106 protein-coding genes, 2 tRNA genes and 3 rRNA genes (2 of these 111 cut by a window edge) are annotated in these 115,343 nt (G+C 35.0%); 73 read left to right on the plus strand and 38 right to left on the minus strand.

Annotated elements, in window-relative coordinates:
• The 6 genes in view from acs to M9C82_00565 are tightly spaced (at most 47 nt apart) and all read right to left on the minus strand, a layout consistent with a single transcriptional unit that may run on beyond the window.
• Positions 1-52: the beginning of an acetate--CoA ligase gene (acs, locus tag M9C82_00540; protein ID URQ73654.1), read on the minus strand. It extends 1,877 nt beyond the left edge of the window; 52 of the gene's 1,929 nt are visible here — the first part of the coding sequence; it begins with the start codon at positions 50-52; its stop codon lies beyond the left edge, outside the window.
• An 8-nt stretch (positions 53-60) separates the two neighbouring features.
• The gene (folK, locus tag M9C82_00545; protein ID URQ73655.1) at positions 61-522 is read right to left on the minus strand and encodes a 2-amino-4-hydroxy-6-hydroxymethyldihydropteridine diphosphokinase; all 462 of its coding nucleotides are present in this window, start codon (positions 520-522) and stop codon (positions 61-63) included.
• A complete protein-coding gene (gene dksA / locus M9C82_00550; GenBank protein ID URQ73656.1) occupies positions 522-1,109 on the minus strand; it encodes an RNA polymerase-binding protein DksA in 588 nt (195 codons plus the stop codon). The genes folK and dksA overlap by 1 nt, the downstream gene beginning before the upstream one ends.
• A gap of 47 nt (positions 1,110-1,156) precedes the next feature.
• Positions 1,157-2,158 carry an adenosine kinase gene (locus tag M9C82_00555; protein ID URQ73657.1) on the minus strand — a complete coding sequence of 334 codons (1,002 nt, stop codon included), beginning with the start codon at positions 2,156-2,158 and terminating at the stop codon, positions 1,157-1,159.
• Positions 2,145-2,786, minus strand: coding sequence for a thiamine phosphate synthase (locus M9C82_00560; protein URQ73658.1), 642 nt, complete (start codon positions 2,784-2,786; stop codon positions 2,145-2,147). Before M9C82_00560 ends, M9C82_00555 begins: the two co-directional genes overlap by 14 nt.
• Positions 2,786-3,547 carry a hydroxymethylpyrimidine/phosphomethylpyrimidine kinase gene (locus M9C82_00565; GenBank protein ID URQ73659.1) on the minus strand — a complete coding sequence of 254 codons (762 nt, stop codon included), beginning with the start codon at positions 3,545-3,547 and terminating at the stop codon, positions 2,786-2,788. Before M9C82_00565 ends, M9C82_00560 begins: the two co-directional genes overlap by 1 nt.
• Positions 3,548-3,602: 55 nt before the next feature.
• Between M9C82_00565 and argC the strand changes: the two genes are divergently transcribed.
• Both argC and erpA read left to right on the plus strand, forming a co-directional pair.
• On the plus strand, positions 3,603-4,625 hold the full coding sequence (gene argC, locus M9C82_00570; GenBank protein ID URQ73660.1) for an N-acetyl-gamma-glutamyl-phosphate reductase: 1,023 nt from the start codon (positions 3,603-3,605) through the stop codon (positions 4,623-4,625).
• Positions 4,618-4,965: an iron-sulfur cluster insertion protein ErpA gene (gene erpA / locus M9C82_00575; GenBank protein ID URQ73661.1), complete on the plus strand. Its 348-nt coding sequence runs from the start codon at positions 4,618-4,620 to the stop codon at positions 4,963-4,965. The genes argC and erpA overlap by 8 nt, the downstream gene beginning before the upstream one ends.
• Here erpA and M9C82_00580 read toward each other — a convergent pair.
• Positions 4,962-6,098, minus strand: coding sequence for an anhydro-N-acetylmuramic acid kinase (locus tag M9C82_00580; protein ID URQ73662.1), 1,137 nt, complete (start codon positions 6,096-6,098; stop codon positions 4,962-4,964). The two genes, erpA and M9C82_00580, sit on opposite strands and share 4 nt — an antisense overlap.
• A complete protein-coding gene (locus M9C82_00585) occupies positions 6,082-7,371 on the minus strand; it encodes a M23 family metallopeptidase (protein URQ73663.1) in 1,290 nt (429 codons plus the stop codon). Before M9C82_00585 ends, M9C82_00580 begins: the two co-directional genes overlap by 17 nt.
• Before the next feature lie 65 nt (positions 7,372-7,436).
• Between M9C82_00585 and tyrS the strand changes: the two genes are divergently transcribed.
• The 4 genes from tyrS to rrf all read left to right on the plus strand — a co-directional run bounded on the left by tyrS (position 7,437) and on the right by rrf (position 13,771).
• Positions 7,437-8,660, plus strand: coding sequence for a tyrosine--tRNA ligase (tyrS, locus tag M9C82_00590; protein URQ73664.1), 1,224 nt, complete (start codon positions 7,437-7,439; stop codon positions 8,658-8,660).
• Positions 8,661-8,856: 196 nt separating this feature from the next.
• Positions 8,857-10,390, plus strand: a 16S ribosomal RNA gene (locus M9C82_00595).
• A gap of 277 nt (positions 10,391-10,667) precedes the next feature.
• Positions 10,668-13,572: ribosomal RNA gene (locus M9C82_00600) — 23S ribosomal RNA — on the plus strand.
• Between the two features lie 84 nt (positions 13,573-13,656).
• Positions 13,657-13,771 (plus strand): 5S ribosomal RNA (rrf, locus tag M9C82_00605).
• Together the 16S, 23S and 5S rRNA genes form the textbook arrangement of a ribosomal RNA operon.
• A gap of 11 nt (positions 13,772-13,782) precedes the next feature.
• Here the strand turns inward: rrf and M9C82_00610 are convergent.
• From M9C82_00610 to M9C82_00625, 4 genes are read right to left on the minus strand one after another with little or no spacing between them, the layout of a single operon-like run.
• A complete protein-coding gene (locus tag M9C82_00610) occupies positions 13,783-14,589 on the minus strand; it encodes a hypothetical protein (GenBank protein ID URQ73665.1) in 807 nt (268 codons plus the stop codon).
• 38 nt (positions 14,590-14,627) lie between these two features.
• The gene (locus M9C82_00615) at positions 14,628-15,779 is read right to left on the minus strand and encodes a ferritin-like domain-containing protein (GenBank protein URQ73666.1); all 1,152 of its coding nucleotides are present in this window, start codon (positions 15,777-15,779) and stop codon (positions 14,628-14,630) included.
• 59 nt (positions 15,780-15,838) lie between these two features.
• Positions 15,839-17,587, minus strand: coding sequence for a hypothetical protein (locus tag M9C82_00620; GenBank protein ID URQ73667.1), 1,749 nt, complete (start codon positions 17,585-17,587; stop codon positions 15,839-15,841).
• Positions 17,584-18,576, minus strand: a complete 993-nt coding sequence (locus tag M9C82_00625; GenBank protein ID URQ73668.1) for an AAA family ATPase — start codon at positions 18,574-18,576, stop codon at positions 17,584-17,586. The genes M9C82_00620 and M9C82_00625 overlap by 4 nt, the downstream gene beginning before the upstream one ends.
• A 103-nt stretch (positions 18,577-18,679) precedes the next feature.
• Here M9C82_00625 and cysE point away from each other — a divergent pair, with 103 nt between their 5' ends.
• The 6 genes from cysE (at position 18,680) to M9C82_00655 (ending at position 24,831) form a co-directional block, all read left to right on the plus strand.
• Positions 18,680-19,468, plus strand: a complete 789-nt coding sequence (gene cysE, locus M9C82_00630; protein ID URQ73669.1) for a serine O-acetyltransferase — start codon at positions 18,680-18,682, stop codon at positions 19,466-19,468.
• A 1-nt stretch (position 19,469) separates the two neighbouring features.
• Entirely contained in the window at positions 19,470-20,342 is an 873-nt protein-coding gene (tesB, locus tag M9C82_00635; GenBank protein URQ73670.1) for an acyl-CoA thioesterase II, read from the plus strand.
• Positions 20,339-20,869, plus strand: coding sequence for an iron transporter (locus M9C82_00640; GenBank protein URQ73671.1), 531 nt, complete (start codon positions 20,339-20,341; stop codon positions 20,867-20,869). Before tesB ends, M9C82_00640 begins: the two co-directional genes overlap by 4 nt.
• 3 nt (positions 20,870-20,872) lie before the next feature.
• A complete protein-coding gene (locus M9C82_00645) occupies positions 20,873-21,082 on the plus strand; it encodes a hypothetical protein (GenBank protein URQ73672.1) in 210 nt (69 codons plus the stop codon).
• A gap of 9 nt (positions 21,083-21,091) precedes the next feature.
• Positions 21,092-21,667 carry a carboxymuconolactone decarboxylase family protein gene (locus M9C82_00650; GenBank protein URQ73673.1) on the plus strand — a complete coding sequence of 192 codons (576 nt, stop codon included), beginning with the start codon at positions 21,092-21,094 and terminating at the stop codon, positions 21,665-21,667.
• Positions 21,668-21,780: 113 nt separating this feature from the next.
• Positions 21,781-24,831 carry a TonB-dependent receptor gene (locus M9C82_00655; protein ID URQ73674.1) on the plus strand — a complete coding sequence of 1,017 codons (3,051 nt, stop codon included), beginning with the start codon at positions 21,781-21,783 and terminating at the stop codon, positions 24,829-24,831.
• A 65-nt stretch (positions 24,832-24,896) separates the two neighbouring features.
• Here the strand turns inward: M9C82_00655 and M9C82_00660 are convergent, their stop codons facing one another.
• The 4 genes from M9C82_00660 to M9C82_00675 all read right to left on the minus strand — a co-directional run bounded on the left by M9C82_00660 (position 24,897) and on the right by M9C82_00675 (position 32,600).
• The gene (locus M9C82_00660) at positions 24,897-26,348 is read right to left on the minus strand and encodes a glutamate synthase subunit beta (GenBank protein ID URQ73675.1); all 1,452 of its coding nucleotides are present in this window, start codon (positions 26,346-26,348) and stop codon (positions 24,897-24,899) included.
• Positions 26,349-30,902 carry a glutamate synthase large subunit gene (gene gltB, locus M9C82_00665; GenBank protein ID URQ73676.1) on the minus strand — a complete coding sequence of 1,518 codons (4,554 nt, stop codon included), beginning with the start codon at positions 30,900-30,902 and terminating at the stop codon, positions 26,349-26,351.
• 122 nt (positions 30,903-31,024) lie between these two features.
• The gene (gene aroB, locus M9C82_00670; GenBank protein ID URQ73677.1) at positions 31,025-32,104 is read right to left on the minus strand and encodes a 3-dehydroquinate synthase; all 1,080 of its coding nucleotides are present in this window, start codon (positions 32,102-32,104) and stop codon (positions 31,025-31,027) included.
• Complete coding sequence (locus M9C82_00675; GenBank protein URQ73678.1) at positions 32,097-32,600, minus strand: shikimate kinase; 504 nt, start codon at positions 32,598-32,600, stop codon at positions 32,097-32,099. Before M9C82_00675 ends, aroB begins: the two co-directional genes overlap by 8 nt.
• A gap of 93 nt (positions 32,601-32,693) precedes the next feature.
• Between M9C82_00675 and M9C82_00680 the strand changes: the two genes are divergently transcribed.
• Positions 32,694-35,027, plus strand: a complete 2,334-nt coding sequence (locus M9C82_00680; protein ID URQ73679.1) for a PBP1A family penicillin-binding protein — start codon at positions 32,694-32,696, stop codon at positions 35,025-35,027.
• Here M9C82_00680 and slmA read toward each other — a convergent pair.
• From slmA to M9C82_00695, 3 genes are read right to left on the minus strand one after another with little or no spacing between them, the layout of a single operon-like run.
• Positions 35,024-35,608, minus strand: a complete 585-nt coding sequence (gene slmA, locus M9C82_00685; protein ID URQ73680.1) for a nucleoid occlusion factor SlmA — start codon at positions 35,606-35,608, stop codon at positions 35,024-35,026. The two genes, M9C82_00680 and slmA, sit on opposite strands and share 4 nt — an antisense overlap.
• Entirely contained in the window at positions 35,609-36,493 is an 885-nt protein-coding gene (gene argB / locus M9C82_00690; GenBank protein ID URQ73681.1) for an acetylglutamate kinase, read from the minus strand. It abuts the gene before it with no gap.
• Positions 36,477-37,844 (minus strand): phosphomannomutase/phosphoglucomutase, encoded by a 1,368-nt coding sequence (locus tag M9C82_00695; GenBank protein URQ73682.1) that lies wholly within the window; start codon positions 37,842-37,844, stop codon positions 36,477-36,479. Before M9C82_00695 ends, argB begins: the two co-directional genes overlap by 17 nt.
• A 42-nt stretch (positions 37,845-37,886) precedes the next feature.
• Here M9C82_00695 and M9C82_00700 point away from each other — a divergent pair, with 42 nt between their 5' ends.
• The 4 genes from M9C82_00700 to M9C82_00715 are packed head-to-tail and all read left to right on the plus strand — an operon-like array spanning position 37,887 to position 41,764.
• Positions 37,887-38,810 carry a branched-chain amino acid transaminase gene (locus M9C82_00700; protein URQ73683.1) on the plus strand — a complete coding sequence of 308 codons (924 nt, stop codon included), beginning with the start codon at positions 37,887-37,889 and terminating at the stop codon, positions 38,808-38,810.
• Positions 38,811-38,827: 17 nt separating this feature from the next.
• The gene (locus M9C82_00705; protein ID URQ73684.1) at positions 38,828-40,063 is read left to right on the plus strand and encodes a glycosyltransferase family 4 protein; all 1,236 of its coding nucleotides are present in this window, start codon (positions 38,828-38,830) and stop codon (positions 40,061-40,063) included.
• A complete protein-coding gene (locus M9C82_00710; protein URQ73685.1) occupies positions 40,063-40,773 on the plus strand; it encodes a class I SAM-dependent methyltransferase in 711 nt (236 codons plus the stop codon). The genes M9C82_00705 and M9C82_00710 overlap by 1 nt, the downstream gene beginning before the upstream one ends.
• A gap of 1 nt (position 40,774) precedes the next feature.
• Complete coding sequence (locus tag M9C82_00715) at positions 40,775-41,764, plus strand: prenyltransferase (GenBank protein URQ73686.1); 990 nt, start codon at positions 40,775-40,777, stop codon at positions 41,762-41,764.
• Here M9C82_00715 and M9C82_00720 read toward each other — a convergent pair.
• Positions 41,750-42,349: a class I SAM-dependent methyltransferase gene (locus tag M9C82_00720; protein ID URQ73687.1), complete on the minus strand. Its 600-nt coding sequence runs from the start codon at positions 42,347-42,349 to the stop codon at positions 41,750-41,752. The genes M9C82_00715 and M9C82_00720 overlap by 15 nt on opposite strands.
• On the opposite strand from M9C82_00720, the gene M9C82_00725 reads away from it, so the two are divergent.
• Genes M9C82_00725 through panC form a run of 4 tightly spaced genes read left to right on the plus strand, consistent with a single transcriptional unit; the run spans position 42,343 to position 45,658 of the window.
• Positions 42,343-43,254, plus strand: a complete 912-nt coding sequence (locus M9C82_00725; protein ID URQ73688.1) for an alpha/beta hydrolase — start codon at positions 42,343-42,345, stop codon at positions 43,252-43,254. The genes M9C82_00720 and M9C82_00725 overlap by 7 nt on opposite strands.
• 7 nt (positions 43,255-43,261) lie before the next feature.
• Complete coding sequence (locus tag M9C82_00730) at positions 43,262-43,987, plus strand: glycosyltransferase (protein URQ73689.1); 726 nt, start codon at positions 43,262-43,264, stop codon at positions 43,985-43,987.
• Between the two features lie 19 nt (positions 43,988-44,006).
• On the plus strand, positions 44,007-44,804 hold the full coding sequence (gene panB, locus M9C82_00735) for a 3-methyl-2-oxobutanoate hydroxymethyltransferase (protein URQ74106.1): 798 nt from the start codon (positions 44,007-44,009) through the stop codon (positions 44,802-44,804).
• Positions 44,804-45,658, plus strand: coding sequence for a pantoate--beta-alanine ligase (gene panC / locus M9C82_00740; protein URQ73690.1), 855 nt, complete (start codon positions 44,804-44,806; stop codon positions 45,656-45,658). Before panB ends, panC begins: the two co-directional genes overlap by 1 nt.
• On the opposite strand, the gene M9C82_00745 is transcribed toward panC, so the two are convergent.
• Positions 45,641-46,534, minus strand: a complete 894-nt coding sequence (locus M9C82_00745; protein ID URQ73691.1) for a lysophospholipid acyltransferase family protein — start codon at positions 46,532-46,534, stop codon at positions 45,641-45,643. The two genes, panC and M9C82_00745, sit on opposite strands and share 18 nt — an antisense overlap.
• Positions 46,535-46,608: 74 nt before the next feature.
• On the opposite strand from M9C82_00745, the gene M9C82_00750 reads away from it, so the two are divergent.
• From M9C82_00750 to M9C82_00780, 7 genes are read left to right on the plus strand one after another with little or no spacing between them, the layout of a single operon-like run.
• Positions 46,609-47,847, plus strand: coding sequence for a 3-deoxy-D-manno-octulosonic acid transferase (locus tag M9C82_00750; protein URQ73692.1), 1,239 nt, complete (start codon positions 46,609-46,611; stop codon positions 47,845-47,847).
• 24 nt (positions 47,848-47,871) lie between these two features.
• The gene (locus M9C82_00755) at positions 47,872-48,210 is read left to right on the plus strand and encodes a P-II family nitrogen regulator (protein ID URQ73693.1); all 339 of its coding nucleotides are present in this window, start codon (positions 47,872-47,874) and stop codon (positions 48,208-48,210) included.
• Between the two features lie 30 nt (positions 48,211-48,240).
• Entirely contained in the window at positions 48,241-49,149 is a 909-nt protein-coding gene (miaA, locus tag M9C82_00760) for a tRNA (adenosine(37)-N6)-dimethylallyltransferase MiaA (protein ID URQ74107.1), read from the plus strand.
• Between the two features lie 45 nt (positions 49,150-49,194).
• Complete coding sequence (gene hflK, locus M9C82_00765) at positions 49,195-50,337, plus strand: FtsH protease activity modulator HflK (GenBank protein URQ73694.1); 1,143 nt, start codon at positions 49,195-49,197, stop codon at positions 50,335-50,337.
• A gap of 1 nt (position 50,338) precedes the next feature.
• On the plus strand, positions 50,339-51,226 hold the full coding sequence (hflC, locus tag M9C82_00770) for a protease modulator HflC (GenBank protein URQ73695.1): 888 nt from the start codon (positions 50,339-50,341) through the stop codon (positions 51,224-51,226).
• 3 nt (positions 51,227-51,229) lie between these two features.
• Complete coding sequence (locus M9C82_00775; protein URQ73696.1) at positions 51,230-52,180, plus strand: ATP phosphoribosyltransferase regulatory subunit; 951 nt, start codon at positions 51,230-51,232, stop codon at positions 52,178-52,180.
• A gap of 3 nt (positions 52,181-52,183) precedes the next feature.
• On the plus strand, positions 52,184-53,467 hold the full coding sequence (locus tag M9C82_00780; GenBank protein URQ73697.1) for an adenylosuccinate synthase: 1,284 nt from the start codon (positions 52,184-52,186) through the stop codon (positions 53,465-53,467).
• On the opposite strand, the gene nusB is transcribed toward M9C82_00780, so the two are convergent.
• From nusB to nth, 7 genes are read right to left on the minus strand one after another with little or no spacing between them, the layout of a single operon-like run.
• Positions 53,464-53,865 (minus strand): transcription antitermination factor NusB, encoded by a 402-nt coding sequence (gene nusB / locus M9C82_00785; GenBank protein ID URQ73698.1) that lies wholly within the window; start codon positions 53,863-53,865, stop codon positions 53,464-53,466. The two genes, M9C82_00780 and nusB, sit on opposite strands and share 4 nt — an antisense overlap.
• Complete coding sequence (ribH, locus tag M9C82_00790; GenBank protein ID URQ73699.1) at positions 53,858-54,301, minus strand: 6,7-dimethyl-8-ribityllumazine synthase; 444 nt, start codon at positions 54,299-54,301, stop codon at positions 53,858-53,860. Before ribH ends, nusB begins: the two co-directional genes overlap by 8 nt.
• Positions 54,298-55,386: a 3,4-dihydroxy-2-butanone-4-phosphate synthase gene (gene ribB, locus M9C82_00795; protein ID URQ73700.1), complete on the minus strand. Its 1,089-nt coding sequence runs from the start codon at positions 55,384-55,386 to the stop codon at positions 54,298-54,300. Before ribB ends, ribH begins: the two co-directional genes overlap by 4 nt.
• Entirely contained in the window at positions 55,377-56,486 is a 1,110-nt protein-coding gene (ribD, locus tag M9C82_00800) for a bifunctional diaminohydroxyphosphoribosylaminopyrimidine deaminase/5-amino-6-(5-phosphoribosylamino)uracil reductase RibD (GenBank protein URQ73701.1), read from the minus strand. Before ribD ends, ribB begins: the two co-directional genes overlap by 10 nt.
• Positions 56,479-56,931, minus strand: coding sequence for a transcriptional regulator NrdR (nrdR, locus tag M9C82_00805; GenBank protein URQ73702.1), 453 nt, complete (start codon positions 56,929-56,931; stop codon positions 56,479-56,481). Before nrdR ends, ribD begins: the two co-directional genes overlap by 8 nt.
• A gap of 3 nt (positions 56,932-56,934) precedes the next feature.
• Positions 56,935-58,188 carry a serine hydroxymethyltransferase gene (locus M9C82_00810; protein URQ73703.1) on the minus strand — a complete coding sequence of 418 codons (1,254 nt, stop codon included), beginning with the start codon at positions 58,186-58,188 and terminating at the stop codon, positions 56,935-56,937.
• Between the two features lie 31 nt (positions 58,189-58,219).
• Positions 58,220-58,873: an endonuclease III gene (gene nth / locus M9C82_00815; protein URQ73704.1), complete on the minus strand. Its 654-nt coding sequence runs from the start codon at positions 58,871-58,873 to the stop codon at positions 58,220-58,222.
• Positions 58,874-59,079: 206 nt separating this feature from the next.
• Between nth and M9C82_00820 the strand changes: the two genes are divergently transcribed.
• The 5 genes from M9C82_00820 to M9C82_00840 all read left to right on the plus strand — a co-directional run bounded on the left by M9C82_00820 (position 59,080) and on the right by M9C82_00840 (position 67,945).
• A complete protein-coding gene (locus M9C82_00820; protein ID URQ73705.1) occupies positions 59,080-62,004 on the plus strand; it encodes a TonB-dependent receptor plug domain-containing protein in 2,925 nt (974 codons plus the stop codon).
• Between the two features lie 221 nt (positions 62,005-62,225).
• Complete coding sequence (locus tag M9C82_00825; GenBank protein ID URQ73706.1) at positions 62,226-65,159, plus strand: TonB-dependent receptor plug domain-containing protein; 2,934 nt, start codon at positions 62,226-62,228, stop codon at positions 65,157-65,159.
• Between the two features lie 121 nt (positions 65,160-65,280).
• A complete protein-coding gene (locus M9C82_00830; GenBank protein URQ73707.1) occupies positions 65,281-66,474 on the plus strand; it encodes a thiolase family protein in 1,194 nt (397 codons plus the stop codon).
• Positions 66,475-66,498: 24 nt separating this feature from the next.
• A complete protein-coding gene (thiL, locus tag M9C82_00835; GenBank protein ID URQ73708.1) occupies positions 66,499-67,443 on the plus strand; it encodes a thiamine-phosphate kinase in 945 nt (314 codons plus the stop codon).
• Positions 67,436-67,945, plus strand: coding sequence for a phosphatidylglycerophosphatase A (locus M9C82_00840; protein ID URQ73709.1), 510 nt, complete (start codon positions 67,436-67,438; stop codon positions 67,943-67,945). Before thiL ends, M9C82_00840 begins: the two co-directional genes overlap by 8 nt.
• Here M9C82_00840 and dxs read toward each other — a convergent pair.
• The 8 genes from dxs to M9C82_00880 form a co-directional block, all read right to left on the minus strand.
• Complete coding sequence (gene dxs / locus M9C82_00845; protein URQ73710.1) at positions 67,905-69,782, minus strand: 1-deoxy-D-xylulose-5-phosphate synthase; 1,878 nt, start codon at positions 69,780-69,782, stop codon at positions 67,905-67,907. The two genes, M9C82_00840 and dxs, sit on opposite strands and share 41 nt — an antisense overlap.
• Entirely contained in the window at positions 69,783-70,679 is an 897-nt protein-coding gene (locus M9C82_00850) for a polyprenyl synthetase family protein (GenBank protein ID URQ73711.1), read from the minus strand.
• Positions 70,669-70,905: an exodeoxyribonuclease VII small subunit gene (locus tag M9C82_00855; protein ID URQ73712.1), complete on the minus strand. Its 237-nt coding sequence runs from the start codon at positions 70,903-70,905 to the stop codon at positions 70,669-70,671. Before M9C82_00855 ends, M9C82_00850 begins: the two co-directional genes overlap by 11 nt.
• Positions 70,898-74,065 (minus strand): efflux RND transporter permease subunit, encoded by a 3,168-nt coding sequence (locus tag M9C82_00860; GenBank protein URQ73713.1) that lies wholly within the window; start codon positions 74,063-74,065, stop codon positions 70,898-70,900. The genes M9C82_00855 and M9C82_00860 overlap by 8 nt, the downstream gene beginning before the upstream one ends.
• Entirely contained in the window at positions 74,049-75,119 is a 1,071-nt protein-coding gene (locus tag M9C82_00865; GenBank protein URQ73714.1) for an efflux RND transporter periplasmic adaptor subunit, read from the minus strand. Before M9C82_00865 ends, M9C82_00860 begins: the two co-directional genes overlap by 17 nt.
• Positions 75,120-75,219: 100 nt before the next feature.
• On the minus strand, positions 75,220-75,807 hold the full coding sequence (locus M9C82_00870) for a replication protein P (protein URQ73715.1): 588 nt from the start codon (positions 75,805-75,807) through the stop codon (positions 75,220-75,222).
• The gene (locus M9C82_00875; GenBank protein ID URQ73716.1) at positions 75,791-76,747 is read right to left on the minus strand and encodes a DnaT-like ssDNA-binding domain-containing protein; all 957 of its coding nucleotides are present in this window, start codon (positions 76,745-76,747) and stop codon (positions 75,791-75,793) included. Before M9C82_00875 ends, M9C82_00870 begins: the two co-directional genes overlap by 17 nt.
• Positions 76,747-77,817: a 3-deoxy-7-phosphoheptulonate synthase gene (locus M9C82_00880; GenBank protein URQ73717.1), complete on the minus strand. Its 1,071-nt coding sequence runs from the start codon at positions 77,815-77,817 to the stop codon at positions 76,747-76,749. The genes M9C82_00875 and M9C82_00880 overlap by 1 nt, the downstream gene beginning before the upstream one ends.
• Before the next feature lie 58 nt (positions 77,818-77,875).
• On the opposite strand from M9C82_00880, the gene M9C82_00885 reads away from it, so the two are divergent.
• The 4 genes from M9C82_00885 to M9C82_00900 all read left to right on the plus strand — a co-directional run bounded on the left by M9C82_00885 (position 77,876) and on the right by M9C82_00900 (position 81,674).
• Positions 77,876-79,483 (plus strand): NAD+ synthase, encoded by a 1,608-nt coding sequence (locus tag M9C82_00885; GenBank protein ID URQ73718.1) that lies wholly within the window; start codon positions 77,876-77,878, stop codon positions 79,481-79,483.
• Positions 79,484-79,558: 75 nt separating this feature from the next.
• On the plus strand, positions 79,559-80,374 hold the full coding sequence (locus tag M9C82_00890) for a segregation/condensation protein A (GenBank protein URQ73719.1): 816 nt from the start codon (positions 79,559-79,561) through the stop codon (positions 80,372-80,374).
• Positions 80,375-80,941, plus strand: a complete 567-nt coding sequence (gene scpB / locus M9C82_00895; GenBank protein ID URQ73720.1) for an SMC-Scp complex subunit ScpB — start codon at positions 80,375-80,377, stop codon at positions 80,939-80,941.
• Positions 80,942-80,951: 10 nt separating this feature from the next.
• Complete coding sequence (locus M9C82_00900) at positions 80,952-81,674, plus strand: rRNA pseudouridine synthase (GenBank protein ID URQ73721.1); 723 nt, start codon at positions 80,952-80,954, stop codon at positions 81,672-81,674.
• On the opposite strand, the gene M9C82_00905 is transcribed toward M9C82_00900, so the two are convergent.
• Both M9C82_00905 and ubiG read right to left on the minus strand, forming a co-directional pair.
• Positions 81,654-82,319 (minus strand): HAD-IA family hydrolase, encoded by a 666-nt coding sequence (locus M9C82_00905; protein ID URQ73722.1) that lies wholly within the window; start codon positions 82,317-82,319, stop codon positions 81,654-81,656. The two genes, M9C82_00900 and M9C82_00905, sit on opposite strands and share 21 nt — an antisense overlap.
• Positions 82,303-82,998 (minus strand): bifunctional 2-polyprenyl-6-hydroxyphenol methylase/3-demethylubiquinol 3-O-methyltransferase UbiG, encoded by a 696-nt coding sequence (gene ubiG, locus M9C82_00910; GenBank protein URQ73723.1) that lies wholly within the window; start codon positions 82,996-82,998, stop codon positions 82,303-82,305. The genes M9C82_00905 and ubiG overlap by 17 nt, the downstream gene beginning before the upstream one ends.
• Before the next feature lie 59 nt (positions 82,999-83,057).
• Between ubiG and M9C82_00915 the strand changes: the two genes are divergently transcribed.
• The 36 genes from M9C82_00915 to M9C82_01090 all read left to right on the plus strand — a co-directional run.
• Positions 83,058-84,185 carry an NAD(P) transhydrogenase subunit alpha gene (locus tag M9C82_00915; protein URQ73724.1) on the plus strand — a complete coding sequence of 376 codons (1,128 nt, stop codon included), beginning with the start codon at positions 83,058-83,060 and terminating at the stop codon, positions 84,183-84,185.
• The gene (locus M9C82_00920; GenBank protein URQ73725.1) at positions 84,185-84,466 is read left to right on the plus strand and encodes an NAD(P) transhydrogenase subunit alpha; all 282 of its coding nucleotides are present in this window, start codon (positions 84,185-84,187) and stop codon (positions 84,464-84,466) included. The genes M9C82_00915 and M9C82_00920 overlap by 1 nt, the downstream gene beginning before the upstream one ends.
• A complete protein-coding gene (locus M9C82_00925) occupies positions 84,466-85,866 on the plus strand; it encodes an NAD(P)(+) transhydrogenase (Re/Si-specific) subunit beta (GenBank protein URQ73726.1) in 1,401 nt (466 codons plus the stop codon). The genes M9C82_00920 and M9C82_00925 overlap by 1 nt, the downstream gene beginning before the upstream one ends.
• Positions 85,867-85,974: 108 nt before the next feature.
• A complete protein-coding gene (gene gyrA / locus M9C82_00930) occupies positions 85,975-88,500 on the plus strand; it encodes a DNA gyrase subunit A (protein URQ73727.1) in 2,526 nt (841 codons plus the stop codon).
• A 2-nt stretch (positions 88,501-88,502) separates the two neighbouring features.
• A complete protein-coding gene (gene serC / locus M9C82_00935; protein URQ73728.1) occupies positions 88,503-89,588 on the plus strand; it encodes a 3-phosphoserine/phosphohydroxythreonine transaminase in 1,086 nt (361 codons plus the stop codon).
• Complete coding sequence (gene pheA / locus M9C82_00940) at positions 89,581-90,657, plus strand: prephenate dehydratase (GenBank protein URQ73729.1); 1,077 nt, start codon at positions 89,581-89,583, stop codon at positions 90,655-90,657. Before serC ends, pheA begins: the two co-directional genes overlap by 8 nt.
• Positions 90,657-91,766, plus strand: a complete 1,110-nt coding sequence (gene hisC / locus M9C82_00945; GenBank protein URQ73730.1) for a histidinol-phosphate transaminase — start codon at positions 90,657-90,659, stop codon at positions 91,764-91,766. Before pheA ends, hisC begins: the two co-directional genes overlap by 1 nt.
• On the plus strand, positions 91,744-92,595 hold the full coding sequence (locus M9C82_00950; protein URQ73731.1) for a prephenate dehydrogenase: 852 nt from the start codon (positions 91,744-91,746) through the stop codon (positions 92,593-92,595). Before hisC ends, M9C82_00950 begins: the two co-directional genes overlap by 23 nt.
• Complete coding sequence (gene aroA, locus M9C82_00955) at positions 92,596-93,909, plus strand: 3-phosphoshikimate 1-carboxyvinyltransferase (protein ID URQ73732.1); 1,314 nt, start codon at positions 92,596-92,598, stop codon at positions 93,907-93,909.
• A complete protein-coding gene (cmk, locus tag M9C82_00960; protein ID URQ73733.1) occupies positions 93,896-94,564 on the plus strand; it encodes a (d)CMP kinase in 669 nt (222 codons plus the stop codon). Before aroA ends, cmk begins: the two co-directional genes overlap by 14 nt.
• Positions 94,564-96,249 carry a 30S ribosomal protein S1 gene (gene rpsA, locus M9C82_00965; GenBank protein URQ73734.1) on the plus strand — a complete coding sequence of 562 codons (1,686 nt, stop codon included), beginning with the start codon at positions 94,564-94,566 and terminating at the stop codon, positions 96,247-96,249. The genes cmk and rpsA overlap by 1 nt, the downstream gene beginning before the upstream one ends.
• A complete protein-coding gene (locus M9C82_00970; protein URQ73735.1) occupies positions 96,236-96,514 on the plus strand; it encodes an integration host factor subunit beta in 279 nt (92 codons plus the stop codon). Before rpsA ends, M9C82_00970 begins: the two co-directional genes overlap by 14 nt.
• 33 nt (positions 96,515-96,547) lie before the next feature.
• Complete coding sequence (locus tag M9C82_00975) at positions 96,548-96,790, plus strand: hypothetical protein (protein ID URQ73736.1); 243 nt, start codon at positions 96,548-96,550, stop codon at positions 96,788-96,790.
• Positions 96,771-97,472: an orotidine-5'-phosphate decarboxylase gene (gene pyrF, locus M9C82_00980; GenBank protein ID URQ73737.1), complete on the plus strand. Its 702-nt coding sequence runs from the start codon at positions 96,771-96,773 to the stop codon at positions 97,470-97,472. The genes M9C82_00975 and pyrF overlap by 20 nt, the downstream gene beginning before the upstream one ends.
• Positions 97,473-97,481: 9 nt before the next feature.
• Positions 97,482-99,128: a gamma-glutamyltransferase gene (gene ggt, locus M9C82_00985; GenBank protein ID URQ73738.1), complete on the plus strand. Its 1,647-nt coding sequence runs from the start codon at positions 97,482-97,484 to the stop codon at positions 99,126-99,128.
• Positions 99,103-100,908 carry an excinuclease ABC subunit UvrC gene (gene uvrC / locus M9C82_00990; GenBank protein URQ73739.1) on the plus strand — a complete coding sequence of 602 codons (1,806 nt, stop codon included), beginning with the start codon at positions 99,103-99,105 and terminating at the stop codon, positions 100,906-100,908. The genes ggt and uvrC overlap by 26 nt, the downstream gene beginning before the upstream one ends.
• A 7-nt stretch (positions 100,909-100,915) precedes the next feature.
• A complete protein-coding gene (gene pgsA / locus M9C82_00995) occupies positions 100,916-101,449 on the plus strand; it encodes a CDP-diacylglycerol--glycerol-3-phosphate 3-phosphatidyltransferase (GenBank protein ID URQ73740.1) in 534 nt (177 codons plus the stop codon).
• Between the two features lie 3 nt (positions 101,450-101,452).
• Positions 101,453-102,541, plus strand: a complete 1,089-nt coding sequence (locus M9C82_01000) for an FAD-dependent oxidoreductase (GenBank protein URQ73741.1) — start codon at positions 101,453-101,455, stop codon at positions 102,539-102,541.
• 4 nt (positions 102,542-102,545) lie between these two features.
• Positions 102,546-103,556 carry a UDP-glucose 4-epimerase GalE gene (gene galE / locus M9C82_01005; GenBank protein ID URQ73742.1) on the plus strand — a complete coding sequence of 337 codons (1,011 nt, stop codon included), beginning with the start codon at positions 102,546-102,548 and terminating at the stop codon, positions 103,554-103,556.
• A gap of 15 nt (positions 103,557-103,571) precedes the next feature.
• A tRNA-Cys gene (locus M9C82_01010) sits at positions 103,572-103,645 on the plus strand.
• 14 nt (positions 103,646-103,659) lie between these two features.
• Positions 103,660-104,544 carry a UTP--glucose-1-phosphate uridylyltransferase gene (locus M9C82_01015; GenBank protein URQ73743.1) on the plus strand — a complete coding sequence of 295 codons (885 nt, stop codon included), beginning with the start codon at positions 103,660-103,662 and terminating at the stop codon, positions 104,542-104,544.
• Positions 104,544-104,630: transfer RNA gene (locus M9C82_01020), tRNA-Leu, on the plus strand. Before M9C82_01015 ends, M9C82_01020 begins: the two co-directional genes overlap by 1 nt.
• A gap of 11 nt (positions 104,631-104,641) precedes the next feature.
• Positions 104,642-105,205, plus strand: coding sequence for an acyltransferase (locus M9C82_01025; GenBank protein URQ73744.1), 564 nt, complete (start codon positions 104,642-104,644; stop codon positions 105,203-105,205).
• Positions 105,192-105,902: a methyltransferase gene (locus tag M9C82_01030; GenBank protein ID URQ73745.1), complete on the plus strand. Its 711-nt coding sequence runs from the start codon at positions 105,192-105,194 to the stop codon at positions 105,900-105,902. The genes M9C82_01025 and M9C82_01030 overlap by 14 nt, the downstream gene beginning before the upstream one ends.
• Before the next feature lie 2 nt (positions 105,903-105,904).
• Positions 105,905-106,738, plus strand: a complete 834-nt coding sequence (locus tag M9C82_01035; GenBank protein URQ73746.1) for a phytanoyl-CoA dioxygenase family protein — start codon at positions 105,905-105,907, stop codon at positions 106,736-106,738.
• Entirely contained in the window at positions 106,739-106,993 is a 255-nt protein-coding gene (locus tag M9C82_01040) for a hypothetical protein (GenBank protein ID URQ73747.1), read from the plus strand.
• Positions 106,980-107,939: a ketoacyl-ACP synthase III gene (locus tag M9C82_01045; GenBank protein URQ73748.1), complete on the plus strand. Its 960-nt coding sequence runs from the start codon at positions 106,980-106,982 to the stop codon at positions 107,937-107,939. The genes M9C82_01040 and M9C82_01045 overlap by 14 nt, the downstream gene beginning before the upstream one ends.
• Positions 107,926-108,633 carry an SDR family oxidoreductase gene (locus M9C82_01050; GenBank protein URQ73749.1) on the plus strand — a complete coding sequence of 236 codons (708 nt, stop codon included), beginning with the start codon at positions 107,926-107,928 and terminating at the stop codon, positions 108,631-108,633. The genes M9C82_01045 and M9C82_01050 overlap by 14 nt, the downstream gene beginning before the upstream one ends.
• Positions 108,630-109,565, plus strand: coding sequence for a Wzz/FepE/Etk N-terminal domain-containing protein (locus M9C82_01055; GenBank protein URQ73750.1), 936 nt, complete (start codon positions 108,630-108,632; stop codon positions 109,563-109,565). Before M9C82_01050 ends, M9C82_01055 begins: the two co-directional genes overlap by 4 nt.
• A 52-nt stretch (positions 109,566-109,617) precedes the next feature.
• Entirely contained in the window at positions 109,618-110,685 is a 1,068-nt protein-coding gene (gene wecB / locus M9C82_01060; protein URQ74108.1) for a UDP-N-acetylglucosamine 2-epimerase (non-hydrolyzing), read from the plus strand.
• 6 nt (positions 110,686-110,691) lie between these two features.
• Positions 110,692-111,726, plus strand: a complete 1,035-nt coding sequence (gmd, locus tag M9C82_01065; GenBank protein ID URQ73751.1) for a GDP-mannose 4,6-dehydratase — start codon at positions 110,692-110,694, stop codon at positions 111,724-111,726.
• Entirely contained in the window at positions 111,723-112,268 is a 546-nt protein-coding gene (locus M9C82_01070; GenBank protein ID URQ73752.1) for a dTDP-4-dehydrorhamnose 3,5-epimerase family protein, read from the plus strand. Before gmd ends, M9C82_01070 begins: the two co-directional genes overlap by 4 nt.
• Complete coding sequence (locus M9C82_01075) at positions 112,255-112,653, plus strand: hypothetical protein (protein ID URQ73753.1); 399 nt, start codon at positions 112,255-112,257, stop codon at positions 112,651-112,653. The genes M9C82_01070 and M9C82_01075 overlap by 14 nt, the downstream gene beginning before the upstream one ends.
• 5 nt (positions 112,654-112,658) lie before the next feature.
• The gene (locus M9C82_01080) at positions 112,659-113,750 is read left to right on the plus strand and encodes a DegT/DnrJ/EryC1/StrS family aminotransferase (GenBank protein URQ73754.1); all 1,092 of its coding nucleotides are present in this window, start codon (positions 112,659-112,661) and stop codon (positions 113,748-113,750) included.
• Between the two features lie 5 nt (positions 113,751-113,755).
• Positions 113,756-114,952, plus strand: coding sequence for a nucleotide sugar dehydrogenase (locus M9C82_01085; GenBank protein ID URQ73755.1), 1,197 nt, complete (start codon positions 113,756-113,758; stop codon positions 114,950-114,952).
• An 11-nt stretch (positions 114,953-114,963) separates the two neighbouring features.
• Positions 114,964-115,343 carry the start of an oligosaccharide flippase family protein gene (locus M9C82_01090; GenBank protein URQ73756.1) on the plus strand. 904 nt of this gene lie beyond the right edge of the window, so the window shows 380 of its 1,284 coding nt (coding positions 1-380); its start codon is at positions 114,964-114,966; the stop codon falls past the right edge of the window.

The raw sequence follows: 115,343 nt of genomic DNA on the forward strand, positions 1-115,343 counted from the left end.
CAAGGTGAGTTTTTAATTTTATCGATTCTGGAACAGAATATCTTTTAGTCATAAATTTTTTTAAAATTTTTGAGAAGCTTTTAAGTTGAGCTCAGAAACCTCATTTTGAACATGCTCACAGTTAATCTCTAATAAAGGCTTTATAAAAAAGTCTCTATTTTTCCAATCATAATGCGGAATAGTTAATTTAGGTTTTTTTATTTGAAGATCATCAAAAAAAATTATGTCGATATCTATTGTTCGCGGTTTCATATGAGAATTCTTTTCCCTTTTTAACTTTTTTTCAACTTTCTGAAGATGCTTGAGCAAAGAAATAGGAGAAAGTTGTGTTTTGATTTTTAAAGCTAGGTTGAAAAAAAAGGGCTGTTCAATAGGGCCATAAAAAGAAGATTTATAGATTTTGCTTTTTTTTAGTATTTTTGTTTCCGGAAGATTATTTATCTCAGATCTGGCATTTGATAAGTTTTTATATCTGTTGCCAAGATTAGTTCCTAATACCAAATAAACAGTATGCTCAGACATCAACCGAATTGCTGCTTTTCTTTTATTTCGTCTACCGTTTTACAATCTATGCACTGAGTAGCTGTGGGCCTTGCTTCAAGTCGTTTTATACCAATCTCTACCCCACAAGTTTCACAATAACCATAAAGATCATCGTCAATATCTTTTAGAGACAGTTCAATTTTAGAAATTAATTTTCGTTCGCGCTCTCTTTTTCTTAGCTCCAACATGAATTCTTCTTCTTTCGCTGCACGATCTAATGAATCAGGAAAATTACTTTGGTCTTGCTGAATGAGCTGTTCTGTTTTCTCTTGTTCTGAATCAAGCGCCTCCTTCCAAGCATTGAGTATCGAAATAAAATGTTTTTTTTGAGATTTATTCATGTACTTCTCTGTTTTATTAGGACGGTAGGGAATAAATGTTTTAGCAAATGATTCAAAATCGGAAGGATTTGAAATTACCTGAGGCTTAAGAACTTTCTTTTTAGCAGGTTTCTTTTTTGCTAGAGGTTTTTTTGCTGGTTGCTTTTTTGCCTTTGGTTTAGCAGACGGTTTTGTCTTTACTTTAGCTTTTTTTGTTGCAGATTTTGGTTTCTTTTTGATAGCCATTGATAAAATTTGAAGGTGAGAAATTTATCAAAACCTAGAGGAACTTGCTAGTCTAATTTGCAAAATAATTCATAAATTTCTAGATATTTTTTGTGTTCTAATCTCGGGCCAATATTTTCAACACCCTTAGATGCTAAAAAACATCCAAATTTTGCAGCTTTTTCTGGATTTTGACCCTTGGCAAGTAAATACAATGCTCCTCCAGCAAACATGTCACCGGCTCCATTGCTATCAATTGCATTTGCAGTAAACCCACCCACTTCACAAGAAGATTTATGGTCAAAAATTAATGCTCCTTCACTTCCTTTAGTAATGAAAATATTTTGTGCAAATTTTAATAAAGAGCTTTTTATTAATTCTTCATCATTTGTCTTACAAAATGCTTTTGCTTCTTCAAAGTTACAAAATAAATAATCAATTGGCTCTTTGAGCCAATCAAGTAACCTTTCTCTGAAAGCATTTACTACGTTCGGATCTGATAGGCTAATAGCTATTTTAGCCTCTTTGCTTCTACCAACTTCTATAATTTTTTTACTCGTCAAGTTGCATTCGTCTGAACTCACAAGGTAGCCTTCTAGATAAATTATTTCCGACTTTTCTATTAAGTCTTCATCTATGTCTGAAGGCTTCAAATTAGCGCTGATGCCTAGACATGTGCTCATGGTTCTTTCTGCGTCTTCAGAAATCATAATTAAACAAGTACCTGTGTCTCCTTTATCATTAGAAATCACGTCGTTTATAATTCCTACGTCTTCAAGATCTTTCTTGTAAAATGAACCATTTTCATCATTCGCCACTTTTCCAAAAAAACCACATTTACTTCCCAAAGATGCCAAGGCAAAGATAGTATTGGTGGCTGAACCTCCACAAGCATCTTCACTTTTTTTATAATTTTCAGATAATTTTTTATAGAAAACATTTTGGGATTCACTATCGCATAAACCCATAGTTCCTTTTTCTATTGAAATCTCCTTTAAAATGTCGTCTTCAATAAGAAATTGTTTATCAACTAAAGCATTTCCAACGCCAAGAACGTTAATTTCCTTCATTATTTATTTTAATTATATTTTTAATTTCATGGTCTTCAAAAGCGTAAACTCCGTTCGAGATAGCGAATTTCTTATATCCCATTTTTTTTAAATTGATAATGTTTTCGTTATTGATTCCACCAATAGAATACAGAGGTTTTTTTGTTTTTAACAAAACTTCTTCCAAAACCATATCTGTACTCGCTAACGAGACATCTTTCTTAGTTTGGCTTTTAAAAAAAGATCCTACCGCTAGATAATCCCAATCTAAAATATCTTCCGGAGGATTTGAAACTAACTCTAAATTCCACTTACAAGAAAGGCCTTTAATATAATTGTCTTTAATCAGATTTAAGTGCGTTTTTAAAAAATTTTGATTTCTTTTCTTTTGATAGTCTTCAAATCCCAAATGAAATCCATCCGCTCCAATTTCTAATGCTATTTCTGGGTAATCGTTAATTATTAACTCCCCTCCATTTTCTTTGATGAGTTCTAAAAGAATTTTTGCATTTTTTTTTATGATATTTAAATCATCATTCTTGTCTCTGTATTGATAAGTTTTAATTCCTAGTTCCAATAAATTAGATGTTTTAGAAATTATTTCTTCTAGGCTTAAATTAACTGGAGTTATGGCATAAATAGAATTCATCAGCTGAAATTAATAAAATCTTGATTTTTTGTTTTAATAGAATTTTTTAAAATTTTTCTCATGTATTCATTGGCATTTAAGCAACTTTCTTTTAGATCTTTCGTTTTGATAAAGTTGCATAAAATCGAGGTAGATAGTGCGCAACCAGATCCATGAAATGTTTTGGAGATTTTTTTTGCTTTTACATCTAATTCTTTAATACCATTTACAAACAGCGTGCTTATAACTTCATTTTTTCTTGATTTGCCAGTTACAAAAATATTTTTAATATCTAGATCCAAAAGAGAGTTGATAGAATCTTTTTCAGTTTTATATCCGCTTAAGATTTTTAATTCATTTAAATTTGGAGTTAGCAGTGTTGCCTTAGGATATAACTTTGTAATAGAAAAATTAATATTTTGTTTTTTTATGAATTTCCCACCTCCACCGGCTTCTATTATTGGATCAATCACTACAGGAATTTTTTTAAATTTATCTAGAAACTTTGACGCGGATTCAACAATTTTATTTGAAGAAATTGCTCCAATCTTTATGCCTGATATATTGAAATTTTCATTAAGGTTTTTGAGATTTTTTTGAAAAAAGTTTTCGTTGACATCTTCAACTTTGCGCAACTTTTCTGCATCCTGAATGGTCAAATTAGTAATAGATGACAGGCAATGAAAATTATGTTGATTCGCTACTAATATATCTAAGCTATTACCAGCTCCATTAGTCGGATCTTGACCAGATATGGATAAAATATATTTTTTATGTCTCATATTATATTAAAGTCATTATAATGCTGCGTTCAGTCAATCCAAGTTATTAAAAAAAATGGAAGAGTACAAGATAGGTTTGGTAGGAGCTACAGGTTATGTTGGAGTCGAGCTACTGAAGTTGTTCGATGAAATGGATAATCTTGAAGTATCCTTCGTGTCATCATCTGGAAGCATAGGCAAAAATCTTTACGAACAAATTAATGAATTTAAAAGAATTCCAAATCTTCAATTGTCTTCAGTTGAAGATATTAAGGAGCAGGACCTTGATTATGTTTTTTTTGCTACTCAACACAATTTTTCTATGGACTATGTCCCTTTTTTGTTGGAGAAAGATATCAAAATTATTGATTTATCGGCAGACTTCAGAATAAGCGACGCATCATTGTGGGCTGAAGCTTATGAAGATGAACATAGGGCAAAAAATTTACTAAGTTCTGCTGTTTATGGGTTACCCGAAAAAGAAAGAAATAAAATAAAAGAAGCAAATTTAGTAGCTGTTCCTGGTTGTTACCCTACAGCTTCTATTTTAGGACTCCTTCCTATTGCTGATAACATAAAAGCAAGTTCAAACATCATATTAGACGTTAAATCTGGTATCAGCGGTGCAGGAAGAAATAAAGTAGAATCAGACTTATCGGATGATATTGTTGAAAATTTTAAAGCCTACTCGGCGCAGTCTCACCGTCATCAATTTGAAATAGGCCATTTTTTTAAAAAAAATTACAAGCTTGATAATAAAATAGTTTTTACTCCTCATTTATTACCTATTTTTAGAGGAGAATATGTAACTTGTTATGTTGAAACTTCGAATTTCGAAGATTCGATCCAAGAAACTTATGAAAACTTTTATAAAAATGAAAAATTTGTTAGAGTATTATCAAAAGGTACTGTTCCTGAGTTAAAAAAGGTACAAAATACAAATTTTTGTGACATTTCTGTGTTCATGAAAGAAAATATTTTAACCATTCATATTGCAATAGATAATTTAATGAAAGGTGCTGCATCCCAGGCAATTCAATGTTTTAATTTGATGAGTGGTGCAAACGAATATGAAGGAGTGACATTAAAAGATGATTGAAAAATATACGCCTCAAGAATTAACCATTTCTGACGCTGCTTTAGAGCGCATCGGAAAGTTAGTCTCGGATGAAGTAGATAAGAAAGTTTCTCTTAGAGTTTTTGTTACAGGTGGAGGATGCTCAGGCTTTCAATATGGCTTTAAACTTGAAGATCATTTCGAAGATGATGATACCTTTCTTAAAAAAGAAGAGTTTTCAGTAGTAATTGACTCGTTAAGCATGCAGTATATTTTTGGGTCTACTTTGGATTACAAAGAAGATTTGGAAGGTTCAAGATTCGTTATAGATAATCCAAACGCAGTTACAACCTGTGGATGTGGATCATCTTTCTCAATTTAACCTTTGAAAATTTCGCCGGTCAAAGAGATTTCAGCATTTGTTGAAGAACGAAGATTTATTTTTCTATTTTCAATTCTCTGTTTGGCAAGCCAAGCAAAAGTAGAAGTTTCTACTAACATGGGATCTATCCCTAAGGCCTCAGTAGTATAAAGCTTCCATTTTTCTGGCAATTTCGACCTTATTAAATCCATTAAAAATAAGTTTTTACTGCCCCCTCCACAAACATAAATTCCCAACTCCTTAACATTACAGTTTTCTTTAAGAGAATTAAAAATTGATTTAGCAGTAATTTCAGTCATTGCTGAAATCCAATCAAATTTGGAAAGTTGTATTTCTCTTGAGTAAATTTCAGAAAAATTATAATTTTCGGTTGAGTCACTTTTTGGAGGCTTTCGACGAAAATATACTCTAGAAAGGAATTTATTTATTAACTTATCTAATTTTTTTAAATCTCCTTTCTTCCCCCAACGACCATTCTTGTCAAATGAATTTTCTCCGTTAGAGAAATACTTTACGCTTTGATCTATCAGACAGTTTCCTGGCCCAGAATCCCAACCCATGATTTTTTGGTTTTTGAGCAATAAAGTGAGATTCGATATACCACCAATGTTAATTATTGCTCTATTTTGCTTTTTATTTCTTAGAAATTTTTGATGAAATGCTGGTGTCAGTGGCGCTCCGCTACCTCCATTCATAATATTGGTCTGTCTAAAATTGCCGATCGTAGTTATGCCAGTTTGAATTGCAATCAAGTCTGGACTTCCAATTTGTAAAGAGTATGGTTTTTTTGAAAAAGGAGAATGCTGAATCGTTTGTCCATGAGAACCAATAGCTGTTATATCTGAACTACTAAGACCTGATTTTTTAATCAATCTCTTGATAGTCTTCACAGTAATTTTAGTGAACTCATCATCTGCTTGCTTAAGAGCTTTTGTAGGATTTTTAAACAGATTTTTTTTACTTTTTGATAAAGAGAATAATTTAGCTTTTAGATCTTTAGGCATCTTGTGGGATATAGAATCAACTAGTTTTATTTTATTGGTAATTTTGTAAATAGACGCATCAATTGCGTCCATGCTCGTTCCGGAAAGCGTTCCAATAAAATAATTATCTTTTTTACTGATTGATTGCATAAATTTGTAAATAAAGATTATCTATTCGGTTGATCATTTGGATAGCTACTCTCTTAAATTTATCTTTTTCTGACTCAATAATCGGTTCTGCGTCTGGAAGTTTTACAGTTAACGGATCGGTGTGCATACCGTTTACTCTAAATTCATAATGAAGGTGATAGCCTGTCGCAAGACCCGACTTTCCCACATAACCTATTACTTCTCCTTGGTCCACTTTATCCCCTAGATTCAATCCTTTTTTGTATTTAAATAAATGTGCATATCTAGTTGAATAATCTTCAGTATGTTTTATTTCAATTAATTTTCCATACCCTCCTTTATTTCCAATAAAAGCAACTGTACCAGAGCTAGTGGATATAATAGGAGTGCCCTTAGGAGCAGCGTAATCAACCCCTGTATGCGCTCTAATTTTATTTAAAACAGGATGTTTCCTATTCAGATTATATTTTGAACTTATGTAACTAAATTCAACGGGCGTTCTTAAAAAAGCTTTTTTTACATTTTTTCCTCTTGTTGAGAAATACTCTTTCGTTCCATCTTTGTAATAATATCTTATGGCTGTGAAAACTTTATTTCCCCTGATAAATCTTGCTGCCTTGATATCTGAATTCTTTACCTGAATACCATTCCAATAAAAATCTTCATACAGAACATCAAATTTGTCTCCCGGTCTTATATCAAATATAAAATCGATATCCCATCCAAAAATATAAACCAAGTCCATAATTAGACTATCTGAGAGCCCTTCGTTTAAAGCGGATTCATATAAAGAATCCTCAATGATTACAGATGCAAATCTCTCCAATTTCTCTAGAGGCCTTGAGAATCTTTGAATAGTAAATATATTATTTTCAAATTTAGCTAAAACGCCTTCAAAACCATTCGAAGTTAAAAAGATTTCTTTAGGTTCTCCAGATATTTTTTTTGAAATTTCCAAGGTGTCTCCAATTTTTATTCGTGCCAATTTTTCAGAGCCTTTAGTTTTGATTAACGCTCTAATGAAGCTATCTTTGAAGCCGGACTGCTTTAGAAGATTCAAAAGGGTATCATTTTTTTTTATTTCAAAAATTTGTATTGAATTATTAAACTCATTGCTTAAGGTAAAATTGCTATTTTTAACCTCAATTTTTTCTCTTGTAACTTCAGAGATTTCATAATCAGCGCTGTTTGAATCATAAGAGAAGCTCGGAAAAAAAATTAGACTTAAAAAAGCGACAATAAATATTATTAAAATAATTAGGTAATACCTGAGTTCAAAAAAAACCTTTCCCATTTTTTATTATCAATAATTTTTATCTGTTAAAGTTATAAATACTATTTTATGACATCTTAACTTTCATGAGCATACTTCAAGAAAAAATTGAAATACTTCTCAGAGGGGTAGAAGAAGTAATACCTAAAAAGGATTTTATATCTTTGATAGAAAAGAAACAAAAACTTACTATCAAGGCTGGTTTTGATCCCACTTCTCCAGATTTACATCTCGGCCATACTGTCTTAATTAATAAATTAAAACAATTTCAGGATCTTGGGCACAAAATTGTTTTTTTGATTGGAGATTTTACCGGCTCTATAGGTGATCCTTCTGGAGTTAGCGAAACTAGACCTGTTCTTTCAGGAAAAGATTTAAAAAAGAATGCTAAAACATACGAAAAACAGATTTTCAAAATTTTAGATCCGAAGAAAACTGAAATTAAATTCAATTCGACTTGGTTCAAAAAGATGTCTCCTGAAGATTTTATAAAGTTGGCCTCATCTATGACAGTTGCAAGAATGTTAGAAAGAGATGATTTTAGTAAGCGATATAAAAATAACCAACCAATTTCTGTTCATGAGTTTCTCTACCCTTTAGTTCAAGGATATGACTCTTTTCAATTAAAAGCTGATGTAGAGTTAGGCGGAACCGACCAAAAATTTAACCTTCTTGTGGGAAGAGATATTCAGAGAATCAACGGTATGAAAGAACAAATAATTATGACTCTGCCAATCTTGGAAGGCCTTGACGGTGTAAAAAAAATGTCTAAATCTTTAAATAATTACGTAGGATTAACTGACAACAGAGACGAAATGTTCGGAAAGTTAATGTCAATCTCAGATGAGATGATGTGGAGATATTACGATTTGTTGAGTTTTAAGACTAATAAAGAAATAAATAAATTAAAAAAACTTTCTAAAACTGGAAGCAGTTTGATGGAGGCAAAATTTTTATTAGGCTCTGAGATTGTAGAAAGATTTCATGGAAAAAATAACGCTATTAAAGCATTAAACGAATTTAAAAATAGATTTAGTCAAAAAAACAATCCGACAGAAATTCCTGCAGTAGATTTGAAAGTTAAGGGTAATTCTTTAGATTTGATAGAAGTTCTTAGTCATCCAGATCTCAAAGAAAGAAGGCTTTGTAAGAGTAAGTCGGAAGCAAAAAGATTGATAAATCAATCTGCCGTAAGAGTAGATGGAAAAAGAACAACAGATGAAAATTTTAGGATAAAAATAAACTCAAAAACTCTTTTCCAAGTTGGTAAAAAGAGGTTTTTGAAAATAACTTTAAAAAGCATAAATTAATGCTTTTATAAAGCCGATACCTATGTATAATCGCAAATTCCTGTGCTGTAATTTTTAGCACAGGGTGTTTTTTAACAGATTAGTTCATGTAATTCGTGCGGACACTTGCCTTGTAAATAGAGGTATGTGTCATTTTTTGAATATTTATATTCAAAACCCTTTTTTGATATTTTTTGAGAAAAATATCCGTTTAATTTAATTGAAGAGTTTGATCATGGCTCAGATTGAACGCTGGCGGCAGCTTTAATACATGCAAGTCGAGCGAGAAAGTTTCTTCGGAAACGAGTAAAGCGGCGAACGGGTGAGTAACGCGTAGGAATCTACCATTCAGCGGGGGATAGCTCGGGGAAACTCGAATTAATACCGCATACACCCTACGGGGGAAAGAAGGCCTATCCTTGGAAGCTTTCACTGTTTGATGAGCCTGCGTGAGATTAGTTTGTTGGTGAGGTAATGGCTCACCAAGACTACGATCTCTAGCTGGTCTGAGAGGACGATCAGCCACACTGGGACTGAGACACGGCCCAGACTCCTACGGGAGGCAGCAGTAGAGAATATTGGACAATGGGGGCAACCCTGATCCAGGCATGCCGCGTGTGTGAAGAAGGCCTTAGGGTTGTAAAGCACTTTAGGTAAGGAAGAAAAGTTAATAGTTAATACCTATTAACCGTGACATTACTTACAGAATAAGGACCGGCTAACTCCGTGCCAGCAGCCGCGGTAATACGGAGGGTCCAAGCGTTAATCGGAATTACTGGGCGTAAAGCGCGCGTAGGCGGTATGCTAAGTTGGGTGTGAAATCCCCGGGCTTAACCTGGGAACTGCATTCAAAACTTGTATACTGGAGTACGGAAGAGGCGAGTAGAATTCATGGTGTAGCGGTGAAATGCGTAGATATCATGAGGAATACCAATGGCGAAGGCAACTCGCTGGTCCGAAACTGACGCTGAGGTGCGAAAGCGTGGGTAGCAAACAGGATTAGATACCCTGGTAGTCCACGCCGTAAACGATGAGAACTAGCCGTTGGATCCTTGAGATTCAGTGGCACAGCTAACGCATTAAGTTCTCCGCCTGGGGAGTACGGCCGCAAGGCTAAAACTCAAATGAATTGACGGGGGCCCGCACAAGCGGTGGAGCATGTGGTTTAATTCGATGCAACGCGAAAAACCTTACCAACCCTTGACATCCAGAGAATTTTCTAGAGATAGATTTGTGCCTTCGGGAACTCTGTGACAGGTGTTGCATGGCTGTCGTCAGCTCGTGTCGTGAGATGTATGGTTAAGTCCAGTAACGAGCGCAACCCTTATCCTTATTTGCCAGCACTTCGGGTGGGAACTATAAGGAGACTGCCGTGAATAACACGGAGGAAGGCGGGGACGACGTCAAGTCATCATGGCCCTTACGGGTTGGGCTACACACGTGCTACAATGGGAGATACAGATGGCTGCGAAAGCGCGAGCTGGAGCCAATCCCACAAAGTCTTCCTTAGTCCGGATTGGAGTCTGCAACTCGACTCCATGAAGCAGGAATCGCTAGTAATCGCGAATCAGAATGTCGCGGTGAATACGTTCTCGGGCCTTGTACACACCGCCCGTCACGTCATGGGAGTGTGTTGCACCAGAAGTGGTTTGCCTAACCTTTGGAGGGCGGCCCCCACGGTGTGATACGCGACTGGGACGAAGTCGTAACAAGGTAGCCCTAGGGGAACCTGGGGCTGGATCACCTCCTAACTATAAATACACTATCTTTGTTGTGAGTGTTCGCTCGAATTACATGAATTAATTTCAGACCTTAAATGGGTCTTGAGAGTTTTTTAAAAGTATTGTGATCCAAATGTTAATAATTATTGTTATCAATTATTAATAATTATTTAAAAGTTTTATAACTTTTAAACATCAAGTTCAAGAATCGAATTCAATTCGATTCTGAATGCTAATGGCAAATAAAATTAGGCGCTTATTATTCAAAGAAACTTAACTTTCAAACATTTTTTTGTTTAGAAACATTTGTTAAGTAATTAAGTGCATACGACGGATGCCTTGGCAGCTAGAGGCGATGAAGGACGTGGTAATCTGCGATAAGCTTCGGTAAGTTGATAAACAAACTACAACCCGGAGATCTCCGAATGGGAAAACCCACCTAGGATAACCTAGGTATCATTATCTGAATACATAGGATGATGAAGCTAACGCAGGGAACTGAAACATCTAAGTACCTGTAGGAAAAGAAATCAACCGAGATTCTGTTAGTAGCGGCGAGCGAAAGCGGAACAGCCCTTAAGCGTTTTAAGAAAAAAAGTAACAAGTTGGGAAGCTTGACCATAGAAGGTGATAGTCCTGTAATTTAATTTTCTTATTTTGTGAAATCGAGTAGGTCGGAGCACGTGAAACTTTGACTGAATATGGGGGGACCATCCTCCAAGGCTAAATACTCCTAGCTGACCGATAGTGAACCAGTACCGTGAGGGAAAGGCGAAAAGAACCCCGGAGAGGGGAGTGAAATAGAACCTGAAATCGTATGCATACAAGCTGTAGGAGCTTTAAGTTTATCTTCGGATAAACGGAGTGACTGCGTACCTTTTGTATAATGGGTCAGCGAGTTACTGTCTGTGGCAAGCTTAACTTTTTAAGGTAGGCATAGGGAAACCGAGTCTTAATAGGGCGTTAAGTCGCAGGGAGTAGACCCGAAACCGGGCGATCTATCCATGGCCAGGGTGAAGGTAAGGTAATACTTACTGGAGGCCCGAACCCACTTATGTTGAAAAATGAGGGGATGAGCTGTGGATTGGAGTGAAAGGCTAATCAAGCTCGGAGATATCTGGTTCTCCTCGAAAGCTATTTAGGTAGCGCCTCGTGTATTACTCTTGGGGGTAGAGCACTGTCTCGGCTAGGGGGTCATCCCGACTTACCAAACCGACGCAAACTCCGAATACCAAGAAGTATTAGCACGGGAGACACACTGCGGGTGCTAACGTCCGTAGTGGAAAGGGAAACAACCCAGATCGCCAGCTAAGGTCCCAAAGTATGATTAAGTGGGAAACGATGTGGGAAGGCTTAAACAGCTAGGAGGTTGGCTTAGAAGCAGCCATCCTTTAAAGATAGCGTAACAGCTCACTAGTCGAGTCGGCCTGCGCGGAAGATATAACGGGGCTAAATCATACACCGAAGCTGCGAATAGATTTTTAATCTATGGTAGAGGAGCGTTCTGTAAGCCTGTGAAGGAGGATTGGGAAATTCTCTGGAGGTATCAGAAGTGAGAATGCTGACATGAGTAACGAGAGAGAGGTGAAAAACCTCTCCGCCGAATGACTAAGGTTTCCTGTCCAACGCTAATCGGGACAGGGTTAGTCGGTACCTAAGGCGAGGGCGAAAGCCGTAGTCGATGGAAAACAGGTTAATATTCCTGTACTTGCTATTACTGCGATGGAGTGACGGAGAAGGCTAGATCATCAGGGCGATGGTTGTCCCTGTTTAAGGTTGTAGGTCGATACTTTAGGTAAATCCGGAGTATCTTTGACTGAGAGCTGATGACGATTAACTTTTTAAGTTGAGAAGTGATTAATGCCATACTTCCAGGAAAAACTTCTAAGCTTCAGGTAATAGGAAGCCGTACTGTAAACCGACACAGGTAGTCAGGTAGAGAATACTAAGGCGTTTGAGAGAACTTGGGTTAAGGAACTAGGCAAAATGGTACCGTAACTTCGGGAGAAGGTACGCCTCTATTACGTGAAAGAACTTGCTTCTGGAGCGGAAAGAGGTCGAAGATACCAGATGGCTGCGACTGTTTACTAAAAACATAGCACTCTGCAAACACTAATGTGGAAGTATAGGGTGTGACGCCTGCCCGGTGCCGGAAGGTTAATTGATGGGGTTAGTCCTCGGACGAAGCTCTTGATCGAAGCCCCGGTGAACGGCGGCCGTAACTATAACGGTCCTAAGGTAGCGAAATTCCTTGTCGGGTAAGTTCCGACCTGCACGAATGGCGTAACGATGGCCATACTGTCTCGACCCAGGACTCAGTGAAATTGAATTTGCGGTGAAGATGCCGTATACGCGCGGCAAGACGGAAAGACCCCGTGCACCTTTACTATAGCTTCACACTGGACTTTGAATTTATATGTGTAGGATAGGTGGGAGACTTTGAAGCATTAGCGCTAGCTTTTGTGGAGTCGTCCTTGAAATACCACCCTTGTAACTTTGAGGTTCTAACTTAGACTCATTATCTGGGTCAAGGACAGTGTGTGGTGGGTAGTTTGACTGGGGCGGTCTCCTCCTAAAGAGTAACGGAGGAGTACGAAGGTTACCTCAGCACGGTCAGACATCGTGCAATGAGTGCAATGGCAAAAGGTAGCTTAACTGCGAGACCGACGGGTCGAGCAGGTACGAAAGTAGGTCATAGTGATCCGGTGGTTCTGTATGGAAGGGCCATCGCTCAACGGATAAAAGGTACGCCGGGGATAACAGGCTTATACCCCCCAAGAGTTCACATCGACGGGGGTGTTTGGCACCTCGATGTCGGCTCATCACATCCTGGGGCTGGAGCAGGTCCCAAGGGTATGGCTGTTCGCCATTTAAAGTGGTACGCGAGCTGGGTTTAGAACGTCGTGAGACAGTTCGGTCCCTATCTGCCGTGCGCGTTGGAGATTTGAGAGGAGTTGTTCCTAGTACGAGAGGACCGGAATGAACGAACCTCTGGTGTTCGGGTTGTCACGCCAGTGGCATTGCCCGGTAGCTATGTTCGGAAAGGATAACCGCTGAAAGCATCTAAGTGGGAAGCCTACCTCAAGACAAGATCTCCCTGATCCTTCGGGATCCTAAAGAACCGTTCAAGACTAGGACGTTGATAGGCAGGGTGTGTAAGTGCTGTAAGGCATTGAGCTAACCTGTACTAATTGTTCGTGAGGCTTAACTAATGTTTCTAAATTTGAAATCTAATGTTTCTAAATTTGAAATAAAGACCTAATTTTTTTGGATCGCAATAATGAACAAGAATTTTGTCCGATGACAATAGCAAGTGTGACCCACCTGATTCCATATCGAACTCAGAAGTGAAACCACTTAGCGCCGATGGTAGTGTAGTTTTTTCTATGCGAGAGTAGGACATCGTCGGACTTCTTGTTAAATCAGATAGTCCCCACACAAATTGCGTACTCACCGTTTTCGTGGAAAAGAGGCTCTATATTAATTACTCTAAATCCATCAATTAGCATTTCTCTGAGAAGATCGTATTTATAAGATCTTCCAATTACGTATACTTTTTTTATGTCGTTTATAGAAGCTATTGTAATAGCTGTTTTTAAAATTGTTTGTCCTACCATGCTTATTATTCCGGCAGCTAAATCTTCTTTGTTGCAATCTGAATAATCTATTTTTCCAAAATTCACTGCGCTTGCAGATTCTGGTAGATTTCCAATAGGACCTGAAATTACATCTTTCAATAAAAGGTCTACTTTTTCTCTCTTCCCTTTAGAGGAGAGAGAATTTATTATTTTTGGATCGTCTTCACCAATAATCAATTTACTTAAACCCCTTATGGTTCCTCCACCTAATCCAGTTCCTCCGGCGTGGAGAATGTCACCTTCATTAAAGATTGCGCATGCTGAACCAGACCCAAGACTCATGACCATAAATCTCTCCTCTTTAGGATGAAAAGTATTCATTGCTCCTTTAACAATTGCTTCGACTTCGTTGTAATGTTTTATTTCAATTCCTTTATAAGACGAACCTAAAGCTTCGTGCTTACCTCCGGTAACCCCAATTATTTGTAAATTAGAAACATCATCTGTACAGGATGAGATTAATTCTTTCAAAAAATCTACAGAAGTATTTTTTGAGAAAAAAGTTTTAAATTTAAAATTAGCTCCATCAACTATAACTACATCGGTATTAGTTATACCAAAGTCGATTCCTAACTTAATAGATTTGGACATGCGCTGTCTGTCATGAACAGCTTAATTTTTATCAAAAACTAAGCGTTAGCTTGCGCTTCTTGAATTGTAGCAAGCATTTCATCAGAATCTTTTTTAACTTGATCTGAGGATTCTAGAGGCTTGGAAATTTCAGCCCAGTCAATCTCATAATCACTTGCAGCATTTTCATACTCAAGAATACCAAGTTCTTCGTATTTAGGTCTTACAGAGTCAGTAAGCAAACCAATTCTTTTTAGATTTGGCATAACTCTTGAAAATAAAAAGCTTCTGAATTGGTCTAAACCACCATTATTTAATTGAAATATTCTGGCTTCTTCATGAGACATTTTTAGAAACTTAGTCATCGCACCAGTGTTTATTAATCTATCTTTAGAAACTACACAGGCTTCAAAAGCGAACTCGGCTCTTTCTTCAATTTCATCAGGAGATAGAGTTTTAACAAAATCCTCTAAATAATTAATTCCAAAAGTTACGTGACGCGCCTCGTCTCTGATGATGTAATGAAGAAGAGTTTGCAAAAGAGGGTCTCGGGCAGAGAGCTTCATGTTAGTAAAGGCCGCAAGAGCAAGTCCCTCAATAATAATTTGCATTCCAATGAATTTTAAATCCCATCTTTCATCAGTAAGTATTTTGTCTAATAAAGCTTTTAAATTAGGGTTTATAGGATAGTGAAAACCAATTTTTTCTTGTAAATAACGATTGAAAACTTCAACGTGTCTAGCTTCGTCAAAAGTTTGAGAAGCAGCGTACATTTTTGCGTTAAAAGTTGGAGCACAACTTGCTATTTGTGAAGCTACTAGTAGCGCACCTTGTTCACCGTGAAGAAATTGGCATAGAACCTCAGCAGTTTCATGCCTGTCAAATTCAATTTTTTCTTCTTCAGACAATGCTTTGTAAGCATCTAGTTGTTCGTGAGGAAATTCAACTCCATCTATTCCTACAAGAGGTTCGTCGGATGGATGGGTATAACTCCAATCCAGATCTATTGAGCCATTCCAATTTAGTTCTTTTCCAAGTTCGTAAAGTTTTTTTATTCTATTTTCTGCTACTGTGTAGTCCCAATTATAAGAACCGGTAAGAGGCGTGTTAAAGATTTCTACAACATCTTCAACATCTTTTTCTTTAAGATCTAGTTCGTCGTCAAAATAAACTAAATCTTCGGGGGGACCCTGTCTTTTTGTAATTTTCATAATGGTAAATTATTCCTTTGAGCTCTTAAAGTCAACATTTTTAATGTGTAATATTTTCCTTATCTTTCGGCAAATAATTCGGTTAGTTGCTCCAACATAACACCACCTAATTCTTCTGCTCTATGAATTGTTACGGCCTTGGAATAATACCTTGTTACATCATGACCAATGCCAATTGCAATGAGATCAATATCTGTTTTATTTTCAATATCTTTTATAACTGATTTCAAATGATTGTCTAAATAGCTTGTTGAATTAGTAGATAAAGTGCTGTCATCGACAGGCGCTCCATCGGAAATCACCATAAGAATTTGTCTTTGCTCTGGTCTTTTAAATAACCTACTACAAGCCCAAAGAAGCGCTTCTCCGTCAACGTTTTCTTTGAGCAATCCCTCCCGCAGCATTAATCCTAGGTTTTTTTTTGCTCTTCTCCAGGCGAGATCTGCAGGTTTAAAAATAATATGACTGAGATCGTTAAGCCTCCCTGGATTGCTTGGTTTTCCGCATTCAACCCATAACTTACGGCTGTCTCCGCCTTTCCAATGTTTTGTTGTGAAACCTAAGATTTCTGTTTTTATGTTACACCTGTCTAATGTCGCCCCAATGATATCTGCTGAAATTGCGGCTGTTGTCATGGATCTACCTCTCATTGAGCCAGAACTATCTACAAGAATAGTCACAACAGTGTCTTTAAATTTTGTGTCTTTTTCTTGTTTAAAGCTTAAAGGCGTTAAAGGGTCGGTTATTATTTTGGTTAATTTTGATGTATCCAATATCCCTTCATCTTTATCGTACTCCCAAGATCTATTTTGTTGAGCTAAAAGTAATCTCTGAAGTCTATTAGCTAATTTAGCAATTACACTTTTGCTTGGATCTATTAATTGATCTAATCTTATCCTAAGTCTCTTGAGCTCTTCTTGTGCGCATAGATCTTCTGCATCGACAATTTCATCAAAGTCTCTACAAAAAACTTTGTATTCTTGATTATTTTCGACATTAAATAATTCCTCTAATTTGGATCTATTTTCGACCCAATTTTCATCTGAGTCTTCGACCTCTTCTTCTTCAAATTCCATTTCTTCTGAAGATTCAGAATCAGTTGGAGACTCTTCCGAAGAACCTTCTTCTTGAGGCTCTTCATCTTGATTTTCCTCATCTGATTCTTCGTCTTCATTATCGTCGTCATCCGATGAACTTTCTTCTTTTTGTTCTTCCTCTTCAAATTTAATGTTTAGTTCCTTAAGAAGATTTTGAATGCTTTCAAGATATAACTCCTTGTCCTTAATATTTTTTTTTAGTTCAGGAATAAATTTTTTCTCTACTTTTTTTAAATCCTCACTGAATGGTTCCAAAATTTTTTCTTCAAGAGCTGTAAATTTATTTCCTAATATTTTCCCTTTGATCCAAATATCTAGAATTTTGTTGATACTCTCAATCGCTGACTCTGGTTTAAACGCTTCAAGTTCTTCAACGAAATTATTTCTAAGATTGCTCTTGAGACCTTTATATTGAAGCGAACCTAAGACTTCGATCCGTACGCTGTTTTGCACCGAGAGGCTTTGATCTAATTCATTAATACCTGTTATTTCACTTCTTGATTCGTTAGAAAATTTCTCTTTCAAAGCTATCTTGTCAGCTTTCGCTCTGCTTAAGCTTAATCCACGTAAAGAGCTTTCTGGAAGAGGAATTGAATTAGAATGAATTGAATCACTTCCAAAATTAAGTTCTAAGTCAGTTTTAGAGGAAATTGCTCTTGAAGAGGAAGAGAGCGCTTCCTTTAATATTTGTTCTTTTGATCTATCACTCAATCTTGATCTATCAGATTGCTTATTGAATCAGATGTTTCTTGATCAAAACATCTTTGAAAATATTCAGCAATGATTGGTTTTTCAGTTTCATCGCACTTATTTAGGAAGCTTAATTCAAAAGAAGAAACTAAATCAGAAAAAATTTGATAATTTTCCGCCCAACTTATTACTGTTCTGGGCGACATCAAATTGGAGATGTCACCATTTTTGAAGCCTTCTCGAGTAAGGTTTGCTAGCTCGATCATATTTTTTACAATTTCCGAGCCTTTTTTATTGTCTAAACCCTTTACTTTTGACAAGACTACTTTCGTTTCCAATTCGACGCTCAAATAATTTAAACATGAGACTATTTGCCATCTGTCCATTTGACCTTGGTTGATTTGTTGGGTGCCGTGGTAGAGACCAGTGCTGTCCCCAAGGCCGACAGTGTTTGCGGTAGCAAAAAGTCTGAAGAAAGGATTAGGGGTTAGGACTCTGTTTTGATCTAAGAGAGTTAACCTTCCGTCAACTTCGAGCACACGCTGAATTACGAACATTACATCAGGTCTACCAGCATCGTACTCGTCAAAAACCAAGGCGGTTGGATTCTGAATGGCCCAAGGAAGGATACCCTCTTGAAACTTTGTGACTTGTTTGTCTTTTTCTAAAGTAATAGCGTCTTTACCTAAGAGATCCAATCTGCTGATGTGTGAATCTAAATTGATTCTGACACAAGGCCAATTTAACCTAGCCGCAACTTGCTCAATATGAGTAGATTTTCCAGAGCCATGAAGACCTTGGATCATGACTCTTCGGTTGTCAGAAAAGCCAGCTAAAATTGCGAGGGTTGTGCTTTTATCGAAACAATAAGTATCGTCAACATCTGGAACGTATTCGTTAGCTTCCGCAAAGGCAGGTACTTCAAAATCAGCGTCTATACCGAAAGTGTTCCCAACGTTTAGTGAAATATCGGGTTTATTTTTAGAGAAGTTGCTATATGTTGTTGCCATAGTATAGAAGGTTACTTATTATCCTTTTTTCATTTAAAACAGCAAGATAATATACTTACGATCTAGTAAACTATTCGATTTCAAATCTATCTAAACTAAGCTTATGACGGAAAAAGAAATCTGGTTAGAAATCCAGGAAGAGGCCAAATCATTGTCTAAGGATCAATCATTGTCTGATTCTTACTTAGACGAATATGTTGCTGATTTCGACAAGTTGTCTGACAGCATAGGTTTCAAAATTGCCAATGATTTAGGTCAAGATGTTTCGTCAAAAGCTTTTTCGAATAAATTTCTTTTCGCTGAATTAAAAAAAGTTTACGAAGATTCTAATATTTTGGATGGATTGGTTTTGGATCTACTTGCAGTAAAACAAAGAGATCCGGCATCTACTGGATATTTATCAACTCTGCTGTTTTCCAAAGGCTTTCTAGCATTACAAACGCACAGAGCAAGTCATTACTTTTTAAAAAGTGGAGAAACTTTGTTGGCTAGTTTTCTTCACAGTCAAGCATCGAAAATATATAGCGTAGATATTCACCCAGCTGCAAGGATTGGAGTCGGGGTGATGCTAGATCACGCGACCGGAATTGTGATTGGTGAAACCAGTGTAATCGAAAATGATGTATCAATCTTTCAAGGAGTAACCCTTGGTGGAACTGGAAAAATTACCGGAGATAGGCACCCTAAGGTTAGGAAAGGAGTATTGATTAGCGCGGGAGCTAAAATTTTGGGAAATGTTGAAATCGGTCAAGGTGCCAAAGTAGCTGCTGGAAGCGTCGTTCTTGATGACGTCGAAATGAATACAACAGTAGCAGGTGTTCCCGCAATTGCTGTTGGCAAGCCAAGTTCTGATTCTCCTGCTAAAACAGTTGACCATTCAATCAAAGAATAAAATGTCAGATCAAAAGCTACTAGATGAATTAATCAAGACTTTGAATCTTGAGAAACTCGAAGAAAATTTATTTCGAGGACAAAGTGAACAAACTGCTTGGGGCAGAGTTTTTGGTGGGCAGGTAATAGGTCAGGCACTTAGCGCAACTCAAGAAACTGTAGACAATTCAAGAAAAGCTCATTCTTTGCATGCTTATTTTTTAAGACCTGGAAGAATTGATATGCCCATTCTTTACGACGTGCAAAGAATTAGAGATGGGAAAAGCTTTACCACACGAACAGTCAATGCGATTCAAAACGGAGAGTATATTTTTAATATGTCCGTTTCATTCAAAATATCCGAAGAAGGTCTAGAGCATCAATTTGAAATGCCAGATGTTCCGAGTCCTGAAGAATTAAAGAGCGATAGGGAGTTTAGAGAAGAAATGAAAGACAAAATCCCTAAAGCAATGCTTGAGGGGTTTTTGAGAGACAAACCAATTGAAATTAGAAACGTAGAAAATTTAAATCCATTTGATAATGAGAAGGGCGAACCTTTCAAAAATATGTGGATTAAAGCCTCTGGGAAATTACCGGACAATCATTTAATTCATCAAGGAGTTTTAGCTTATGCATCGGATATGGGCTTGCTTGGAACTTCTCAGCGACCGCATGGATTTAGTTTTGGAGCTTATGAAAAACTTCAAGTAGCCAGTCTTGACCATGCGATGTGGTTTCACCGAGAGTTTAGGGCCGATGAGTGGTTGCTATATTCTTTAGATAGCCCATCAGCCAGCAATGCAAACGGATTCAATAGAGGAAATATTTTTACTCAAGACGGTAAATTAGTTGCGTCAGCAGTTCAAGAAGGATTAATAAGAGTTAAAGACAAATGAAACAATTTCTTCAGTTAGTATTTATTTTTTTTTGTATTAATGTTTCAACAGAAGAAATGATCATTGGATCAGAAAGAATAGATCCTGGAATTAAAATAGTTTTTGAAGCTGCTCCAAAAGACACAGTTTTTCCTGAAAAATTTTACTTAGCAGAATCAGAGACAGATATACATATTGAAATGCTGGCCAACTGGTCAGAAGATAATCTTGTTTCAGTGCCCTCAGGCGGTTTTGTTGCTTATCTCAAAGTGAAAGCTATCATTTCAAACGAAAAAGGAGCAATTATCGAAACCGATTTAACCCCACATTTAAATTTAGTGGACAATTTACATTACGCTCAGAATATTAAGTTACCTGGTAGCATCAAAGATCTTTACGACGTGACTTTCATTATTGAGCCTCCTGATAGCAAGTCTTTTGGAATACATTACGATTGGCACGAAAAGTTTGGAGGCTTAATTCAAGAAAGTTTTTTTACGTATAAAAATTTAAATTTTGAGCAAATAGCAATTAAACAGAGAAGATAAAAGATGAATTTCGGAATGTTTGTTATTGGCGCAGTGGTATTTTTGATTAGTTTTACTTTTTTTAAAATAAGCGCTTTTTTGAAAACTAAAGATCTCGAAGTTTCATGGAAAAAACTTTTTATGGTGTTTTTTGTGGACTATTTTATTTTAGTAGTTGGCGTCTTGGGGACTGGCATAATTTTTGTGTCTTTATTTAATTCTTTTCATGGATAAAATTAAGTAATGAACATTTCTTATATCGATACAAAAAAGAGAGAGGATTTTCCTGAGTTTGAAAGATTATTTAAATTAGTTGAATCTTTTATGGGGTATCTACCAAACTCGTATTTACTTATGGCTGATAAGCCTGAGCTGCTTGAAGCTTTCGCAAAAATGTCCGCCGCGGTCTTTAATACTGTTTCCTTGGATATGCAGTCAAAACAGTTGATTGCCCTAGCTTCCAGCTTAAGTTCCGGATGCAAATATTGCCAGTCGCATACCTCTCATGGCGCGGAACGGGCAGGAGTTGCTAATGAAAAAATAGCCGATATTCTTAACTACCAAAATAGCGAGCATTATCAACCAAAAGAAAAAGCGCTTTTAGATCTTGCCTTCGCTTCAGGAGAGGTTCCAAACGGCGCAACAAAAACTCACTTTGATAATTTGAGAAAATATTTTTCAAAACAGCAAATTATAGACATGGTTTCTGTGATTGCTTTCTTCGGGTTTTTAAATCGGTGGAACGATACTTTTGGTACCGAAATAGAAGCAGTACCGGCAGAATATATTAACGAAATTTTAAAGCCAAAAAATTGGTAATAAAAAATTTTTTTTTAGCTTCCTTTCATTCTAGATGTAAATTAAAAAATTCGAGGACTTTTGAAAAAAAAATGTTATAAAAATAGTATTAATTAAACATTATGGGGGAGATTATGTTTAAAAAATTAAGTTTTATTATTTTTATTTCTTCTGCTTTGGTATTTGCTCAAGAAGAAGAGGTTCAAGTAATCGGTTCCTTGATTAAAGGAACGCCAATTGATTCGGGTTCTCCGATCACAGTATTAGATTCTGCAGATATTGCCGCACAAGGTAATTTAAACATCGTGGAATTGATAAAAATGGTTCCTGGTAGTACTGGTATGGATGGTGAATCTAACCAGTTTGGATCGAATGCTGCTGAGGGAATTTCAAATATTAATTTAAGAGGTCTTGGTACCCAGCGAACTTTGGTGTTAGTAAACGGAAAAAGACAAGTTACCGCGCCATTGAGTACGGGAGCTGGAAGATCCGTTAATCTGCATGATTTTCCATTGTCTGCGATCAGTAGAATTGAAATTCTAAAAGAGGGTGCAGCTGCAACGTATGGATCGGATGCGATTTCAGGTGTGGTGAATTTTATTACCGATGGAACTTTTGAAGGCTTAAGAATGAATGTTGCTGGAAAAGGTATACCAAATGCTCAAGACGATGGTAGAGAATTTTCAATCACTTACGGAACAATGTTGCCTAATGACGCCAATTTACTTGTTTCTTTCGGGCATCAATTTAAGCCTGAATTAAGAGCGGCAGATACTGTCTATGGTTTAAAGTCTTATGCTGCTAACACTAGAGGTGGATATTCTTCCATGGGTAATCCAGGAACTTTTACGAGTGATAGTACTGAAGGAGCGCCTGCAAACGCAGCCTTAGGTTTCGGCGGAAATTACTTCTTGGCAGATCCTGGTTGTAACGCAGCTGGCGGTACTTTTACTGCGCTAGGGGCGTATGGAACAGATGTAGAAGCTGACGTGGCACTCGCAGGATTTTGTAGGTATCAGTACACCTACTTTGATAACGTTCAAGAAGAGCAAGAGAATAACCAATTGTGGTTAGAGCTCAATGGGTCAATTAATGATAACGATTACCGTGTGGAATTTGCTTACAGTACTACTGAAGTGCCTCATTATGCTACTTCGCCGTCCTATCCGCCAAGTAATCCTAAAACTAATACCATTCCTGACAATCACCCAGGTATGGCTGTGCTTTGCGCAGACTATCCAACTTTTTGTGATGCACTTACTGATGAAAATTATGGCGGGGATGGAACCAACAGAGCGGCATTGCATGGTATCAGAACCAGATCGATGGGAGCTTCAGGAAACCCATTTGGTAATTCTCAAGGAGCTCAAACAGAGCACAGAGAATACGATACCTACAGGTTTGCTTTCAATTTTGAGGGCAATTTGACCGATGACGTTCAATATTCAACAAGTTTTAATCTTTCTAACAGTGAAGGGGAGCTTTCTTCATCAGACACTCAACAAAGTAAATTTTTGGCAGCTCTCTGGGGCTATGGTGGTCCAGACTGTGATGCTGAGCTTACCGGCTTGACAACTAGTGCAACCGACAGAACTCCAACATTTAAAGTAAGTTCTACTGGCGCTGCAATTGCAGCTTCGGTAGTTCAATCAACTACTCGACCAGCGGGTTGTCTTTATGTGAATCCTCTTTCTAACGCTGTGCAACAAGCGATGCAAAGAGATCATAGCACTGCTGATGGAGCAAGAATGGGAGTTAATCCTAATTATGATGCCTCAGTTGCCAACTCTACTGCGTTACTTAGATACTTAACTGATCAGAGAATAACTCTATCAGAATCAGAATTAATGACTTTTGATTTTATCGCGCAAGGAACTTTGCCAAGCATCTCATTCGATGCTGGAGAAGCTGCCTGGGCTGTGGGTTACGAAAGAAGAGATTACAATCTTAAAACTTCGACTCCAGCAAGAGCTGGACCAACAGCAACTAACGCTATGACTAATATTCATAATGGAGACTTGTATCCATGTTTGATTCCTGAGCAAAATGAGACCGCTGCTGGAAGAGCTGCTTGTGCTTCAAATCCAGTGGGACTCTTCATGTTCTTGGCACCAACTTTTGATAGCGACCAAGATCAAGACGTTGACTCTTTATTCGCTGAATTGGCCTTGCCGGTCAGTGATGATCTAGACGTTCAGCTCGCTATTAGATATGAAGATTATGGCACTGTTGATTCAATAGACCCGAAAGTAGTAGTTAGATATTCTCCTACCGATACGGTCACATTGAGATTTACTGGGCAAACTACCTTTAGAGCGCCTCATCCAGACGAAACTTCTAGAACTAGGGTTACTGCACTTCAGTACGTAAACCAAACCGGTGCTTTTAAAGCTGTCGACTTAACTGGAAACACCAATTTGGAGCCAGAAGAAGCTACCACTTATAACATTGGTTTAATAACTGATTTTGGAACCGACAATTGGACGGCGACTTTAGATTACTATAACTTTGAGTTTGATAATCCAATTATTAACGAAAACCACCAGCAATTAGCCAATGCTTATGGAGCTGGCGGTGCTGGTAAAGCTGCCATTCAAAGCCAAATCTTTGGTGGAACTAACCTAGTGAACGATGGTTCCTTTGGAGTCGGAGATATCGCTAGAATTCAATCAAATTACGTTAACGGTCCAAAAACTGAAACCGACGGATTGGATTTATTTATTAAGTATGATACTGATGTTGGTAACGGAACTTTATCAACAGGTTTAGAAGCTAACGCTATATTGGGGTATTCTGTCGCAGATTATAATGTTGGCGGAGCATTAGTAGCTGCAGCTTACGAGTGCGCTGGGTTCTTCAACATCAACAATACTTGCAGACCAATGCCTGAACAAAAAGGTAAAGGTTTTGTAAATTATGTGGATGCTAAACATAATTTCTATGGTGCTGTAAATTACATTTCAAGCTATTACAACCGAAGAGATTCTGGAAGAGTAGCTGAACACAGGACTTTCGATGCCACTTATACTTACAGTATGAACGATTCGACAGACCTGTCATTCTCCGTTTATAACATTGCAGATAAATTGCCACCTTTTGTAAATTGGGAGATGAACTATGACGCTTATACTCATAGTCCACTCGGAAGATTTGTTAAAGCTGGTTTCACTTATAGATTGCAATAAAAACTAATTTCATGAGGCTCATTATGTGGGCCTCATGGGATGATAAATCTTAATTAAATATTATTTTATTCTAAAGTGGTTTGACCCATTAACTCTTGGTCAATCTCACGTGCTGCAGCTCTACCCTCATTAATCGCCCAGACAACTAATGATTGGCCACGACGACAGTCGCCCGCGGCAAAAACTTTTGGGTGAGAAGTTTTGTGAATGTTATGCTCGGCTTTGAAATTGGATCTTTCGTCTAGATCTAAATTTAAGTTTTCATTCAGATAATGCTCTGGTCCTAAAAACCCCATTGCTAAAAGCACTAAATCTGCTCTCCAGATTTTTTCTGTTCCCGGAATTTCTTTAAAATCCTTATCTACCTTGACTGTTTTTATTCCAGTTAATTTTCCATTCTTATCTCTCAAGAATTCTTTTCCAGAGACTGAATACTCTCTTGGATCCTTACCAAATACTTCCCTTGATTCTTCATGTCCGTAATCCACTTTATAGATTCTTGGAAATAGTGGCCAAGGATTGTTGTCCATTCTGTCCTGAGGAAGCTCTGGCATAATTTCAAAATTGGTCAGAGACTTACATCCGTGTCTTAGAGAAGTTCCTAAGCAATCATTTCCGGTGTCTCCACCTCCAATAACAATTACATTTTTACCTTTGGCGTTAATATAGTTTTCATCGCTTAGTTTGCTGTCTAGAAGACTTTTAGTGTTTTGTCCCAAAAACTCCATTGCAAAATAGACGCCATCTCCTTCTCGATTAGGAATTGGCAAGTCTCTTGGTTTAGTTGCTCCGGTAGTAAGCAGCACAATATCATTAGATTCAACTAATTCATCTACTGATATGTCATTTATTTCGCTTCCACCTATGTTGCAACCAGTATGGAACTTAATACCTTCTTTCTCCATGATATCTATGCGCATATCTATAATAGACTTGTCTAATTTCATGTTTGGAATTCCGTACATCATGAGGCCGCCAATTCTATCGGCTCGCTCATAGACTTCAACAGAGTGACCGACGCTATTAAGTTGTTGCGCAGCTGATAGTCCTGCTGGACCAGAACCAACGATGGCTATTTTTTTATTTGTTCTGACTTTTGGTATAACAGGTTTCAGCCATCCGGATTCAATACCTTTGTCCGCAATAGCGAATTCAAGATTTTTTATGGTGACTGGAGATTCAGTAATACCCAAAACACATGCGCCTTCACAAACTGCAGGACAAACTCTTCCAGTAACTTCTGGGAAATTATTAGTTTTTAAAAGTCTATTAAATGCTTCTTCCCATTTTTCGTTATAAACCAAGTCATTCCACTCTGGAATTAGATTATAAACTGGGCAACCTTCTCCTGATTGACAAAAGGGCACTCCACAATTCATGCATCGAGATGCTTGAGTATTTAGAAGAGATTCATCATGATCGGTATAAATCTCTTTGAAATCAATTATTCTCTCTTTTGCCGGCCTATAAGGCTCAACGACTCGCTCGTGTTCTTTAAATCCTGTAACCTTTCCCATTTAACTTACCTTTAATTTTTGTTCATCCATTTCTTGGAGAACTCTTTTAAAATCAGTGGGCATAACTTTCACAAAATTATGTGTCTCTCTCTTCCAATTATCCAGAATTTTTTTTGCAACACTAGACCCAGTGTATCTGAAATGTTTTTCTAATAATTCTTTTAACTCATCTAAGTCCTCTTTTATTTTCAATTTTTCTAACTCAAAGGTGCTCAAATTACATTTTTTTTCAAAAGACTTGTCTTGGTCATAAACGTAAGCAATACCGCCACTCATGCCGGCACCAAAGTTTCGACCAGTTTTGCCAAGGATTACAGCTCTTCCACCAGTCATGTATTCGCAGCCATGATCACCAATGCCTTCAACGACTACTCTGGCTCCACTGTTTCTTACACAAAATCTTTCTGCCGCAATACCTCGAAAATAAGCCTCTCCACCTGTAGCTCCATACAAAGCGACATTACCTAACAAGATGTTTTCTTCAGGGACGAATTTACTATCCTTGGGAGGATAAATTATTATTTTTCCTCCAGAGAGTCCTTTTCCAACATAATCGTTAGCGTCTCCTTCTAAGGAGATGGTCATTCCTTTGGTAATCCAAGCTCCGAGGCTTTGTCCCGCAGAGCCCTTCAGATTAAGATTAATTGTGTCGTTGGGAAGACCGTTAGCGCCCCAAATTTTAGAAATCTCATTTGAAAGAATTGTTCCAAATACTCTATTGGTGTTACCGATGTTTAGGTTCACGGTAATTTTTTGTTTGGTCTCAATATTGTTTTTAATTGTCTTAACTAAAGCCATATCCATTGATTTCTGCAGGTTATGATTTTGTTCTTGAGTGTTATAGACTTCTGTATTCTCAAAGACTTTTTTTGCTGGAGTAAGAATTTTTGATAGGTCAAGGCCGTCTCTTTTCCAATGATTGATAGCATCTTCCATTTCAAGTAAATCCACTCTTCCAATCAAATCATTTAGGTTCTTTATTCCAAGTTTCGCCATAATCATCCTTAATTCTTTGGCAACCATGAATAAATAGTTCACGACATTTTCAGGACTTCCATGAAACTTTTTTCTTAGCTCTTTGTCTTGTGTCGCAATACCAACAGGACAAGTATTTAAATGACATTTTCTCATCATGATGCACCCTAAAGTAACGAGTGGGGCTGTAGAAAAACCAAATTCCTCGGCACCAAGAATGGCCGCAATTGCCACATCTCTTCCAGTTTTGAGTTGTCCATCCGTTTGCAGAACTACTCTTGAACGTAAATTATTCATCACAAGTGTTTGATGAGTTTCAGCAATGCCTAATTCCCAGGGTAGCCCGGCGTGTTTGATGGAAGTCAAAGGAGATGCTCCAGTTCCGCCGTCATGACCAGCTATAACAAGATGGTCTGTTTTTGCTTTAACTACTCCAGCAGCAATGGTTCCAACTCCAATTTCAGAGACCAATTTCACACTGATTCTAGAGCTACGATTGGCATTTTTCAAATCATGAATAAGTTGAGCAATGTCTTCGATGGAATAAATATCATGATGAGGTGGAGGACTGATAAGGCCTACTCCAGGAGTAGAATGTCTTATCTTTGCGATGTAGTCATCGACCTTTGTTCCCGGTAGTTCTCCACCTTCTCCGGGTTTAGCGCCCTGAGCAATTTTTATTTGAAGTTCATCTGAATTGGTAAGGTACCACATGGTCACTCCAAATCTTCCCGAGGCTACTTGTTTGATGGCCGATCTTTTTGAATCTCCATTCTCAAGAGGTTTAAATCTAATAGGATCCTCACCACCTTCGCCAGTATTGGATTTACCTCCTAGTTTATTCATTGCAAGAGCGAGAGATTCATGTGCTTCCGTAGAGATAGAGCCAAGCGACATAGCGCCAGTAGCAAATCTTTTCACTATTTCCTTTTCGGGCTCAACTTCCTCTAGAGGTAATTCAGAATCAGAAAATTTAAATTTCATTAAACCTCTTAAGGTACTATTTTTTGTCGTCTGTTCATTAGCATGATCAGCGAATTTCCAATAAGCAGTTTCGTCGTTGTTTCTGGAAGCAAGTTGCAAAGCAGAAATAGTTTTAGGATCCCACATGTGGCTGTCGCCTCCATTTCTCCAATGAAAATCTCCGGGATTAGGAAGAGTGCTAACTTTGTTTTGACTTATTTCAGGAAAACCGATTTCGTGTCGTCTTTCAATCTCTTTAGTGAGAACTTGAAAATCAATTCCTTGAACTCTGCTAGGAGTGCCTGGAAAAGAGAACTCAATAATTTCATCCGCTAAGCCTACTGCTTCAAATATTTGGGCACCTTTATAAGATTGGAGAGTGGAAATTCCCATTTTTGCCATAACTTTTAGCATGCCTTTGGCCACACCTTTTTTATAGGCATTGACAAGATCTTTTATACCTTTAAGGTTTTCATCTTTCAGCAATCCATCTTTTAAAGATTTTGCGAGTACATCAAATGCTAGATAGGGATTGATTGCGTCTGCACCATAGCCAACAAGCAAACAATGATGATGAACTTCTCTAGCTTCTCCTGTTTCTATAATTATTCCAATTTGTGTACGCTTTTCTCCTTTTACTAGATGATGATGCACGGTAGAGCACGCAAGCAAGGAACTTAGAGCAATATTTTTCTGAGAGATATTTCTGTCAGAAAGAACTATAAAGGAATAACCCTCATTAATTGCTTCTTCTGCTTCTCTACAAATTCTAGATAAAGCAGCTTTTAAACCTTTTTCCCCTTTTCCTCTAGGATATGTAATGTCTATAGTTTTGGTTTTCCAACCAAAGTTCTTAATGTCTTTAATTTTTGCTAATTCAAGGTTGGATAGTATCGGATGCTCAAGGTTAAGTCGGTTTACATTTTTCTCATGATTTTCCAGTAAGTTACCTTCAGGGCCAATAAGACATTTAAGTGACATGATCACTTCTTCTCTTATTGAGTCAATTGGAGGATTTGTAATTTGTGCGAAAAGTTGCTTGAAGTAATCATAGATCATCCTTGGCTTGTCTGACAAGCAGGCCAATGCCGCATCATTGCCCATAGAGCCAAGTGGGTCTCTTAGTTCAGTAACAAGTGGTAAGAGCATAAATTCAAGTGTTTCGGTGGTGTAACCAAAAGCCTGCATTTTCGGGATTAGATTTTCTTCTTTTGGATTTTTTCTTGTGGTTTTGAGATCTTTAAGATTAACTATTTGATTTTTATTCCATTCTTTATATGGTAATTGAGAGGCAACTTCTTTTTTGATTTCTTCGTCAGAAATTAATTTTCCTTTTTCAAAATCGATTAAAAACATTTTACCCGGTTGAAGCCTGCCCTTAGTAACAACGCTTTTAGAATCCACTGGAAGGACTCCAACTTCTGAGGCCATAATAACTTTGTCGTCATCGGTAACATAAAACCTACTGGGCCTGAGACCATTCCTATCTAGAACGGCGCCAACCATTTTTCCATCAGTAAAAACAATTGAAGCTGGCCCGTCCCAAGGCTCCATAAAAGAAGAAGCGTATTCATAAAAAGCTTTTTTCTTTTGTGACATCTCTTTATCGTTTTGCCAAGCTTCTGGAATCATCATCATTATCGCTTCTGGAATTTTTCTTCCTGACATAATTAGAAATTCAAGTACATTATCGAAACTGCCAGAATCAGAACAATCAGGTTCGGCAATGGGGAAGAGTTTTTTTAGGTTTTTTCCAAAAAGCTGGCTCTCTGCCATACCTTGCCTGGCTCTCATAAGATTTATGTTTCCTTTCAGAGTATTAATTTCTCCGTTGTGACACATGTATCTGCAGGGTTGAGCCCTGTCCCACGAAGGAAAAGTATTAGTGCTAAACCTTGAATGCACCATTGCGAGATGTGTTTTGAGCTCTTTGTTCTCAAGGTCAGGGAAAAAAGGGAATAACTGCGCAGGAGTTAACATTCCTTTATAAATTATTAGTCTTGAAGAAAGAGAGGAGGCATAAAACATCAAACCTTGAGAAAGATTTTCTTCAAATCTCAATCTCTTGCTAAAGATTTTTCTGCAAAGATAAAGTTTTCTTTCAAACTCGTCCTGTGAAATTTTTCCTTTAGAACCGATGAAAATTTGTTCTATTTCAGGCTGACAGCTTAGAGCGGCAGGACCCACGTTAGCTTTTTTTTGATTTATGGGAACTTTTCTCCAGCCTATAAAGCTTAATCCTTCTCTAGCAACTGTTTCCTCTACTATTTTTTTACATAGGTCATACTCTTTTTTGATTTGAGGTAAAAAAAGGTTTCCAACTGCATATTTGCCTTCTTCTGGCAGAATTAAATCTAAAGCTTTAGCTTCTTTTTGAAAAAATGAGTCCGGCAGGGCTAGGAGAATACCAGCACCATCTCCAGTATTTTCTTCAAAGCCACAACCCCCTCTATGGTCCATTCTGGAGTTAATTAAATAAGCGTTATCCATGATTTCTCTGGAGGGAACTCCTTTCACATTTGCAACAAGACCAACTCCACACGAGTCTCTTTCAAAGTCTGGATCGTAAAGTCCCTTTTTTTTGGGTCTGTCTAAAAAATATCTATTTTTTGGCACAAATTACACCTAATTCGGTAAATTGAAGTCCTTAACGCTTGGACTTAGCGTCACTTTTCGAGCATGTGAAATGCAGTTCATTAAGATATTAGTAAAAAAACCGCTAAAAGTGAATTATTTGCTTATATCTTTAAGCTTTCCTTGAGAAGATTTTCGTCAACTTCGTTCGAAATTTCAGCTCTTCCAACAGAATTTAAGATAATAAACCTTAATTTATTTGAAAGAATTTTTTTATCTCTACTCATTGCCTCTCTAAAGTCGCTATATTTAAAATTTTTTGGTAGCTTAGTTGGCAATCCAGCTGATTTTATAAGTTTTTTAATGCGATCGAACTCATTTTTAGAGATTTTTTTCATTAAGAAAGACAAATTAGAAGCACAAACCATACCCAATCCGACAGCTTGCCCGTGGGAAAACCCTTCTAACGCCATAGCTGACTCAAACGCATGACCATAAGTATGTCCAAAATTTAAAAGGGCGCGGTCGCCAAGTTCTTTTTCATCATTTGATACTATTGAGGATTTGATTAATGAAGACTCATAAATTATTTGAATCAAACTTTCTTTATCACCAGCAATTTTATTTATAATTTTTTTCTCTAACTCTTCAAACAGAGATTTATTAGCGATAAGCGAATGTTTGATAATTTCTGCCATTCCCTCTGCTATTTCAACTTCTCCAAGACTTGATAAAAGGTCAATATCTATTAGTACTAGATTGGGTTGATAAAAAGCTCCAATATTATTTTTAGCACCTTGAAAATTAATCCCCGTTTTTCCTCCTATTGCAGCGTCTACTTGAGCCAGCAGAGTAGAAGGAATTTGAATAAGATTCACGCCCCTTAAATAAGTTGAGGCTGCAAAGCCAACCATGTCTGTCGTTATTCCACCACCTAAAGAAATTAAAACACAGTCTCTATTAAACTTTTCTTCGTTTAAGACTTCAAAGATCGGTTGAAGACCCTCTAAACTTTTATTTTTTTCATTGGTCTTAATTTTAATCGAAATTAGCTTACTTGGATTAGATTTTGATAAGTTTGTTTTTAAGTCATCTAGAAATTCTTTTGGAACGTTTGAGTCTTTTATAATCAGAACTTGTTTACCCTCAACGAGCCACTTGAAATTATAGTTTTTAATAAGAGCCTGATTTATAACGAGCTCATAATTTGAAGATGCAGTTTTAACTTGGATTGATTTATTCATTAAAAATACTGACTATTTTATTAGCCAACTCTTCATTAGACATTGAATCTGAAAAAAATTCCATTTTCGCTATCTTTTTATATTTATTAATTCTCTTGTCATAAAGTTTTTGAAGAATTTCTTTTGGATTAGATGAATTAAGCAAAGGTCTTTTATCTGAACCTTTAGTGTTCTTGAATTGGCTATCAACTTTACTGTTTAAAAAGATCACATATTTTTCGTTCTTAAGTATATTAAGATTCTCTTCACTTTCTACTATCCCCCCTCCTGTGGAAACAATACAATTTTTTAATTCTAAAGATTTCTTTAAATACTCTGTCTCTATACTTCTGAAGTAAGCTTCACCATTAATTTCAAAGATTTTCTTTATAGACAAGTTAAAATCTTTTTCAATTTCCTTGTCCAAGTCAAATAGATCTTTATTTAACTCAGAACTTAAAATTTTTCCTATTTTTGATTTACCAGATCCCATCGGGCCAATTAGAAATATTTTCATTAAGCGCTCTTAAATATTAAAATACATTTTATCTTATTGCAGTCTTAGACAATGTTTTTCAATAAATATTTTTTTTCATTATTAATTATTTTTTTGCTACCAATTCAATTTGGTCTGGGCCTATTCATTTATTTATCGCACGATCTCCCTTCGACTGCAGACGTTAGGAAAGTCGAATTACAAATTCCTTTAAAAATATTTACATCTGATGGAAAGCTAATTGGAGAATATGGAGAAATACATCGTACAAAATTATCTTTCGATCAAATACCTGAAAATATAGTCAACGCTTTTTTAGCGGCAGAGGACAGCGACTTTTTTTCTCACAGCGGTGTGGATTTTCTTAGCTTGTTAAGAGCAACCTATCAATTTGTGAAAGAAGGAGAAATTATTAGCGGTGGGGGAACCATTACTATGCAAGTAGCAAGAAACTATGTGCTTACAAAAGAACAGACCTTTGAAAGAAAGTTAAAGGAAATTTTTATGGCTTTTAAATTGGACTTATCTTTTACAAAAGAAGAAATTTTTGAGCTCTACGTAAATCAAATATTTTTAGGAAACCGTGCCTACGGCATAGCAGCCGCTTCTGAAATTTACTACGGCAAGGACCTTAGCGATTTGTCAATTGCACAATCAGCTATGATAGCCAGTCTTCCAAAAGCCCCGTCCAGAATTAACCCTATCGCAAATCCTGAAAGAGCTCTACTAAGAAGAAATTGGGTTTTAAGTAGAATGGAATCATTAGGGTTCATTCAAGAAAAAGTTTTTGAGGAAGCTTTTAATGAGCCGATTTCTGCATCGTTTTATGGAATAGGTTCTGAAGTTGAGGCAGATTATTTGTCTGAACAAATTAGAAGATACATGATTGAAAACTATGGGCTTTCATCATACAAGGAAGGATACAAAGTTTATTCTACAATCAGCTCTTCGAAACAATCGGCCGCGGTAAATTCTCTACGCAGGGGTATTGAAGAATACGAATTCAGGCATGGGTTTAGGAAACCTAATAATTTTAAGGAACTTATTCCTAAAGAGTTCAATCAAAGAAGTGATCTCTTTTATAGAATTGGCTACGACCCAAGAAATTTTAAGGACTCCTTTGGCCTTAAAAAGGATCTTCTTAACCCTTTGGACGATTTGCTCGACTTTCTGTCAGATCAGCCAAGATTTAATTCATTTGATCCTGTTTTAATTCTGTCGGTTGATTCATCAAAAATTTCAGTACTAAAAAGGAATTCAGAAATTGAAACAATTTATCTGAATAATCTAAGTTCAAATATTAGACCTAGAATTGATGAGAATAAAAAAGGTAAAAACTTGACGAGTTTCTCAAGTTTTTTTGAAACAGGAGACTTAATTTGGTTCAAAGAAATTTCGGAAAAGACATTTGAGTTAGCCATGCATCCAGAGGTTCAAAGCGCACTTGTGAGCATCGATCCAAATTCCGGGAAAATTTTGGCTTTAGTTGGCGGTTATAATTTTGATTCAAGTAAATTTAATAGAGCCTTTCAGGCAAAACCTCAACTTGGGTCAAATTTTAAACCTTTTTTATATGCAGCAGCTTTCGAGAATGGTTACAGCCCGGCGACAGTTATTAATGATGCTCCAATAGTTTTTGAGGATCAAAATTTAGAAGAATTTTGGAGGCCCAAAAATGCGAGCGGGAAATTTTATGGACCCACTAGACTGAGAGAAGCGCTTTTGCAGTCAAGAAATGTGGTCTCAGTAAGGCTTCTCAATGACTTAGGAATTTCAAAAGCAAAAAACTATTTAACTAGGTTTGGTTTTGAAAGAGACAGTTTGCCTGAAGACCTATCAATGGCTCTAGGATCCTATGGAATAAGTCCTTACAAGAATGCCGAATTTTTTTCAATTTTTGCAAATGGTGGAAAAAAAATAAAACCCTTTTTTATTGAAAGAATAATTGATAAAAATGGAAAAGAATTAATTCTAGAAAATGAAGATGTTTCTAAAGCTTCTATTGCTAGATGGTATGGAAAACAAATTCCTAAAGAAGAGACTTATGCAATCGATCCAAGAGTTTCTTTTTTAGTTAATGATATTCTTCGTGAAGCAACTCAAAGAGGTACTGGAAAAGCTATCAAAAAACTAGAGAGGGATGACTTCGCAGGAAAAACAGGTACCACAAACGATTCTGAAAGTGCTTGGTTCACTGGGTTCAATAATAAGATTTTAACAACTGTTTGGTTTGGATACGATCAGCCTCGATCTCTTGGAAGAAACGAATATGGCAGTACAACCGCTCTGCCAATTTGGCTTAACTTTATGGAGGAAATAATTGATACGATTGAATACTCGATTCCATCTGTTCCTTCAAATTTAATTGCTAAAAAAATAAATCCTTCGACGGGCAAGGAAGCTAATTCTTTGGACGATAATGCCAGATTCGAATATTTTTTCGATTAAACAAAAATAGAATCTTTAAGCAAGTTCCAGTGTGCTTGCCAGTCGGTAAGAGAATTTTTTTTAAAGTTGCTTCGAGTAAATGCTTGAATTTGCCCTTCCATGCAGGACATCAATAAATCAGCAGAACTAGAAGAATTAATTTTAAGTTTCTTTTTTGTTTCTCTTTCATAAGATTGGAAAGATTGTTTTATTTCTACATTTAAACGTTCAAAAATTAGAGAAATTTTATCGTCTATTTTTGCTTCAGCCGCTGTAAGAGCTTGCTTGTTTAAAATTTTTGCAAAACCTTTATTTGTTTCACAAAATGAAAGAATTAGAGAAACTATTAGACCAGGTACTTCTTCGGAGGGATGATTTGAACGGATGCTTTCTATTCTTGGAAAAATATTGGATTCAAAAAAAATAACCATTTCTTCATAAATTTTTCTTTTGCTAGGGAAATGCCTGTAAATTGCAGCTTCTGTAATTTCAGTCCTTCTGGCTAATTCGGCAGTAGTGATTTTAACTGGTTCTTTTTCCTCGAGCATTCGGGCAAGAGTTTGCATGATTTGAGTTTTTCTGGAAACTTTATCTTCAGCCATCTATCTATTTATTAAAGTGCCAACACCTTTCTGAGTTAATATCTCCAACAATACAGCATGAGGAACTCTCCCATCAACTATGTGCGCATAATTTACCCCATTGTTTAATGCTTCTATTGCGGCTTTTAACTTTGGGACCATCCCTCCGCTAATTATTTTTTTATTTCTCAGCAATTTTTTTGATTCTTTTAAACTTATTTCGGAAATTTTTTTACCATTTGAATTATTGATGCCATGGACATCAGTCAGAAGAATAATTTTTTCTGCTTTTATTGATGCGGCAACAAAGCATGCAACGTCGTCTGCATTAATATTGAGCGGTGTTTTTTTTCTACTCCATCCTATAGGCGAAATTATTGGAATTTGTTTACTGGATAAGACTTCTAGGAGTTTGGATTTATCTATCTTCTTAACGCTTCCTACCTCGCCAAGTTTTTTATTTTTTTGTTTTTCTGCAGAAATAAAGTTTAATTTCTTACCAGCAAATGATTTTCCAAATCCTCCCCAAGAATCAATAAGATTCTTTATGTCCTTATTGATTTCATTATCTAAAGTAATTTGGATTATTTTTATCATTTCTTGAGAAGTAACTCTTAAGCCTTCATGGAATTCGTAATTAATTTTCTTATTTTTTAATGCCTTTCCTATTTGAGGTCCCCCTCCATGGACAATTACAGGATTAATGCCAACGGCTTTCATTAAAACTATATCTCTTGAAAAACTTTTTCTTAAAAAACTGTTTTGCATTGCGCTTCCACCATATTTGATCACAATATTTTTTCCAGAGAATTTTTGAATAAATGGTAAGGCCTCAGTCAGAACTTTAGATGTATTGATCGCGTTTTTTCTTAAAATACTCATGTTTAATTCAAAATTTAAGTCCACTATTGATTTTGAACAACTCTTTTTGAAAAAGTTCTTTTATCGATTTTAGCTCCTTATTTGTCTCAGCTTCAAACCTAAGCACCAAGCTTGGAGTTGTGTTTGAAGCTCGTATTAATCCCCATGATCTAGGACCTTCAAGTCGCAAACCATCAATAGTAATTGCGTTGAATCCTTCGGGTTTAAAATTACTTTTTAATTCATTTATCACTTCAAATTTATATTTGTCATCGGTAGAAATTTTAATTTCAGGAGTATTGAACATATTTGGAAATTCATTGAAAATTTCATGAGTTGTTTTCTGTTGATTAGATAGAATTTCTAAAAGTTTTAAGCCTGAAAAAATTCCATCATCAAAACCATACCAATCTTCATTATAAAAAATATGCCCACTCATTTCCCCTCCTAAAGCGGCATTATTTTTTTTTATTTCGGACTTAATAAAGGAGTGACCGGTTTTTGTCATGATTGGGACGCCTTTATGTTTCTCAATTGTTCGTTTGAGTTGATTGGAACACTTAACGTCAAACACAATTTTTGATTCTTTATATTTTTCCAAGATATCTTTTGACATTAAAGAGAGATAGCGATCAGGGTAGATAATTTCACCATCACTATCAACAACACCGAGTCTGTCACCATCTCCATCAAGAGCGATGCCAATATCTGCTTTATGCAATTTAACAGCTTTAATTAGGTCCGATAAATTTTCAGGGTCACTTGGATCGGGATGGTGATTGGGAAAACTTCCATCAACTTCACAAAATAATTCTATAAGTTCATCAGAAAATTTTTTAAATATAGTTGGACCTAAAACTGATCCCGCCCCATTTCCGCAATCTAAAACTACTTTTAATTTTTTCCTTAAGATAATTTTTTCATTCAGCTCTTGGATGTATTTTTGATCGAAGGATTGATTCGATAATTTTCCTTTGCCCGTTAAAAAATTATCTTCTTCAATTCTTTTTTTTAACAAAAGAATTTCTTTCTCTTTGAGAGAGCTTCTATCCAAGACAATTTTAAACCCGTTATAGTTTTTAGGATTATGGCTTCCAGTTACCATGACACCATTTACGGTATTACCTTTAAAAGTTGCAAAATACAAAAGCGGGGTGTGAACCATTCCAATATCAATCACATTGCATCCTGTTTTTAAGATGCCTTGAATTAAATAATCGCTGATTTCTTTTCCTGAAAGTCTGCCATCTCTTCCGATATAGATATCTTTAGCATTTCTTCCTAATACTTCGCTTCCGATAGCTTTACCTATATTTTCAACAAGCTTTGGCGTCAATTCTTCATCGACGATACCTCTAATATCATAAGCTCTAAATACTTCAGAATTCACTTTCATATAAGATTCTCCCGCTTATAATGATTCTCTTAAAAAAGATTTATGACTGATTTTGAAACTAAAGATGGATTCATATGGATGGATGGAGAATTTGTCGAATGGGCTGAAGCAAAAATACATGTTTTGACACATACTTTACATTATGGGCTTGGTGTTTTTGAAGGGGTAAGAGCTTATTTAACTGATGAAGGCACCAAAATATTCAGACTAGAAGACCATACCAACCGTTTATTTGAGTCTGCTCAAGCCGTTAACATGCAAATTCCCTTCTCGAAGAGTGAAATAAATAATGCCCAAAAAGAAATTTTCATTAAGAATAATCTCAAAGAAGGATACATTCGTCCGATGTGTTTTTATGGACCTCAAGGAATGGGCTTGAGAGCTGATAACTTGAAAACGCACTGCATCGTTGCTGCTTGGGAATGGCCAAGTTATATGTCTCCTGAGGCATTTGAAGAGGGTATAAAAATTAAAATTTCTTCTTTCAAAAGACAAACTAATAATCTTGTATCTAGATCAAAAGTAAATGGCAATTACGTTACATCAATTATGGCTTTACAGGAGGCTTTGCAAGAGGGTTATGACGAAGCTTTGCTTTTGGATGACGAAGGCAATATCTCTGAAGGATCTGGGGAAAACCTTTTCCTGATAAAAAATGGTGAAGTTTTTACCCCAGATTTAGATGCATCACTAGATGGAATCACCCGAAAGAGTATTATCAGCCTAGCCGAAGAAGATGGACTGAAAGTAAATATAAAAAAAATCTCTTTGGGAGAAATTCTTCAAGCAGATGAACTATTTTTTACTGGAACAGCTGCTGAAGTGGTTCCAATAAAATCGGTTGACCAAAGTCTTATCGCCGACGGTAAGAGAGGAAGAATTACCACTATTCTTCAACGAAAATATTTTGATCAAGTTCGCGGAAAAAGAACAACTTTTTCTGAATGGCTCACCCCAATAAGTTAAATCCATAAATTATTTTAATGTCTAATTTGAAAGTAGCTTTGCTTAGTTACAGAAGTAATCCTTTTTCTGGAGGACAAGGAATTTATGTCAAATATTTAAGCAGGTCCCTTGTAAAGCTTGGGCATGAGGTGACTGTATTTTCAGGCCCTCCTTATCCAGATTTAGATTCAAGAGTTAAGTTAGTAAAGGTGCCAAGCCTTGATTTATACAGTAAAAAAAATAAATTCTCAGAAGTCTCAATAAAAGAATTGAGAAATCTTCTTAATTTTTATGAATGGATCAGTATTAACTCTGGAGGATTTTCTGAACCTTACACATTCGGAAAGAGAATAAAAAAACTTCTGAAGAATAAATTAAATGAATTTGATGTGATTCATGACAATCAAAGCTTATGTTACGAACTTTTATATTTTCAAAAAAAAATTCCTTTGGTCACGACTATTCACCATCCAATTTCTAAGGATCTTAAATATGAATTAAAAAGTATTAAATCTATTTTCTTAAAACTTTTAAAAATTAGATGGCATTCATTTTTATGGATGCAGACTTTTGTTGCGAAACGCTTAAAGAATATTATTGCAGTTTCGTCTTCTTCAAAGAAAGATATACATGAAGATTTTAAGGTAGATTTGAATAGAATTTCGGTCATTCTTAATGGCATAGATAACGAAATTTTTTTTCCTCAAAACGATAAGACTGTAACTAAGAGAATTGTTACGACAGCGAGTGCTGACGTTCCTTTAAAAGGTTTAGATTTTCTCTTGGATGCTTTTTCAAATTTATCTAAACAATATTCAGATCTTGAGCTTCATGTTATTGGAGGTAAGAAAGAAGGCGGCCACACCCACAGGAAAATAATGGAATTAAATATAGAAAAAAAAGTTTTTTTTAATAATGATTTAACCTTTGATGAAGTAAGAGATGTCTATTGTTCTGCGGATTTAGTTGTCATTCCCTCTCTCTACGAAGGATTTGGATTTGCAGTAGGCGAAGCCATGGCATGTAATAAAGCAGTTGTTACAACAGATGGAGGAGCTATTCCTGAAGTAATTGGGGATTGTGGGATTGTCGTGAATACAGAAGATTCATTGCAACTAGAAGAAGGAATTAAAAAATTATTTAAAGATGAAGTGTTAAAATCTAAATTAGCAGACAAAGGTTACGAAAGGGCGGTTAGATTTCTAAATTGGGATATTGTTGCTTCCGAAGTTACTAAAGTGTACGAAGAGTCAATTAAATCTTTTAAAAAGTAATGCAAACCATTCAATACAAAAATTTTATTTTTACACCAAATCAAAAGTTGCTTGATGTTGGGTGCGGTCAAGGTAGACATTCTTTCGGCGCCTATATGCATACAGACATAGAGGTGGTGGGAGTCGACATGGGTTTTCAGGATGTTTTAAAAGCGAAACAAAATTTTAACCAATTCAAGGAAAAAAATGATTCCAAGAGTTGTAATTTTTTTGTGACTAATGCTAAAAATTTGCCATTTAAAAACAACGAATTTGACCACGTTGTTTGTTCAGAGGTTCTTGAACACATCATTGACTACGAAAGTGCTCTTAAAGAAATTAAGAGAGTTCTTAAACCCGGAGGAACATTTGCCTTGAGTGTTCCAAAATATTTTCCAGAATGGATTTGTTGGAAATTAAGTAAGGAATATCAAAATGAACCAGGCGGCCACGTAAGAATTTTTAAATATAAAAAATTAAAAGAGGATGTTAAATCATTGGGTTTTGAATTTAAAAAAAGACATTGGGCTCATGCTTTGCACTCTCCGTACTGGTGGATGCAATGTTTATTTTGGAACACCAAAGAAAAGTCTTTTTTGATAAAGTCTTATCATTCGTTTTTGGTTTGGGACATGACCAAAAATCCCTTGATAACAAAAATTTTGGAGTATTTTCTCCAACCTTTTATCGGCAAAAGCGTCGTAATGTATTTTGAAAATAAAGAGAATTAATTTGAAAGACAAGCAATCATTAACCTATTTAGGTGAGTACATTGCAAAATGTCAAAATAGGCTCGGTGCAATAGCTTGGGAGCCTAACGGAAAAGTAGATCCCTGGGATCATGTTGAGTCTATAATGGCTTTAAATTTACTAGATTTCAAAGAAGAAGCTTTAAAAGGTTTCGATTGGCTTATATCTTCGCAAGAGCAAGATGGTTCTTGGTATTCAGAATATCAAGGCGAGAAAATAACAAATTTAAATAAAGAAACAAATTTTTGTGCTTATATTTCATCTGGAGCCCTTCATCACTTTTTAAATTTTAAAGAGCTAAGTTTTTTAGAAAAAATTTGGCCAACTCTAAAAAAATCAATTGAGTTCGTTATATCGGGTCAAACTGATGAAGGAGACATTTTGTGGGCAAAAGACGATAACGAAGAGTGGATGGATGATTCTTTGTTAACGGGTTGTGCTTCAATATTCAAAAGCTTAAATGATTTTAACAAGATTGCAAAAACTCTCGGCTATGAAGAATTTATCCTAAAAGAAGAAATAAAAAATTTAAAAGATTCAATTATTAACAAATCAGAAAGATTCGACAGAACTTGGGAGAGTAAGGCTCGTTATAGCATGGACTGGTATTACCCTGTTCTTTGCGGCATACATAATAAACAAGACTCAAAAAAAATCATTAACGAAAGATGGGATGAATTTGTTGTGCCTGGTTTAGGGTGCAAATGTGTTTCTGAAGAACCTTGGGTAACGGTTGCAGAATCATGTGAGTTGATTTTGGCTTTAAATAAAATAGATGAAAAAAAAACGGCTTTAGAGATATTTGAAAATATTTCTAAACTAATTGATCAAAAAGATAAACTTTTTTGGACAGGATATGTTTATAAAGATGACAAGTTTTGGCCAATCGAAAAGCCAAGTTGGACGGCAGCTGCAGTTGTGCTTGCAGCTAATTCACTTTTTGAATTCAATTCAACTTCAAATTTTTTTTAAGACCGCTAAACTTTTTGTAAGAGAAATCTCCTCAAAGTTTCCAGATTCTTTGGCTTTACAAAAAATTTCGTAGGGCGGCCTGCCTCCATCTTTTGGGTCTGGAAACACATCATGGATCAACAAAAATCCACTTTTCATTATATGAGGAACCCAATTAGTGTAGTCTGCGTTAGCACTTTCTCTGCTGTGCCCACCGTCAATAAAGACCATTCCTAAGGGAATCTCCCAATTTTTAGAAATCTCTTTGGAGTCAGCAACTATTGGTAAAACAAAATTTGCTAAATTTGATTTTTTTAAATTTCTTATAAATTCTGGAAGACTATTAAAGCATGAGATATTTTGGTCAAAAAGGTCAGAATCATGGTATTCCTCTCCTAATTGATGTTCCTCAGAACCAGTATGATGATCGATGGTGAAGAGTACATTTTTATTTTTTTTACAAACACTGCCTATAATTAAAGCCGATTTCCCACAATAAGTTCCGATTTCAAGGCAAGGACCTAACTTCGAGCACTGTTTTGCAATTTTTGCTAATTCTTCACCTTCTGTGTTGTCAAGAAAACCTTTTACAGTGTTTAATGTCATTTCTAATCGATAATAGATTAATCTTTATGAAATTTGAAGCCAGAAAAACTATATCCTGTGAGGCGGGAGAATTTTCTTATTTAAAAAAAGAAGGCGAGAATGATCTGAATCCAATCATTTTTTTTCACGCTACAGGATTAAATCTGGAAACTTATAATAATTTCTTCGAAGAGCTCTTCAATCAATTTGAAGGCAAAAGAACTTTAATTGCCTATGATCAAAGAGGTCACGGTAAATCTAAAGCAGAGGCTAATCCAAGTAAATTGTTCTCATGGGACCAATATGCAGACGACGCAGTTTTAATTTTGAAAGCATTAGAAATTAAAAAAGCTTCTTTTATAGGACATTCAATGGGAGCAATTGTGGCTGCAGAGATTTGTAGAAGGAACATATTTGAAGTAGAAAATTTGGCTCTTATGGATCCAGTACTGCTTTATAACCCAAAAACTGCTTTTTTTTCCTCAATTCGTCAAAAATTTAATATGTGGAGATCACCAACAATAGCGCATTATGCAGCCAAAAGAAGAAGTGAATTTAAAAATCTCGAAGAAGCAAAAAGTCATTATGCTGGGAGGAGTATTTTTGCTTCCTGGCCAGAAACTTCAATTGAGGATTATTTGATAGGTGGTTTGGAAAATCATAACGATTCAATGAAATTAAGTTGTGATCCGACTTGGGAAGCCAAGACTTTTGAAACAGTTTCATTGAACTCATACAGAACGCTAAAAAACATAAAAGTTCCTGTCTTGATACTTAAAGCTTCTATGAATTCAACGATTCCAAATGTTGGGTTAAATTATCTTGCTAAAAACGAGAAAATAAAACTATTTGAAGTCGAAGGTACACATTTTTTTCTAATAGAAAAACCTAAAGAAATTGTAAAAAAAATCCAACAATTTTTTTGAGCGAAAAATGGGAAACAAAGTCAATATTATTTGTATGAAATGGGGAGAAAAATACGATTCTTCTTATGTAAATATTTTGTACAACATGGTCGAGAGAAATTTAAATAGACCTTTTAGATTTGTTTGTTTTACCGATAATAAATCGGGCTTATCAAGTTCAATAGAATCTTTTGAATTACCTAGCTTAAATCTTCCAGAGGGTATTCCTGAAAGAGGTTGGATGAAACTCTCTACCTTTGCTTCAAATCTTCATGATCTTTCAGGAAGTACTCTTTTTTTGGATTTGGATCTAGTCATCGTAGATAACATTGATGCTTTTTTCGATCACGCTGGTGATTTTTTAATCATAAAAGACTTCAGGAAAAAAAATTTTATAGGCAACAGCTCGGTTTATAGATTTGAAATTGGAAAGTATTATGATGTTTTGGCACATTTCAGAGAAAACTTTGAAAAAATTAAGATATCGTTTAGAAATGAACAAGAATTTCTTTCTGATTATATGAAAAAGAATCATTCTTTAGAATATTGGCCGGAAGAATGGTGCAAAAGCTTTAAAAAAGATTGTGTAGAAAAAGGATTAAAACAATTTTTCAAGCCTCCAAAAATTCCTTCTTTGGCTAAAATAATTATTTTTCATGGCAAACCCAATCCTCCAGATGCAATAATTGGAAAAAGTGGAAAATGGTACAGAAAGGTACTGCCGACTCCTTGGATTAAAGAAAATTGGAAATAATAGAATGTCATCGGATTCAATAAAACCTATTTCTTTACAAACCTTAAGAGATCTTAAAAGCTCAGGGAAAAAATTTGCTGCATTAACATCCTATGAATCTACCATGACCACTATGATGTGTGAGGCTGGAGTGGATTTAATTTTAGTTGGTGACAGTCTCGGAATGGTAATTCAAGGCCATGACTCAACCGTTCCTGTTTCGATGGAAGACATTCTTTATCATCTCAGATGCGTCAAAAATGGTAATTCTAACGCACACATAATGGCAGACATGCCTTTTATGAGTTATGCAACTGAACAGCTTGCTTACACGAATGCGACTCGACTCATGCAGGGCGGAGCAAACAGCATTAAAGTTGAAGGGGGGGAGGTGATACTTAAAATTACAGAACTATTGGCGAATAAAGGTATTCCTGTTTGTGCCCACCTAGGATTAACACCTCAGTCAATTAATAGAATTGGCGGTTATTTCGTTCAAGGCAGAGATCCTTCTTCTCATGATAAATTTATTGCCGAGGCTAAAGATTTAGAAAATGCGGGAGCAGAAATTATCCTTCTAGAATGTATACCAGTTGAGTTAACTGAGAAAATTGTTGATGCATTGTCTATTCCAACAATAGGAATAGGGGCCGGATCCTTGACCGATGGCCAGATAATGGTGATACATGATTTACTCGGCATCACTTGTTTAGATACGCCGCCTAAATTTGTTAAAAACTTTTTGGAAAAAGGAGAAACAATTCAAAGCGCCATAAGGAAATATGTTCTTGAAGTAAAAAGTGGAGCTTATCCTTCAACTGAACATTGTTTTAAATAGTGATCAAAGTTCAATCTTTAAATCAACTTTCAACAATTCCTTTTAAGAAACCTTATGCATTGATACCAACAATGGGAAACTTGCATGCGGGACATATGAGCCTATTAAAGACTGCTTTAAAAAAAAACTACAATCCAGTAGTCTCAATATTTGTAAATCCGCTTCAATTTGGTCCCAACGAAGATTTAGATAAATATCCAAGATCGTTGGAAAGAGATTTAGAAATTTTGGAAGAAAATAATTGTCATGGAGTTTTTATTCCTTCGCAAAGTGAAATTCTAAAAAATATAGAATCTCTTATCGCGCCAATTGCCGATAAGTTATGTGGCAAGTCAAGACCTGGACATTTTGATGGAGTCATTACAATTGTTAATAGACTTTTTGAGTTAACAAAACCCGATGCTTGTGTTTTTGGTATGAAAGACTTTCAACAGCAATTAATTATCAAGCAGTTGATCAAGCAAAAAAAATATCAAATAAAATTTTTATTGTCTCCTACTGAAAGAGACGAAAATGGTTTAGCGCTCTCGTCTCGAAATAATTACCTCAGTGAAAATGAAAAAACCCACGCTTCTTTGATTTTTAAAATTTTGAACAAGATAAAAAACGAGATTGAACTTAGCTATCAAAAAAATAAGAATTTATCGATAAGCTATTTTGATTTAATACAAAAAAAATTCCATAAGAAAATTGAAAAAGAAGGGTTTAAGATTGATTATCTCGATATTTTAGATTCCGAAACTCTTGAGGCAGTTAAACCGGACACCAAGTCTATTCTGATTGCAATTGCAGTTTTTTATAAAAAAGTAAGATTAATAGACAATTTGATTTTAGATTTAACTTCTTTTTCTTAGAAGATTTTCAGGATAAAAAGACTTTTCCCCTTCAGGTCTATTTTTAAATCTCCTATGAGACCATAAATAATTTTCAGGATTTTTTTTTATTTTTTCTTCAATCCTTAAATTTATTTCCCTTAAATCTTCTTCCATATTACGACCCCTCAAAATTATCCTATCCAAATTAACTTTGTATTTTGAATTTCTTTTTTCCAGAGAGAATAAATACACATCGCAAGCAGCTTTTTTTGCCGCTATGTAGGGAAATTTTACTGTCAAAGCTTTGTGCCCAAAAAATTCAACGAAAATAGAGCTTTTATAACCATAATCTTGATCTGGAGCATATAAACATGCTTTACCTTTTTTTAGAAAATCTAGAAGATCTAAAATTTCATCTGGGTTAAAAATTCTCTCTGTAAACTTTTTTCGACTTGCCTTAAATAAATTATCAACAATTTTATTACTCTGCGGCCGAGCCATTCCAGAGACAGGCATAAATAATGAGGCAATTCTTACCACTAAATCTAAGTTAGGAGTATGCATGAATAGAATTAATTTACCTCTTGAAGGATCTTTGAGATCTGAAACTTTTTTTATTTCCTCAAAATTTATCAATAGTTCCTTGAGTTTTTTATCTGATGCCCAAAATGCATTCAAAAAATCAAAAAGCGACTTTCCTAAAAGTAAAAAACTCTTTTTTAAAATAATATTTATTTCTTCGTCTTTTTTTTCAGGAAAGCATTTTTTTAAGTTCCATCTTGAAATTTCTCTTCTTTCTTCAAGAGTTTTAAAAAAAATATGCCCTAGAAAATTTCCCAAAGAATATTGGACGCTTCTGGGAAGCATATTTAATGTCTTCAACAAAGCATATATAGAGAATTCCAATATTTTCATTAATTTATTTTAACTTACTCAAAATTGCTAATTAGAGTATTTTGAATATTTGCCTCTGATAAAATGCACATAGAATGCTTTTCTACAATCTTTTTTTATACATCCTTTTTCCTTTTGCGATTTTGAGATTATTTTCTAAAAAAGAATTTAATCTCTCAGAGTTGCCAAGAATAAAAGAAAGGTTGGGAAAAGTTAATCTTGAAAATAATTTCCAAGAAAAACCAATATGGATACACGCAGTCTCTGTTGGGGAAGTAAAAGTAGCTAGCCTATTGGTAAAAGAAATTAAAAAGCAGTATCCTGATATTAAAATCTTTCTAACTGTTTCGACCCTTACTGGATCACGACAGCTTCAGAAACTTTATGGCAATGATCTAGAACACCAATATCTTCCTTATGATTTGAATATCTTTGTAAAAAGATTTTTATTGAGCATAAAACCCAAATGTTTAATTTTAATAGAAACTGAAATCTGGCCGAATTTAATAAATAATTGTGTCAAACAAAATATTCCTATCGCACTCCTTAATGGACGTTTGTCGGAGAAATCGTTAAAAAAATATCAGCGTTTTGAAACTTTTTTCAAAAAAATATTTTCACAACTAAGTTTGGTAGTATCACAAAGTCAAAAAGACTCAGACAATTTCGTTATTGCAGGGGTAATTCCACAAAAAGTCTTTTTTGATCATTCATTAAAATTTTCTGACTTAGTTTCTTCGAATGATTCAAAGGAAATAAACAAGGCCGACGACAAAAAAGGAAAAAAAATTATAGTTTGTGCAAGCACACATCCTAAAGAAGAGATTTTTCTAGTAAATGCGTATAAAAAACTTAACGATTCAAACTTTCACTTGGTCTTAATACCTAGGCATCCTCATAGAAGCGAAGAAGTGCGAAAAATTTTAGAGGATAATAAAGTTGCTTATGTGAAATTTTCTAATGTTTTGGATTTAAGTTATGAAATTACCTTAGTTGATAAAATGGGTTTAATAGAATCTTTTTTTAAGATAGCTGACATTGCTTTCATCGGAGGGACTTTGATTCCTCATGGCGGACAAAATTTTCTAGAAGCTGTAAAACATGGATTGCCAATATATTCCGGTGCTAGCACTTACAATTTTTCAGGAATCGTTGAGGATTTGCAAAGACTAAAAATATTAAATATTATAGAAAGTGAGTCTGATTTAGCATCTGCATGGGATAATTTTACTTACAATTCTGATTTAAAAAATCGGAGTAGCGATTATCTTTTGTCTAGACAAGGGTCAGTCGAAAGGTCAATAGAAAAGCTCTTACCATTCATAAAAGCTTGACGATTTTGGCAAGGGAGGATAGTTATGAAATTTGTTACTGCGGTAATAAAGCCACTCAAATTAGATGAAATTAGAAGCGCTTTAAACAAGTTGGAAGTAACTGGTTTGACGGTTTCTGATGTCAAAGGATTTGGTCGACAGAAAGGTACTACTGAACTCTATCGCGGCCACGAATATAAAACCGATTTTCTTCCTAAATTAAAAATCGAAGTTGCAATAAAAGACTCTCAAGTAGATGATGTTATTGATGCAATTTCAAAGGTCGCAAATACTGGAAAGATAGGAGATGGGAAAATATTTGTTTACGACCTTGAAAAAGTAACAAGGATAAGAACTGGTGAAGTTGATGAAGAGGCAATATAAGTAAAACTTTAAAGCTTTTATTTGAACGAAGTGAAACCCATCATTGCCATATATGGGCCTACCCATACAGGAAAGACAAATCTAGCTTCCGAATTTTTTTCAAGACATCCATCCGAAATCATAAGTGTTGATTCGGTTCAAATTTATAGAGAAGCTGATATAGGAAGTAACAAACCGGACAATCTCTTTCTAAAAGAAAATCCTCATCATTTAATTAATATTTTAAATCCTGATGAAACTTTTTCTGTTGGAGATTTTAAGGAAAAAAGCTTAAAAATCCTCAAACAAATAGACAGTCGGTCAAAATTTCCAATTTTAGTTGGAGGAACCATGATGTATTTTTACAGTTTGATTGAAGGCTTGGCAGAATTACCGGATCGAGACGAACTGATAAGGGCAGAGTTAATCTGTGATATGGAAACGTTTGGTCTAGAAAGCCTTTATAAACGTTTAGAAATAATGGATTTTGAAGCTACGAAAAAGATCCATCCTAACGATACTCAAAGAATTATTAGAGCCTTAGAAGTTTGTTTAATTACAAATGAAAAATTCAGTGAGATAAGAAAAAAAAGTGTTAAAGAAAAAATCTTGGACAGAAAGATTTTAAGTTTTGCAATAATTCCAGAAAACAAAAAAGAATATAAGGCTCAATTGGAGCAAAGATTTGAAGTCATGTTAGAAAAAGGCTTGCTAGAGGAAGTAGAAAAAATCATTGATAAATATTCAAAGAATGTATCACTTTTAAAATCTGTTGGTTATAGAGAATGTCTAGATTATTTAGAAAAAAAAATTAATAAGAAAGAACTAATCGAAAAGGCTGTTAATTCAACTTACAAACTTTCTAAGCGACAGATTACTTGGCTAAATAAATTTACCACAACAAAGGTATTTGAAAAAAATGAATCGAATAAAGTTATAAAGATTGAGTCTTTTATATGAATTCAGTGTTTCTTTCTTTACAATCAACACTTAGAATACGCATCTATGTCTTGGAACGATCAAAATAAAAATAATGGGTCAAGAGACCCATGGGGCAACAAAAATGATGCCCCAGATATTGATGAAGCTATAAAAAGATTCAAAGCTATCCTTGGCCCCATCTTTGGCGGTAGCTCAGGAGGCGGTGGAGGCAAAAAGTTTAGCTCGTCTAAATATATTTCATATTTTTTCACTGGACTAATCATTCTCTATGGCGCCGCAGGTATTTATACTGTTGATGCTCAAGAGGAAGCAGTGATCTTAAGATTCGGTGAGTATACCAACACAAAAGGTCCTGGAATTCATTGGAATCCTCCAATAATAGATTCTAGGCAGATTGTTAACACAGAAAAACTATTTACTCATACTACAAATTCTTCGATGTTGACCAAGGATGAGAATATCGTAAATGTTGAAGTCGCAGTGCAGTACAAGCGATCCAATCCTGTATTTTTTCTTTTAGAAGCATCTGGTCCTGAAGATAGTCTTTCTCAAGCCGCAGAATCTGCTTTAAGACACGTAGTAGGCAGTAATAGTATGGACAATGTTTTAACAACAGGTAGGGAGCAAATTGCCATTGATGTTAGAGGTCGCTTACAAGAGAGATTGAACACTTACCTTACTGGGATTGAAGTGGTGACAGTTACCATCAGAGAATCTAGGCCTCCCGAAGCAGTAAGAGCTGCATTTGATGATGTGGTTAAAGCTCGAGAAGATGAAGTAACTTTGAAAAACCAAGCAGAAACTTATGCCAATGAAATAGTTCCTATCGCAAGAGGTGCGGCTAAAAGAGCAATCCAGGACGCTGAAGGATACAAAGCAAAAGTAATTGCGGAAGCAGAAGGAGAAGCGACTAGATTTGATCAGTTACTAGCCGAATATAAGAAGTCTCCAGACGTTACTCGTGAAAGACTATATCTTGATGCCGTTCAATCTGTTATGTCAAATAGTACAAAAGTTATGATCGATGTTAAAAATGGTAACAACATTATGTATCTTCCTTTAGATCAAATAGCTGCCGCATCATCTTTGAGACCCTCTCAAGACGATGGTGTTAATGGGTCTTCTGATAGCCTTAATCCAACTGGCATTCAAGATTTAACAGATAGGGTCATTGAAGAAATCAGAAAAAGACAGGAGAGGAGATAGTATGGGTACTTTTAGGTTAGGTGTTATCGGTCTAGTCCTCCTGTTAATAATAATTCTTGCTAATAGTTTATATGTTGTCACCGATAGACAAACAGCAATTCTTTTAAGATTCGGTGAGATCGTAAATCCTAAAATTGAATCCGGTTTGCATTTCAAAGTTCCCATTTTGCATACAGTTAGGAAATTTGATTCAAGAGTACTTACCTTAGATGCCGTGCCTCAGCCTTATTTTACTGCTGAGAAAAAACGTTTAATTGTGGATGCATTTGTGAAGTGGCGTATCACAGACAACGAACAGTTTTACATAACATCTTCTGGAGGTCAGCTGGGCGCCATGCGAACTTTATTGACGCAAAGGGTGGATGAGGGTTTAAGGAACCAATTCGGGGTTCGAACTGTCCAAGACGTAATATCTGGTGAAAGAGATCAATTGATGCAAGTACTAACAGACGACTTGAACATTGTTGCTAACCAAGAACTTGGGATTGAAGTAATTGACGTGAGAGTAAAAAAAATTGAGTTACCAACTGAGGTAAATGATTCTGTATACAACAGAATGAGAACGGAAAGAGAGAGACTTGCTCAAGAATTGAGAGCCGAAGGAAATGAAATTGCCGAAGAGATAAGAGCGAATGCTGACAAAGAAAGAACAGTAATTCTTGCCGAAGCATATAAATTGGCTGAAATCCTAAAAGGAGAAGGAGATGCTGAGGCGACTTCAGTTTACGCCAAAGCTTTTGACAAAGATCCTGAATTTTACGAATTTACCAGAAGTTTGAATGCATATCAGTCAACCTTTCAAAACAAATCTGATGTCTTATTAATAGACCCAGAAAGCGACTTTTTTAAATACTTAGACAGTTCGACAGGATCTCGAGAACAGCAATAAAAAATGCCTATCAAATCTTCATATCTGCCCGATGGAGTAGAAGATATAACTGCGGTTGACGCTAAAAACTTAGAATCTACTAAGCGTGCTTTAATTGATTTTTATGAATCTGAAGGGTTTCAATTAACTTACCCATCCTTAGTTGAATTTGCTGACGCAATTGGTGGAGACGAAAACCAAACTTTAAAAGACTCTGCTTTCAGTTTTAATGATGATCTTTCAACAAAAGAATTGGCTATTCGTCCAGATATATCTCAACAGATTGCAAGGATAGATCAGGCGGAAGCAACTGAGGAGGAAAGAAGATATTGTTACGCCGGTGAAGTTTTGAAAAAAAGAAAAGACTCTTTCAGTAGGTCAAGAATAACTATTAAATCAGGGGTTGAAATCTTCGGTGGGAAAGATAATCGATTTGAAATCTTAAAGCTTCTTTCCAAAAGCATGGAGATTACAAAAATCGAAGATCTGACTTTGTCTTTTGGAAAAACAGAAGTTTTTGATTCATTTATAGGCACTTGTGCTTTGTCTTATAAAGAAGCTAATGAATTAAACAATATTATCTCTACGAAATCTGAGTCAGACTTAACCGATTGGGTAAAAGATAAAGAAATTGAAGAAGAAGTTAAAGATAAATTAATTAAATTAATGAATTGTAAGGGCGATCTATCAGTACTCTCCGATTTGGAGGCCTTAGAGGTTGGAAAAGATTTATTAAAAGATATTGAATCGATTTGGAACTTTGTGGAAAAAGAAACTCTTTTTGAACCGCATATCGATATGACAGATTTTCCTGGATTTAATTATCATTCAGGGTTAGTTTTTTCAGTTCATTCTAAGAATTTTGGATTTTCTATAGCTAACGGTGGGCAATACAAAATCAATTCAGGCGCAACAAATAGATCAGCAATAGGTTTTGATAAAGACTTGTTTGCTATCACGAAAATTAATTCATAATTTATGAAGGGTAATTTTGCGGTACTAGGACTTCAATGGGGGGATGAAGGCAAGGGAAAAATTGTAAACTTTTTGTCAGACCGAGCCAACGCAGCTTGCAGGTATCAAGGCGGGCACAACGCTGGTCATACTCTCATCATTGATGGAAAAAAAATTGTTTTGCACTTGCTTCCTTCCTCAATTTGTCATGAAAACGCGTTATCTTTGATTGGAAAGGGAGTAGTGATTTCATGCGATGCACTTTTTGAAGAAATGAAACAAATAGAACCGGTGGCTAAAAATATTTCGCAAAAATTAAAGATAAGCCCTGCTTGTAGTTTGATTCAGCCGTATCATATTTTAGTTGATCAGCTCAAAGAAAAATCAAATAGCTTCAACACCATTGGCACAACTTTGAGGGGCATAGGGCCAACTTATGAAGATAAAGTAGCAAGGCGTGCTATAAGAATTATCGATACTTTGTCTGAGAAAAAATTATCAGAAAAGTTAGAAGAAAATATATCTTATTATGATTTCTGGCTTGAAAAATATTTTGGACATTCGAAACTAGATTTTCAAGCTATCAAGGACGAAAATTTAAAAAATGGCGAAAAACTAAAACCAATGCTTGCAGATGTTTCAGCCGAGATAAGAAAACTAAACAGTGAAAATAAAAGGGTGCTTTTTGAAGGTGCCCAAGGCGCATTATTAGATGTTGATCAAGGGACTTATCCTTATGTGACATCGAGCAATTGCTCTCCAGCAGGAATTGCTTCCGGTGCAGGAATTGGCCCGCATGACATCGATTACATCTTAGGAGTAGTCAAGGCTTATGTTACACGAGTTGGAGAAGGGCCCATGCCAACCGAAATTGATGACTCGATAGGTGATAAAATTGCCATAAAAGGAGGCGAGGTTGGTGCAACAACTGGAAGGCCGAGAAGGTGTGGATGGTTTGATGCAGTTTCAGTAAAAAGGGTTATCGAGTCTAACAGTGTTTCGGCTTTGTGCTTAACAAAAATGGACGTTCTAGATTTTTTAGATGAGATCAAAATTTGCGTAGATTACAGATTCACTGACGATGCTGAAATTTTTTCTGAATGTATGGATCTCGAAACTGCTCAACCTGAATACATAACTTGCAAAGGTTGGAAGCAATCAATTAAGGGAATAAATAAAATAGAAGAGTTGCCTAGAGAGGCGATAGATTTTTACAGAAAAATTGAACAGCTTTGCGGAATTTCTGTGGACGTTATTTCGACTGCCCCCGACGATGCAGGAACAATAATGCTTAATCAAAGCATTTAACTTTTGTAATTATCCAAAACGGCGTTTACGAATTTATAACTAGAGTCCTGTCCATACTTTTTCGCTAACCTAATTCCTTCGTTTAAAGAGATTGATCGATCAATTTTTTTTTGCATCATCTCATAAATTATCGATCTTAAAATTGATATTTCTATTTGTCCTATGTCTTTGAAATTTAATCTTGAATTAGTTTCGATTACCTTATCTATTATTTTTTTATTTTTTTTAATTCCTTTTAAAAATTCATTAAGCTCCGATAAGTTAAACTTTTTATTTCTTTCTTTGAGCTGTTTTAAAATTTCAGTATTCGAATCACCACTTATTTCTTGCTGGTAAAGGGCTTGTAAAATTAATTCTCTTTTTTTGGAGGGAGAAGGAAAAATTTTTTTTTCAGGCATCTATTTCATTTAACAAATAAAGCGCGCTTTCGGCAAGTTCTGATCCTTTTGTTTTAGCCCTCTCAATTGCTTGTTCTCCATTATTTGTGGTTAAGATGCCAAAAATAACTGGCTTTTTGAACTTAATCCCTAAATTTATTATTTGATCACTTACCGATTGAGCAATGATGTCAAAGTGAGGAGTTTCACCTTTAATTATTGCTCCAAGAGTAATGGCGGCATCGAAACTTTCTAATTTTTCACTTACCATGAAAGGGATTTCAAAAGCACCTGGTACAGTAAAAGTTGAAAAATTTACTTTATGGTTGTTTAGAACCTTTAAACAATCTTCAACCATGGGCTCAATTATTTCATCGTTCCACTTAGTTTGTACGACCAATATTTTTTTATTCGAGAAATCTGCGTTGTCTAAATTTAGTTTTATACTTTTTTTCATTTTTGAATATATTTCACAACTTCTAATCCAAATCCTGAAATTGAAGGATACCTTGTCTTGGAGCCCATAAGAGTAATCTTTTCAACGCCTAAGTCTCGCAAAATTTGTGAACCCGCTCCAATTCTTCTTACATCAATTCCTCCAGGAATAGATTGTTTGTAAGATTTTTTTAAGTCTTGAATTTCCTCTTCTTTATCTTTTCCACCATCAATTAAGATAATCAAACCCGAGCCACTCTTATTAATTTTGTTCATTGCTTCATCAAGCGACCACCTTGATCCATACTCCTCTACTTGCAGCATGTCGTGTAAATAATTTGTTTGCTGCACTCTAACTAAAGTTGGCTTTGATTTAAGTATTTTTCCCTTCTTAAGAACCAAGTGAGTTTCGTCTGTTATGGCGTCTTTATAAGAAATTAGGGTGAACTTTCCATGTTTTGTGTTGACAAATTTTTGACTGAGTTTTTCTACAGTTTTTTCATTCATTATTCTGTAGTTAATCAAGTCAGCAATAGTTCCTATTTTTAAATCGTACTTTTTACTAAAATCCATTAAATCTTTTTTTCGTGCCATCGTCCCATCTTCATTCATAACTTCAACGATGACTGCAGCAGGATTCAAACCTGCTAATCTGCACAAATCAGTGCTTCCTTCGGTATGACCCGCTCTGGAAAGAACTCCTCCATTAATAGCCTTTACTGGAAATATATGACCTGGAGATACTATTTCACTAGCCTTTGCATTTGCTTTAGACGCTACCTTTATAGTCCTCGCTCGATCCGCAGCAGAAATTCCTGTGCTGATGCCTGTGGCAGCTTCAATTGATACAGTGAAGCCTGTGCCATGGCCACTTTTATTATCACTTACCATTTGATTCAGATTTAATTTTTTACACTTTTCTTCACTAAGCGCTAGGCAAATTAAACCTCTGGCATTTTTTGCCATGAAATTTATTTTTTCAGACGTAACTTTTTCACCAGCTAAAATGATGTCGCCTTCATTCTCTCTGTCTTCGTCGTCCATAAGAAGTACCATTTTGCCTTTTTTTATATCGGCAATTAATTCTTCAGTTTTATTCAATCCCATTTTTGTTTTTTTCTATAAATTAATTTTTTATCAATTCCAATTTTTGTTGATTCAATGATTTTGTATTTTTTTGATTTTAAAGGGTTTAATGAAGACGGTCCTTCAAAAAAAGAATCAGCGGTATTTGATAGTATCTTTGGCGCAATGTAAACAATAAACTCGTCTATTAAATCTGCTTTGATAAATGAAGTTAGAAGCTTTGGTCCTGCTTCTATCAATATTTCTTTGTAACCCATTTTTTCAATCTTGTTTAAGAACGAAACTAAATTTAATTTTGATCCTGATTTATTTAGAACCTTCACTTCAGTATTTGTTAGCTGATTTATATTGGGAAGATTTTTTTTACGCGAAGCAAATACAATTTTTTGAACCTTATCTTTGAAAAATTTTAAATTTTTTAAATCTTTAAGCGAGTTTCCAATCACGGCCTTGTCGGGCTGTTTGAAACTTTTGTGCTTTGTAATCTTTCGGTCTCTCACATTAAGCGAAGGATCGTCCTTTAGTAAAGTACCAGTGCCGGTAACAATTAAGTCAGAAATTGCTCTGTAGTGATGAGCGTCCTTTCTACTTGCTTTTGAAGTAATCCACTTATTTTTATTATTTTTAAACGAGATTTTCCCATCTTTAGACATAGCAATTTTCGCTCTAATATAAGGACCTTTTAAGTTAACTTTCTTCAGGAAGCCTTGATTTGTCTTTAAATCATTAAGATTTAATTCTTTAACTTTTAGACCTGCTTTTTTTAATTCTTTAATACCATTTTGAGATTTATCCTTGTCACCAATGACAACCTCTTTAAAAGAGTATTTTTTAAGCTCATCAACACAAGGCGGTGTTTTTCCATATGTGCTGCAAGGTTCCAATGAAACATAAATGGAGCTATTGGAAAGAGCATCTTCATAAGATTTAGGATATCTTCTTTTAACTGAGTTAATGGCGTTTACTTCTGCATGATGGCCACCATATTTTTCGTACCAACCCTGACCAATTATTTTGCCTTTTTTAACTATTACACATCCAACGTTTACTCCGGGCTTGGTAGTGTATTGACCACGTTTAGCCAAGTCATAGGCTAAAGACATGAACTTTTTTTCAGTCATTTGAAAGTTTTTTAACTTCCTCGCTAAATTCAAGTGGGTCTTGGAAGCTGCGATAAACCGAGGCGAACCTTACGAATGCAACTTCGTCGATTTTCCTTAAAAATTTCATTACCGTTTCTCCAATTTGTTTTGAAGGAATCTCTCTTTCTCCAAGCGAGCGGATGTCTTTTTTAATATCCTCTATTAATTTTAAAAACTCTTCTTGGCTGACTGGTCTTTTTTCAAGCGATCTAGCAATTCCTTCTTTTAGTTTAGTTTCGTCAAAAGGTACTCTAGATTTGTCTTGTTTAATGATTTTTGGCATGACTAGTTCAGCCAATTCGTATGTGGTCCAGCGTTCCTGACAGCGAAGACATTCTCTGCGACGACGAATCTCATTGCCGTCGGCTACCAGCCGTGAGTCGATTACCTTACTTTCTTCAAAGGTGCAAAATGGGCAATGCATGATTTATCTTGAATATACGGGGAACTGAGTACAGAGATTCCTAACTTCATCTTTGGTCTGATCAATTAATTTTTTACTATCTACATCATTAATAATATCAGCGATCCAACTGGCAATCATGTCCATTTCATTTTCTTTAAAACCTCTTCGTGTAACTGCTGGAGTTCCAATTCTTATTCCTGAAGTCACGAAAGGGGACTGAGGATCATTGGGCACTGAGTTTTTATTTACTGTGATGTGAGCAGAACCTAGAGCAGCGTCCAAAGTTTTACCAGTTAGATTGTTTTTAACTAGGTTCACTAAAAACATGTGATTTGAAGTTCCATTTGAAACAATGTCGATATCTCTCTCCATTAAAGAAGCACTAAGTTTCTTCGCGTTTGCAAGAATTTGCTTTTGATAATCTAAAAATTCTGGTTCCATTGCTTCTTTAAAGCAAACTGCTTTGGCAGCAATTATATGCATTAACGGACCACCTTGAGATCCTGGGAAAAGGGCCGAATTAAGTTTTTTGTGAAGCTCTTCATTTTCTTTGGCCAAGATTAGACCGCCTCTGGGACCAATTAAAGTTTTGTGAGTTGTTGTAGTTACTACATCGGCATAGGGAACAGGACTTGGATAAAGTCCAGCTGCTACTAAGCCAGAAACGTGCGAAATATCTGCTAGTAAATAAGCGTCAATTGAATCAGCGATTTCTCTAAATTTAGCAAAATCTAATACCCCTGAAAAAGCAGAAAAACCACAGATTATTAATTTGGGTTTGTGTTCGTCTGCAAGACGTTGCACTTCTTCGTAATCAATATCACCGGTCTCATCGATGCCGTAACTATAAGATTCATAAATTTTTCCAGAAAAATTTACTTTTGAACCGTGCGTGAGATGTCCTCCGTGATCTAAACTCATGCCAAGAATCTTGTCTCCAGCATTAAGCAAAGCTAAAAATACGGCTGCATTAGCGCTGGCACCGGAATGCGGTTGAACGTTAGCAAAATCTGCTTTGAAAAGTTTTTTTGCTCGATCAATGGCAAGTTGTTCCGCGACGTCAACAAATTCGCAGCCACCATAATATCTTTTACCTGGGTAGCCTTCGGCATACTTATTGGTCAGTATTGAACCTTGAGCCTCTAAAATTCTAGGCGATGCGTAGTTTTCAGAGGCAATGAGCTCTATATGCTCTTCTTGTCTTTTCTTTTCGCCTTCAAAAGCCTCCCACAGCTCAGAATCGAAACTTTCAATGGTAAAATTGTTTCCGTACATTAGAAAATTATACCTCCTAGCAAGGGTATTTCTATGCTTTATTGGTTATAACCTTACTTCTTCTTCTTGGATAAATTGCTTTGCAAATCTTGCATTCCAAACCAAAACATTCCCTAGCCGAACAGAATTCTCTACCGTAAAAAATTATTTGTAAATGAAGCTTTCCCCAACTGTCTTCAGGAAAAAGTAATTTCAAGTCTTTTTCAGTTTCTTGAACATTTTTCCCCTTTGAAAGACCCCATCTCTGAGCCAATCTATGAATATGGGTATCGACAGCAAAACTTGGATGGCCAAAAGCTTGGTTGACAACAACCGAAGCGGTTTTATGACCAACGCCAGCCAAAGTTTCAAGTGTTTCAATATCTCTTGGAATCCTTGAATTAAACTTATCGCAAAGAATTTTGGAAGTTTTTAAGATAGCTTTAGTTTTTTTCGGTGCTAATCCGCAAGATTTAATAATATTGTAAATTCTTTTTTCGCCCAGTTTGAGCATGTCTTTAGGATTTCTCGCCAATTTGAATAAATCTTTGGTTACGATATTTACGCGGTCATCGGTGCATTGAGCGCTTAATAAAACTGCAATTAAAAGAGTATAACTGTTTACAAATTTTAAGGGCGGCTTTGGATTTGGGTAGAGTTTGTCTAGCTCTTTTTGAATGTAGATTGCTCGCTCTTTTTTAGTCATTAATACTATTTTTTTGTTGCTACGAAAGACATTTTATGTAAAATTGCATTGAGTTTAGGGAAAAACTTATACTTTTGACAGAATTTAGGACGAATTCGTTTCAATAGCTCTCATCAGTTCATTTTCTCTTCACTTTAAACAAATCACTAAGGAGGGAGATTTTGAATACCTACGTAAAATATTTTTTTATAGGCATAAGTTTATTAATGCTTAATACATTTGCGTTCGCGCAAACCGTTGAAGAAGTAACAGTTACTGCTGCAAGAAAAACTCAATCAGTACAAGATGTTGCAATTTCTGTTCAAGCACTGGATGGCGATGATCTAAGAGAGCAACACATCACAACTGCTGACGATTTAGCTGAAAGACTACCGGGTTATGGTTATTCCCAAGCAATTGGTTCAACAATCGCAACTAAAGTTAGAGGTCTTTTGATTCCTACTATTGGTGCAGCTCAGGTTGCTGCTGTTCAATACAATATAAATGGTCACACTCAGGCTGCTACAAGTTTAGCTGAAGCAGGATTTCTTGACTTGGAAAGACTTGAGGTCTTGGAAGGTCCTCAAGGAACTTTATATGGAAGAAACACTACAACCGGTCTTGTCAATGCCATCACAAATAAACCTGGAGCCCCTGAATATTTAGATTTGTCTTTTGGACCAGATGGACTTACAAATTTTGCTGGAGCCTATAACTTTGCTCTAAGTGATGCCGCGTCAGCAAGAATTGCATTTAAAAAATACGACAAAGACGGCACTATCTACAATACTGTAACTGCGAACGATGTTGATTCTAGAGACTCTTATGCCTTAAGACTTACAATGGATTACGAACTAGAAGACGATAGCACTTTTAGGGTTATGTATGCTAGAAATCAAATAAATGATTCGAGACAAAATCTAGGTGCTCCAGCTTGTAAAAGGGATGAGTTTTTTGGTTGCTCGCCATTTCCTGGGAATCCTTACGACAATATAAATAAACCCGTTCATCCAGTTGGACTAGTTAATAATACTTTCAACACTCTAATGTTGATTGCACCTGGTATTGACACTTACGCTGAAGCAGCGGCTTCAGCAATTCAAAGCATTGATACGATTCAAAAAACTCGTGATCCTTCGCAAAACATTAATCATGAGCAAGGTCAAATGGAATACTTTAGAGATCTGGAAGTCGATGATGGTGCTTTAACGTTAAATTTAAAAGCTACTTATCAAGACACAACACAAGCAATGTATAGCGATAATGATCACTCTCATTCAATTGGCAGTACTGGGTTAATAGGTAATGCTTTGATTCCTCAAGGCTCGCTTGCTATCGCTTCGCTTCCCACGGTTTGCTATGGAACACTTACCAACGTAGTAAGAGACGAATCTTTCGAATGTAGTTTTCCTAATTTTCACAGTGAACAATACGAATTAAATCTTGTTTCAGATTTTGACGGCAGACATAACTTTGTTTTTGGTGCCTACAACTTCCAGTCTGTTTCTTTCAACCCTTATTGGATTCAGACCATCGGTTACCTAGCGATGAATGACTTTGGAAATCACCCAATGTCAGGTTTATTTGGCGGTCTCCTTGACGGCTATGGCGGACAAGCTTTTGCAAAAGCGCTTGGCGGTACTATGGCTAGCTCTCCTATTCAAGCAGGACTAGCAAGTCTTGGAGCAACCCCAACGACGACGCAAGTGGCGACTTTCTTAACAACAAATGCTGCGCCTCAAATTCAGCTTTTGTGTACGGCAGCGGCAGGCGAAAATTCAACTCTTAGCGCGAAAGAAAACAACACATGTATCAAAGATATGCCTGCAGAAGCTGGCGGATTAATCAACGACCAAAGAACGCACCGTGATACGATGTCAATCTTTGGTGAATATTATTTAGACGTCTCAGAAAATCTCAAACTTACTTTTGGAGTAAGATACAACGACGACAGATATTGGACGCAATCCATGCAAGGTTTGTCAGATGGGGCTTATTCTGGAGAGGGCACAGCTGTCGCAGCTGCTTGTAACGCTGCAGACTACGAGGCTTGTTATCAAGCGGGAGCTTCAGTAACTACTGACAAACAAGAAGAAGACATGTACAAGTTTGTGACCCAGTACTTCTACGATCAAGGTCAAGTTTATGCCTCTTATACTACTGGTAATCGTCCAGGAGGAGCTAACCCTGATACAACTAAGTATGCAGGCTCGGAGTCAACTCAAATTGAAATTGGAACCAAAAATATTCTCCTCGATGGAGCCATGCGTTTGAATTTGACTGCGTTTTCTATGGAAATGGAAAACGGTCAGTTCTCTCAAATTCGACAAAGTTCCGCTTATACTGAACTTCATGACTTCACTCACGAAGGAGTGTCACTGAATGTTCAAGCTTATGTGACTCCTACTACAGTTGTATCTTTGGGAGCTTTATACCTTGACAGTACTATGGACACAGTGGCTCCAACAACTGAGAACACATACGCAGTAGTTGCTTTAGGAGGAATCATTAAACAAGGTTCTCAATCAATCGATCCACACAATCCAACTCAAGCGACAAGTTTTACTAACTTAGCTACTAACACCGCTTTAGCTGCTGCATATCAGCAAGCTGGACTTTCTGCTGCTGCTGCTTCAGCCGCTGCTGATGGTATTGACGATGCTTGTGATGCAATCTTTGGTGCGGCACTTTGTGGTCAGTCAACTTATTCGATGGATAACAAAGGCAATGTCTTAATGAATCCGCAAGGATTGGCTTTCCCTATATGTTCAGGTTGTAGTGAATTCAAAGAAGTTGGTGGCAACCAAGTACCATTTGCTGCTGAATTAGAGTCTAATGTTGCTTTGACCCAACTTTACTCAGGTTTTGGCGGTTCGGGAGCTGTATCTTTGATGTACTCTTTCAAAGATGAACATTACAGTGATTGGTATAATGCCGAAAAGCATAAGGTTCCTGCAGCAGAATTTTGGAACTTAACTGCTTCTTATTCTCCAGACAATGCTGATTGGTACCTTAATCTTTGGGCCAATAATCTTAGAGATAAAAGACAAATTACTTCTTTGCAAGGAACAAGTAACTTGCAAGGACAAAATATATTTACGACTTTCTCTGAAGGCATGCGAGCTGGATTAGATTTTGGTTACAATTTCTAATTAGTTAACTAGCAAAAAAAACCCCGCAAAAGCGGGGTTTTTTTTATGGTTTTTATCGCTTAAGAAAGCTTGTCATCCAAAATTAGCTGGGGTAATATCGCATTCAGGGGAGAAACCTTACCCGTCACGGACTGACGATTCTCAATTAGAAAGCTCAACGGAATGAGATACAAATTTGTATTTCTCCTGAATTAATTATTGAGCTCAAGAGGGAGGAGTCAGTGAAAAAATTTATTAAATATACAGTCTTAGGCGCAGCTTTAGCTTTGCTTAACACTTTTGCCTATGCGCAAACGGTTGAGGAAGTTACTGTTACCGCAGCGAGAAAAGAACAATCGGTTCAAGACGTTGCGATTTCAGTGCAAGCTATTTCTAGCGAAGACTTAACAGAACAACACATCGAATCAGCTGATGATTTGGCCGAAACCATACCTGGTTTTGGGTACGCTCAAGCCATCGGTAGTGGGGTTGGCCTAAGAATTAGGGGGTTAATCTTTGAAACCATTGGTGCGGCACAAACGCAACCAGGTGTAACCGCTTTTAACGGCCACACCGTTGGTAACCGAACTTGGGGTTCTATGGGTTTTTTAGATGCCGAGCGAATTGAGGTACTTGAAGGTCCTCAAGGTACTTTGTATGGAAGAAACAGTACCACTGGAGTTGTCAATTTCATTTCTAATACTCCAGGCGCTGATCAATACCTAAACTTAACTGCTGGACAAGATGGTCTTGGACAATTCAGTTTTGCTAGAGATTTTGATTTCGAGGGTGGCTCCCTTCGATTTGCTGGTGCTAAGTATGACAAAGACGGAGTCATCTATAACTCCGGAACCTTAAACGATATTGACAGCAGAGATTCATTTCAAGCCAGAGTAACTGGTGAATTTGAAATGGACGAACAAAATACACTTACTTTTGTTTATGAGAGATCAAACATAAACGATTCTCGTCAAAACGTGGGCACATCAGCTTGTAAACGATCTGATTTTTTTGGTTGCGATCCTACAGTCACAGACATAACGCCCTACCTCAACCAGCCTGTCAATACTAGAGGAAGTGTATCTAATACGTTTAATATATTGACCAACGTTAATGCCTCGAATGCAGACTTTTTTGCTGCGACTGCGGCTAGCGCAGTGGCAGATATTGATGTCGTCAATAAAGACACAGATCCTTTAAGAATTGAAACTCAAGAGATGTTTCAGCTCACCAACGTCATGGAACTTGATGATTACACTGTGACTTTTAGAGGAACTTATACTGATTCTAGATATCAAATGTTCGATGACAACGATCACGGAAACGCAACCGGAGCTTTAAATGGAACTCTGATGCCTACAATGGTGATCCCAGCTTTAAGAACGCTTTGTAAAGGGACTCTTACCAATGTGACCACCGATCAGGCATTTGAATGTACCGATGCAAATTTCCACGACGAACAATATGAAGTCAACATAGTTTCAGACCTAAGCGGTCCACACAATTTTACTGCCGGAGCTTATGTCTACCAGAGCTCAGCTCATAACCCTTACACGATTCAAACTACTTCATATCTATTATTGAATGACTTTGATCAGCATCCATATGCTGCTTTGTTTGGCGGAGCTTTAAATGACTACGGTGGGCAAAATTTTTACACTTCTTTTGTAACACAGCTAGCTGCAAATGGTGCTGACATCGCAACAGCCGCTGGTACCAGCACGGCTGCCCTAGTAGGCCTTCTTTCTACAACAGTTGCAACTGCAATAATAAATGGTTGTTCAGGAAGCGCAGCAAACAATAGTTCTTGTAAGAAAAGCATGCCAGCAGAAGCTGGAGGTCTAATTAACGACCAAAGAACTCAAAGATATGGTTCTGCGCTTTACGGTGAGTACTATTTCCAAGCGACTGATAATATTAAGCTTACTTTGGGTGCAAGATACATGGACGACCGTTACACTACTCAATCGATGCAAGGATTGTCTGATGGAGCTTATTCAAGTTTTGGTGAAACCGCTGCAGTTGCAGCTTGTAACTCAGATAACTATGAACTATGTTATCAAGCTGGATCAAACATCACTGCCGATAAAAATGAAGTGGCTACTTACCTAGCTGGTGTGCAGTACGATTACGATCAAGGAATGGTTTACCTCTCAGCTAAGACTGGTAACCGTCCTGGCGGAGCCAACCCTGATACTACTAAATACGGCGAATCAAAGTCCACGCAATATGAAATTGGAACGAAAAACGTTCTCTTTGGTGGAGCGATGCGTCTGAATGCAACTTACTTCACTCAAGAAGTTGAGGACGCGCACTGGTCAGTTATTCGAGTAAGTTCTGCTTACACTAACTTGCACAGCATGACTCACGAAGGTTTCCAAGTGAACATGCAAGCTTTCGTAACACCGTCGACAATTCTTTCAGTAAGCGCATTAGCTACTGATAGTACTTTCGACACAGAAGACGGTGCATTAGTGGCATCTACTGAAGTTGGCGTGCTTTACAAAGGTTCAACAACTGTAGATCCGCACAACCCAACGCAAGCGACTTCATTCACTGAAATTGCAGTAGCTGATTTAATATCTGGAACTCCTGCGCAACAGGGCGTCTATGCACTAGTAAATGGTGCTTGTGGAGTATCGGCAGTTGCTGCTTTTTGTCCTTTTGTAACTCATTATGCCGTTGATGAAAATGGAAACTATTTCATCAACCCACAAGGATTGGTCGCGGGTACTATAAATGTTCCTGCCTCGATTGCAGCTGGAGCAGCTTCAGATCCTACAAAAATGGTACCAGTACAAAACGTTATGAAACAAATAGGTGGAAACAAAGTGCCTGGATCGGCAGATTTAGAGACCAATATAGTGCTAACTCAGCTTTACCAAGGCATGGGTGGTTCTGGAACGATCAATCTGTCTTATCGTTACACGGATTCTACTGAAGGTGACATTTGGAACAACTCTAGACACAGAACTCCTGCTTCAGAGTTTTTTAACTTCAACGCAACGTATGAGCCAGACAACGCTGACTGGTACGTTAACTTGTGGGCAAGAAATCTCATGGATAAAAGACAGCAAACTTCAAGACAAAGAACTAGTACTCTTCAAGGAGGTAACCCATTTGTTACTTTCTCTCAAGGCATGAGACTTGGGTTAGATTTTGGTTACAATTTCTAATTAGTTAACTAGCAAAAAAAACCCCGCGAAAGCGGGGTTTTTTGCAATCAGAGCATGGTATAACAAGAGTAATTTAATTATAATCATCAGTTCGAAATACTCGAATTAATTAGGAGACATTATGAGAAATGTAGTAATAGTTGACAGCGTTAGGACTGGACTAGCAAAATCATTTAGGGGAGGTTTCAATCAAACCAGAGCGGACAACATGACCGCTCATTTAGTTGATGCTTTATTAGAGAGAAATCCAGGATTAGATCCTGCTGCGGTCGAGGACATGATTCTAGGCTGTGGAGCGCCTGAGGGAGCTCAAGGACACAACATTGCCAGAAACGTGGCAGTGTTATCAAAACTTCCAATTGAAGTTGGTGGCACAACTGTCAACAGGTACTGTTCATCGGGTCTGCAAACTGTGGCAATGGCTGCAACTCAGGTTCAAAGTGGATTCAGTGATTGTATTATGGCCGGTGGAGTAGAGTCGATTTCTACAACCCAAGGGAACACAAACATGCATATGTATGTCAACGATACTCTTGCTGCTGATGTGCCAGGAATTTACCATGCAATGGGTCAAACGGCGGAGTGTGTCGCTAAGCGATACAGCGTCTCTAGAGAAGCTCAAGATGAGTATGCACTATCCAGTCAACAAAGAACTGCTGCTGCCCAAGAAGCAGGCTTATACGATGACGAAATCATTCCGATGGATACTGTAATGAAGTTAGTAAACAAAGAAACTGGAGCGGAAAAAGAGGTTGAGGTTACCGTAGACAGAGACGACTGCAATCGTCCTGAGACTACTCTTGAAGGATTGTCTTCTTTAAAACCTGTATTCGATCCTGAAGGTGGGTCAGTAACGGCTGGAAATTCTTCTCAGCTATCTGATGGCGCTTCTGTGACTTTGGTTATGAGTGAGGAAAAAGCTCTAGAAATGGGTCTTACGCCAAAATTATATTTCAGAGGATTTACAGTAGTAGGCTGTCAACCAGATGAGATGGGAATAGGACCAGTTTATTCAATTCCTAAATTATTGAAATCAGCTGGCTTAAAAATTGAAGATATTGATCTTTGGGAACTTAATGAGGCTTTCGCTTCTCAAGTTGTCTACATAAGAGATACTCTTGGATTGCCAACTGACAAACTTAACGTCAACGGTGGTTCCATATCAATTGGGCATCCTTTTGGTATGACTGGTTCAAGACAAGTTGGCCACGTTGCTAGAGAGCTCAATCGTAGAGACGGCAAATACGGCATAGTCACTATGTGTGTTGGCGGTGGCATGGGTGCTACTGGTCTCTTTGAGGCATATCAATCTTAATTTAAAGTTCATCCGTTTCTTTGCATGAAAGATTCGGATGAATTTAGTTTTTTAAAAGAAACATTTAAATCCTTGGGGAGTCAATATTTTGACACCTCAGGGATAATAATTGGGCCGGGCGATGATGCTGGTTTGGTCGAAAATAACAAAGAAACTATTTACTCTGTGGATGCCTCTGTTTCAGGTATTCACTTTCCAGAAAATCTTTCTCCAGACCTAATAGCATACAGATCCGTAAGCACTGCAGCTAGTGACATTGCAGCATGTGGCGGCAACTTAAAATGGATTTTAGTGTCTTTAACTGTTAACAAAAAAGATTTAAGTTGGATGAGAAGTTTTGTTAGGGGATTAAAAAATTTTTCCGACGATTACTCTTGTCCCGTTTTGGGCGGCGATCTAACTAAGGGAGCTCAAGAAAATATTTCTGTTGCAGCTTGCGGTGAACTGAACAAAGAAAATTTTTTAAGAAGAGGCGGTGCAAAAGAAGGAGATTTAATCTTTCTAACTGGGACATTAGGCCAGGCTAAAAAAGGTTTGGAACTCATTAAAGAAAATATGGCTCAAATAGATCTTACTTCAAATTTTGTAAAAAAATTTTTGAGCCCTAAGTTGAATTTTGAGTTTGCTGCCGAACTTTCTTATATTGCCAATAGTTGCATTGATGTTTCTGACGGTTTGATATCAGACCTAGGACATATACTCGAAGCAAGCAAGGTAGGGGGTGAAATAAATGTTGAAAAGATCTCACTTGTAGGTGAAGTTGAAGACGCGCTAACTTGGGGCGATGACTATGAGCTTCTCATGACAATTTCTCCTGATAAAAAGACAAGTCTATTGGAAATTTCTGAAAGATATGATGTCGAGATATCGGAAATAGGTAAAATTACTGGAGAACCTGATTTAAAAGTTATTGAAAGAGGTAGCTTAGTAAGCTTTTCAAAATCTGGATACAATCATTTTAATGAGTAAAAACTTTTCAATCTTTTCTTCTCCCTTTGCATTCATAGCTACTTTATTTGGTATAGGCAAACTACCTATTGCCCCTGGAACTTGGGGGTCAATTTTTGGTCTTCTGACTTACCTTTATTTCACAATTTATTTTTCCTTGAGTTTATTGGCAGTAACAGTCATTACATTGTTTATTGCTTTGTTTTCAGTTTGGGTTTGTGAAAGAGCTACATTTTATCTTTCAAGAGAAGAGAAAGATCAAAAATCTATTGTGTTAGACGAATTTGCTGGAATATGGATAGCTTGTTGTCCAGCAGCGACTATTTTAATGGTTCAAGAAGTTATCATTTATTCTCTAATAGCTTTTCTTTTTTTTCGCTTATTTGATATTTGGAAACCTTATCCAATCAATGTCATGGACAAAAAATTAAAAAATGGTTTTGGAATAGTTTTCGATGATCTTTTAGCGGGTCTATACGCTGCTACTTCATCGAGTTTAGTTTTTTATTTATTTGTCCAATAATATTTTCTTTACTGAGTCCCGCTTCTTTTCTCTGATCAAGGGGAGAACCAACCTTTGGAAAATGATCAGGAATTCCAATGTTTAAAACATCAGTAGAAAGAAAATTTTGATTTAAAACTTCATTAACCGCAGATCCAGCACCACCAGCGATGACGTTTTCTTCAAGAGTGACCAATAACTTATTTGATTGCGCGAGTTTTAATAATAAAGATTCGTCTATGGGTTTAACAAATCTCATATCGATCAAACTATAATTCAATTCATCTGAAATTTCTTCAGCAATTGGGAGAAGCGAGCCAAAAGAAAGAAGCACTACATCGCTTTCTATTTCTTTAACAACTTTTGCTTTTCCTATTTCAATTTTTTCATCAGAGTGAGAGATTTCACTTCCCGGTCCAGAGCCCCTGGGGTATCTTACTGCTACCGGAGTTTTTAAATCATATCCAGTATTTAACATTAACCACAATTCATTCTCATCAGAAGGAGTCATTAAAGTTAAATTAGGCACACATCTTAGAAAGGACAGATCAAATATACCAGCATGTGTTGCACCGTCCTCGCCAACAAAGCCGGCTCTATCTATGGCTAACATAACATCTAAATTTTGGATTGCGACATCGTGAATTAGTTGATCGTAAGCCCTTTGTAAAAAAGTCGAATAAATTGCTAATACTGGTTTTTTGCCTGAACACGCCAAACCTGCAGCGAAAGTCATGCTGTGTTGCTCTGCAATTGCAACGTCGTAAAACTGATCTGGAAATGCTTTTGAAAAGTTTACAAGCCCTGAGCCTTCAGTCATTGCCGGTGTAATTGCAATTAAATTATTATCTTCCTCTGCTTTTTTGCAGGCCCATTCTCCAAAAATATCTGAATATTTAGGTTTTTTATTCATGGTTAATTCAGAAGGTCCGGGCATTTTTGAAATTGCGTGAAATCCAATTTGATCCTTTTCTGCTGGTAAATATCCCTTTCCCTTAGTAGTTATGACATGCAAGAATTTAGGACCTTTTAAATTATTCAAGTTTTTTAAAGTATCTATTAATAGGTTTAAATCATGACCATCAATTGGCCCGATGTAATGAAAGCCAAGCTCTTCAAATATTACTCCAGGAGTGAACATGCCTTTAAGCGAAATCTCAGCTTTGCTAGCAAATCTTTTAGCAGAAGGTATAAATCTTAAGACTTTTTTTCCACCTTCTCTAATTTGTGTGTACCACCTACTGGACCAAATTTTGTTAAGATAATTTGAGACACCACCAATATTATTGGAAATAGACATGTTGTTATCGTTAAGAACAACCAATAAATCATCTTCTAACGAGCCAGCATGTGCCAATGCTTCAAATGCCATGCCCCCTGTAATTGCCCCATCACCTATGACTGCAACTTGTTTGGATTTTGAAGATTCTTCTCCAATGGCCATTCCAAGCATTGCGCTGATGGAAGTGCTTGAATGCCCTACACCAAAGGCATCATGACTGCTTTCGTCTCTGGAAGGAAAGGGATGAAGGCCATTATTTTTTCTGATGTTTTTCAAGTCTTTTTTTCTTCCCGTTAAAATTTTGTGGGGATAAGACTGATGGCCCACGTCCCAAACAATTTTATCCTCTGGTGAATTAAAGACATGATGAAGGGCCACAGTAAGCTCTACAACTCCTAAGCCTGCTCCAAAATGACCTCCAGAAACTCCAACCGAGTACAACAGGAACTCTCTCACTTGATCCGCGACAATATTTAGGTCTTTTTTTGAAAGTTTTTTAAGATCTTCTGGTAATTGCAACCCGTTTAGTAAATCGGTAGACGGTTCTGAGGTTGGAATCTCATTAAATGTTTTCATCTAAGCATCTCTTTCTATTATCATCTTACAAAGATCTTCAAGTCTTTTTGTTTCATACGGTAGAGAAATTAAGATATCGATTGCTTCTTTGGAAAGTTTTTCTGCTTTTAATTGCGATTTTGTTATTCCAAGCAATGAAGCATATGTGGATTTATTTTTTTCTTTATCTGAGCCCACGGGCTTTCCTATTTCTCGTTCATTACCAATGACATCTAAAATATCGTCTCTAATTTGAAAAGCTAAACCAAATTTTTCTGAAAACTCAACTAATTTGCTAACTTCTTCTTCTTTAATTTCTTTTTTTAATAAACAAACCGAAAGGATGCATGCTTCGATTAATTTTCCAGTTTTTAAAAAATGAATTCTGTCCAATTCATCTTCGTTGAGATTTTTGCTTTCCGATTTTATGTCTAAATTTTGACCTTCTACCATTCCTTTCGGCCCGCAAGCTTTCGCAAAGATATTAATAATTTCACTTTTAGTTGAATCGTTGAGATTGTCATCTTGAATTGAGGTTAGTATTTCGAGGGATAGGGGTTGAATTGCATCTCCAGCTAAAATTGCAGTCGCCTCGTCAAATTTCTTATGACAACTTAGCTGTCCTCTCCTGAAGTCATCATCGTCCATAGCAGGTAAATCATCATGTATCAAAGAGTAACAATGAATCAACTCTCCAGCAGCAGCCATAAGGTCTATAGTTTTATTACAAACATCTACTTTCAAAGCATCTGCCATTAAAAGCATTAGCTGGGGCCTCAACCGTTTACCACCATTCATTACTGAATAATGAATTGCTTTGGTTATTTCAGAAAAGTTTTCCTCAGGCAGAGACTCTAAAAGAGCTTCGTTGATTCTAGAAAGATTATGTTCTAGAAAAGAATTCTCATTATTCATCATCGAAAGCTTCTAAGTCTATCGACCCATCTTTACTTTCGACAAGTTTTTGAATTTTTATTTCAGCTTTTGAAAGTAGATTTTGACAATGCTTCGTAAGCTTTACTCCTTCTTCAAAGGTTTTAATTGATTCTTCAAGAGGCAACTCTCCATTTTCTAAATCAGAAACTATTTTCTCCAATTTTTTTAAAGAAGTTTCGAAATCTTTGTTGTTTTCCTGCTTACTCATTTGTCAAAGAATTTGATTTTACAGATTTAATTTTCACAAAGAAATCTTTTATTTGTTCAGGTAACATCAACCAACAAGGGGTAAGTATCAAAGTTAAAAAAGCTGAGAAGGTTAATCCCCAAACCACAGCAAAAGACATAGGATTCCACCATTCAGCTACTCTACCACCAACCTCTATATCTCTAGCAAGCAAATCGACACCGAATCCAGATGCTAAAGGGAGCAAACCGATAACGGTCGTCGAAGTTGTTAAGATTATTGGTCTCAATCTTTGTGAGGCGGTTTTGATTATTACTTCCTTCAGAGAAATATTTTCATTTTCTCTTCTTAATCTGTTGTAAGTATCAACTAAGACAATATTATTATTTACAACGATTCCAGCTAAGGCAATTATTCCGAGGTTAGTAAAAAGGAAGCTCATGGGAGTTTGAGTAATCGTTAATCCCAAATAAACCCCAGCTGTAGATAAGAAAATTGCTGAGATTACTATCCAAACTTGATAAAAACTATTGAGCTGAATTGTCAAAAGAATAGCCATCAAGAAAACTCCCACAGCAGCTGCTCCTTGCATAAAAGCTGCGTTTTTGTCTGTTTCCTCTTGCTCCCCTCCAAAAACAAATTCTAAATCATTGTATTCTTTTGTATCTTCTATCCATTGATTGAGTAGGGGAATTACATCTTGTGTAAGAGCGCCTGGGGCATATTCCGCAGCAACCGTAAAAGCTCTTTCACCTGCAACCCTCCTTATGTAGGGCACTTCATATTCCGGCTCATAGGAAACAAAGCTGCTTAAAGGTACAGAGCCAAAGTTTGTCAAGACATTTAAATTCTCAAACATATCCAATCTTCTTTCTTCCTTAGGAAATCTGATCCTGATATCTAACTCGTCATCCACATCATTTGGTCGATACTCTCCAACCTTTACTCCATTAGTCATAAATTGAATCGCAGCACCTATGTCAGAAGTCTCAACTCCAAATTGCGAGGCTTTCTCTTTATCAATTTTTATCTTCCATTTGAGTTGCTTGGTTGGAATGGTGGTGTAAGTATTGATAACCCCAGGAATATCATTTTTCATGTAATTTGCTAATGCTTCTGTGGCTTCGTAAACCATTTCGTAATCACTTCCAAAAACATCTATTTCTATTGGCGAACCTACAGGCGGGCCGTTATTTCGTTCTCTAATGGTTAAATTTAAACCAGGAATATTTTTTAATTTATCTTTAAGTTCATTTAAAACATCAAATCCTGATTGAAGGTGAAGATCTTTGTCAAAAGGCATTTCTAGAAAGATCGCTCCAATTCTGTCTGAATTTCCTCTCTGCCTTGGATCTTCTGTACTCGCTTGCTGCATGCTAACGGTTTCTGGACCGGGAACGGTCAAAACTATATTTTGAATTTCTTTCAAGAAGTTAAATTTTTCTTCAACGTTTAGATTTCCCCTGCCTTCAACCTCAACAATGATAGTGTCTGGATCTTCTTCAACAAAAAAATTTCCTCCAGGACCATGCTGAAAAAATAGGATATAGATGGTGATAACTAAGAGAAAAATGAAAGTTATCATCTTCAAAGGGAAATCTAAAATTCTATCCAAAAATCTTGCATATTCTCCAGTAAAACCTTTTAGTGATTTAGGATCCCCTGTCTCTAAAACAATAGAATTCTGAATAGATTGTTCATTTCTATTACCAAGATTACCAAATATGGATCCAATAGCTGGGGTGAATATTAAGGCATAAAGTATAGAACCGCTCAAAACTGCTACAAGAGTAATTATCATCGGTTTCATGAACTGTCCGGATATACCGTCCCAAAATAGCAAAGGGAAAAAAATTGCTAAAGTAGTCATAATTGAAACAACAACTGGCCAAAACATCCTAGTTGCAGCAATTCTATAAGCTTCTTTTTTATCAAAGCCCTCACTCATTTTTCTGTCTGCATATTCAACAACTACAACCGCTCCATCGATCAACATACCTAAAGATATTAAAATCCCGAAACAAACCATAAAATTGAAGGTATAACCAATAGGGGATAAGAATAAACAGGCAAAAAGAATGCAAGTAGGTATTGATAATCCGACTAATATCGAAGACCTTACTCCCATTGCAGCAACGACTAGGGTCATAACTAATACAAGAGCAGTCATTATGTTTCCTAGTAGCTCCGATACTAACTCAACTGACATGTCAGTTCTGTCCTCAGTTATTACTATTTCCATTCCATCTGGAAGAAATTTTTTTGCTTCATCAACTATAACGTTCACTTTTTGAGCGACTACTACTTCACGAGCGTCACTTTTTTTGAAAACCGTTACAGAAACAGCTCTCTCACCATTTACATTAGCAATCGATTTTTTGTCTTTAAATGTTCTTTTGAGTTTAACTAGATCTTCAAGCGAGACCACCGCATTATTATTTTCTATTACTGGTATATTTCCAACATCTTCCATAGTCTCAAATACCGAAGGCACTGATACGTAAAACTCTCCGGTACTAGAAACGATTTTCCCTGCAGGAATTGCTTTGTTGTTTTGAGAAATAGCGTTGTAAAGAGCAAATGGCGAAACTCTGTAGCTATCTAATTTAGTTTTATTTATTTCTGCTTCCAACACCTCATCTGGAATTCCATTGATATTTACTTCAAGAATTCCGGGTAATTTTTCAATTTCGTCTTGTAATTTTTTCGCAATGTTTAGAAGCTCTCTATCCGTAGCACTTTTGGAAACAATGTTTACATTCATCACTGGAAATTCATCAAGTGTAAACTGAATCACTTGTGGTTGATCAGCATCTTGCGGGAGCTCAGGCATTACCTCATCTACAGCATCTTTAACATTTTGAAGTGATTTATCAACAGGATAAGAATCAGGGAATTCAAGGATTATGTAAGACATACTTTCCCTACTATAAGATTCAATTTTCACTAACTCATCAACAGTTTTTAGCTTACTCTCAAGTGGTTTAGCGATTAATCTTTCTGAGTCTTCAGGAGAAACACCATCATAAAAAGTACTTACAAAAACGTATGGGATATTTATATCGGCATAAGCAGAAGCGGGAATTTGGGACAATGACGCTGTTCCGCTGGCAATTATGAAAGCTAGAATAGTAAAGGTAGATCTATACCTTTCTAAAAAAAAATTAATTAGTCCTTTCATTAGGATTCAATCTTTGATCAAAAGCAAATTTTACTTTTTCACCTTCATTAACGTAGTCTTGCCCTACAGTAATAATCCTAGAAGAGGAGGGTAATCCTGAAACCCATACTCCACTGTTTGTATCTTGAATCAAGCCAATTTCTTTAAATTCTACCGTACCTTGATTTGAGATCAGCCTTACACCCAGATTTCCCTGATCGTCTAATCTTAATATAGAAAGAGGAATCAAATTAGCCATCTGTTCTTTTGCAGAAACGTAAATTTTTGCTGAAGCTCCATCCTTAATGAGGCTATTAGTATTTTCAACTTTTACCTCTACTCTAAAGGTATGAGTATAAGGATTTGCTGAGGCTGCAATAAAAGAAATTTCACCGTTAAATGTATTTCCATCTAAGGTTTCAATTAAAGCTTTTGAGCCTTTAGAAATGTTTATAAGATCGGATTCAGAAATTTCCCCAACTAAAATCATTGGGTCTAAATCTAAAAGCGTGGCGCAAGTACTTCCTCTAGATAAGAAATCTCCTTCATCTATTGAAATCCTATCAACGATCCCGTCAAATGGGGCCTTGATGGAGGCATTATCTAATTCAAGTTTTGCTCTTTCAAAATTTGATTTAATATTTTGTAATTGATTTGATGAATATAATCCTTCATCGAATAGTTTTTTCGCCGATTTAAATTCCAACTCAGCCTTTTTGAAAAAAGACTCTTTCTCAGCTACAAATAAAGAACATATAATTTCTCCTTTTTCAACGAATGCTCCCTGTTCTACTGGAAGAGAAACTACACGTCCGGAAGTCTCTGATTTAAGATCAACTTTTTTATCTGCTTCTGCAAAGCCTTTGATTAGTATTTTTTCGTTATAAGGCACGGAAATCTGATCCATAACTCTCACAACTAATTCTTCTTTTTGAACTTTTTCAAGATTAATCGCAGGAGAATAAAAATAGCCTGAAATCATCCAAATGATTGCGAATGATATAAACATTGCTGACCACTCGATGTTTGATCGAGAGGTGAGAAAGTCTTTAAACTTTAAAAAATTTAGTTTCATGAACTGCGTATAATAGTTATAAAGTTTACACTGTCAACTTAAAAGTTTACAGTGTTAACATTCTATATTTAACTTGAAGCTGAGTTCAAGGAACTAAATTTTAATTAATAAGCTTATTCTTAAGATCTTGGATCTTTTTCAATTGAGATTTTTTATCTACCTTAATTCTCTGAGTCTTTGGCAATTCGGGAAACTTAGGTTTTGAAAACTCTTTACCTTCAAGATATTCGTTAACCAACAGATCATAATTTAACTTAAATTCTGTAAATGTCTCTTTCTCTGCTTGAGTCCATAAATAGTCCCATCCTGTTTTAGATCCAATGTAAAAAATAATTGGATGAGACCAAGTAAACTTTTCAAAGTTGTTTCGAGAAAGGCAAGCTTCTTTATAAGCATAATTAACGTTTGGGATTCCATTACTCTTTAATTTGCTTTCAATACAAGAATTAATTACTTTTGAAAGAGTTGGAAGAAAATCTGAAGTTGTCATTAACTTGCCTACACTTTCAAATACAATTTTCTCATCAAATCTCTGTAATTGAGTCAACCAAAGTTGCTTGGCAAGATTTAAACTATTTTTGTCTGGATAAGCTTTATGAAATTGGTTGTGATAGGTAACTTCCAGTTGGGTAAAGATCAAATTTATGAGTTCTATTCTGTTATTTGGAATTTTAATTTTCGATGTCAACTGCCCATTCCTTATCATTTAGCCTAGATATGATACCAGAGGCATTAGGATTTTTTTTGTACCATTTAAACTTTACATGTTGGATAAATTTCGAGTTCCAAGAGGTCATTATTTCTTTTGAATCGATCCAAAAGATTCTAAATTCAGCAAGTTGTTTCTTAGCAAATTCTTTTTTTATTCTCGAGAGTTTTAAAACATCGTAACAACTTTCATCTGGCTCCCAATCATCAGTCATTAATTGCGGTTTATTTTTATCATTTATTTTATGTGTAAATTTTGCCCACTCTTTTCTTACGTGACTTACAAAGAGGGTATTCCAAGAATCTGATTTGAAATTTTTCTCTCTCCAATAAAGTATAAATTCTGGTATTGAATTATTAATAAATTCCTCAGAAACTCCTGAGGATTTTAAAATGCTTAATGCATCAACGTTTGGATTCCAGGTTTTTTCGATAGTTACCTTCTTATTTGGTAAATATGTTGTCCTATTCAATTTATTTTGTTCCACAATCAAAAACTTTAAAATGTCGTCTCTAACAAGACTTTCTTTTCTGTTTGAAGAAATTTTCTTCTTTATTTTTTCTAAATTATCTTTAACTGTCCTTTTTTTGACTCCTAACTGTTTTGCTTGGAAGATAATTTCTCTAAGAAAGGATGATTGATGATTTTTTTTTAAAAAAGATCGACTGATAGATCTTGTTTTTATTATCTTTAACGAATAATAGTCTCTACTTTTTTCAATTAAATTTAACTTTTCAAGCTTATCAAGTGCACTGATAATTTTTTTTTCACTAAGAAAAGTAGAATTTTTTTTTAATTGTTTAAAAGAAACTTTTTTGACGTCACTTGATTTAATTTGCTCAAAAATTATTGCTTCCTCTAAGCCAATTGTTTCTGCTATTTCTTTTGAAAAAGATTGATGGCTTGGGAAGTCTCCCATCAGGCAGATTTATGCAATTTTTTTCTCTTATTTTCTATGGCAGTAGATAATTGATTAATCATTATTTCAGTATCGTTCCAGCCAACACAAGCATCAGTGATGCTCTGACCATATTTAATTTCTTCGAGGGGCCCAATTTTTTGGTTTCCTTCTTCTAAGTGACTTTCAATCATTACTCCAAAAATTCTATTTTCACCAGATGATATTTGATCGGATATGTCTTTATTCACAATCAGTTGTCTCTTAAATTGCTTTTTACTATTTCCGTGACTCATATCAATCATTATATTTTTTGATTTTTTTGCAGCTTCTAATTCTTTGGAGGTAGATTCTACAAAAGAAGATTCATAGTTTGTATCAGAACCCCCTCTTAAAATTACGTGACAGTCTTCATTTCCAGATGAATTAAATATGGCTGATTTTCCTTCTTTTGTTATGGACAAAAAGATATGTGAATTGGAAGCCGAGCCAATTGCATCAATAGCAACTTGAATAGAACCATTTGTTGAATTTTTAAAACCAACAGGACAGGATAGTCCAGAAGCCAATTCTCTGTGAATTTGACTTTCAGTTGTTCTTGCTCCAATGGCTCCCCACGATATTAAATCAGCTAAATACTGAGGTGTAATCATATCTAAAAATTCCGTTCCAGCAGGCAAACCAAGATTATTAATGTCAAGAAGAACTTTTCTAGCTTTTCTTAAACCCGAATTCACATCGTAACTATTGTCTAAATTTGGATCATTAATTAATCCCTTCCAACCAATTGTGGTTCTTGGTTTCTCAAAATAAACCCTCATTACAATTTTTAATTGATCGGAATGTTTTGTCTCTAAGGATTTTAATCTTTTAGCATACTCCAAAGCAGATTCAGGATCATGAATTGAACAAGGTCCGACAACAACAACTAATCTATCGTCTCTACCGTGGAGGATATCCGATATTTCTTTTCTTGATTTAAAAACTAGTTCAGATGAATCAGCAGAGATAGGTAATTCTGTGATTATTTCGTTTGGAGGTGAGACCTCCATTAAACCAGTTATTCTGGTATTATCTGTTAAATATTGCATTGCTCAGGACTCAGATTGTAAACATTTTCGTTTTAATTAAAAGCTTTATTAACCATTTATGATCAAGATAAAGGCAGTACAAGAAAACCCTAAAGTTGGTGACATTAAAGGCAATACTGCTTTGATTGAGAAATATCTCGCTTCCGCGGATAAAGAAAAAATTGATCTATTAATCTTCAGTGAGATGTTTCTTTCTGGCTATCCTCCCGAAGACTTAGTTATGCGAGACGATTTTTTAGACGAAATAACAAAATCTATTGAGTATCTTACTAATTTAACGAAAAAAACTTCTCTGGTTTTTGGAGCCCCAGTAAAAAAAGACGGTTTTTTGTACAATGCCGCAATTTGTGCATCAGAAGGTAATTTGCTTGAGACCTATTTCAAGCAAATTCTTCCAAATTACAAAGAATTTGATGAAAAAAGATACTTTGAAAAAGGTAACAAGAATAAAATCTTCAAAATTAAAGATATCCCTATAGGATTATCAATTTGCGAAGACATCTGGTCTGAAACATTCGTAAATAATTTAGTTGATGAGGGGGCTGAAATAATTTTAAATTTGAGCGCCTCTCCCTTCACCATATCAAAAAAAGAAACCAGAAAGAAAATGTTATCTAGCTATTATGAAAAATATCAGCGTCCAATTGTTTATGTGAATCAAACAGGTGGTCAGGACGAATTGGTTTTTGATGGATCATCTTTAATCTTAGGTTCTTCGAAAAAAAGCCTAATTGAATTAAAAAGTTTCGAAATAGATTCTTTAAATTTTGAATACAGAGATTCAAAAATTAATTTTTTAGATTCCTGCCCTTCAAATGATAAGAATCACCTAAAAGATATATATGAAGCTTTGGTTTTGGGAACAAAAGATTATGTTGAAAAAAATAATTTTAAAGGGGTATTAATTGGCTCTTCTGGGGGGATAGACTCGGCTCTAACAGCTGCAATAGCCCATGACGCTTTGGGGAAGGGAAGAGTAAAAACAATTATGATGCCTTTTGATTTCACCGCAGACATAAGCATCGAAGATGCAGGATTGTTGGCCAAAAATTTAGGAATCGATCATTCAGAAATATCTATAAAAGAAATGTTTAAATCCTTTAGCTTGGCTTTAAAAGATTCTTTTGAAGGAATGGGAATTGATAAAACAGAAGAAAATCTTCAATCAAGATGTAGAGGAGTGACGTTGATGGCACTTTCCAATAAATTAGGATTTTTGGTTTTGACTACCGGAAATAAAAGTGAGGCTGCAGTAGGTTATTCCACTCTCTATGGCGACACGGCAGGAGGTTTCTCTGTTTTAAAAGATGTCAGTAAAACTTTAGTATATGAATTGGCTAATTATAGAAATTCCTTAAGTGTTGTAATTCCAAGAAGAATCATTGATCGGCCACCTTCAGCGGAATTAGCTCCAGATCAAAAAGATACTGATTCGCTTCCTGATTATGATCGTTTAGACCCCATCATAGAAATGTATGTAGAAGATGATAAAAGTATTCATGAGATTATCCATGCAGGTTTTGATGAGAAAGAAGTTAGAAGAATTGTGGCTTTGATTGATTTTAATGAGTACAAAAGAAGGCAAGCTCCGCTGGGTATAAAAATCTCTGATAGGAATTTTGGTAAAGATAGAAGATATCCAATCACAAATTCTTGGAAACCCTAAATCTAGTAGTCTAAATACGAAAAAAACACTATATAGTGGGAATATAAGCTTAAAAAGCTTATAATCTAACTATTAATGGATAATTCAGCTGAATTAAAACCATCTCAACAAGAATTTAATCTCGCAGTATTAAACGGCGAAGAAGTTTCTTTCCCTACTGACGATCTTTACATACCGCCAAATGCTTTAAAAATTTTTTTGGAATCGTTTGAAGGTCCATTAGATCTTCTTCTCTACTTTATCAGAAAGCAAAACTTAGACATTCTTGAAATCAATGTTTTAGAGATCACAAATCAATACGTTGCTTACATAGATCTGATGGAAAAAATCCAATTTGATTTAGCTGGCGAATACTTGGTAATGGCAGCTTATTTGACAGAAATAAAATCTAGGATGATGTTGCCGAAGGAATCAGATTCTGAAGAAGAAGAAAACGATCCAAGATCTGAATTGATTAGAAGACTACAAGAATATGAAAGATATAAGACCGTTTCAAAAAGGATTGATTCTATCCCAAGAGTTGGAAGAGACTTTTTTGTTGCTTCTTCTGGGCTACCTGAGTTTGAATCCAGTCAAAAGCTACCTGAAGTCGACTTAAATCAATTGTCCCAAATATTTTCAGAATTACTTCAAAGACAAAAGCTCTCTGCAAGTCATATTATAGAATTTGAAAAACTATCAACAAGAGAAAAGATGTCAAAAATACTAGATTTATTGATCAAAGAGAAAAACATTGAATTCCACAAGCTCTGTGAAATCAAAGAGGGCAGAATAGGAATCATTGTTAATTTCTTGGCTTTGTTGGAATTGGTTAAAGACTCTTTGATAAAAATAGTTCAGTCAAAAGATTTTGGAATTATTAACTTATCTACTAAGGATGAGGTGCATTAAGTGTCCAGTTTAGAAAACATAATTGAGTCTCTTTATTTTTCTGCTTCAAGACCTATTAGTGAAAGTGAAATTGTTAAAATATTAAATGATTCAAATTATGATTTGAAAGCAGTAAAAAATGCAATTTCCATTTTGGAGAAAAAATATCAAGAAAGTAGTTTTGAATTAGTGAAAGTTGCTAGCGGACATCGATTTAGGATTAAACAGGAATATTCTCCTTGGATATCAAAGCTATGGTCTGAAAAGCCTCAAAAATATTCAAGAGCTTTGCTGGAAACATTGTCTTTAATTGCTTATAAACAACCTATAACCCGTGGAGAAATTGAACAAGTTCGTGGAGTATCAGTTAGTAGCCAGATTATTAGAACTCTGTTGGATAGATCTTGGATTAAAGTAGTTGGACATAGAGATGTTCCTGGAAGACCAGCCTTATTAGCAACTACCAAAGAATTTCTGGATGATTTAAATATTTCAAAATTATCTGAATTACCTGAACTTCCTGAATTAGGTAGCATTCCCTCCGAGGTTCAGATTCCTCTTTTAGATGAAGCTCAAGAAAGCGCTTAATTTACATTAGATGTTTATAAGATTGCAGAAAGCAATTGCTGATACAGGTTATTGCTCAAGACGTAAAGCCGAGGAATTAATCTTTGAAGGCAGAGTTTATATTAATGAAAAAAAAGCATCTATTGGTGACAAGATATCTGAGAGCGACCAAATTTTTATCGACGGAAAAAAATTAAAAAGAGTAGAAGCTAATTCGACTAAGATTCTAATCTACAACAAACCAATTGGTGAGGAGTGTACTAATCCAGATGGTAAGAAGAAAACGGTTTTTGACAACCTTCCAAAGCTAGAATCTGGCCGATGGATTTCTTTAGGTAGATTGGATATTAACACCACAGGTTTATTATTATTTTGTAATAATGGCTCTCTCGCAAATCAGATAATTCATCCAAGTAATAACTTAGATCGTGAATATTTGGCAAGAATTAGAGGAAAGCCTACTGAAAAAGACTTAAAAAAATTATTAACAGGGATTTCTATTGATGGAAATAAAATTAAATTTACAGATCTTGTAAAAGGAAGAGAAACAACCTCACATAGTTGGTTCGCAATGGTTATAAAAGAAGGAAAAAATAGAGCTGTAAGAAAACTATGGAATAGTTTAGGTTTTGAGGTCTCTAGATTAAAACGAGTAAGATTAGGACCTATTTTTTTGTCGGCAAGACTTAAACTTGGAGAATACGAATATTTGGACGAAAAAGAAATTAAAAAATTAACTCAAAATTTTCAATAAATCTGCTGGTGATTCTAAGATTATTTGTAAGTTTTCAGTTTTAATAGAATTTTTTTCTCCATAACCATATCCAGCATAGGCAAAATTTGTTTTGGCATTAACTGAGGCTTCGGAATCTCGCCAATTATCTCCTACATAAATTGATTGTTCAGCAGTAAACCCTCCATGCTCTATGGCTTTATTTAATGAGGAAGGGTCAGGCTTTCTTTTGTCAAAAACATCTTGGGGACAGATTAGAATTTCTGTTCTTTTATGCCAATCAAATTTTTCAAATATCTTCTCGGCGAGGTATTTAGGTTTATTGGTGACTACGCCCCATATGATTCCTTTTTCTTCTATTTTTTCTAACATTTTGTTAATTTCGCCGAAGAGAGAGCTATCAAGATAAAATTTGGCATATTCATTGAGTAATTCATTTCTATACATTTCAAATTCTTCTTCATTTTCGTGCACTCCAAAAGCAAGCTTCACAAGTGCTCCAACTCCGTCAGAAACAAGATTTCTTATTTTTTCGAAGGAGATTTCTTTATTAAGTCGATTTAAGGTTAAATTATTTAGTGACTTAGAAAATTCCGGAGCTGTATCTAGAAGCGTTCCGTCGAGATCAAAAAAAATTTGCTTATAGTTCTTATCTTTTTTTAGCATGGATTAGATAATTAACATCTACATTTTTACCAAGCCAGTAATTCTTTGTAATAGGGTTATAACTCATTCCTTTGACTTCACAAACCTCTAAAGAATTATCTCTCATCATAGATGAAAGTTCCGAGGGTTTGATGAACTTCTTGTATTCATGAGTACCTTTAGGCAATAAATTTAATACATATTCGGCTCCAACGATTGCAAACAAAAAAGACTTAGGGTTTCTGTTGATTGTTGAGAAAACTATGGTCCCTCCGGATTTACATAAATCGGAACAGGTTTTTACAAGTTTTGCTGGCTCAGGAACATGCTCAATTGCTTCTAAGCAGGTGACTAGGTCATAGGAGTTTTTTTGATTCGGTAACAAATCTTCGGCTTCACAATTCAAATAATTAATTTCAAATTCTTTTTTTTCAGCATGTTTTTTTGCGGTATGAATTGCTACCTCAGATATATCTACTCCAGTTACATTAGCACCTTTACGATGTAAAGATTCCGTAAGAAGTCCTCCCCCGCAAGCTACATCAAGAGCTTTAATACCCTGCAATTCAATTTTCTCTGATATGTAATTTGATCTGAGTGGATTGATAACGTGAAGTGGGGCAAATTTTCCATCAGGATCCCACCACTCTTCTGCTATCTTGTTAAATTTTTCTTTTTCTGAAGGATCAATATTCATCATTAATTAAGATTTGGAGAATCTTTTTATTATGTTTAAATTTGTGAAATACTTATTATCACATGAACATCTTTTTTCCCAAAGAGCATATTAATGAAGCAAGATTTTCCTTAACCGGTGAAACTGCTGAGAAATTTTTAAAAAAAAATATAGATCTATACGTTGAAGAAACAGTTCAATTTCAAGACGCTCTTTTAAAGAATTTAATAGAAACTGCAAAGGTAAAGACTATCTCTAGGCAGCAGGGATTAAGCTCGGCGGATATTATTTGTAGTCTTAACAAATTAAGTATAGAAGACATTTCTCATATTAAACAAGATACTTTAGTTGTAAGTTTTTTAGATCCATTCAATGAAGTTGAATTGATTTCTGAGCTAAAAAATAAATCTATTTCATCGATAAGTATGGAACTTGTTCCTAGAACAACTAGAGCACAAAAAATGGATGCTTTAAGTTCCCAAGCAAATTTAGCAGGGTATTCAGCTGTAATAATTGCTTCCAATTATCTTGAAAAAGCTCTTCCAATGATGATGACTGCTGCTGGAACCATATCGCCTTCAAAAGTTTTTGTAGTTGGTGTTGGAGTAGCAGGACTTCAAGCTATTGCTACAGCTAAAAGATTAGGAGCGAGAGTTGAAGCTTTTGACACTAGGGAAGAAGTCGAAGATCAAGTAAAATCTTTAGGCGCGAGATTTGTAAAAATTGACTTGGGTGAAACAGAGCAAACATCCCAAGGTTATGCCAAGGCTTTAACGGCAGATCAAATTAAAAAACAACAAGAGGGTATGAAAAAGGTTTGCTCCAGTTCGGATATTGTAATAACTACCGCACAAGTTTTTGGCAGACCAGCCCCAAAAATTATTACAGCAGAAATGGTTGAGGCTATGCAGCCTGGAAGTGTTGTCGTGGATATGGCGGTCTCTTCTGGAGGAAATGTCGAAGGTTCTAAAAAAGGAGAGATAGTAGACATTAATGGCATCAAGATCATTGGAAACATAAATCTACCCGGAGAAGTTCCAACTCATGCAAGCCAAGTTTATGCCAATAATATTTTTAATTTAATTGATGAGTTTTATGACGAAGAAATTGCTTCATTCAGCTACAATTTAAGTGACGAAATTCTTACAAATTGCATTGTTACTCATAAAGGTGAATTCATAAATAAAAGTGTTAAAGAAAGGAATAATTGATGGATAGCTTGTTTGTAATGTTAATTTTTGTTTTGGTTCTTGCGATCTTTTTAGGATTTGAATTGATTAATAAAGTTCCATCGACTCTTCACACCCCTTTGATGTCAGGAGCAAATGCAATCTCCGGAATAACTATTGTTGGTGCGCTCCTCTCCTCAGGTTCAGATGGAGGTGTTTGGACCACTTTTCTAGGAACTGCAGCTGTATTTTTTGCAACAGTAAACGTTGTTGGGGGTTATTTGGTAACAAATAGAATGCTTAGGATGTTTAAGAAAAAGTGATGGATATTTTTCAATCAGAAATCTTTGCAAACATGTCATATATCGTAGCCTCCATGTTATTCATTTTTGGTCTCAAGCAATTGGGCTCTCCAGAAACTGCTCAAAGAGGAAACTTAATATCCGCGTCGGGTATGTTTCTCGCTGTTCTAGTTACTCTTATAAATAGTCAAATTATTTCTTATGAATGGTTAGCTGCTGGATTAATTTTGGGAGTCATTGTGGGCGCATCTGCAGCCTCACTTGTGAAAATGACTTCTATGCCAGAGCTGGTTGCACTTTTTAACGGTTTTGGGGGTATAGCAAGTCTATTGGTGGGCTCTGCAGAATATCTTGGGTCAAACAGCTTAGGTCTAATTTCATTAACAGCAATATTTTTAACCTTAATTATTGGCGGAGTAACTTTTTCTGGAAGCATTGTAGCCTACGGAAAATTGTCTGAAATCCTGCCTGGCAGACAAATAACTTTTTTAGGTCAGCGAATTGTATTGATTATCATTTTCCTTTTTTCACTAATCCTTGGATCTCAATTAATTTTTGGATTTGAATTATTTCAAGTTTGGAGTCCAATATATTCTTTTTCATTTCTCATATTATTCGCCTTGATTATTGGTTTATTGATTACTCTCCCAATAGGTGGAGCCGATATGCCTGTCATCATTGCTTTATTAAATAGTTATTCTGGATTGGCAGCTTCAGCAGCTGGGTTTGTGATAAATAATAACGTCTTGATAGTTGCCGGAGCTTTAGTCGGAGCTAGTGGATTAATTCTTACAAATATTATGTGTAAGGCAATGAATAGATCTTTGGCTAATGTAGTTTTTGGCAGCATTGGCTCTGCTTCATCTGGAGTTAGGAGCGATGAGGATGTGGGTGAAGTTAAGCCTATAAACGTCTCTGATGCTTATCTTATATTAGAAGCAGCTAATTCAGTTTTGGTAGTTCCAGGTTACGGAATGGCAGTTTCACAAGCGCAACATGCCGTTCGTGAGTTAGGTGAATTGCTAGAAGATAATGGATGTGAAGTAAATTATGCAATCCATCCAGTTGCTGGAAGGATGCCAGGACACATGAACGTATTATTAGCTGAAGCAAACGTATCTTATGATCAACTGCAAGAACCTGAAGACGTTAATCCAGTAATGGATACGGTAGACGTTTGTATTGTTATTGGAGCTAATGATGTCGTGAACCCCGACGCTAAAGATAATGAAGGAAGCCCTATTTATGGAATGCCAATAATAGAGGCTGATAGAAGTAAGACAGTTTTCATTTTAAAAAGATCGATGGCATCTGGATTCGCTGGCATCGATAACCCTCTATTTGGCAAAGAAAATTCAAGAATGTTGTTTGGCGATGCTAAAGAATCTATATCTAGTTTAGTGGCCGAATTTAAGTCTTAAAACACTGAAAAATAAGCCTTTTCTAGCCTTCAAAATGCTATAATTTCTTACTGAAAAATAAGTTTTTTGACGCCAAAAACTAACTTATTTTTTTTCTTATTTTAAGCAATGGACGATATAGCAAAGGAAATTATCCCAATAAATATTTCAGAGGAAATGAAAGCCTCCTACATGGATTATGCTATGAGCGTCATTGTGGGAAGAGCTCTTCCGGATGCAAGAGATGGGCTTAAACCAGTTCACAGAAGAACTCTTTTTGCTATGGATATTCTGAATAATGACTGGAATAGAGCTCATAAAAAGTCAGCTCGAATAGTTGGAGACGTTATAGGTAAGTATCACCCACATGGCGATTCAGCTGTGTATGAAACTATTGTCAGAATGGCACAAGATTTTGCTCTGAGATATCCATTAATCGATGGTCAAGGTAACTTCGGTTCAATGGATGGAGATGGTGCGGCAGCAATGCGTTACACAGAAATAAGGATGTCAAAAATTTCCAGAGAGTTAATGGCCGATCTAAACAAAGAAACAGTGAACTTTGTCGAAAATTATGACGGAACGGAATTCATACCTGAAGTATTACCAACTAAGATTCCTAATTTACTAATCAATGGATCTTCTGGAATAGCAGTCGGAATGGCAACTAACATGTTGCCACATAATCTTACAGAGTCAATAAATGCTGCTATTGCAATTTTAGAATCACCGAAAATAAGTACAGAGGATATTTTGAAAATTATCCCTGCACCAGACTTTCCTACCGGAGGAATTATAAATGGCACACAAGGAGTCGAAGAAGCAGCAAAAACGGGCCGAGGAAAAGTAATTTTAAGAGCTAAGACTGACATAGAAACTGATAGTAAAGACAGGTCAAAAATTATAGTTACTGAAATTCCTTATCAAATCAATAAAGCGCGTTTAGTGGAAAAAATAGCACAACTTGCAAGGGACAAGAGAGTTGACGGGCTTTCTGAGATAAGAGACGAATCAGACAAAGACGGAGTAAGAATTGTAATTGAGTTAAAAAGTGGAACCAATCCAGAGGTAATGCTTAATAACCTTTTTGCTTTGACTCCATTAGAAAGCTCTTATGGAATAAACAATGTTGCTTTAGTAAACAACGTCCCGAAAGTTTTAAATTTAAAAGAAATATTAGAAATTTTTATTGCTCATAGACGAGAGGTTGTCACAAGGAGAACTATATTTGATTTAAACAAAGCCAAAGATAGAGGTCACATTTTAGAAGGTCTCACAGTTGCTTTGGCTAATATAGATCAAATAATTAGTTTAATAAGAAATTCAAAAGATCCTGCTATTGCAAAGCAAAAGCTGCTTTCAAAGAAATGGAAAGCAGGCATGGTAAGTAAACTCATTAAGAATTCAGGCTCTATTTCCACAAAACCAGAAAATCTCGGAAAAGAATTTGGACTGTCAGGATCCTCTTATAAGTTATCAGAAATTCAAGCTCAAGCAATCTTAGACTTAAGATTGCAAAGACTTACAGGTTTGGAACAAGACAATTTAGTTGCAGAATATGAAGAAATTCTAGGCGAAATTAATAATTTACAAGCCATCCTTGAAGATCCAGATAAATTAAAAAAAGTAATTAAAGATGAACTTGAGTATATAAAAGAAGAGTATGGAGACGAGAGGAAAACTCCCATAGAAGAAAGACTAGATCTTACAAATGAAGATTTGATTAAACCAGAAGATATGGTTGTAACAATCTCTAGGTTGGGATATGCGAAAACGCAACCCCTAGAAGTTTATCAATCTCAAAGAAGAGGCGGGGTTGGAAAAACCGCAGCTTCGGTTAAAGAAGAAGACTTTGTAGAACAATTAATAGTTGCCAATACTCATCACACACTATTATGTTTTTCTAATTTAGGAAAAGTTTATTGGTTGAAAGTTTATGAAATTCCTCAAGCATCCAGAATTGCAAAAGGAAGACCGCTAGTAAATTTAATTCAACTTGATGCGAATGAGAGGATTACAAGCCTACTGAATATTGAATCTTTTGATAATGCAGGTTATGTCTTTATGGCTACCGCAAATGGTATTGTTAAAAAGACTCCCCTAGAGGATTTTAGACTGCCGCGGAAAAATGGAAAAAGAGCAATTAAATTGGATACTAGCGATGAATTGGTTGGAACAAAAATTACAGATGGGCAGGAACAAATTATGCTTATTAGCGACGCCGGAAAAGCAGTATTCTTTGATGAAAAAGATGCAAGGCCATTGGGAAGAGATACTCGAGGAGTCAAAGGAATTGAGTTAGAGGATAGGCAAAAGGTTATATCATTAATGGTTCCTAGTCCTGACGATGAAATTCTTACAGTTTCTGAAAATGGCTTTGGAAAAAAATCAAAAATTAATGATTTTAGAAAAACAAAGAGAGGAGCAAAGGGAGTCATCGCAATGCAACTTTCAGATAGAAATGGTAAGTTAATTTCAGCTGTTCAAGTTGTAGAAGAAGACGAAGTTATATTAATTACGGATAAGGGAACTTTAGTTAGAACCAAAGTTTCTGAAATAAGTACTTTTGGAAGAAATACTCAAGGCGTTAGAGTAATAAAATTGAAGGAAAACGAAAAACTAAATAAGTTGGCCTTGGCTTTAGAAGGAGACTAAAAATGAGGAATTACAATTTCTGTGCGGGACCCTCAGCCTTGCCCACTGAAGTTTTAGAAGAATTAAAAGAAGAAATTTTAGATTGGAAAAACCATGGTCTTTCAGTAATGGAGATGAGTCACAGGAGTAAAGAAGTTGTAGAAATAGCAGAAACTGCGAAACAAGATTTTATTGAATTAATGGATATAAATTCCGATTACGAAGTTTTATTCATTCAAGGAGGAGCTTCACTTCAATTTTCTATGGTTCCGATGAATTTATTGTCATGTTCAAAAACTGAAGCCTTAAGCAACTATTTAAACGTGGGACAATGGTCCATTAAGGCAATAAAAGAGGCAAAAAAATATGGGAATCTAAAAATTTCTGCTTCTTCTGAAGAAGTTTCTTTCAAAAAATATCCTAAACCTGAAGAGTGGAAAATAGACGCAGAGGCTTCTTATCTTCATTTAGTAATGAATGAAACGATTGATGGCGCTTGTCTTAGAAACCATGAAAACTTACCTCAGATTGACTTAGTTGCTGATTGTTCTTCTTGTATTTTATCTGAACCAATTGACGTATCGAAATTTGCTTTAATTTACGCTGGTGCGCAGAAAAATATTGGTCCAGCTGGATTGGCAATTGTAGTTATCAGAAAAGATCTCCTTAGAGAAAGAAATGATTTACCAGCCATGATGAGTTACAAAACTTACGCGGATTCGGATTCAATGTATAACACGCCTCCAACCTTTGCATGGTATTTGTCAGGTAAGGTTTTCAGTTGGTTGAAAAACAGGGGCGGCTTGGAGAACCAAAAGAGAATAAATGAATCTAAAGCAAATAAACTTTACGCATTCATTGACTCAAGTGATTTCTTTAAAAACGATGTCGATATTGAATCAAGGTCGATAATGAACGTTCCATTTCTAATGAGCGATGAGTCTCTGAATAAAAAATTCTTAATTGAATCAAAGGCAGCAGGCCTCTTAAACCTCGGTGGTCATCGCTCTGTAGGTGGCATGAGAGCAAGTATATACAATGCGGTTCCTGAAGAGGGAGTAGACGCTCTTGTGAGTTTTATGAAAGATTTTGAAAAACAAAATGGCTAATAAAGATACTTTAAAAGATATAAGAAATAAAATTGATCAATTGGATTTATCTATCCTTAAATTTCTAAGTCAAAGGGTAGAATTAGTTATAAAAGCAGGAAAAATAAAAAAATTTTCGAAAGATACTTCTTTTTATAAACCTGAAAGAGAAGCTCAAATTTTAAGAACAATTATTTCGAATAATAAAAGTTCTCTCAGCAAGGAAAGCTTAGAAATAATTTATAAAGAGATAATCTCAGCCTGTTTCGTAAGAGAAAAGGAAATAGAAGTTTATTTTCTCGGTCCCAGAGGAACTTATTCTGAATTAGCATGTAAAAAAAATTTTGGCAGCTCTGTTAACTCTACTGCTTGCAAAACAATTTCTGATGTTTTTGAGGCTATTAGTGACGATAATTCATACGGAATCGTGCCATTAGAAAATTCCACCGAAGGCGCTGTAAATTCAACCTTGGATGCTTTGCAAAATACCAATTTAAAAATTTGTGGAGAGTTGGAAATGCCTATAAGGCATTCTTTATTAGCCAAACAAGAAGAGATTGAAAAAATAAAAAATATTTATGGTCATCAACAGTCCCTTGCACAATGTAAAAATAAAATTCAAAACCTGTTGCCAAAAGCTAAACTAATTCCTGTTGAGAGTAGCGGTTTAGCTTTAAACAAAGCAAGCAGTGGAAACTTTAACGCCTGCATCGCCCATCAATCTTTTGCAACTGATAATAATTTAGTAATTTGTAAAAAAAATATCGAGGATAAAACAAACAACACTACAAGGTTTATTATTTTAGGCTTGAGTTCACCCTTAAAGAGCGGTCTCGATAAGACTTCAATAATAATTTCTTTAGAAAATAAACCTGGTTCCCTTTCGAAGATATTAAAAATTTTTGAATCCTCAAGTGTGAATCTTAGTTACATTCAATCCAGACCATCTAAAATTGATAAATGGAGTTATTCCTTCTTCTTGGATTTTGAAGGGCACTCGGAAACAAAAAAAATTAGCTTGCTAATGAATAGATTAGAAAGTAAATCACTTAATCTTAAATTGTTGGGTTCTTACCCAAAAGCTCTTTAATGTCTCAATCGCTAAAAGACAGTGTGAACAAGGGGGTTTTAGAATTAAAACCCTATGAGCCTGGCAAACCCATTGAGGAAACTCAAAAGGAAGTAGGTTTAGATAACATCATAAAGTTGGCTAGTAATGAAAATCCACTGGGCATAAGTCCAAAAGCTTTGAAAGCAATCTCATCTGCAACAGATTTGAATAGATATCCAGATGGAAATGCAACTCAATTCAAAGAAAAAGTTGCATCAGAATACAATGTTAAACCTTCCATGGTAACCGTTGGCAATGGTTCAAACGACATTATTGAATTTATTGCTAAATGTTTTTTGAGCTTTGGCGATACAGCAATTTTTTCTCAGCACGGATTTGCCATTTACCCTCTTGCTATTAAAGCCAGTGGAGCAGAACCAATAAAAGTAGAAGCTAAAAATTGGGGTCATGATTTAGATGGAATTGCTGATTCAGTAAAAGAAAATACTAAAGCAATTTTTTTAGCAACTCCGAATAATCCTACGGGTACAGTTTTATCGGTAAATGAATTAAAAACTTTTTTGGAAAAGATTCCATCAAATATCATAGTTTTGGTTGACCAAGCTTATTTTGAATACATTGAAGATGAGCAGTACAAAGTTCCCTTTGAGTTGATTAATGAATTCTCAAACCTAGTGATCTCAAGAAGTTTTTCCAAAGCTCATGGCTTAGCAGCTTTTAGGTTAGGGTTTTCTATAAGTTCTGAGGAGATAGCTGATTTTTTAAATCGGGTTAGACAGCCCTTCAATGCGAATAGTCTTGCTCTGATAGCAGGAGTCGAAGCTCTAAATGATAAAAAACATATCTCTGAATCTGTAGACATTAACAAAAAAGGTTTGGCTCTTGCCGAAGAGTTTTTTGAAAAATTAGGTTTTGATTTCATTAAATCTTATGGAAACTTTATTAGCTTTGATTCAAAGATGGATTCAGATAAAAGTTTTGAATATTTTTTGAGTAAAGGAATAATTTTAAGATCTTTAAAAGTTTATGAAATGCCTAATCACTTGAGAGTTTCCATTGGAACGGAAAATGAAATGCAACAATTTTTTTCGACTTTAGAAGATTATGCAAAATTCTTATCAAAATAAAACAATGCAATTTGGCATCGTTGGGTTAGGGTTGATTGGTGGATCAGTAGCCAAAGCACTAAAGGCAAGAAACTTCGAAGTTTTTGCAGAAGATCTTAATAGGAATTATTTAGAAGCTGCCACTAAAGAGGGATTAATTTCAGGTTCTTTAAATGAAATCGATCAAGAAAAAGAGTTTATTTTGATCATTTGTGTGCCGGTCTCAGCATACGCCGACATTTTTTCGCATCACAAAGATTTAATGACTAAGGCGCAATTAGTTACAGATTGTGCGAGCGTAAAAAATACTTTGAGCGATGAACTAAATAGTCACCCCTCACTTCAAAAAAATTATGTTTTCTCTCATCCTATGGCAGGATCTGAAAGAAGTGGTTTTTTTCATTCGGATAAAGATTTATTCAAAGATAGAGTTTGTATATTATCTAAAAAAGACCTAACTGAAAAAAAATCGTTAGACTTATGCGAAAATCTTTGGCGAGACTTAGGGTCAAAAATAAAATTTTTAGATCTAAAAGACCACGATAAAATTTTAGCATCAACGAGTCATTTACCTCATTTCATAGCATTTTCCTTAGTTAAATCTCTTTCAAATTTAGATTCAGATAAAATTTATTCTGGAGGAGGTCTTAAAGATTTCACGAGAATAGCGGCAAGTGATGTGAAAATGTGGAAAGATATTTTTTCTCATAATAAAGATGAAATTTTAAAAGCCATCGAAGATTTTACACAGTCAGTTAATCTTTTTAGAACCCAAATACAGCAAGATGATTTAGACAAGATTGAAAAATTTATTGAAGAAGCGAAAGCTTTTAAAGAGCATAAATTGTAAATGAAGAGATCCATTATCTCAGAACCAAGTTCTCTCAAAGGACAAATTGAAATTCCTGGAGATAAGTCTGTATCCCATAGAGCTTTAATTTGTGGTGCTCTTGCCAGCTCTCCAACAAAAATAAGTAATCTCCAAAGAAGTGAAGATGTCTTAAATACTTTTAAAGTAATTAAAAATTTAGGTATAGACACAGAGCAAAAAGATTTAACTATCCGGCTTTATGGTAAAGGTCTACGAGGACTTTCAAAGCCAAGCAATGAACTATATTTTGGTAACTCAGGAACCGGAATTAGATTAATGACTGGTGCATTATCAGGTCAAAATTTTGATAGCATTCTTCAAGGAGATAGTTCCTTAACTAAAAGGCCCATGAAAAGGATTTCGGAACCTTTAGAAGAAATGGGGGCTTGTATAAATCTAAGTTCTGAATTTACTCCACCAATTGAAATAATTGGCAATAAGAATCTTTCTGCAATCTCTTACGACATGCCAATCCCGAGCGCTCAAGTAAAGTCGGCTATACTTTTTGCAGCATTATTTTCCGAAGGAAAAACAAAAGTGAGAGAATCGCTCGTATCAAGAAATCATACCGAATTAATGTTCCAACAATTTGGCATAAATTTAAAAACGATTAATTCTGAAATAACTCTTTCTGGGCAAGAAGAATTTGAGGGCAAAGACATTAATGTCCCTGGAGATTTTTCATCAGCTGCCTTCATGATTGTGGGTGCATTAATTACACCTGATTCTTCTATTTTGATTAAAGATGTTGGTTTAAATTCAACTAGAATAGCTCTTTTGGAGGTTTTAAATTCCATGGAGGCGGATATAAAAATTGAAAATATAAGAAAATTTGGAAGCGAAGAGGTTGGAGACTTAAGAGTTTCTTCTTCGCAATTAAAACCTTGCAAAGTAGGGGCTTCTCTTATTCCCAATCTAATCGATGAGTTACCAATTTTATTTATAGCTTCATTATTTGCTACGGGAGATTCTGAATTTTTTGGAATTGAAGAATTACGCCACAAAGAAAGTGATAGATTATTGGCCATGCAAAGCGGTCTTAAAAATATTGAAATAGAGACAATTTATAATAGTGGAAAGTTAACAATTGAAGGCAAAGGCAGTGATTATTTAATCGATTCGGGAACTGTAGATTCTTTTGAAGATCATAGAATTGCTATGGCTTTCATTATTGCTGGATTAAGATCAAAAAAAAATTTGGTGGTTAAAAATACAAATTGTATAAAAACCTCGTTTCCAGAGTTTTCCTATTTACTTGATTCTCTCGGAGCAAAAATTGATGAAATTCAATAATCTCATAACGATTGATGGGCTCAGTGGAGCTGGGAAGGGGACTTTGGCGCTTAATCTTGCGCATGAATTCAATTATGAAATTTTAGACAGCGGAGCGCTTTACAGGCTGGTTGGATTGGTATCTCAAAGAATGGACTCTAAAGATCCAGAGATAATCGAAAAGGAAATTGGTTCAAAAAAAATAGCTATGAATTTAAATCTAAAACTAATGGAGACAGAAATTTTTTTTGGAAATGAAAATGTAACAAAATTACTCAAATCAGATGAAATTGCTAATGAGGCTTCGAATTTTGCATCTGATAAAAAAATTAGAGAAATATTAAAAAATTATCAAAAAAATTTTTATGATCCAGAATTAGGTCTAGTCGCAGATGGAAGAGACATGGGAACAGTTATTTTTCCTGAGGCTAAGTGGAAGTTTTTTCTCATTGCATCAATTGAAGAGAGGGCAAAAAGAAGGGAAGAGCAGTTGAAAGATATTGGTTTGGAAGTTAATATTGCCAACCTTATAGATAGCATCATGGCTAGAGATAGCAGAGACGCCAATAGAGATGTTTCTCCTGCAGTCCCAGCTGAAGATGCCATCACAATAGATTCTAGCAATTTAAGTATTGATGAATTAAAGAAAAAAATATTGGGAATAGTAAAAACTTAATGGAAACAACCTTTGCAAAACTTCTAGATGAAAATCTTGATACGTTAAATTTTGAAATTGGAAAACTTATAACAGGAGTCGTAGTTGATCTTACTGATGACTGGGTTGTAATTCATGTAGGCTTAAAATCTGAACCAATAATTGCTCGAAATGAATTTCTTGCTGATGAAGCAGAAAAAAAACTTGAAATTGGAGACGAAGTAAAAGTTACTTTAGAGGCTATTGAAGATGGTCATGGCTCTACTAGAGTTTCAAGATTAAGAGCGATGCATGACGAAAGCTGGGGAAAGTTAGAAGAATCTTTGTCGACTGGATCTATTGTTAAGGGGTACATCACCGGAAAAGTAAGAGGCGGCATGACAGTAGACGTTGGCGGTGTTAGAGGCTTCTTGCCTGGTTCATTAGTAGATACTAGACCTCTAGAAAATTTTGATCATCTTGAAAAGTCCTTTCAAGAATTCAAAGTCATTAAGCTTGATAAAGAAAAAAGTAACGTTGTGCTCTCGAGAAAAGCAGTTCAAGAAGACATCAATTCAGAAGAAAGAGAAAAGATTTTTGCAACCATTCAAGAGGGTTCTCAAGTAAGTGGCACAGTGAAAAATTTGACTGACTATGGTGCTTTTATTGATTTGGGCGGAATTGATGGTCTTCTTCACATTACTGATATCACTTGGAAAAGAATAAATCATCCTTCAGAAGTACTTTCAGTTGGAGAAGAAATAGAACTCAAAGTTACTAAGTTCGATAGGGAAAAATCAAGGATATCTTTGGGCATGAAACAACTTTCTCAAGATCCTTGGGAAAATATTAAAGATATTTATCCTATTAATTCAGTCAATAAAGCAAAAGTAACAAGTCTGACAGATTATGGATTTTTTGCCGAATTAGATTCTAACACCGAAGGTTTAGTGCACGTTTCTGAGATCGACTGGACAAATAAGAATATTCACCCGTCAAAAGTTGTTTCCGTCGGAGATGAAGTAAATCTAATGGTTTTGGAAATAGACATTGAAAAAAGAAGAATTTCATTGGGAATGAAACAGTGTGTCGAGAACCCCTGGTTAAAATTTGCCGAAGGTCATAGCCTTGGCGATAAGGTAAAAGGTGAAGTAAGCTCGCTTACAGATTTTGGAATGTTTGTTAGTCTTGAAGAAGGAATCGACGGATTGATTCATCTTTCGGATTTATCTTGGACCGAGAATGAACAAGAAGCTTCAAAAAATTACACCAAGGGACAATCTGTTGAGGCAATCATTCTAGCAATGGATGCCCATAAAGAAAGAATATCTTTAGGCATTAAACAACTCACCGAAGATTTTTTTGAAAGCTTTGCCAACGAAAACCCAAAGGGATCTCAAGTTGAAGCCAAAGTAGAATCTATTGCCGACGATACAGTTAATTTGATGGTAAATGATAAAATCCTTGCTAAGTTAAAACTGAGAGAGTTGAAAGACAGTGAGCCAAAAGCTGGAGACATAATTACAGCACAGATTACCTCAATTGATAAAAAAGAACGTTTTTTGAATCTTTCCATTAGGGCATTAGAAAAAACAGAGGAAAAGTCACTTTTAAAAGAAAACGTCAAAAAGAATAAAGAAATTGAAGAGTCGACAAAAACTTCCATTGGAGATCTGATTAAGGATGAGATAAAAGAAAGCTCATCCGATAAAGATGAAGAAGTCTGAACTTAAAGAAAAAATTTTTTTGAAATTCCAAGACTATTCCTATTTGGACATAAGCATAGCGATTGATGCAATAAATCAAAAAATTTGCCAAGAGTTACAAAATGATCAAAGAATTGAGTTAAGAGGATTTGGTTCATTTTCATTAAGAAAGAGGAAACCGATGCGTGGAAGAAATCCAAAAACTGGAACTTCTATCGAATTAGGCGAAAGGCGTATTCCTTATTTTAGAGCCTCAAAAGCTCTTAACTTTAAAATAAATCATTAATTCTTAATAATCCCTCCTGATATAATGTTTTGGGTGAGGTATTTTTACTTAATTTTATTTTTTCTTGTTCTAGGCTATTTTCTTCTTTTCTTTTTTCTGAATCAGGATTTTGTTGAAATAGATTTATATTTTCTAGAAATAAAAGGTGTTTCTTTAGGATTCACAATTTTGGGAGCTTTGGTTACTGGAATGATTTTAAGTTTAATTCTTCAGATACCTCTTCTTTTCAAAAAGAACAAAAAAACTTATAAAACTGATGACGATAAAAATAAATAAAAAACAAGTCATCGTTGCACTAGATCTTGATTCGTTTGAAGAAACTGAAGAAATTTTGAAATTTTTAGATCCAAATTTATATAGAGTTAAGATTGGAAAGCAATTGTTTATGAATTCTGGCCCAGAAATTGTTAACAAAATCCAAGCTCTTGGCTTTGATATTTTTCTTGATTTAAAACTTCACGACATACCAAATACGGTTGGAAGTGCTTTAAAAAATCTATTGAGTCTAAATGTTTGGATGATCAATATTCACTTACTTGGCGGCAGAGAGATGATTGAGGAATCGGTAAAGAGGATAAAAGATTTCAATCATCAAACTTTACTTACTGGAGTTACAGTTTTAACGAGTTTAGATAACAAAAATTTAAATGAAATTGGATTGCATAAAGGTACTGACGAAACGACCTTTACTTTGGCCAAATTAGGAAAAGAACTAGGAATTGATGGTATTGTTGCGTCACTTGATTCTGTTAGTGAAATAAAAAGAAATTTTGGTAATGATTTTTTGACGGTCACTCCTGGCATCAGAATGCAACAAAGTAACGATGATCAAAAAAGGTCTGGATCGCTTTTCGATGCAATTCAATTTGGTTCTGACTTTGTGGTTGTTGGAAGAGAGCTTACTCAAGCTAGAAACAAAGATGAAGTAATAAATCAATTTAACTCTTTAATTGCCTAGCAAATGCAAATGGGTTGGAAAGTTTTTATTGTTTTTTTAATTGTTTCTTCATGCGCCAAAAATAATCACCCGAACAATGCAGTAGTTGTTACTCGTCATCATCTGGCAACTGATGTTGGTGCAAATATTTTAAGAGAAGGCGGTAACGCTGTTGACAGCGCTATTGCTGTTGCATTTGCACTTGCAGTGGTGAATCCTTCTGCTGGAAATTTAGGGGGTGGAGGTTTTATGTTGTATTACGATGCCAAAAAAAATAAAACCTTCGCACTTGACTATAGAGAAAGAGCGCCACAAGCAGCAACAGAAAAAATGTTTTTAGACAAAGACGGAGAAGTTATCAAAAATTTGAGTCTTAATTCTTATCTAGCAGCAGGAGTTCCTGGAACGGTAAAGGGAATGTTTAAAATACATGATTTGTTTGGATCGAAATCAATGAATGATTTAATTTCTCCCGCCATAAAAATAGCAAAGAACGGCTTTGAGTTATCATCTTTTCAGGCTGAAAATTTCAACAAATATAAAAAAAAATTCTCTAATGGCTCAGATAGCGAATCAATATTTATAAACGCTGAAAGAGATTTTGAAGAAGGCGATGTATTTATTCAGACAGATTTAGGAGAAACTTTAGATCTAATAAAAAAACAAGGACAAGAAGTATTTTACAACGGAATAATAGCCGAAAAAATTGCAGCGGATTTTTCAAATAACGGTGGGCTTATAACAATAGAGGATTTAAAAGACTACAAAGTTTTTTTAAAAGACCCTATTTGTGGAGATTATAAAGAATACGAAGTCTGTTCTATGCCATCACCAAGTTCAGGCGGAGTCGCAATTATTCAAATGTTAAATATTATTGAAAACTTTGATCTTGCTAAGTATTCACACAATTCAATTGAGTACATAAAACTTTTAGCTAAAGTAATGAGTTTTGCGTATGCAGATAGATCTAAGTATTTAGGAGACCAGAACTTTTTCAATTCGCCTGTAAACAAATTAACTTCTAAAAGTTACGCGAATATCATTTCTAAAAAAATAAAATCTGGTGAGAAAATAAGTGTTGAGCCAGGAATATATTTTTACGAAGGAGATCAAACTACGCATTTTTCTATAATTGATTTTGATGGAAACGTGGTGAGCAACACTTACACTCTCAACACAGCTTATGGATCAGGTATAGTTGCAAAAGGTACTGGAATATTAATGAATAATGAAATGGATGATTTTTCTATCAAACCCGGTACGCCAAACGCTTATGGTTTAGTCGGGTCAGAAGCAAACAAAATCGAATCCAGAAAGTCGCCTTTGTCTTCTATGTCTCCAACTGTTGTATTTAAAAACTCCAAGCCCGTTTTAATTACAGGATCTCAAGGGGGCTCAATGATAATAAACACGGTATTTCAAGAAATTTTAAATGTTTTAGAATTTGATATGAAATTATCTGAGTCTAACAAAAAAGAGAGAGTGCATTATCAATGGAAGCCGGATATCTTATTTCATGAGGGCTTGAGCAAAGATTTGATTGAAGAACTGAGTAAAGAAATGCGGCTTTACGAGAGAAATATAGGCGAAACTCAATCAATCGCAATCGAAAACAATAATTATAAAGGATGGACAGATCATCGCAGACCAGATGGAAAAAAAATTGAATTACATTAAAGCCATAGAAGTATTTGAAAAGAAAATTGAGCTTCCAGAAGATCCAGGAGTCTATAAATTTTTTAATGCAGATTTTGAATTGCTTTACGTAGGTAAAGCAAAAAATTTAAAAAATAGAGTTTCTTCTTATTTTTCTAAAGGCGAAACCAAGAAGCAAAAATCCTTAAGAACTCAGATTAATTATGTAGATTTGATAATAACCAAAACCGAATCGGATGCCTTAATCTTAGAGCAAAGCTTAATTAGAAAGCACAAGCCTCCTTACAACGTTCAGTTCAGAGATGATAAATCTTATCCAATTATTCACATTGCCTCTGCAAAAGAATTTCCAAATATTTTTATTTCCAGACAAAAGCAAAAAGAGGGAACTTCTTTTGGACCTTATGCAAACGTTGGTGCGATGAGAAAGAATCTTGAGATGTGTAAAAAAATCTTCAAAATTAGGGATTGCAAAGATGTGGTTTTTAAAAATAGAACTAGGCCTTGCATAGAGTATCAAATTGGCCGATGTTCAGCTCCTTGCGTTGGATTAATTTCTAAGGAGGATTATCAAAAGGATGTTGAAAGCGTAGAAAATTTCCTAAATGGAAAAAATGAAAAAGTTTTAAAAGATCTTTATGAAAGCATGGATAAATATTCAGATAGTAAAGACTATGAAAGGGCAATTCTCTATAGGGATAAAATTAATGCCATACGAGACATACAAAAAAATCAGAGCATATTGACTTTGTATCAAGACATAGACGTCGTCGCCTTTAAAAAGAATAAATTTAGTATTTGTATAAGCTTGGTCGAGGTAAGAGACGGTTGGATAAGCACAACAAAGAACTTTTTCTTAGAAGACCAGAAACTACTGGCAGACAAGGATATGTTTCTTAGATTTATTGAATCGTATTATTTAAATACAAAAGAAAAAAAAATAAATTTAATAGCAAACTTTGACCTATCAAATCATAAAATTGAATTAGAAAATATTTTAGAAAAAAAAATAAAGATTATAAAAAAATCTAAAAAAAATGAGCCTTTACTTGAAATTGCCGAATCACAGGCATTGGATAGAATTAATCGAAAAAATACCTTTGAATGGGTAAAAGAATCTTTTACAAACCTTAAAGAAAAATTAGGATTGAAAAATTTAGAAAGAATTGAAGCTTTCGATATAAGTCATAATCAAGGCAGCAAAGTTACAGCGTCATGTGTTTGCTTTTCGGAGGATGGTCCAGACAAAAAAAATTATAGGAGCATGAACCTCTCGCTTGATAAAAATGATGATTATCTAGCTTTATCAGAAGCAGTAAGAAGAAGACTCAAAAATCTTGAAGATAATAATAAATCTTTTCCCGACTTATTAATTATAGACGGCGGAAAAGGACAATTAAATTCTGTATCTAGCGAGTTAGAAAAGAGTGGCTTTAAAAAAGTTAATATAATTTCTATTTCGAAAGGACCTTTAAGAAATGAAAAATATGATGAGATTCATTTAAAAAGTTCTCCTTACAAGTTAAACGTTTCAGATCTTGAGGGGTGCTCAAGGTTGATACAATTAATTAGAAACGAATCCCACAGATTTGCCATTAAAAAACATAGACAAAGAAGAAGTAATTCTTATTTAAAATCAGAAATAGACCAAATTCCCTCCATCGGAAAAAAATATGCAAATCTCTTAATTAGACATTTTGGCGGCACTAAAAGATTAAAAGAAGCTTCTTATGATGACCTTTTAAAGGTAAATGGCATTGGTGAGCAAAAAGCCAAGCTCATCAAGAAATATTTGAACTAAAATTCTTATGAAATTAATACCAAATTTTCTTTCTTTTTTGAGAATTCTATTGGTTTTGCCAATCATTTATTCATTGCAAAGTGATTTGTATATATTGGCCGCATTTTTATTTTTTCTTTCTTCTATGACAGATTTTATGGATGGATATTTAGCTAGAAGATATGAATTAGAATCAGAATTGGGAGCTTTTCTTGATCTAATAGCTGATAAAATTCTTGTAATCACTATATTAGTTTGGTTAGTCTTTATTTATGCAAATCAAGCCTTAACAATACTTTCAATTTTAATCATTTTGAGAGAAATTATTATCACCTCCTTTAGGTATTTTTTAATTTTAAACAATGCGGATTCAGAATTAATCAAAGCAAATAAATATGGAAAATTTAAAACAGCTTTTCAGTTTTTCTCAATTTTTCTTTTGATTTTAAGTCCTTTACATAATAATTTTTACTTAACTTTTTCGTTAATTCTTCTTTTACTATCAACTTTGATTTCCTACTTTTCTTTAACAATCTATTTTTTAAACTGGATAAAAAAATAAAAAATGGATAAATACGAAGTTGATTGTTTGGTTATAGGCGGAGGGGTTGCTGGTTTAGCGTCGGCAAAATTTCTAGCCCAAGAATTTAAAAAAACTTATTTAATTGAGAGAAACAATTATCTCGGTATGGAAACTTCGAGTAGAAATTCTGAGGTAATTCATGCTGGAATTTATTACAAAAAAAATTCATTAAAATCAGAACTTTGTTTGAAAGGAAAAATAATGCTATATAAATATTTAACTGAAAAAGATATCAATTTTAATAATTGCGGAAAATACATTTTAGCCACAAATGAAGAGGAGTGTAAAAAGCTTGAAGAGATTAGATTGAATGCCGTTGATTGTGGTTTGGAAGACTTATTTTATGAGCCAAATCTAAAAAAGATTTATCCTTTTTTAAACGTTAAGAATTCTATTTTTTCTCCTTCCTCCGGTATTTTTGATAGCCATGAATATTTCAAAGCCTTGGAAAAAGATTTTTGTGATGCAGGAGGGTTAGTTCTCTTGGGGAATGAGTGCCTAGATATTGAAGAAACGAATGATTTTTTTGAAGTTAAAATTAAGGATTTGAATAATGAGCTAATTTATATTCTACAAACCAAATTTTTAATTAATGCTGCAGGTATTCATTCTGCGGAAATAGCAAAACTCATTGATAAATCTAGAGAGATAGACGTACAGTACATTAAAGGCGAATATTATAATTATTCTGGTAAAGAAAAAATAAATCACTTAATTTACCCGGTGCCTGGGTCTCTAAGTTTGGGGCTTCACGCAACTATCGATCTCGGAAGTGGTATTAAATTTGGCCCTTCCGCAGTAGAAACGAAAGAAATAAATTATAAAGTAGAAGATGAAAATAAAATGGATTTCGTTAGATCGCTTCAAAAGTATTGGCCTTCAATAAAAGAATGTGATTTATCTCCTAATTATTCAGGAATAAGGGCAAAGGAAAGAGGAGCTCAAGATTTTGGACTAGAAAAATTAGATAAAAAAAATAAAATCGCTATAAACATTATCGGCTATATTTCGCCTGGCTTAACGTCATCATTAGCCTTAGGAGAGAAAATTACTGAATTAGTCAAAGGCTAAAAAAATGAATATCTTGGTTACAGGAGGATTAGGTTATTTAGGTAGCCATGCAGTTATTAAGTTAATTGAACAAGAATATGGAGTTATTATTCTTGATAACCTCTCAAATAGCCGCAAAAGAAATTTAAATATATTAGAAAAGATTACCAATAAAAAAATAGAATTCTATGAAGCAGATATCAGAGATAAACCCAAGCTAAATAAAATCCTAAAAAAGAATAAAATATCAGGAATAATGCATTTTGCTGGCCTCAAGTCAGTTAGTAAATCCAATTCTGAAAAGGAAGAATATTTTGACGTAAACGTTAATGGGACTAGAAACCTTATAGAAGCACTCAATGAAACATCAAGTAACAACAAGTTTTTTATTTTTAGCAGCAGCGCTTGCATTTATGGAAAACCAATTTACTTGCCATATGATGAAATTCATGATCTTAAACCAGAAAATTATTATGGAAAGACTAAACTTCAATCAGAATTAATTTTAAAAGACGCATATCAAAATCATAAAGATTGGAAGATAGTCGTACTTAGATACTTTAATCCTATTGGCTCACATAATTCTTACCTTATTGGGGACGATCCTGTTGGGAGCCCCGAGAATTTAATGCCTAACATTGTAAATGCCGTAAATTCTAATGAAACTAATTTAAAAATTTTTGGCTCAGATCACGATACTTTTGATGGTACGCCAGTTAGAGATTACATTCATGTAGAGGATTTAATTGAAGGTCATGTTCTAGCATTGAATTTCCTAAAAAGTAGTAAAAAAAATATTTATGAAATATTTAATTTAGGATCTGGAGAGGGTTTTAGTGTGCTTCAATTGATAAATTCTTTCGAAGAGATAAATGACGTAAAAGTACCATTCGAATTTACAAATAAAAGGAAAGGAGATCTTCCAATATATTTCTCTAGCGCTGAAAAAATCAATAAAAAGTTAGGCTGGAAGCCTAAATTAACACTAATGGATATGTGCAAAAGTTCTTGGGAATTTCATAAAAATAAAAAGTAAAATATATATTAATTTGGCTGAGTGGCAGAGTGGTCATGCAGCGGACTGCAAATCCGTCAACGCCGGTTCGATTCCGACCTCAGCCTCCAAAAGACAATTAGAAATGGATAAAAGAAACGTTTCAAAAGCCTTAATTCCAGTAGCTGGATTGGGCACTAGGATGCTGCCTGCTACTAAAGCTATACCAAAAGAACTACTACCTATATTTGATAAGCCTTTGATACAACATGTTGTAGAAGAAGCAATAAGTGGAGGAATTAAAGAAATTATTTTAATTACTCGTAGTGGAAAAGAGGCTATTGAAAATCATTTTGATAATAATTATGAATTAGAACATCGTTTGGAGGTTTCTGGAAAAAGAAAAATTTTAAAGTCCGTAAAGAATTTGATTCCAAAGAATATTAAAATCAGCTCTATTAGGCAGGAAAATGCTCTAGGACTGGGACATGCAATCTTATGTGCTGAGCATTTATTGAAGAACGAACCTTTTGCAGTCTTACTGCCAGATGAATTCTTAGTGCAAAAAGAGCTATCGCAAGATTTTGCAAAAATGATGAAAAATTTCACTACGTCAGGCTCTGGTCAGCTATTGGTCGAAAAAGTTTTAAAAAGAGACGTTCCAAATTATGGAGTGGTAGATTTAAAAAAGAAAATTTTAAAATCAAAATCACAAAAAAAAGTTTTTGGTCTTATAGAAAAGCCCAAACCAAAAAATAGTCCTTCCAATTTAAGGATAGTGGGAAGGTATATTCTTCCATTTAGCACAATGAATGCTATAAAAAAATTAAAGCCTGGAAGAGATGGAGAAATCCAATTAACAGATGCAATTAATTATTTGGTTAAAAAAGATTTAGAAGAAATAAATGCTAATCTTTCTACTTCAGAAATATATGATTGTGGTTCTAAAACAGGTTTTCTAGGTGCTAATATAGCTTTAGCATCAAGGAACAAAAAAATAAAAAGATATATCAAGGAGATAATTAAATAGCCCAGGTGGTGGAATTGGTAGACACAAGGGACTTAAAATCCCTCGAAGGCAACTTCGTGCCGGTTCAAGTCCGGCCCTGGGTACCAAGTAAATATCTATGTACTACTCCGACGAAGAATTAATTTCTTTTGGCTTCAAAAAAATTGGGAAAAATTTGAAAGTCAGCAGGCTTGCAAACTTTTACTCTATAGAGGATGGAGAAATGGGCGATAACGTAAGAATTGATGATTATGTAATATTGAAGGGAAAAATATACATAGGTTCAAATGTGCATATTTCATGTTTCTGTAATTTAAGTGGAGGATATGGGATTACCTTGAAGGATTTTTCTGGAATTTCTTCACACACTAGTATTTTTTCCGCAGTTGAAGATTTTATATCTCCAACACTTATGAGTCCCTCAATAGACAGAAAATACTCAAAGATTATCGACGGCCCTGTGGTTTTTGAAGAGGGAGCAAAATTAGGATCTCATTGTATTGTTTTACCTGGCATTACAATTGGGAAGCATTCTACTGCAACTGCACAAACTTTAATAAATAAAGATGTAAAGGATTTTGCAGTAATAGGCCCTAAAGTAAGAGGGTTTAAAACTTTTGGTTTTAGAGATAAGAAAGCAATTAATGATATCAAAAGTCATTATTTAGATGAAAAAAATTAAATTTAAGTATTCAAAAGATAACGATTTCGATTTATTTTTAGATAGATTTACTTTTGAGCCAACTTTTACTACAAACTTAATTATTGAAAGTGTTCTAAAAAATCTTTCTAAAAATTCTACCATTTTAGACTTGGGGTGCGGTTCAGGCGTCGTTGGAATAGTCATAAACGAACTTTCAAAATTTAAACATTCTTTCTTTGCTTCTGACGTTTTTGAGACTGTAAAAGATGTAGTAAGTAAAAATGCAAATTTAAATAATGTAAAAATTAAAATTGAGCTATCCGATACTTTCTCATCTTGGAATAGGAGATTTGATTGCATAATTGACGATATTTCCGGGATTTCTTCGGAAGTAGCTAAACTTTCTCCCTGGTTTGAAAATATAGCTTGTGATAGTGGAATAGGCGGAGACATTCTCACAAATAAGGTGCTTTGCGAGGCTCCTTCATTTCTAGAAAATGACGGATTGTTTTTTTTTCCAGTAATATCATTATCTAATTCTGCGTCTATTTTAAATAAGGCTAGAGAAAATTTTAAAAATTTAGAATTGGTCAATTCGAAAGATTGGCCGTTGCCAAGTTCAATGGCAAACAATCTGGAAGCTTTAAATGATTTAAAAGATTTAGGGCATATTTCCTTTGAGGAAAAATTTGGTATATTAGTCGCTTCAACTAGTATTTATAAGGCTTATAATTAATCATGAATGATGATCTACCTTGGTTTGAAGTAGAAAATTCAAACATAAATGAACAAGAATACGATTTAAAAAATCCTTTTTATGAAAACGTAAAAGAATTTTCAGAAAAAGGGTTCACTGTTTTTGATTTGTATTCAGATAACTCAGTTATTGATGATGCTTTGTTAAAACTTGACGCCTTAATAGAAACAAAAAATTATTCTAAAAATCCAAAATATTATCATTACAATGAAAGCCCAAGGATAGTAGAAGCTTGGAAAAAAATAAAAGAAATCTCACTTCTTTCTAATGACAAGAATGTTATTGAGTTTCTAAATCTTGCTTATAAAAGAAAACCTATTCCTTTTTCTACAATCAATTTTTACGCGTCAACTGAACAACCCCTTCATAGCGATTACTGGCATTTTGGGTCTACACCAGATAGATTTTTATGCGGCGTCTGGATAGCAATGGAAGATATTCATGAGGATTCAGGACCTCTTCAAGTGGTCCCGAATTCATCTTCGCTTCCTATAACTTCACAAGAATCTTTAGGCTTAGAGATTCCGAAAACCACTAAAGAAGTCAAAAGAAATTATGCTATTTACGAAGAATTTGTGAAAAAACAGATGGAAGAATTTAGTCTCAGGACTGTGCCTGTTATCATCAAGAAAGGTCAATGTTTGATTTGGTCGGCAAATTTATTACATGGGGCATTTAAGAGGGTTAATAAAAATTTAACTAGAAAAAGTATGGTTACACATTTTCATTTTGAGAACTGTAAATATTACAATCCCGTTTTTACAGATTTTAAAAGAAAAGTGTATAATGAAAGAGAGTTAGAAATAGTTAAATAAATGCCTAAAATTACCCAAGAAACTTTATTTGACGCAATATCGAAAGCGCTTGATGTTGATTCTTCGAAAGTTAATTTGGATTCAAGTATTGATACTATCGAAGAATGGGACTCTTTGGGAAGTTTAAGTATTCTTACCTCACTAGATGAGTTATCTGATGGCGAAACGTCAAAAATAGAAGACATTTCCAGTGCTGCCTCATGCAAAGATATTATAGATTTACTGAAAGTTCATAACCTATATGATCCAAGCTAAAATTGAAGGTATTGAGTACCATCTAGCTTCAAAAAAAGAAAATCTAAAAAATTTAAAAGAAAACAACCCTGATTGGGATGTAGAAAAAATATTTGAAAAAGTCGGTGTAAAGGATAGATTTATCTCTTCTGAGCATGAAACCTCTCTGAGTCTTGGCATTAATGCTGCAAAAAAGTTTTCTCATAAAATATTAAAAGAGGTTGATTGTTGTATCTTTGTCACTCAAACTCCAGATTTTCTCTTACCAAACAACGCAAGCATTGCGCAAGATAAGCTTAATTTGAGTAATGAAATTTCTGCATTTGATATAAATATGGGCTGCTCTGGTTTTGTTTATGCTCTTTCGGTGGCTTCTTCTTTTTTAGAATCTAATATTCATTCTAAAATTTTAATTATTTGCGGCGAAACTTATACAAAATATCTGAACGAACATGATCGTTCGACCCAACCTATATTTAGCGATGGTGCGTCAGCTACTATATTGTCGAAAGGTAAGACTTCAAAAATTGGACCGTTTTTATTTGGAACAGATGGATCTGGATATGATAAGTTGATTTTTAAAAACAGCGGGGCGTCTAAAGAATTTAAAAATGAAAACAAAAGTATTTTTATGGACGGACAATCGGTATTGCTTTTTACAATGGATAAGATTCCCAATTTGATTTTAGAATTAATGGAAACAAATAATTATTCTATTGATGACATAGATTTCTTTTTATTCCATCAAGCCAGTAACGTGGTTTTAGATAACATCCAAAGAAAGTTAAAAATTCCTTCCGAAAAGCTGCCAAGAAATGCTTCTAAATTTGGAAATACAACTTCATCAACAATTCCAATACTAATCAAAGATTTAGTAAATTCAAAAAAATTGAGGAGAAAAATGAGAATAGTTTGTTGTGGATTTGGGGTTGGACTTTCTTATGGAGCGACAATTGTCAATTATTAAAAATAAACAATTTATTATTATAGGCGCCAATTCAGGGCTAGCTAATTTTTCTGTAAAAAAGTTTTCTCGTAGAAATCTTGTTTTTGGAACCTATAATAAATCCAGGCCGAAGGAAACAAAGGATTTTCATCTTTTAAAAAAATTAGATTTGTCAAAAAAAAAACAAATAGAAGCTTTCATTAATAAAATTTCGAAAGATTTGTCCAAAATAGTACTGATTAATTTTGGAGTTTTTAATCAAGATAATCTTCTGGTAAATGTTGAGGAGGAAGAATTATTAAATTCTTTTCAAATAAATGTATTTTCAAATTTTTATCTCAATAAAATGCTTATTCCCATTATGATAAAAAATAATTGGGGCAGGATTATCCATTTATCGTCTCAAAGAGCTTTTTTGGGAGCTAAAGGAGCATCTGTATATGGGGCTTCAAAGTCTTCGCTAATCGGTTTAAGCAATAATATTGCATCAGAATATGCGAGATTTGGCATTACTTCCAATATAATAAATTTGGGATATTTTGAATCTACTCTATTTTATAAATTAGACAAATCATTGCAGAAGGAATATTTAAATTCAATTCCTGGAAAAAAATTGGGAACTGCTGAAGATATTTTTAACGTTTTAGAAATGATAGTTAAAAATCCTTTTATGAACGGCTCTATAATTGATTTGCATGGCGGGGCAAAAATATGAATAAAGAAGAAGCATCGAAGCTTGAAAATTTTTTATCGAAAGAAATTGATTTAAGAGAAATAATATTTGTCCTTTGGAATAGAAAATTTTTTTTAATAAGTCTCAGTTTTTTGTTTTCAATTATTTCTATTTTTTATTCTTTATCTATCCCAAATAAATATACTTCCGAATCAATACTAGAAGTACAGTCAAATTCAAGCACTTCCGGCGCTATGTCATCGATAAGAAGTCAATTCGGAGGTATCGCATCGCTTGCTGGGATAAATTTAGGGTCTGGTGACTCCGGAGACAAATCTTTTTGGGTTATGGAAAGAATAAAATCAAAAGAATTCTCTAAACATATTTATTCATTTCCTGGAGTTGTAGAAAATTTTTTTGCAGTTGAAAAATATGATCCTGATGAACAAAAAATTTTTTATAATGAAAAAATTTTCAAACAAAGTGTTTGGCAAACTAGAAGTAATGGTAAATCTTATAAGCCCACCTTTTTAGAATTCCATGCTGCATTTAACAGTTCTTTAGATGTTCAAAAAAATACTGAAACCGGATTTATAGATTTAAAATTTGAACATTTTTCTCCTAAATTTTCTGAAGAATTATTAAATTTAGTAATCAATGAAATTAACGTTCTTACAAAGGAAGGAGATAAAAATGAAGCTACATTTTCTCTTGAATATTTGCAGTCGGTCTTGGGAAAAACTTTAATTGAGGATACTAGATTGTCAATAAACGAACTTATTAAAACACAGCTGAATATAATAATGCTTGCTGATGTGAAAGATTTTTATATTCTTAAACCTATTGACTTACCTTTTGTTCCAGAGAGTAAATCATCTCCTTCGAGATCTCTAATTGTAATTATGTGGTCATTTTTTGGATTTCTTTTAAGTTCTTTATATATTTTGGTTAGGCATTTCTATTTAAAAAAATAGGTATTTCGTGAAAATATTAATAGTTATAGGAACAAGGCCTGAAGCTATTAAAATGGCACCGTTGATTTTAAATCTCAAGAAAGAAAAATATTTTAAAGTAAAAGTTTGTGTGACAGCTCAACACAGAGGAATGCTGGATGAAGTGCTGAATTTGTTCAGAATAAAACCAGATTATGACCTAAATCTAATGAAAAAAAATCAATCCATTAACGATATTGCTTCGAAAATTATAAAAAAGATCGATAACGTTCTAAATTTGAGTAAGCCTGATTTAGTCTTGGTTCATGGAGACACATCAACAACTCTCTATTCAGCAATAGCAAGTTTTAATAAGAAGATTAAAATTGGTCATATTGAAGCTGGCCTAAGAACATTTAACTTAGATTTTCCTTGGCCTGAAGAGAGTAATAGGCAGATAGTAAGTAAACTTTCTTCTTTTCACTTTGCACCAACTAAAATTGCCAAACAAAATCTTATTCAAGAGGGAATAAAAAAAAAGGATGTTTTTGTTACTGGAAATACAATTATTGACTCTCTTTTAATTGCATCAAAATTGATAGATTCAAAAAAAGCTTTAAAAAAAGAGTTAGAAAATAAATTTAAATTCTTAAAAAAAGAAAAAAAATTAATTCTTGTTACAGGACATAGAAGAGAAAATTTTGGAAAAAGTTTGAAAAATATATGTTTAGCTTTGAAACAGCTTTCTAAATTAGATATTGAAATTATTTATCCTGTTCATTTGAATCCCAAAATAAATATTCCTGTGAATAACATGCTGAATAATGTAAAAAATATAAAATTATGTAGTCCTCTTGATTACATTTCTTTCGTATACCTTATGACAAAATCTTATCTAATAATAACGGATTCTGGTGGAATTCAGGAAGAGGCCCCAACTTTGGGGAAGCCTGTTTTAGTTACTAGAGAAGTTACCGAGAGGCCTGAAGCGCTTGAGGTAGGAACGGTCAAATTAGTGGGTTCTAATCAGGATAAGATAGTTTCGGAGGCGACTAAATTATTAAATAACAAAAATGAGTATAATAAAATTTCTTTTAAACAGAATCCTTACGGTGATGGTAAATCAAGCTTAAGGATATCAAAAATTTTAAAAAAAATATAACCATACATGCCAAAGAGAGCTTTCATCACGGGAATTACTGGTCAAGATGGTTCTTATCTTGCGGAATTTCTTTTGGAAAAGAATTATGAAGTACATGCCATAACAAGAAGGGTATCAGTTTTTACTACCCAAAGGATAGATCATTTATTGCGGCACCCAAATTTATTTACTTACCATGGAGACTTGGCTGATTCTAGCAATCTTCACATGCTTTTATCCAAAATTAAGCCCGATGAAGTTTATAATTTAGGTGCACAATCCCATGTTTCTGTGTCATTTGAAGTTCCTGAATATACTGCTGAAGTTGACGCACTAGGTGCAATTCGCTTATTAAATGTTTTAAAAGACTTAGGGCAAACCCCAAGATATTATCAAGCTTCTACATCTGAATTGTTTGGCGGTATCCCAGGAACAGAGCCTCAAAATGAAGATACACCGTTTTCTCCTAGATCTCCATACGGAGCTGCAAAATTATATGCCTATTGGATTACTAAAAATTACAGAGAGTCTTATGGTATGTTTGCAAGTAATGGAATTCTTTTTAATCATGAGTCGCCAAGAAGAGGAGAGACATTTGTTACAAAAAAAATTACTAAAGGAGTGGCAAATATTGTCAAAGGAAATCAACGATTTATAACATTAGGAAATTTAAATGCAAAGCGAGATTGGGGATACGCTAAAGACTATGTTGAGTCGATGTGGCTGATGCTTCAACATGAGAGACCCGACGATTTTGTCATAGCAACAGGAAAGTCTTGGAGTATCAGAGAATTCGTAGAGATGGCTTTTAAAAGCGTGGACGTAGAAATTGAATGGGAGGGAGAAAAAGAAAAAGAAATTGGAAAGAATAAACTCTCTGGAGAAACGATTATAAAAATTGATCCCAAATACTATAGACCATCAGAGGTAGACTTCCTCAAAGGAGATGCTTCAAAGGCTCTTAAATCTTTAGGATGGAAACCCAAAACATCTATTAAAAAATTAGTGAAAATTATGGTTGATTACGATCTTAAATATGATGATTACAGTGGGGTAGAATGAAAATTGATTTTGATTTTAGAAGTTCAAATCTTTTAGAGGACGTTACTATTATTTATCCTTCGGTTCACAAAGAAGATAGAGGCTCAATATGGACTTCTTATTTAAATAAAAAAATTGATAAATTTTTGCCTGATGATCTTGTTTTTCTTCATGATAAATTTTCAGAATCTAAGAAAAATGTTTTGAGAGGCATTCATGGAGATCATAAGTCTTGGAAATTAATTTCTTGTATTTCAGGAAAAATTTTTCAAGTCATTGTGGACTTAAGAAAATCTTCATCATCATTTTTAAAACATGAGACTTTTAGACTAAACTCGAATGAAAAAAAAATGATCTTAATTCCTCCTGGAATGGGTAATGCATTTTTAACTATAAGTGAAAATGCTACATATCATTATAAGCTAGCATACAAAGGAGATTATATAGATGCAGCAGATCAATTTACCGTTGCTTGGGACGATCCAAGATTGAACATTGATTGGCCCATAAAAAAACCTATTTTATCTAGCAGAGACTTGCAAATTAACAATGGAAGTAATTAAACATAATAATAAGATTTTAAGCATAATTTACAGAGATGAAGATTGGGTTAAAGGTCTAAATTTTATTACTCCAAATGAAATGTTTGTTCAGGTGGGTTCATGGTGGTATGACAAGGGAAAATTACTCGACAAACACGTTCATAAAGATTTTGAAAGGAAAGCTATGAGAACTCAAGAGTGTGTATATGTTAGAAAAGGTAGTATGAGAGTCACTCTATTTTCTGAAGAACTTGAAGAATTACAACAGTACGATTTATTTGAAGGTGATTTGAACGTTTTTGCTTATGGTGGACACGGATACGAAATATTAGAGGATGATACTCAAATTATAGAAAGTAAAAATGGGCCTTTTGTTGATGTTGAAACCGATAAGACAAAGTTTTAAAAATAATGCCTAAAGAATTCATTATGCAAATGCGACCCCTTTTTGGCAAAGAGGAAAAAAAAGCACTTTCGGATTATATGGAAGAAGATGGATTTTTGACTGAGTACAAAAGGACGGAGATATTTGAGTCAATGATTGCTAAGTTTACATCTTCAAAACATTGCATCGTTGTTAATAATGGAACAATAAGTCTAACTCTTTCTGCTTTGGCATTAGGACTGAAGGCTAATGATGAAATTATAATTCCCAATTTTACAATGGTTGCAACGCCTAATTCAATACAGATGTTTGGTGCAAAGCCAGTATTTGTGGATGTTGAAAGAGAAACTCTTTGTCTAGATTTAGAAAAAGCTAAAAAAGTCTTAACAAATAAAACTAGGGCAATAATTTTAGTTTCTGCAAATGGAAGATATCCTGAATACGGTATTGATAATTTACTTAAATTTGCTGACGAAAATAATTTATTTATTATCGAAGATGCTGCTCAGTCGTTAGGATCTTATTATCCTGATGGACGACATATTGGAACAGTTGGCGACATTGGTAGTTTTTCTTTTTCTGCGCCTAAGATAATTTCAACCGGGCAAGGAGGAGCAATAGTAACCAATTCTGATAAATTATCTAAAAAGCTCAGAAAACTTAAAGATTTTGGAAGAACCTCTGGGGGAAACGATATTCATGATGAGATTGGTTACAATTTCAAATTTACCGAGCTCCAAGCTTGTATTGGAATAGAGCAAATGAAAAAGTTACCGAAAAGAATGGAGAGAAAAAAAGAGATTTGGAAAATATATAAAGAAGAATTAAAAACTTTAAAACAATTACAGTTATTTGATCATAACTTAAAACATACAACACCTTGGTTTATAGACTCTCTAGTTGAAAATAGAGAAGAACTTATTCAATATTTAAAATTAAACAATATTGGAACCAGGGTGATGTACCCACCTTTAAATAAGCAAAAAGCCTACAATATTGATTTGGATGCTCCTGTCTGCGACGAAGTTGATCGAAAGGGGCTTTGGCTACCCTCTAGCGTTCAATTAACAAATGAAGAAATTTTTTATATTTCCGATACCATTAAAGCCTTTTATTAAAAAAAATGAAAATTAATTGTATTGGTCTTGGTTATGTTGGGTTACCGACTTCTCTACTATTAGCCGACAAAAATTTTGATGTTATTGGTGTAGACAGCAATGAAAAAAAAATAAAAGAAATAAATTCACACAATTTATTTCTAAATGAAATTGAATTACAAAATCTTTATTTAAAGGTAATCAAAAAAAATAATTTTAGAGCACAATCTTCACCAGAAGCAGGCGACGTTTTTTTTATTGTAGTGCCAACCCCAGTCAACCCAGATAAGTCCTATGATTTATCGTTTCTAAATTCTGCAGTTGATTCAGTAATTCCTTTTTTAAAAAAAGGCAACATCTTAGTAATTGAATCAACAGTACCTGTAAAAACAACTCAATTAATTTCAGAAAAGATTTTTAAAGAAAGAAAAGACTTAAAAAATGAAATTTATGTTGCTTACTGTCCCGAAAGAGTATTACCTGGAAATACTTTGCATGAATTAAAAAACAATGACAGAGTGATTGGAGGTATAGATGAAATTTCAACTCAAAAAGTTATTAATTTTTACAAAAAATTTGTAGACGGAAATTTGTATGAAGCTGACTCTTTTACTGCGGAACTCTGTAAACTTGCAGAAAATTCTTTCAGAGATAATCAAATTGCTTTTGCAAATGAATTATCTATCATCTGTGATGAATTGAACGTCAATGTAAATAATTTAATTAAAATAGCTAATAAACATCCAAGAGTAAATATTTTAAAACCCGGTACGGGAGTTGGTGGACATTGTATAGCTGTTGATCCTTGGTTTTTGATTTCAGATTTCCCCGATAAAACAAATCTTATTAAAAAATCTAGAGAGGTAAATGATTTCAAAACAGAATGGTGTATAGAAAAAGCTATATCTACTATAAAAGAGTATTTTGAAATTAATAAAAAATATCCACTAGTTTCATGTATGGGAATTACATATAAGAAAGATTCAGATGACATGAGAGAATCTCCGTCTTTAAAAATTGCAAAAAATTTAATTAATCAAACTGAGTTTGAGACTTTAATTTGTGAGCCTAATTTAAAAAGTCATGTTGATTTTGAACTTTCAGATCACGAAAAAGCTTACTTTAATGCTGACATCGTCATATGGTTGGTAAATCATAAAGAGTTCGAATCAATAAAAAAAATTGAAGGGAAAAAAGAACTAGATTTTTGTGGTTTGAATTAATCAGTTTTTTTATGATAAAAATTCTAAATTTTTTTAAGATTAAACTTGGCAACAGTCCTTTTATAAAAAATACTTTAATAGTCACTTTTGGCACTGGAATTGCTCAATTGTTTCCAATGATATCTTATCCATTTTTAGCAAGGATTTTTTCTCCTTCAGAATTTGGTCTTCTAGCAATTATCACTTCATTAGTACCAATTATCGCAGTCATATCTAGTGGGGCTTATGAAGGAGGAATTTTATTGTCGAAATCTAAAAGGGCGTCAATAAATCTTTCGGCCTATATTTTAATCAGATCATTTATAATTTTATCTTTCTTCACTTTACTAATTATTCTGTTCAACAAAAATATTTCGGAAATTTTAAACGAGCCACTTTTAACAACTTGGAT

This window comes from SAR86 cluster bacterium (assembly GCA_023703675.1).
GTDB lineage: Bacteria > Pseudomonadota > Gammaproteobacteria > Magnimaribacterales > AG-339-G14 > AG-339-G14.

What these genes read in the sequence shown, in the direction of transcription:
- M9C82_00645 (URQ73672.1), top strand. Translation starts at nt 20,873, where the DNA reads ATGAATTTCGGAATGTTTGTTATTGGCGCAGTGGTATTTTTGATTAGT.
- tesB (URQ73670.1), top strand. Translation starts at nt 19,470, where the DNA reads ATGTCAGATCAAAAGCTACTAGATGAATTAATCAAGACTTTGAATCTT.
- M9C82_00700 (URQ73683.1), top strand. Translation starts at nt 37,887, where the DNA reads ATGACTGATTTTGAAACTAAAGATGGATTCATATGGATGGATGGAGAA.
- M9C82_00565 (URQ73659.1), bottom strand. Translation starts at nt 3,547, where the DNA reads ATGAGACATAAAAAATATATTTTATCCATATCTGGTCAAGATCCGACT.
- nth (URQ73704.1), bottom strand. Translation starts at nt 58,873, where the DNA reads ATGACTAAAAAAGAGCGAGCAATCTACATTCAAAAAGAGCTAGACAAA.
- ggt (URQ73738.1), top strand. Translation starts at nt 97,482, where the DNA reads ATGGGTTGGAAAGTTTTTATTGTTTTTTTAATTGTTTCTTCATGCGCC.
- M9C82_01085 (URQ73755.1), top strand. Translation starts at nt 113,756, where the DNA reads ATGAAAATTAATTGTATTGGTCTTGGTTATGTTGGGTTACCGACTTCT.
- M9C82_00840 (URQ73709.1), top strand. Translation starts at nt 67,436, where the DNA reads ATGAGTAAAAACTTTTCAATCTTTTCTTCTCCCTTTGCATTCATAGCT.
- M9C82_00780 (URQ73697.1), top strand. Translation starts at nt 52,184, where the DNA reads ATGAAGGGTAATTTTGCGGTACTAGGACTTCAATGGGGGGATGAAGGC.
- erpA (URQ73661.1), top strand. Translation starts at nt 4,618, where the DNA reads ATGATTGAAAAATATACGCCTCAAGAATTAACCATTTCTGACGCTGCT.
- dxs (URQ73710.1), bottom strand. Translation starts at nt 69,782, where the DNA reads ATGAAAACATTTAATGAGATTCCAACCTCAGAACCGTCTACCGATTTA.
- M9C82_00865 (URQ73714.1), bottom strand. Translation starts at nt 75,119, where the DNA reads ATGAAACTAAATTTTTTAAAGTTTAAAGACTTTCTCACCTCTCGATCA.
- M9C82_00775 (URQ73696.1), top strand. Translation starts at nt 51,230, where the DNA reads ATGCCTATCAAATCTTCATATCTGCCCGATGGAGTAGAAGATATAACT.
- uvrC (URQ73739.1), top strand. Translation starts at nt 99,103, where the DNA reads ATGGAAAAAAAATTGAATTACATTAAAGCCATAGAAGTATTTGAAAAG.
- wecB (URQ74108.1), top strand. Translation starts at nt 109,618, where the DNA reads ATGGCACCGTTGATTTTAAATCTCAAGAAAGAAAAATATTTTAAAGTA.
- slmA (URQ73680.1), bottom strand. Translation starts at nt 35,608, where the DNA reads ATGGCTGAAGATAAAGTTTCCAGAAAAACTCAAATCATGCAAACTCTT.
- M9C82_00640 (URQ73671.1), top strand. Translation starts at nt 20,339, where the DNA reads ATGAAACAATTTCTTCAGTTAGTATTTATTTTTTTTTGTATTAATGTT.
- folK (URQ73655.1), bottom strand. Translation starts at nt 522, where the DNA reads ATGTCTGAGCATACTGTTTATTTGGTATTAGGAACTAATCTTGGCAAC.
- thiL (URQ73708.1), top strand. Translation starts at nt 66,499, where the DNA reads ATGAAAGATTCGGATGAATTTAGTTTTTTAAAAGAAACATTTAAATCC.
- M9C82_00610 (URQ73665.1), bottom strand. Translation starts at nt 14,589, where the DNA reads ATGTCCAAATCTATTAAGTTAGGAATCGACTTTGGTATAACTAATACC.
- M9C82_01015 (URQ73743.1), top strand. Translation starts at nt 103,660, where the DNA reads ATGGATAAAAGAAACGTTTCAAAAGCCTTAATTCCAGTAGCTGGATTG.
- gmd (URQ73751.1), top strand. Translation starts at nt 110,692, where the DNA reads ATGCCAAAGAGAGCTTTCATCACGGGAATTACTGGTCAAGATGGTTCT.
- M9C82_00905 (URQ73722.1), bottom strand. Translation starts at nt 82,319, where the DNA reads ATGCTAAAAAAAGATAAGAACTATAAGCAAATTTTTTTTGATCTCGAC.
- M9C82_00970 (URQ73735.1), top strand. Translation starts at nt 96,236, where the DNA reads ATGAAGAAGTCTGAACTTAAAGAAAAAATTTTTTTGAAATTCCAAGAC.
- hflC (URQ73695.1), top strand. Translation starts at nt 50,339, where the DNA reads ATGGGTACTTTTAGGTTAGGTGTTATCGGTCTAGTCCTCCTGTTAATA.
- aroA (URQ73732.1), top strand. Translation starts at nt 92,596, where the DNA reads ATGAAGAGATCCATTATCTCAGAACCAAGTTCTCTCAAAGGACAAATT.
- M9C82_00695 (URQ73682.1), bottom strand. Translation starts at nt 37,844, where the DNA reads ATGAAAGTGAATTCTGAAGTATTTAGAGCTTATGATATTAGAGGTATC.
- ribB (URQ73700.1), bottom strand. Translation starts at nt 55,386, where the DNA reads ATGGGATTGAATAAAACTGAAGAATTAATTGCCGATATAAAAAAAGGC.
- cmk (URQ73733.1), top strand. Translation starts at nt 93,896, where the DNA reads ATGAAATTCAATAATCTCATAACGATTGATGGGCTCAGTGGAGCTGGG.
- M9C82_01025 (URQ73744.1), top strand. Translation starts at nt 104,642, where the DNA reads ATGTACTACTCCGACGAAGAATTAATTTCTTTTGGCTTCAAAAAAATT.
- M9C82_00730 (URQ73689.1), top strand. Translation starts at nt 43,262, where the DNA reads ATGGGAAACAAAGTCAATATTATTTGTATGAAATGGGGAGAAAAATAC.
- M9C82_00810 (URQ73703.1), bottom strand. Translation starts at nt 58,188, where the DNA reads ATGTACGGAAACAATTTTACCATTGAAAGTTTCGATTCTGAGCTGTGG.
- M9C82_00850 (URQ73711.1), bottom strand. Translation starts at nt 70,679, where the DNA reads ATGATGAATAATGAGAATTCTTTTCTAGAACATAATCTTTCTAGAATC.
- M9C82_01030 (URQ73745.1), top strand. Translation starts at nt 105,192, where the DNA reads ATGAAAAAAATTAAATTTAAGTATTCAAAAGATAACGATTTCGATTTA.
- ribH (URQ73699.1), bottom strand. Translation starts at nt 54,301, where the DNA reads ATGAAAAAAAGTATAAAACTAAATTTAGACAACGCAGATTTCTCGAAT.
- pheA (URQ73729.1), top strand. Translation starts at nt 89,581, where the DNA reads ATGGCTAATAAAGATACTTTAAAAGATATAAGAAATAAAATTGATCAA.
- M9C82_00950 (URQ73731.1), top strand. Translation starts at nt 91,744, where the DNA reads ATGCAAAATTCTTATCAAAATAAAACAATGCAATTTGGCATCGTTGGG.
- dksA (URQ73656.1), bottom strand. Translation starts at nt 1,109, where the DNA reads ATGGCTATCAAAAAGAAACCAAAATCTGCAACAAAAAAAGCTAAAGTA.
- M9C82_00890 (URQ73719.1), top strand. Translation starts at nt 79,559, where the DNA reads ATGGATAATTCAGCTGAATTAAAACCATCTCAACAAGAATTTAATCTC.
- M9C82_01000 (URQ73741.1), top strand. Translation starts at nt 101,453, where the DNA reads ATGGATAAATACGAAGTTGATTGTTTGGTTATAGGCGGAGGGGTTGCT.
- M9C82_01040 (URQ73747.1), top strand. Translation starts at nt 106,739, where the DNA reads ATGCCTAAAATTACCCAAGAAACTTTATTTGACGCAATATCGAAAGCG.
- M9C82_01045 (URQ73748.1), top strand. Translation starts at nt 106,980, where the DNA reads ATGATCCAAGCTAAAATTGAAGGTATTGAGTACCATCTAGCTTCAAAA.
- M9C82_00755 (URQ73693.1), top strand. Translation starts at nt 47,872, where the DNA reads ATGAAATTTGTTACTGCGGTAATAAAGCCACTCAAATTAGATGAAATT.
- M9C82_00875 (URQ73716.1), bottom strand. Translation starts at nt 76,747, where the DNA reads ATGGGAGACTTCCCAAGCCATCAATCTTTTTCAAAAGAAATAGCAGAA.
- M9C82_00655 (URQ73674.1), top strand. Translation starts at nt 21,781, where the DNA reads ATGTTTAAAAAATTAAGTTTTATTATTTTTATTTCTTCTGCTTTGGTA.
- pgsA (URQ73740.1), top strand. Translation starts at nt 100,916, where the DNA reads ATGAAATTAATACCAAATTTTCTTTCTTTTTTGAGAATTCTATTGGTT.
- M9C82_00555 (URQ73657.1), bottom strand. Translation starts at nt 2,158, where the DNA reads ATGAAGGAAATTAACGTTCTTGGCGTTGGAAATGCTTTAGTTGATAAA.
- M9C82_01070 (URQ73752.1), top strand. Translation starts at nt 111,723, where the DNA reads ATGAAAATTGATTTTGATTTTAGAAGTTCAAATCTTTTAGAGGACGTT.
- M9C82_00650 (URQ73673.1), top strand. Translation starts at nt 21,092, where the DNA reads ATGAACATTTCTTATATCGATACAAAAAAGAGAGAGGATTTTCCTGAG.
- rpsA (URQ73734.1), top strand. Translation starts at nt 94,564, where the DNA reads ATGGAAACAACCTTTGCAAAACTTCTAGATGAAAATCTTGATACGTTA.
- M9C82_00705 (URQ73684.1), top strand. Translation starts at nt 38,828, where the DNA reads ATGTCTAATTTGAAAGTAGCTTTGCTTAGTTACAGAAGTAATCCTTTT.
- ubiG (URQ73723.1), bottom strand. Translation starts at nt 82,998, where the DNA reads ATGATGAATATTGATCCTTCAGAAAAAGAAAAATTTAACAAGATAGCA.
- M9C82_01055 (URQ73750.1), top strand. Translation starts at nt 108,630, where the DNA reads ATGAATAAAGAAGAAGCATCGAAGCTTGAAAATTTTTTATCGAAAGAA.
- hflK (URQ73694.1), top strand. Translation starts at nt 49,195, where the DNA reads ATGTCTTGGAACGATCAAAATAAAAATAATGGGTCAAGAGACCCATGG.
- M9C82_00625 (URQ73668.1), bottom strand. Translation starts at nt 18,576, where the DNA reads ATGGCAACAACATATAGCAACTTCTCTAAAAATAAACCCGATATTTCA.
- M9C82_00660 (URQ73675.1), bottom strand. Translation starts at nt 26,348, where the DNA reads ATGGGAAAGGTTACAGGATTTAAAGAACACGAGCGAGTCGTTGAGCCT.
- M9C82_00900 (URQ73721.1), top strand. Translation starts at nt 80,952, where the DNA reads ATGTTTATAAGATTGCAGAAAGCAATTGCTGATACAGGTTATTGCTCA.
- M9C82_00750 (URQ73692.1), top strand. Translation starts at nt 46,609, where the DNA reads ATGCTTTTCTACAATCTTTTTTTATACATCCTTTTTCCTTTTGCGATT.
- galE (URQ73742.1), top strand. Translation starts at nt 102,546, where the DNA reads ATGAATATCTTGGTTACAGGAGGATTAGGTTATTTAGGTAGCCATGCA.
- M9C82_00615 (URQ73666.1), bottom strand. Translation starts at nt 15,779, where the DNA reads ATGAAAATTACAAAAAGACAGGGTCCCCCCGAAGATTTAGTTTATTTT.
- aroB (URQ73677.1), bottom strand. Translation starts at nt 32,104, where the DNA reads ATGAATAAATCAATCCAAGTTAAAACTGCATCTTCAAATTATGAGCTC.
- M9C82_01080 (URQ73754.1), top strand. Translation starts at nt 112,659, where the DNA reads ATGCCTAAAGAATTCATTATGCAAATGCGACCCCTTTTTGGCAAAGAG.
- tyrS (URQ73664.1), top strand. Translation starts at nt 7,437, where the DNA reads ATGAGCATACTTCAAGAAAAAATTGAAATACTTCTCAGAGGGGTAGAA.
- M9C82_00710 (URQ73685.1), top strand. Translation starts at nt 40,063, where the DNA reads ATGCAAACCATTCAATACAAAAATTTTATTTTTACACCAAATCAAAAG.
- M9C82_00880 (URQ73717.1), bottom strand. Translation starts at nt 77,817, where the DNA reads ATGCAATATTTAACAGATAATACCAGAATAACTGGTTTAATGGAGGTC.
- M9C82_00720 (URQ73687.1), bottom strand. Translation starts at nt 42,349, where the DNA reads ATGACATTAAACACTGTAAAAGGTTTTCTTGACAACACAGAAGGTGAA.
- M9C82_00885 (URQ73718.1), top strand. Translation starts at nt 77,876, where the DNA reads ATGATCAAGATAAAGGCAGTACAAGAAAACCCTAAAGTTGGTGACATT.
- M9C82_00675 (URQ73678.1), bottom strand. Translation starts at nt 32,600, where the DNA reads ATGAAAATATTTCTAATTGGCCCGATGGGATCTGGTAAATCAAAAATA.
- M9C82_00925 (URQ73726.1), top strand. Translation starts at nt 84,466, where the DNA reads ATGGATATTTTTCAATCAGAAATCTTTGCAAACATGTCATATATCGTA.
- argC (URQ73660.1), top strand. Translation starts at nt 3,603, where the DNA reads ATGGAAGAGTACAAGATAGGTTTGGTAGGAGCTACAGGTTATGTTGGA.
- M9C82_00860 (URQ73713.1), bottom strand. Translation starts at nt 74,065, where the DNA reads ATGAAAGGACTAATTAATTTTTTTTTAGAAAGGTATAGATCTACCTTT.
- serC (URQ73728.1), top strand. Translation starts at nt 88,503, where the DNA reads ATGAGGAATTACAATTTCTGTGCGGGACCCTCAGCCTTGCCCACTGAA.
- M9C82_00725 (URQ73688.1), top strand. Translation starts at nt 42,343, where the DNA reads ATGTCATTTCTAATCGATAATAGATTAATCTTTATGAAATTTGAAGCC.
- M9C82_00560 (URQ73658.1), bottom strand. Translation starts at nt 2,786, where the DNA reads ATGAATTCTATTTATGCCATAACTCCAGTTAATTTAAGCCTAGAAGAA.
- cysE (URQ73669.1), top strand. Translation starts at nt 18,680, where the DNA reads ATGACGGAAAAAGAAATCTGGTTAGAAATCCAGGAAGAGGCCAAATCA.
- M9C82_00855 (URQ73712.1), bottom strand. Translation starts at nt 70,905, where the DNA reads ATGAGTAAGCAGGAAAACAACAAAGATTTCGAAACTTCTTTAAAAAAA.
- pyrF (URQ73737.1), top strand. Translation starts at nt 96,771, where the DNA reads ATGACGATAAAAATAAATAAAAAACAAGTCATCGTTGCACTAGATCTT.
- M9C82_00820 (URQ73705.1), top strand. Translation starts at nt 59,080, where the DNA reads ATGCTTAATACATTTGCGTTCGCGCAAACCGTTGAAGAAGTAACAGTT.
- nrdR (URQ73702.1), bottom strand. Translation starts at nt 56,931, where the DNA reads ATGCATTGCCCATTTTGCACCTTTGAAGAAAGTAAGGTAATCGACTCA.
- hisC (URQ73730.1), top strand. Translation starts at nt 90,657, where the DNA reads ATGTCTCAATCGCTAAAAGACAGTGTGAACAAGGGGGTTTTAGAATTA.
- nusB (URQ73698.1), bottom strand. Translation starts at nt 53,865, where the DNA reads ATGCCTGAAAAAAAAATTTTTCCTTCTCCCTCCAAAAAAAGAGAATTA.
- M9C82_00745 (URQ73691.1), bottom strand. Translation starts at nt 46,534, where the DNA reads ATGAAAATATTGGAATTCTCTATATATGCTTTGTTGAAGACATTAAAT.
- M9C82_00585 (URQ73663.1), bottom strand. Translation starts at nt 7,371, where the DNA reads ATGGGAAAGGTTTTTTTTGAACTCAGGTATTACCTAATTATTTTAATA.
- ribD (URQ73701.1), bottom strand. Translation starts at nt 56,486, where the DNA reads ATGACTGAAAAAAAGTTCATGTCTTTAGCCTATGACTTGGCTAAACGT.
- M9C82_00915 (URQ73724.1), top strand. Translation starts at nt 83,058, where the DNA reads ATGAACATCTTTTTTCCCAAAGAGCATATTAATGAAGCAAGATTTTCC.
- gyrA (URQ73727.1), top strand. Translation starts at nt 85,975, where the DNA reads ATGGACGATATAGCAAAGGAAATTATCCCAATAAATATTTCAGAGGAA.
- M9C82_00580 (URQ73662.1), bottom strand. Translation starts at nt 6,098, where the DNA reads ATGCAATCAATCAGTAAAAAAGATAATTATTTTATTGGAACGCTTTCC.
- M9C82_01035 (URQ73746.1), top strand. Translation starts at nt 105,905, where the DNA reads ATGAATGATGATCTACCTTGGTTTGAAGTAGAAAATTCAAACATAAAT.
- M9C82_00830 (URQ73707.1), top strand. Translation starts at nt 65,281, where the DNA reads ATGAGAAATGTAGTAATAGTTGACAGCGTTAGGACTGGACTAGCAAAA.
- M9C82_01075 (URQ73753.1), top strand. Translation starts at nt 112,255, where the DNA reads ATGGAAGTAATTAAACATAATAATAAGATTTTAAGCATAATTTACAGA.
- M9C82_00920 (URQ73725.1), top strand. Translation starts at nt 84,185, where the DNA reads ATGGATAGCTTGTTTGTAATGTTAATTTTTGTTTTGGTTCTTGCGATC.